This window comes from Hymenobacter ginkgonis (assembly GCF_009755225.1).
Taxonomy (GTDB): Bacteria; Bacteroidota; Bacteroidia; order Cytophagales; family Hymenobacteraceae; genus Hymenobacter; species Hymenobacter ginkgonis.
In genome coordinates this window covers 518,125-626,652 of record NZ_WQKZ01000004.1, presented here as the reverse complement: position 1 = coordinate 626,652, position 108,528 = coordinate 518,125, and the positions used below count along the sequence as shown (strand labels likewise).

General features: G+C 59.0%; 99 protein-coding genes and 1 tRNA gene (1 of these 100 only partly in view). 42 read left to right on the top strand and 58 right to left on the bottom strand.

The genetic code is table 11. The features are described from left to right. Positions 1–507 precede the first annotated feature (507 nt). Positions 508–1,530: an ABC transporter ATP-binding protein gene (locus tag GO988_RS24795; protein WP_157568345.1), complete on the top strand. Its 1,023-nt coding sequence runs from the start codon at positions 508–510 to the stop codon at positions 1,528–1,530. Here the strand turns inward: GO988_RS24795 and GO988_RS18690 are convergent. The 5 genes from GO988_RS18690 to thrA all read right to left on the bottom strand — a co-directional run bounded on the left by GO988_RS18690 (position 1,519) and on the right by thrA (position 8,362). Beyond that, positions 1,519–2,787 (bottom strand): protoporphyrinogen/coproporphyrinogen oxidase, encoded by a 1,269-nt coding sequence (locus tag GO988_RS18690; protein ID WP_157568343.1) that lies wholly within the window; start codon positions 2,785–2,787, stop codon positions 1,519–1,521. The genes GO988_RS24795 and GO988_RS18690 overlap by 12 nt on opposite strands. An 11-nt stretch (positions 2,788–2,798) precedes the next feature. After that, positions 2,799–3,494, bottom strand: coding sequence for a c-type heme family protein (locus GO988_RS18685; RefSeq protein ID WP_157568341.1), 696 nt, complete (start codon positions 3,492–3,494; stop codon positions 2,799–2,801). A gap of 54 nt (positions 3,495–3,548) precedes the next feature. Further along, on the bottom strand, positions 3,549–4,844 hold the full coding sequence (thrC, locus tag GO988_RS18680) for a threonine synthase (RefSeq protein WP_157568339.1): 1,296 nt from the start codon (positions 4,842–4,844) through the stop codon (positions 3,549–3,551). 22 nt (positions 4,845–4,866) lie between these two features. Beyond that, complete coding sequence (locus GO988_RS18675) at positions 4,867–5,805, bottom strand: homoserine kinase (RefSeq protein WP_157568337.1); 939 nt, start codon at positions 5,803–5,805, stop codon at positions 4,867–4,869. Between the two features lie 106 nt (positions 5,806–5,911). Continuing rightward, positions 5,912–8,362, bottom strand: coding sequence for a bifunctional aspartate kinase/homoserine dehydrogenase I (gene thrA / locus GO988_RS18670; RefSeq protein WP_157568335.1), 2,451 nt, complete (start codon positions 8,360–8,362; stop codon positions 5,912–5,914). A gap of 168 nt (positions 8,363–8,530) precedes the next feature. Here thrA and prfA point away from each other — a divergent pair, with 168 nt between their 5' ends. The 3 genes from prfA to GO988_RS18655 all read left to right on the top strand — a co-directional run bounded on the left by prfA (position 8,531) and on the right by GO988_RS18655 (position 11,788). After that, entirely contained in the window at positions 8,531–9,601 is a 1,071-nt protein-coding gene (gene prfA / locus GO988_RS18665; protein ID WP_157568333.1) for a peptide chain release factor 1, read from the top strand. Positions 9,602–9,794: 193 nt separating this feature from the next. Continuing rightward, positions 9,795–11,363, top strand: coding sequence for a hypothetical protein (locus GO988_RS18660; RefSeq protein ID WP_157568331.1), 1,569 nt, complete (start codon positions 9,795–9,797; stop codon positions 11,361–11,363). Positions 11,364–11,365: 2 nt separating this feature from the next. After that, positions 11,366–11,788, top strand: a complete 423-nt coding sequence (locus tag GO988_RS18655) for a secondary thiamine-phosphate synthase enzyme YjbQ (protein WP_157568329.1) — start codon at positions 11,366–11,368, stop codon at positions 11,786–11,788. A 13-nt stretch (positions 11,789–11,801) separates the two neighbouring features. Here the strand turns inward: GO988_RS18655 and GO988_RS18650 are convergent, their stop codons facing one another. Together GO988_RS18650 and gpmI are read right to left on the bottom strand one after the other, a co-directional pair. Further along, positions 11,802–12,398, bottom strand: a complete 597-nt coding sequence (locus GO988_RS18650; RefSeq protein WP_157568327.1) for a hypothetical protein — start codon at positions 12,396–12,398, stop codon at positions 11,802–11,804. 87 nt (positions 12,399–12,485) lie between these two features. Further along, positions 12,486–14,021 (bottom strand): 2,3-bisphosphoglycerate-independent phosphoglycerate mutase, encoded by a 1,536-nt coding sequence (gpmI, locus tag GO988_RS18645; protein WP_157568325.1) that lies wholly within the window; start codon positions 14,019–14,021, stop codon positions 12,486–12,488. Between the two features lie 162 nt (positions 14,022–14,183). On the opposite strand from gpmI, the gene GO988_RS18640 reads away from it, so the two are divergent. The 5 genes from GO988_RS18640 (at position 14,184) to GO988_RS18620 (ending at position 17,605) form a co-directional block, all read left to right on the top strand. Beyond that, positions 14,184–14,585, top strand: coding sequence for a DUF4783 domain-containing protein (locus GO988_RS18640; RefSeq protein ID WP_157568323.1), 402 nt, complete (start codon positions 14,184–14,186; stop codon positions 14,583–14,585). A gap of 79 nt (positions 14,586–14,664) precedes the next feature. Continuing rightward, positions 14,665–15,531: a carboxylating nicotinate-nucleotide diphosphorylase gene (nadC, locus tag GO988_RS18635; protein ID WP_317164921.1), complete on the top strand. Its 867-nt coding sequence runs from the start codon at positions 14,665–14,667 to the stop codon at positions 15,529–15,531. Between the two features lie 97 nt (positions 15,532–15,628). Continuing rightward, a complete protein-coding gene (locus tag GO988_RS18630) occupies positions 15,629–16,249 on the top strand; it encodes a YcxB family protein (RefSeq protein ID WP_157568321.1) in 621 nt (206 codons plus the stop codon). A 76-nt stretch (positions 16,250–16,325) separates the two neighbouring features. Continuing rightward, complete coding sequence (locus GO988_RS18625) at positions 16,326–16,745, top strand: hypothetical protein (protein ID WP_157568318.1); 420 nt, start codon at positions 16,326–16,328, stop codon at positions 16,743–16,745. A gap of 110 nt (positions 16,746–16,855) precedes the next feature. Further along, a complete protein-coding gene (locus GO988_RS18620; RefSeq protein WP_157568316.1) occupies positions 16,856–17,605 on the top strand; it encodes a ZIP family metal transporter in 750 nt (249 codons plus the stop codon). Between the two features lie 35 nt (positions 17,606–17,640). Here GO988_RS18620 and GO988_RS18615 read toward each other — a convergent pair whose 3' ends face one another. The 3 genes from GO988_RS18615 to GO988_RS18605 form a co-directional block, all read right to left on the bottom strand. Beyond that, on the bottom strand, positions 17,641–17,967 hold the full coding sequence (locus GO988_RS18615) for a hypothetical protein (RefSeq protein WP_157568313.1): 327 nt from the start codon (positions 17,965–17,967) through the stop codon (positions 17,641–17,643). 62 nt (positions 17,968–18,029) lie between these two features. Continuing rightward, positions 18,030–18,950, bottom strand: coding sequence for a DnaJ C-terminal domain-containing protein (locus GO988_RS18610; protein WP_157568310.1), 921 nt, complete (start codon positions 18,948–18,950; stop codon positions 18,030–18,032). 85 nt (positions 18,951–19,035) lie between these two features. Beyond that, positions 19,036–19,374, bottom strand: coding sequence for a DUF3140 domain-containing protein (locus GO988_RS18605; protein WP_157568308.1), 339 nt, complete (start codon positions 19,372–19,374; stop codon positions 19,036–19,038). Positions 19,375–19,626: 252 nt separating this feature from the next. On the opposite strand from GO988_RS18605, the gene GO988_RS18600 reads away from it, so the two are divergent. Then, positions 19,627–20,127, top strand: a complete 501-nt coding sequence (locus GO988_RS18600; protein ID WP_157568305.1) for a DUF6799 domain-containing protein — start codon at positions 19,627–19,629, stop codon at positions 20,125–20,127. Positions 20,128–20,133: 6 nt separating this feature from the next. Here GO988_RS18600 and GO988_RS18595 read toward each other — a convergent pair whose 3' ends face one another. Continuing rightward, complete coding sequence (locus GO988_RS18595; protein ID WP_157568303.1) at positions 20,134–20,328, bottom strand: hypothetical protein; 195 nt, start codon at positions 20,326–20,328, stop codon at positions 20,134–20,136. Positions 20,329–20,398: 70 nt separating this feature from the next. Continuing rightward, positions 20,399–20,815 (bottom strand): septal ring lytic transglycosylase RlpA family protein, encoded by a 417-nt coding sequence (locus GO988_RS18590; RefSeq protein WP_232341579.1) that lies wholly within the window; start codon positions 20,813–20,815, stop codon positions 20,399–20,401. Positions 20,816–20,898: 83 nt separating this feature from the next. Between GO988_RS18590 and GO988_RS18585 the strand changes: the two genes are divergently transcribed. Further along, entirely contained in the window at positions 20,899–21,129 is a 231-nt protein-coding gene (locus GO988_RS18585; RefSeq protein ID WP_157568301.1) for a hypothetical protein, read from the top strand. A 12-nt stretch (positions 21,130–21,141) separates the two neighbouring features. On the opposite strand, the gene GO988_RS18580 is transcribed toward GO988_RS18585, so the two are convergent. After that, positions 21,142–22,089, bottom strand: coding sequence for a glycoside hydrolase family 25 protein (locus GO988_RS18580; protein WP_157568300.1), 948 nt, complete (start codon positions 22,087–22,089; stop codon positions 21,142–21,144). A gap of 111 nt (positions 22,090–22,200) precedes the next feature. Between GO988_RS18580 and GO988_RS18575 the strand changes: the two genes are divergently transcribed. Further along, positions 22,201–22,461 carry a VF530 family protein gene (locus tag GO988_RS18575; protein ID WP_157568298.1) on the top strand — a complete coding sequence of 87 codons (261 nt, stop codon included), beginning with the start codon at positions 22,201–22,203 and terminating at the stop codon, positions 22,459–22,461. A gap of 10 nt (positions 22,462–22,471) precedes the next feature. After that, positions 22,472–22,795 carry a hypothetical protein gene (locus tag GO988_RS18570; protein ID WP_157568296.1) on the top strand — a complete coding sequence of 108 codons (324 nt, stop codon included), beginning with the start codon at positions 22,472–22,474 and terminating at the stop codon, positions 22,793–22,795. 170 nt (positions 22,796–22,965) lie between these two features. Here the strand turns inward: GO988_RS18570 and GO988_RS18565 are convergent, their stop codons facing one another. Together GO988_RS18565 and GO988_RS18560 are read right to left on the bottom strand one after the other, a co-directional pair. Then, entirely contained in the window at positions 22,966–23,352 is a 387-nt protein-coding gene (locus tag GO988_RS18565) for an Hsp20/alpha crystallin family protein (RefSeq protein ID WP_157568293.1), read from the bottom strand. Between the two features lie 256 nt (positions 23,353–23,608). Further along, a complete protein-coding gene (locus GO988_RS18560) occupies positions 23,609–25,510 on the bottom strand; it encodes a BamA/TamA family outer membrane protein (protein WP_157568291.1) in 1,902 nt (633 codons plus the stop codon). 141 nt (positions 25,511–25,651) lie between these two features. On the opposite strand from GO988_RS18560, the gene hemW reads away from it, so the two are divergent. The 4 genes from hemW (at position 25,652) to GO988_RS18540 (ending at position 28,775) form a co-directional block, all read left to right on the top strand. Further along, entirely contained in the window at positions 25,652–26,809 is a 1,158-nt protein-coding gene (gene hemW, locus GO988_RS18555) for a radical SAM family heme chaperone HemW (protein WP_157568289.1), read from the top strand. Then, positions 26,778–27,287, top strand: a complete 510-nt coding sequence (locus GO988_RS18550; RefSeq protein WP_157568286.1) for a hypothetical protein — start codon at positions 26,778–26,780, stop codon at positions 27,285–27,287. The genes hemW and GO988_RS18550 overlap by 32 nt, the downstream gene beginning before the upstream one ends. Before the next feature lie 66 nt (positions 27,288–27,353). Next, positions 27,354–28,013 carry an alpha/beta fold hydrolase gene (locus GO988_RS18545; RefSeq protein ID WP_157568284.1) on the top strand — a complete coding sequence of 220 codons (660 nt, stop codon included), beginning with the start codon at positions 27,354–27,356 and terminating at the stop codon, positions 28,011–28,013. An 81-nt stretch (positions 28,014–28,094) separates the two neighbouring features. Next, positions 28,095–28,775, top strand: a complete 681-nt coding sequence (locus GO988_RS18540) for a hypothetical protein (protein ID WP_157568282.1) — start codon at positions 28,095–28,097, stop codon at positions 28,773–28,775. A gap of 114 nt (positions 28,776–28,889) precedes the next feature. On the opposite strand, the gene rpmA is transcribed toward GO988_RS18540, so the two are convergent. Together rpmA and rplU are read right to left on the bottom strand one after the other, a co-directional pair. Next, positions 28,890–29,162, bottom strand: a complete 273-nt coding sequence (gene rpmA / locus GO988_RS18535) for a 50S ribosomal protein L27 (RefSeq protein ID WP_157568280.1) — start codon at positions 29,160–29,162, stop codon at positions 28,890–28,892. 114 nt (positions 29,163–29,276) lie between these two features. Beyond that, positions 29,277–29,582 (bottom strand): 50S ribosomal protein L21, encoded by a 306-nt coding sequence (rplU, locus tag GO988_RS18530; RefSeq protein ID WP_157568278.1) that lies wholly within the window; start codon positions 29,580–29,582, stop codon positions 29,277–29,279. A 443-nt stretch (positions 29,583–30,025) separates the two neighbouring features. On the opposite strand from rplU, the gene GO988_RS18525 reads away from it, so the two are divergent. After that, positions 30,026–30,985, top strand: coding sequence for a ribonucleoside-diphosphate reductase small subunit (locus tag GO988_RS18525; RefSeq protein WP_157568276.1), 960 nt, complete (start codon positions 30,026–30,028; stop codon positions 30,983–30,985). Between the two features lie 70 nt (positions 30,986–31,055). Here GO988_RS18525 and GO988_RS18520 read toward each other — a convergent pair whose 3' ends face one another. Further along, positions 31,056–31,526 carry a nuclear transport factor 2 family protein gene (locus GO988_RS18520; protein ID WP_157568273.1) on the bottom strand — a complete coding sequence of 157 codons (471 nt, stop codon included), beginning with the start codon at positions 31,524–31,526 and terminating at the stop codon, positions 31,056–31,058. Between the two features lie 87 nt (positions 31,527–31,613). On the opposite strand from GO988_RS18520, the gene GO988_RS18515 reads away from it, so the two are divergent. The 9 genes from GO988_RS18515 to GO988_RS18475 all read left to right on the top strand — a co-directional run bounded on the left by GO988_RS18515 (position 31,614) and on the right by GO988_RS18475 (position 41,838). Then, a complete protein-coding gene (locus tag GO988_RS18515) occupies positions 31,614–31,841 on the top strand; it encodes a hypothetical protein (RefSeq protein ID WP_157568271.1) in 228 nt (75 codons plus the stop codon). Between the two features lie 221 nt (positions 31,842–32,062). Continuing rightward, positions 32,063–34,438, top strand: a complete 2,376-nt coding sequence (locus GO988_RS18510) for a ribonucleoside-diphosphate reductase subunit alpha (RefSeq protein ID WP_157568269.1) — start codon at positions 32,063–32,065, stop codon at positions 34,436–34,438. Between the two features lie 206 nt (positions 34,439–34,644). Beyond that, the gene (locus GO988_RS18505; RefSeq protein WP_157568266.1) at positions 34,645–35,505 is read left to right on the top strand and encodes a DUF2806 domain-containing protein; all 861 of its coding nucleotides are present in this window, start codon (positions 34,645–34,647) and stop codon (positions 35,503–35,505) included. A 687-nt stretch (positions 35,506–36,192) separates the two neighbouring features. Continuing rightward, a complete protein-coding gene (locus GO988_RS18500; RefSeq protein WP_157568264.1) occupies positions 36,193–37,083 on the top strand; it encodes an AraC family transcriptional regulator in 891 nt (296 codons plus the stop codon). Between the two features lie 77 nt (positions 37,084–37,160). Then, a complete protein-coding gene (locus GO988_RS18495) occupies positions 37,161–37,898 on the top strand; it encodes an SDR family oxidoreductase (RefSeq protein ID WP_157568262.1) in 738 nt (245 codons plus the stop codon). A gap of 309 nt (positions 37,899–38,207) precedes the next feature. Beyond that, positions 38,208–39,494: a M48 family metallopeptidase gene (locus GO988_RS18490; protein WP_157568260.1), complete on the top strand. Its 1,287-nt coding sequence runs from the start codon at positions 38,208–38,210 to the stop codon at positions 39,492–39,494. Between the two features lie 146 nt (positions 39,495–39,640). Further along, a complete protein-coding gene (locus tag GO988_RS18485; RefSeq protein WP_157568258.1) occupies positions 39,641–40,192 on the top strand; it encodes a glycosyl-4,4'-diaponeurosporenoate acyltransferase CrtO family protein in 552 nt (183 codons plus the stop codon). Between the two features lie 274 nt (positions 40,193–40,466). Then, positions 40,467–41,165 (top strand): hypothetical protein, encoded by a 699-nt coding sequence (locus GO988_RS18480; protein ID WP_157568256.1) that lies wholly within the window; start codon positions 40,467–40,469, stop codon positions 41,163–41,165. 73 nt (positions 41,166–41,238) lie between these two features. Further along, positions 41,239–41,838: a carboxymuconolactone decarboxylase family protein gene (locus GO988_RS18475; RefSeq protein WP_157568254.1), complete on the top strand. Its 600-nt coding sequence runs from the start codon at positions 41,239–41,241 to the stop codon at positions 41,836–41,838. 5 nt (positions 41,839–41,843) lie between these two features. Here GO988_RS18475 and GO988_RS18470 read toward each other — a convergent pair whose 3' ends face one another. Beyond that, positions 41,844–42,257: a hypothetical protein gene (locus GO988_RS18470; RefSeq protein WP_157568252.1), complete on the bottom strand. Its 414-nt coding sequence runs from the start codon at positions 42,255–42,257 to the stop codon at positions 41,844–41,846. A 177-nt stretch (positions 42,258–42,434) separates the two neighbouring features. Next, complete coding sequence (locus GO988_RS24485) at positions 42,435–42,557, bottom strand: hypothetical protein (RefSeq protein ID WP_262885705.1); 123 nt, start codon at positions 42,555–42,557, stop codon at positions 42,435–42,437. Between the two features lie 140 nt (positions 42,558–42,697). Here GO988_RS24485 and GO988_RS18465 point away from each other — a divergent pair, with 140 nt between their 5' ends. Then, positions 42,698–43,258, top strand: coding sequence for a GNAT family N-acetyltransferase (locus tag GO988_RS18465; protein WP_157568250.1), 561 nt, complete (start codon positions 42,698–42,700; stop codon positions 43,256–43,258). Between the two features lie 95 nt (positions 43,259–43,353). On the opposite strand, the gene GO988_RS18460 is transcribed toward GO988_RS18465, so the two are convergent. Continuing rightward, positions 43,354–44,457, bottom strand: coding sequence for a catalase family protein (locus GO988_RS18460; RefSeq protein ID WP_157568248.1), 1,104 nt, complete (start codon positions 44,455–44,457; stop codon positions 43,354–43,356). A 446-nt stretch (positions 44,458–44,903) separates the two neighbouring features. On the opposite strand from GO988_RS18460, the gene GO988_RS18455 reads away from it, so the two are divergent. Beyond that, on the top strand, positions 44,904–46,343 hold the full coding sequence (locus GO988_RS18455; protein ID WP_157568246.1) for an amidohydrolase family protein: 1,440 nt from the start codon (positions 44,904–44,906) through the stop codon (positions 46,341–46,343). Positions 46,344–46,356: 13 nt separating this feature from the next. Here the strand turns inward: GO988_RS18455 and GO988_RS18450 are convergent, their stop codons facing one another. Further along, the gene (locus GO988_RS18450) at positions 46,357–47,058 is read right to left on the bottom strand and encodes a haloacid dehalogenase type II (protein WP_157568244.1); all 702 of its coding nucleotides are present in this window, start codon (positions 47,056–47,058) and stop codon (positions 46,357–46,359) included. A 204-nt stretch (positions 47,059–47,262) separates the two neighbouring features. On the opposite strand from GO988_RS18450, the gene GO988_RS18445 reads away from it, so the two are divergent. Further along, on the top strand, positions 47,263–48,498 hold the full coding sequence (locus GO988_RS18445) for a TPM domain-containing protein (RefSeq protein ID WP_157568242.1): 1,236 nt from the start codon (positions 47,263–47,265) through the stop codon (positions 48,496–48,498). Between the two features lie 101 nt (positions 48,499–48,599). Here GO988_RS18445 and GO988_RS18440 read toward each other — a convergent pair whose 3' ends face one another. From GO988_RS18440 to GO988_RS24480, 6 genes are all read right to left on the bottom strand, one after another. Next, complete coding sequence (locus GO988_RS18440) at positions 48,600–48,857, bottom strand: hypothetical protein (RefSeq protein WP_157568240.1); 258 nt, start codon at positions 48,855–48,857, stop codon at positions 48,600–48,602. A gap of 160 nt (positions 48,858–49,017) precedes the next feature. Beyond that, the gene (locus tag GO988_RS18435) at positions 49,018–49,596 is read right to left on the bottom strand and encodes a hypothetical protein (RefSeq protein WP_157568238.1); all 579 of its coding nucleotides are present in this window, start codon (positions 49,594–49,596) and stop codon (positions 49,018–49,020) included. Positions 49,597–49,656: 60 nt separating this feature from the next. Continuing rightward, on the bottom strand, positions 49,657–51,318 hold the full coding sequence (locus tag GO988_RS18430) for an MFS transporter (RefSeq protein WP_157568236.1): 1,662 nt from the start codon (positions 51,316–51,318) through the stop codon (positions 49,657–49,659). A 70-nt stretch (positions 51,319–51,388) separates the two neighbouring features. Next, positions 51,389–52,351 carry a T9SS type A sorting domain-containing protein gene (locus GO988_RS18425; RefSeq protein ID WP_157568234.1) on the bottom strand — a complete coding sequence of 321 codons (963 nt, stop codon included), beginning with the start codon at positions 52,349–52,351 and terminating at the stop codon, positions 51,389–51,391. 99 nt (positions 52,352–52,450) lie between these two features. After that, on the bottom strand, positions 52,451–53,572 hold the full coding sequence (locus GO988_RS18420) for an esterase/lipase family protein (RefSeq protein WP_157568232.1): 1,122 nt from the start codon (positions 53,570–53,572) through the stop codon (positions 52,451–52,453). Positions 53,573–53,616: 44 nt separating this feature from the next. Next, positions 53,617–54,048, bottom strand: coding sequence for a thiol-disulfide oxidoreductase DCC family protein (locus GO988_RS24480; RefSeq protein ID WP_317164920.1), 432 nt, complete (start codon positions 54,046–54,048; stop codon positions 53,617–53,619). Positions 54,049–54,169: 121 nt separating this feature from the next. Here GO988_RS24480 and GO988_RS18410 point away from each other — a divergent pair, with 121 nt between their 5' ends. Next, the gene (locus GO988_RS18410) at positions 54,170–54,526 is read left to right on the top strand and encodes a hypothetical protein (RefSeq protein ID WP_157568228.1); all 357 of its coding nucleotides are present in this window, start codon (positions 54,170–54,172) and stop codon (positions 54,524–54,526) included. A gap of 170 nt (positions 54,527–54,696) precedes the next feature. Continuing rightward, entirely contained in the window at positions 54,697–55,719 is a 1,023-nt protein-coding gene (locus GO988_RS18405; RefSeq protein WP_232341578.1) for an MBL fold metallo-hydrolase, read from the top strand. A gap of 85 nt (positions 55,720–55,804) precedes the next feature. On the opposite strand, the gene GO988_RS18400 is transcribed toward GO988_RS18405, so the two are convergent. Together GO988_RS18400 and GO988_RS18395 are read right to left on the bottom strand one after the other, a co-directional pair. Continuing rightward, a complete protein-coding gene (locus GO988_RS18400; RefSeq protein ID WP_157568227.1) occupies positions 55,805–56,443 on the bottom strand; it encodes a flavin reductase family protein in 639 nt (212 codons plus the stop codon). A gap of 28 nt (positions 56,444–56,471) precedes the next feature. Continuing rightward, a complete protein-coding gene (locus GO988_RS18395; RefSeq protein WP_157568225.1) occupies positions 56,472–56,885 on the bottom strand; it encodes a DoxX family membrane protein in 414 nt (137 codons plus the stop codon). A gap of 118 nt (positions 56,886–57,003) precedes the next feature. Here GO988_RS18395 and GO988_RS18390 point away from each other — a divergent pair, with 118 nt between their 5' ends. Then, positions 57,004–57,954 carry an SMP-30/gluconolactonase/LRE family protein gene (locus GO988_RS18390; RefSeq protein ID WP_157568222.1) on the top strand — a complete coding sequence of 317 codons (951 nt, stop codon included), beginning with the start codon at positions 57,004–57,006 and terminating at the stop codon, positions 57,952–57,954. Between the two features lie 105 nt (positions 57,955–58,059). Here GO988_RS18390 and GO988_RS18385 read toward each other — a convergent pair whose 3' ends face one another. From GO988_RS18385 to rpsA, 4 genes are all read right to left on the bottom strand, one after another. Continuing rightward, positions 58,060–59,883 carry a DUF885 domain-containing protein gene (locus GO988_RS18385; RefSeq protein ID WP_157568220.1) on the bottom strand — a complete coding sequence of 608 codons (1,824 nt, stop codon included), beginning with the start codon at positions 59,881–59,883 and terminating at the stop codon, positions 58,060–58,062. Between the two features lie 102 nt (positions 59,884–59,985). Continuing rightward, positions 59,986–62,625 (bottom strand): cyanophycin synthetase, encoded by a 2,640-nt coding sequence (gene cphA / locus GO988_RS18380; protein ID WP_157568218.1) that lies wholly within the window; start codon positions 62,623–62,625, stop codon positions 59,986–59,988. Positions 62,626–62,760: 135 nt separating this feature from the next. Then, positions 62,761–62,831, bottom strand: a tRNA-Cys gene (locus GO988_RS18375). A 110-nt stretch (positions 62,832–62,941) separates the two neighbouring features. Continuing rightward, a complete protein-coding gene (gene rpsA, locus GO988_RS18370) occupies positions 62,942–64,831 on the bottom strand; it encodes a 30S ribosomal protein S1 (protein ID WP_157568216.1) in 1,890 nt (629 codons plus the stop codon). A 314-nt stretch (positions 64,832–65,145) separates the two neighbouring features. Here rpsA and gpmA point away from each other — a divergent pair, with 314 nt between their 5' ends. Beyond that, the gene (gene gpmA / locus GO988_RS18365; protein ID WP_157568214.1) at positions 65,146–65,835 is read left to right on the top strand and encodes a 2,3-diphosphoglycerate-dependent phosphoglycerate mutase; all 690 of its coding nucleotides are present in this window, start codon (positions 65,146–65,148) and stop codon (positions 65,833–65,835) included. Between the two features lie 3 nt (positions 65,836–65,838). On the opposite strand, the gene GO988_RS18360 is transcribed toward gpmA, so the two are convergent. After that, positions 65,839–66,555, bottom strand: a complete 717-nt coding sequence (locus GO988_RS18360; RefSeq protein WP_317164919.1) for a precorrin-2 dehydrogenase/sirohydrochlorin ferrochelatase family protein — start codon at positions 66,553–66,555, stop codon at positions 65,839–65,841. A gap of 171 nt (positions 66,556–66,726) precedes the next feature. On the opposite strand from GO988_RS18360, the gene cobA reads away from it, so the two are divergent. After that, entirely contained in the window at positions 66,727–67,479 is a 753-nt protein-coding gene (gene cobA / locus GO988_RS18355) for a uroporphyrinogen-III C-methyltransferase (RefSeq protein WP_157568212.1), read from the top strand. A gap of 11 nt (positions 67,480–67,490) precedes the next feature. Here the strand turns inward: cobA and GO988_RS18350 are convergent, their stop codons facing one another. Then, positions 67,491–68,087 carry a DUF4202 domain-containing protein gene (locus GO988_RS18350; protein ID WP_157568210.1) on the bottom strand — a complete coding sequence of 199 codons (597 nt, stop codon included), beginning with the start codon at positions 68,085–68,087 and terminating at the stop codon, positions 67,491–67,493. 41 nt (positions 68,088–68,128) lie between these two features. Further along, positions 68,129–69,394, bottom strand: coding sequence for a DUF3298 and DUF4163 domain-containing protein (locus tag GO988_RS18345; RefSeq protein ID WP_157568208.1), 1,266 nt, complete (start codon positions 69,392–69,394; stop codon positions 68,129–68,131). A 202-nt stretch (positions 69,395–69,596) separates the two neighbouring features. Here GO988_RS18345 and GO988_RS18340 point away from each other — a divergent pair, with 202 nt between their 5' ends. Continuing rightward, positions 69,597–70,508 (top strand): alpha/beta fold hydrolase, encoded by a 912-nt coding sequence (locus GO988_RS18340; protein WP_157568206.1) that lies wholly within the window; start codon positions 69,597–69,599, stop codon positions 70,506–70,508. A gap of 70 nt (positions 70,509–70,578) precedes the next feature. On the opposite strand, the gene GO988_RS18335 is transcribed toward GO988_RS18340, so the two are convergent. From GO988_RS18335 to GO988_RS18305, 7 genes are all read right to left on the bottom strand, one after another. Beyond that, positions 70,579–71,070, bottom strand: a complete 492-nt coding sequence (locus tag GO988_RS18335) for an HNH endonuclease (protein ID WP_157568204.1) — start codon at positions 71,068–71,070, stop codon at positions 70,579–70,581. 119 nt (positions 71,071–71,189) lie between these two features. Continuing rightward, the gene (gene lepB, locus GO988_RS18330) at positions 71,190–72,341 is read right to left on the bottom strand and encodes a signal peptidase I (protein ID WP_157568202.1); all 1,152 of its coding nucleotides are present in this window, start codon (positions 72,339–72,341) and stop codon (positions 71,190–71,192) included. A 158-nt stretch (positions 72,342–72,499) separates the two neighbouring features. After that, the gene (gene dapB, locus GO988_RS18325; protein WP_157568200.1) at positions 72,500–73,222 is read right to left on the bottom strand and encodes a 4-hydroxy-tetrahydrodipicolinate reductase; all 723 of its coding nucleotides are present in this window, start codon (positions 73,220–73,222) and stop codon (positions 72,500–72,502) included. A 54-nt stretch (positions 73,223–73,276) separates the two neighbouring features. Next, positions 73,277–74,035 (bottom strand): DUF5683 domain-containing protein, encoded by a 759-nt coding sequence (locus GO988_RS18320; protein ID WP_157568198.1) that lies wholly within the window; start codon positions 74,033–74,035, stop codon positions 73,277–73,279. A gap of 42 nt (positions 74,036–74,077) precedes the next feature. Then, positions 74,078–75,058, bottom strand: a complete 981-nt coding sequence (locus tag GO988_RS18315; RefSeq protein WP_157568196.1) for a ParB/RepB/Spo0J family partition protein — start codon at positions 75,056–75,058, stop codon at positions 74,078–74,080. Between the two features lie 232 nt (positions 75,059–75,290). Then, the gene (locus tag GO988_RS18310) at positions 75,291–76,100 is read right to left on the bottom strand and encodes a ParA family protein (RefSeq protein ID WP_157568194.1); all 810 of its coding nucleotides are present in this window, start codon (positions 76,098–76,100) and stop codon (positions 75,291–75,293) included. 247 nt (positions 76,101–76,347) lie between these two features. Then, positions 76,348–77,028: a metal-dependent hydrolase gene (locus GO988_RS18305; protein ID WP_157568192.1), complete on the bottom strand. Its 681-nt coding sequence runs from the start codon at positions 77,026–77,028 to the stop codon at positions 76,348–76,350. Positions 77,029–77,120: 92 nt separating this feature from the next. Between GO988_RS18305 and GO988_RS18300 the strand changes: the two genes are divergently transcribed. Continuing rightward, the gene (locus GO988_RS18300) at positions 77,121–78,788 is read left to right on the top strand and encodes an ABC transporter substrate-binding protein (RefSeq protein WP_232341577.1); all 1,668 of its coding nucleotides are present in this window, start codon (positions 77,121–77,123) and stop codon (positions 78,786–78,788) included. A gap of 10 nt (positions 78,789–78,798) precedes the next feature. Here the strand turns inward: GO988_RS18300 and GO988_RS18295 are convergent, their stop codons facing one another. The 3 genes from GO988_RS18295 to GO988_RS18285 all read right to left on the bottom strand — a co-directional run bounded on the left by GO988_RS18295 (position 78,799) and on the right by GO988_RS18285 (position 83,105). After that, a complete protein-coding gene (locus GO988_RS18295) occupies positions 78,799–79,302 on the bottom strand; it encodes a DUF6438 domain-containing protein (RefSeq protein WP_157568189.1) in 504 nt (167 codons plus the stop codon). 179 nt (positions 79,303–79,481) lie between these two features. Then, positions 79,482–81,266 (bottom strand): membrane protein insertase YidC, encoded by a 1,785-nt coding sequence (gene yidC / locus GO988_RS18290; protein ID WP_157568187.1) that lies wholly within the window; start codon positions 81,264–81,266, stop codon positions 79,482–79,484. A gap of 186 nt (positions 81,267–81,452) precedes the next feature. After that, positions 81,453–83,105, bottom strand: coding sequence for a CTP synthase (locus tag GO988_RS18285; protein WP_157568185.1), 1,653 nt, complete (start codon positions 83,103–83,105; stop codon positions 81,453–81,455). Positions 83,106–83,246: 141 nt separating this feature from the next. On the opposite strand from GO988_RS18285, the gene GO988_RS18280 reads away from it, so the two are divergent. Beyond that, positions 83,247–85,178: a right-handed parallel beta-helix repeat-containing protein gene (locus GO988_RS18280; RefSeq protein WP_157568183.1), complete on the top strand. Its 1,932-nt coding sequence runs from the start codon at positions 83,247–83,249 to the stop codon at positions 85,176–85,178. An 89-nt stretch (positions 85,179–85,267) separates the two neighbouring features. On the opposite strand, the gene ilvA is transcribed toward GO988_RS18280, so the two are convergent. The 9 genes from ilvA to GO988_RS18235 form a co-directional block, all read right to left on the bottom strand. Beyond that, entirely contained in the window at positions 85,268–86,539 is a 1,272-nt protein-coding gene (gene ilvA / locus GO988_RS18275) for a threonine ammonia-lyase IlvA (protein ID WP_157568181.1), read from the bottom strand. A 159-nt stretch (positions 86,540–86,698) separates the two neighbouring features. Continuing rightward, positions 86,699–87,760 carry a ketol-acid reductoisomerase gene (ilvC, locus tag GO988_RS18270; protein ID WP_157568179.1) on the bottom strand — a complete coding sequence of 354 codons (1,062 nt, stop codon included), beginning with the start codon at positions 87,758–87,760 and terminating at the stop codon, positions 86,699–86,701. A 93-nt stretch (positions 87,761–87,853) separates the two neighbouring features. Then, positions 87,854–88,459, bottom strand: coding sequence for an acetolactate synthase small subunit (ilvN, locus tag GO988_RS18265; protein ID WP_157568177.1), 606 nt, complete (start codon positions 88,457–88,459; stop codon positions 87,854–87,856). A 77-nt stretch (positions 88,460–88,536) separates the two neighbouring features. Continuing rightward, positions 88,537–90,282, bottom strand: coding sequence for a biosynthetic-type acetolactate synthase large subunit (ilvB, locus tag GO988_RS18260; protein WP_157568175.1), 1,746 nt, complete (start codon positions 90,280–90,282; stop codon positions 88,537–88,539). Continuing rightward, on the bottom strand, positions 90,245–91,966 hold the full coding sequence (gene ilvD / locus GO988_RS18255; protein ID WP_157568173.1) for a dihydroxy-acid dehydratase: 1,722 nt from the start codon (positions 91,964–91,966) through the stop codon (positions 90,245–90,247). Before ilvD ends, ilvB begins: the two co-directional genes overlap by 38 nt. 214 nt (positions 91,967–92,180) lie before the next feature. Continuing rightward, positions 92,181–93,302: a 3-isopropylmalate dehydrogenase gene (gene leuB / locus GO988_RS18250; RefSeq protein ID WP_198172890.1), complete on the bottom strand. Its 1,122-nt coding sequence runs from the start codon at positions 93,300–93,302 to the stop codon at positions 92,181–92,183. Continuing rightward, on the bottom strand, positions 93,290–93,886 hold the full coding sequence (gene leuD, locus GO988_RS18245) for a 3-isopropylmalate dehydratase small subunit (protein ID WP_157568171.1): 597 nt from the start codon (positions 93,884–93,886) through the stop codon (positions 93,290–93,292). Before leuD ends, leuB begins: the two co-directional genes overlap by 13 nt. Then, the gene (leuC, locus tag GO988_RS18240) at positions 93,886–95,280 is read right to left on the bottom strand and encodes a 3-isopropylmalate dehydratase large subunit (RefSeq protein WP_157568169.1); all 1,395 of its coding nucleotides are present in this window, start codon (positions 95,278–95,280) and stop codon (positions 93,886–93,888) included. Before leuC ends, leuD begins: the two co-directional genes overlap by 1 nt. 241 nt (positions 95,281–95,521) lie before the next feature. Further along, positions 95,522–96,688, bottom strand: a complete 1,167-nt coding sequence (locus GO988_RS18235; protein ID WP_157568167.1) for a 2-isopropylmalate synthase — start codon at positions 96,686–96,688, stop codon at positions 95,522–95,524. Positions 96,689–96,856: 168 nt separating this feature from the next. On the opposite strand from GO988_RS18235, the gene GO988_RS18230 reads away from it, so the two are divergent. The 3 genes from GO988_RS18230 to GO988_RS18220 all read left to right on the top strand — a co-directional run bounded on the left by GO988_RS18230 (position 96,857) and on the right by GO988_RS18220 (position 102,088). Next, positions 96,857–98,401 (top strand): hypothetical protein, encoded by a 1,545-nt coding sequence (locus GO988_RS18230; protein WP_157568165.1) that lies wholly within the window; start codon positions 96,857–96,859, stop codon positions 98,399–98,401. A gap of 193 nt (positions 98,402–98,594) precedes the next feature. Beyond that, a complete protein-coding gene (locus tag GO988_RS18225) occupies positions 98,595–100,073 on the top strand; it encodes a D-alanyl-D-alanine carboxypeptidase (protein WP_157568163.1) in 1,479 nt (492 codons plus the stop codon). 185 nt (positions 100,074–100,258) lie between these two features. Beyond that, positions 100,259–102,088 carry an FG-GAP repeat domain-containing protein gene (locus GO988_RS18220; RefSeq protein WP_198172888.1) on the top strand — a complete coding sequence of 610 codons (1,830 nt, stop codon included), beginning with the start codon at positions 100,259–100,261 and terminating at the stop codon, positions 102,086–102,088. A gap of 105 nt (positions 102,089–102,193) precedes the next feature. Here the strand turns inward: GO988_RS18220 and GO988_RS18215 are convergent, their stop codons facing one another. Then, entirely contained in the window at positions 102,194–104,788 is a 2,595-nt protein-coding gene (locus tag GO988_RS18215; RefSeq protein WP_157568159.1) for a site-specific DNA-methyltransferase, read from the bottom strand. 146 nt (positions 104,789–104,934) lie between these two features. Beyond that, complete coding sequence (locus tag GO988_RS18210) at positions 104,935–108,093, bottom strand: BPTD_3080 family restriction endonuclease (protein ID WP_157568157.1); 3,159 nt, start codon at positions 108,091–108,093, stop codon at positions 104,935–104,937. Positions 108,094–108,231: 138 nt separating this feature from the next. On the opposite strand from GO988_RS18210, the gene GO988_RS18205 reads away from it, so the two are divergent. After that, positions 108,232–108,528, top strand: partial view of a sigma-54-dependent transcriptional regulator family protein gene (locus GO988_RS18205; protein ID WP_157568155.1) — the 5' portion only. 57 nt of this gene lie beyond the right edge of the window; only the first 297 of its 354 coding nucleotides appear in the window; its start codon is at positions 108,232–108,234; the stop codon falls past the right edge of the window.

The window sequence follows — 108,528 nt, the reverse complement described above, 5'->3', positions numbered from 1 at the left end:
GTTAAAACTTTTTGAGTTTCAAAACCTGAGCAGAAGTTTTCTTTAATAGCTTTTCTGAGCGACCTGGCTAGCTATACAAATAAGTAGCTTTGGTAGTTCGGTGAGCAAGAAATTCTTTTTAAGAAGATTTCCTCACTCAAGCTTTTCCGATTGGCCTATTGCCGTTTGGGAGTGCAAAAGTAGGGAGACATTTTTAACGGGCAAGTATATACGAGTAAATTTTGCGAAGAGTTATGATAAGTAGTTGAAAATCGGGCATAAAATTTTGCTTGCGATTCTGCGCAGACTATCAGTTGAGCCGTGGGCCAGTATTCTATGTCTATCCAAGCTAAGAAAACAGCATCAACCTAGTTCGAGTTAAGGTTAGAAATGTGAGCTGTAAATGTTGTTCTAGGAGCCTAGTGACAGGGTGTATTATTAATAGGCCTACTTACACAGGGTATAGGGTATTCGTTTTCGCTCAGTGAATAATATCAAGCAGACAGTAGTATCATTTATATCCTTCTAATGAAGTTAGTCGAAGTATCTACTATTAGTTTTGAGGAGCGAGGTATTACTGTATTATACCCATTGAGTTTTAATCAGTTGAAGGGCCAGCGGCTAGCATTGACTGGGGAAAGTGGAGCGGGTAAGAGTACACTTTTACAAATAATTGCGGGTTTAGTGCAGCCTAGCACTGGTGAAGTGCGCATTGCGGGAAGCCGAGTACGAGGGCCAGCTGTGGCGTTGGTGCCTGGGCACCCAGGGGTAGCCTATTTGTCGCAGAAATCGGAATTGCCAAAATTTTTGCGGGTAGAGCAGGTTTTGCACTACGCTAGCAAGCGGCCGGTTGCCGAGTCACGCTCACTGTATGAGTTATGCCGCATTGACCATCTGCTGGGACGCCGAACTGACCAATTATCGGGTGGAGAACAGCAGCGGGTAGCCTTGGCTAGGTTATTACTGGGGGCGCCAGGTTTATTGCTTTTGGATGAGCCATTCTCTAACCTTGACCGGGTGCACAAACAGATATTGCAACACATTATTGAGGAACTTGGTCAGCGCCTGGGTATTACGTGTTTATTAGTATCGCATGACGCAACCGACACGCTTTCGTGGGCGGATGAGATTATGGTGTTGCACCGCGGCCGGATAGTGCAGCAAGCATCTCCCGAGGTAGTTTACCGGCAGCCAGTTGATGAATACACTGCTGCGCTATTTGGCGATTACAACCTAGTGCGTGGGGCCGACCGCCAGGTATTGGCACCAACTCCTAGGGGTTCCCAACAGCATGACAATGACTCTTTATTAGTACGACCTGAGCAATTCCTAGTTAGCTCAGATGATAAGGCAGGGGTAGGGGGGACAGTACTGGCGATACGATTCTTCGGGAGTTACTACGAACTAGAGATTCGGTTGCTCGAAAATACAGTCCGAGTGAGAGCCCTTACGTGTACATTGGAGCCTGGCGATAGGGCTTACCTGACAGTAGCTGCCGGGGGGGGCTGGAACATGACTGGCTTGCCAGCCCAAACAGTATTAGCTAGCTAGAATAGCTTCTGCTACTTGCCGACCCGTGCCGAGTGCAGCATTTAAGGAGGGGTAGGACACCCAATCGCCACATTGGAATAAAGTGTCTGTGAGTTTTAGGTCTTGCTGAACGGGCTGACCAGGCGCATATACTGGCAGGGCCTCATTGATAGTATAGGTGCGCAGGTGCCGCCACGTGGCAGCGGTGGGACCAAACCAAGCTACCAACTCGGGCCGCAGGTGGTCGGTGAGGGCTGCATCGGTTAAGCCCGTTTTGCCATGCGTGCTCACAGAAACTAGCCCGTGCCCCGCCGGAGCGAGGGCTGTACTCACCTCGCTTGGGAAAGCAACGTTGTGTACCCGTGCGTTAGATGAAGCATTGAGGTGCAGTAGCCGCGGGCCGTGGCTGGGCGCTGGGCCGTCGGTAGCAAAATAGGTGCAGGTAGTGGTGCGGGCCTCCGGCGTAGCGACCAGGGGGAGGTCGGTACCTAGCAAATGTGTTGCAGCGGGGCCGTCGGTAGCTATTACTGTAGTAGCGGCCGATAAAATTTCGCCCGTTGCTAGGCGTACGGCTCGGCCGCCCTCCAGTATAGCTGCCACCGGAGTGTGCAAGCGGATGGTACCAGGGGGTAGGCGCGAAGCCAGTTGCTCGGGCAACTGCTGTATACCTAGGGCTGGCACAGCCGCTTCGCCACGCACAAACTGTTGAAATACGAACTCAAAGAAATTGCTAGCGGTACTCAGCTCCCGGTCTAGGTATACTCCTCCGAAGAAGGGCCGGAAGAAATTATTGATAATCTGTTCGCTCCAGCCATACCGCCGCAAGAAATTCAGGGTTGAAACTGCGGGTTGAGCCAGGAGTTGCGTTGCTGATTGGCTTTGAATTTCAGCCACCAGCTTCGCAATAAGCAGCTTGTCTTTGAGCGTGCCAATGGGAGAAGCCAACGCGGTAAATGCCGTTAGCGGCGCTTTTAGCGGGTTCTCGAGCGTGGTTTCGCGCCCATCAGCTAGGCGGATAACGGCTCCTGAGCGGAAGGTCTTGAGGTTCAGGGCACCGTAGTCGAACATCCGCCGCGCTTCGGGATAGTCAGTCAATAGAATCTGAAAGCCCCGGTCGAGCCGAAACCCGTCGGGCGTTACATCGGTGCGGACACGGCCACCTACTGCATCAGCCGCTTCGAGTACGAGCACTGGCCGACCGGCGCGGTGCAGCCAGTTGGCACAAGCCAGCCCGGCCATGCCCGCGCCGATGATAATGATGGGGTGTGCTTCACTCATACTATAAGGACTTAAAATAGCTTTGGCATCTTGTGCTCTTTCCACTTTTTGCGCGTTTTCATCGTGTAAAACTCCGCTACTCCGCTGCGCTCCAATGTTAATTGCCACGCACCCAGTACCTGGCCCGCCTGCCGGCCCACCGACCGCAGCCCGGGATATTGCTGCTGGAGCAGCTTGGCTTCGGCGGCGGTGAGGTCGTGCCCGGGCTGGCCGTGGCAGCGCAGACACACGTTGTTATTCAAGGTGATAGGCCGCTGATAATAAAAAGTGTCAACGGCTGGGCGCCCGATAAGGCGCATCGTATCGGGGCGCAGCCCAGCCGCGGCAACAGCTGCTGGCGTAGCGCTGGCTGGCGCTGGCTGCCACTCTGCGCGGCGCGGATTGGCGTGCCACTTGCGGGCCATCGAGTCGACGGCTGGGTAAGCTTGAGGCCGGCAGAAAGCGGCGGCGTGCCCTACCCCCCCCTTAGCCAGTTCGCGTGCTAGCGTGCGGCGTAGCAGCGTATCAGCATAGGCAGTGAGAGAATCGCCGGCCCAACGCGTGGCTTGCAGCAAGTCGTTGGGCATAATGCGTTTAACTTCCCAGTTAGCAGTTTCTTCGGCTATTTGCTTAGTGCCCGGCAAGTGGTGCACTTGGTCGGGCCGGCAGCCCACCAGCACCAGCAAGCTCAGGCAGGCATAGGTAAAATTGACTTTCGACAAAAGCATACTGCGGCAACTGCTTTCGCAGCTGGAAGGTTGCGCCAGGCGGCATACTAGCGGCTACTGAGGCAGCAGCCAGTTGCGCAACGCCTCGTAGTGGGGGGGTAGGGGCACACGCTGCTTGGGCTGCTCTAGTAGATAATGCAGCGCGGCCGGTAACTCTATTTTGCGACCAATAAGTGGCTCGACTACTTCGGGGAATTTCACTGGGTGGGCAGTGGCTAGCAGAAAACCCGCGGCCGCGGGGTATTCTTGTAAATAGTTTTCTAGCGCGAAAAAAGCCACGGCCCCATGAGGGTCAAGCAGATAGCCGCGTTCGGCGTCTATTCGCCGGATGGTGGCACTGGTATCGGCGTCGCTCACGGTGTAGCCGCTCAGCAGCTGGCTGATAGTAGCGTGCTCGTGTTTAAAGAGCTCTAAAATGCGGATGAAATTGCTGGGGTGGCCCACATCCATGGCGTTGGAGATGGTAGCTATGGCGGCTTTAGGAGTGAAAGTACCCGAGCGCAAGTAGTCGGCACCCGCGTCGTTGGCGTTGCAGGCAGCAATAAAATGGCCCACTGGCAGCCCCGAGGCATGGGCAAGCAGGCCGGCGCAGAGGTTGCCAAAATTGCCGCTTGGCACTGCTACCACCGGCGGTGCGCCCGGCTGCCACTGCTGCATAGCAAACAGGTAATACAACTGCTGCGGCAGCCACCGCGCCACATTAATAGAGTTGGCCGAGGTGAGTGTGCGCTGGCGGGTCAGCTCCTCATCCAGAAAAGTCTGTTTTACCAACCGTTGGCAATCATCAAAATTACCGGCAATTTCCAGGGCCGTAATATTTTGGCCGAGCGTAGTAAGCTGTAATTCTTGCAGAGGGCTCACCTTGCCTGAGGGGTAGAGGATGACCACTTCTACGCCCGGCACGCCCAAAAAACCATGTGCCACGGCCCCGCCGGTATCGCCCGAAGTGGCTACCAGCACCGTCACGGCCTTGGTTTCGCCCTGCGAAAAGTAGCCCAAGCAACGGCTCATAAAGCGCGCACCCACATCCTTAAATGCCAGAGTAGGGCCGTGAAACAGCTCTAGCGCCCCAATCTGCTCGGTTACGGGCACCAGGGGAAACTCAAAATTCACCGTTTCGGCGCAGATGCGGCGCAACTCAGCTTCCGGAATGGTATCGCCCACGTAGGGCTGCATCACGGTATAGGCGATGTCGGCCCGTGAAAGCAGGGGTAGGGCCTTCAGAAATTCTGCCGAAAACTGCGGGATAGTTTCGGGAAAGTACAGGCCGCCGTCGGGCGCTTGCCCGGCAATGGTAGCTGCCCGAAAATCTACAGTTGGCGATTGGCGGTTGAGGCTGTAATACTGCATAATAGCAAAAGATAGAGGCGCGTTATTCGGCCGAAACTACGCGGGCTCCTTCGCTCGCAATTGGCCCCACGTGCAGGTGAAAAGCAATGCCCATTTTTTGGTACACGCTGCCCATGGCTTCGGCCGCGGCATGAGCGGTAGCCTCGTCTTGGTTGAGCATGAAAATAGATGGGCCCGACCCCGAAATACCACCACCTAGCGCACCCGCTGCCAGCGCGCGCAGCCGGGCGTCGCCCAAACCGGGGAGGAGAGAAGCGCGCGCCGGCTCCACAATATAATCTTCGAGCGCGCGGCTAATCAAAGCGTTATCGTGGGTGAGAAAGCCGGCTACCAAGCCGCCCACATTGGCCCACTGGCGCACGGCCAGGGGTAGGGGCACGGCGGCCGGCAGCACCGCACGCGCCTCCTGGGTCTTGACCTCGAACTGCGGGTGCACCACGGCCACCCACAGCGGCGGCGGGGGTAGGGGCACTACGTCGAGCGTAGGCAGCACGGCACGCACCAAGGTAAAGCCGCCAAAAATGGCGGGCGCGATGTTGTCGGCGTGCCGCACACCCGAGGCCACGGCTTCGCCATACATGGCCAGGTCGACAAGCTGATGGTTAGTGAAGCGGCTGCCCAGCAGGGCGTTAGCGGCCACTACGGCACCTGCCGCACTGGCCGCGCTACTGCCAATGCCGCTGCCCGGCCGGATGCCCTTCGTGATTTCAACTTCGAAGCCAATGGGCTCGGGCACTTCGCGCAGCAAGGCTAGCAGGGCCGCCCCGGCCACATTGCGGTAGGGGTCGGTGGGGAGGTTGTAGTCGTCGAGGTGCCGGATGGTGAGGCCCGGTTGGTCGGTGCGGCGCAAGCGCACGATGTCGTAGGGGGCCGTGAGGGCTAGGCCTAGCACGTCGAAGCCGCAGCCCACGTTGGCAATGGTGGCCGGCGCGTGGACGGTGACGGAGGAAGGAAGGGGCATTGGGGGTGGCGCGGACTCTGGGAGTGCGCGAGTAAATACAAAATGGGCGCTACAAGAGGCTGGCGTGGCAAGAACATGGCGCCCGCGCGGGTTTGCAGAACCCACCTTACAGCCTGGCGGCCCGAATGATATCGGCGAATACACCGCTGGCCGTGACCTCGGCGCCGGCGCCGGCGCCCTTCACCACTAGGGGCTGGTCGGTGTAGCGGTCGGTGTAAAAAAGCACCACATTGTCTTTGCCGCGCAAGTCGTAGAGGTCGTGGCCGGGCGGAATTTGCTGCAAGCCGACGGCCGCCTGTCCATCGGTATATTGGGCCACAAACTTGAGGCGCTTGCCCTCGCTAGCGGCTGCTTCGTAAAGCGCCCGGAAGTGCGGCTCGTGCACCGCCAGCTGCTCATAAAAAGCGGGCACATCGCCTTCGAGACAGGAAGGGGGTAGGAAACTTTCGTTGGCTACGTCGTTCATTTCCAGCTGCTGACCAGCTTCGCGGGCCAGAATGAGGATTTTGCGCGCCACATCCGAGCCGTTGAGGTCGAGGCGCGGGTCGGGCTCGGTGTAGCCTTCGGCCTGGGCTTGGCGCACCACCTCGGCGAAGGGCCGCGAGCCGTCGTAATTGTTAAACACAAAATTGAGCGTACCCGACAGCACGGCCTGCATCCGGCGCACCACGTCGCCGCTGCGCGTGAGGTCGCCGAGCGTACCAATGACGGGTAGGGCCGCGCCCACGTTGGTTTCAAACAAATACTTGGTGTTGAAATCCTGGGCCAACTGCTTGAGGTGGCGGTAGCTGGCGTAAGCGGCCGAAGCAGCTACTTTGTTGCAGGCTACAATGGCCACGCTTTTGGCCAGCAGCGGGGCATACTGGTCGGCGGCAGCGGGGTTAGCCGTTACATCTACAAAGATGGAATTGCGCAGGTTCTTGCTGATAATGAGCTGCGTAAACTCTTCTAGCGTCAGCTTGGGGGCCTCGTTCAAATCTTCGGGCCAAGTACGCAGGTCGAGGCCACCTTCTTCGCTCACCAGCGAGTGGCGGCTGTTGGCAATGGCCATCACGCGCAAATCGAGGCTGAGCTTTTCGCGCAAATACGCCTGCTGCTGCGCTAGCTGCGCCAGCAACTTGCCGCCCACGTTGCCGGGCCCCAAGATGAAGAGGTTTACCTGCTTAGAAGTGGCCTCGAAAAACTCCTCATGCAGCACGTTAATGGCCTTGCGCACATCGCTGGCCCGAATAACGGTCGAGATATTGCGCTCCGACGCGCCCTGCGCAATAGCCCGGATATTGACGCCATTGTGCCCCAGCGCACTAAACAAGCGGCCACTGATGCCAGGGTGATTTTTCATGTTTTCACCAACCAGCGCCACAATGGCTAAGCCGGTTTCGGGGCGCAGCGGCTCTAGGCGGCCGGCCGAAATCTCACCGGCAAACTCCTCATTTACTACCCCTTGCGCGGCGGGTACGTCGGCCTCGTTCACCCCTACGCAAATGGAGTGCTCCGACGAGCTTTGGGTGATGAGCACCACGTTGATGCGGGCCCGCGCTAGCGCCGCAAACAGCCGCGCCGAAAAGCCCGGCACGCCCACCATGCCGCTGCCTTCGAGGTTGAGCAGGGCCAGGTTGCCGATGCTCGATAGGCCGCGCACCACGTTGGGGGTAGGGGGCGGGGCTACTTCGACCAGCGTGCCAAAATCCTGGGGGGCAAAAGTATTTTTAATCCACATCGGGATGCCGCGTTGCCGCACGGGCTGCACCGTGGGCGCGTACAGCACCTTGGCCCCGAAGTGCGAAAGCTCCATCGCTTCCTCGTACGAAATGTGCGCGATGGGCCGCGCTGCCCGCACCAAGCGCGGGTCGGCGGTAAGCATCCCACTCACGTCGGTCCAGATTTCGAGTTTTTCGGCCCCTAGTGCGGCAGCTAAAATAGCGGCTGTATAATCGGAGCCGCCGCGGCCCAGCGTGGTCGTGTGGCCCTCAGCGTCGGCGGCGATAAAGCCCGGCGCTACCCATAAATTAGAAGGGGTAGCAAGCTGAAAAGCACGTACTTGCTGCTCCGTAACTACCTCCTCTACCTGCGCCATGCCGAAGCGCGAGTTGGTGCGCAACAGCTGCCGGCTATCGGCCCAGGCCGCTGCTAGGCCGCGCGCTTGAAATGCGGCCACCACCAGCCGCGACGACAGCAGCTCGCCGTAGCTCATCAGCCGGTCGAGGGTGCGCGGCGAAAGCTCGCCCAGCGCAAAAATACCGTCGGCCAACAACGCCAATTCCGTAAACTGGGCCGTGAGCCACGGTTGCAGCTCGGCTTGCGCCGCAGGGGTAGGGAGCAGCGCTTCGGCGGCGGTGAGGTGGCGGGCTTCGAGCTGGCGCAGAGTAATGCGGAAGGCTTCGTCGCCGGCGGCCGCGGCGCGGCCCGCGCCAATAAGCGCATCGGTGGTGCCGCCTAGCGCCGACACTACCAGCACCACCGGCCCTTGGGCCAGCGCCTGCCCCACGATGGCGATTACCTTCTCAATGTTTTCGGCAGAAGCCACCGACGTGCCTCCGAATTTCAAAACTTGCATGAGCTCGAACACCCGGCCAGCCGCAGCCCACCGCGCAATAGAGGCCCAGCGCCGCACTAAGTGCTGCACTAAGCCAGCGTAAAGAATTGGCAAGGAACGCCGACCGTTCAGGACGATGTTACCTAGCAGTATCTTTGCAAACTACTGACTATTTTCCCTGACCACAAAATGCTGGATAAATTAGAAGCCATCCGCGAGCGCTACGAGACCGTGAACCACGAGCTGATGCAGCCCGAGGTGATGAGCGACATGAAGCGCTTCAAATCTTTGAATAAGGAACTCAAAGAGCTAGGTAAAATCGTGACCGAATACCGCGCTTACCAGCAAGTGCTCAGCAATATAGAAGGCGCACGCCAAGTTATTTCGACCGAAAAAGACGAGGACTTCCGCGAAATGGCGAAGGCCGAGCTCGACGAGCTTCAGCCCGAAGCCGAGCGCCTCGAAACGGTTATCAAAGATTTGTTGATTCCGAAAGACCCGAACGACTCGAAGGACGTGATTATGGAAATTCGGGCCGGGGCGGGCGGCGACGAAGCCTCGCTTTTTGCCGGCGACTTGCAGCGCATGTACCTGCGCTTTGCTGAAAAGCAGGGCTGGAAAATGGAATTGGTGGACGCCATGGACGGCACCGCCGGCGGCTACAAAGAAATTGTGCTCGCTGTGAAGGGCGAAGACGTGTATGGCAAGCTCAAGTTTGAGAGCGGCGTGCACCGCGTGCAGCGCGTGCCAGCCACCGAAACCCAGGGCCGCATTCATACCTCGGTAGCTTCGATTGTGGTAATGCCAGAAGCGGAGGAATTCGATATTGAGCTGGATATGAACGACATCCGCAAGGACTTGTTTATGTCGAGTGGCCCCGGTGGGCAGTCGGTAAACACGACGTACTCGGCCGTGCGCCTCACGCACCTTCCCACGGGCATCGTAGCTCAGTGCCAGGACCAGAAATCGCAGCTCAAAAACTTCGATAAAGCGCTGCAAGTACTGCGTTCGCGTATTTTTGAAATTGAGCTGGCTAAGAAAAACGAAGCTGAAGGTGCCATTCGCAAAGGCATGATTGGCAGCGGCGACCGCTCCGATAAAATTCGTACTTACAACTACCCGCAGGGCCGCGTAACCGACCACCGCATTGGCTACACGGTGCACAATCTGCCCAACGTAATGGATGGCAACATCGACGATTTTGTGGAGCAGCTGCGCCTGGCCGAAAGCGCCGAGCGCCTGAAGGTGGGCGTATCGTAGAGGGGTAGGGCCTAAAGCAGACACAAACCGAACGTCATGCTGAGTTCCGCGAAGCATCTCGCTCGCGTCGTTGGGGGTAGTAACCAAACGAAGCGGTGGAGATGCCTCGCGGGGCTCAGCATGACGTTCTCTTTTTTCATGAATACTAGCGGCTAGTTATTGCCGTTTTAGCCCGGTTGTTGCGCCTAATTGCATGATTAAGAACTACCTCCTACCCCTCCTTTTATTCGTTAGCGCGGTGCTTAGCGTATCGCTACCTGGCTGCAAGCCCCGCGAGGAAGAATTGCAAACCTCAGGCGCACTGGAGTTTTCGACCGACACGGTGAAGTTTGACACGGTTTTTACCACGCTGCGCACCGTCACGAAGCGGCTGTGGGTGTACAACCGCAACCCTAAGGCGGTGAACGTAGACCTTATCAGCCTCGATAACCCGGCCACCTCGCCCTACACGTTGATTATCAACGGTGATTTAAAGCAAACGGCTTCTGGCCTTTACATCCGGGGGAAGGATAGCCTGCTCATCTTGGTGCGGGCTCAGCTAAAGGATAATGGGCAAAACGGGACTGCTAAAGATTATGTGCTGAAGGAAAATCTGAATTTCCGTACCAACGGCCAGGACCAACATGTGCTGCTGCGCTCGTTTGGGCAGAATATTTACCTGCATGACAACGAGGCCCTACCCTGCAATGCGGTGTGGACCAACGACCGGCCGCACGTGCTGTATAATTCGGTGGTAGTACCGGCGGGCTGCACGTTGCGCATCAAGCCCGGCACGCGCATCTACGCCCACGCCGGGGCCGCGCTCATCGTGGAGGGCACGCTACTAGTAAATAGCCCCGCCGATTTTGTGGCACCTAGTGGTTCTAAAAACGACACCATCAGCGCCACTAACGCCAATATTGTGCGCTTTGTGGGCGACCGTAGTGCGGAGGCGCAGTACGCCACTGCGCCTGGCCAGTGGACCGGTATTGTGCTCGACGCCAGCAGCCGGGGTAGCGTTATTCGCTACGCTCAAATCCAGAATGCTACGTTTGGGGTGCTGTTGTATAATCCTAAAAACCAGACGCCCCAGCCCGATGTGACCATTCAAAATTCGGTGCTGCGCTACATCTCGGGGGCCAATGTGGGTTTTGCTGGTGCGGCGAGTGGTACCGGCCTGCCCGGCGCGGGGGTACTAGGTTTATCGGGCAAGGCTACGCTCGAGAATACGCTGTTTAGCGATTGCTACGAGTATGCTGTGCTGGGCTATGGCGGCGGCGATTACTCGCTGAATTACTGCACGGTAGCCAACTACCCGGCAGCCTCGGCGCGCGATAAGGCATCGCTGACCTTTACCAACGTGTCGGCCCTGGACAGCAAAGTGAAGAATACCACGGGCCTCACGCTCAATGTACGCAACTCCATTGTGTGGGGCTCGATTGAGGATGAAGTGTTCTTTGAGAACTACGACGACTATAAAGCCACAGTTAGCATTCGCAACTCGCTGCTGCGCAGCAAGCTGTACGCTGGTCCTGCCGATATGGCAGCCACGGCCACCACCGCCGCCAAGCCGGGCCTGGCAAACCCAGCGTATAACAATTTATTCAGCGACCCCAAGTTTGTGCGGCTCAATACGCTCTCGCGCAACGATTACCATTTGGCCGCTACCTCGCCGGCGCTGGCCAGCAAAACGGCTCTACCCCCCCTCGTTCCCCGCGACTTGCTGAACCTGCTCCGCAACCCAACTGCGCCTGACTTGGGTGCGTATCAAACGACCAAATAGCCATGCGCTACGTTCAAAAACGCCTGCGCCTACCCGCCGTCGCTGAAGGTTTTCACCTCATCACCGATTTGCTGCTGGCCCAGCTGCCCGAGCTGGAAACCATGCGCGTGGGTACGGCCCATTTTTTTATTCAGCATACGTCGGCTAGCCTGTTTATTACGGAGAACGCTGACCCCACCGTGCGGCGCGATTTTCAGGAGTATTTCCGGCGCTTGGCGCCCGATAACGCTGCTTATTTTCAGCATACTCTAGAAGGCCCCGATGATATGACGGCCCACCTCAAGGCCGCCATGCTGGGCAACTCCGTGACGGTGCCCATCGCGGATGGCCGCCTGCTACTGGGCACTTGGCAGGGCCTGTGTCTGGGGGAGCATCGCCGCCACGGTGGTCGCCGCTGGGTGGTAGCGACGCTGCTAGGGGAGTAGCAGCGTCGCTAGCTCATAGTTGTACTTGGGCTGCCGTTTGGTAGCGGAGCGTGTCGAATAGCACCAGTTTTTGCACGCCTACCACGCTGTACGCACTTAGTTGGCCTTGGCGCAGCGAGAGATGCAGGTTTTTTTGCCCAAAGAACAAAGCATTATCCTGGCGCAGCGTGGCCTGTACTTCCTGGGGCTGGTGGGCGGCGCTCGTTACGGTCATGAACACGACGGGCGCATTGTCGTGGCCTGGTAGCAGGTGATACGTGCGGCGCACTACCCCCCCCGGCAGCGCCGAGGAGTCTACTTTATAGGCGCCGCGCAAGGCAGCTTTGTTAATGTCGGCTTGGTAAAAAATCTGGAGCTCATCGGTCCATTTTACCTGCGGCACCTGCACGGTTTCCGTAGCGCCGCCGCGCAGGCTCACGTGTTTGGTAACAGCTGGGTGGCGGGTAGCTAGCTGCCGCACCTGAGCATCAAGCAAGCCCCGCACGTCGAAATAAGGCCCGGCTTGGTGGGCCGCGCCCGCCGCAGCCGGGTCGGTAGCTGTGCCACCGCCGCAACCGCTAAGCGCCAGCAGCGCGCTGCTCAGTACATAAAAACTTCTGCTACAACCCATATTAAAAACGTATCCCGCCCGGTATGTTGGCCCGGCGGGATACTGCGAAAAGGAAAAGAATCGCCGTTTTGTTCAAGCCTGCTTGGGCTAGCTGGCGCTGGGGCGCAGCAAGCTTTGGCCGGTCATCTCGCTGGGCTGGGGTAAGCCCATGAGCGCGAGCACAGTGGGCGCAATGTCACCTAGCTTGCCATCGGCTAGGGTGCCGCGGTAGTTGTGGTCAGCTAAGATGCAGGGTACCAGGTTGGTCGTGTGCGCCGTATTGGGCGAGCCGTCCTCGTTGCGCATGAACTCCGCATTGCCGTGGTCAGCAATGACGATGGTGGCGTAGCCAGCGGCCAGGGCGGCCTCCACCACATCGTGCGCGCAAGCGTCGGTCGTTTCTACTGCTTTCACTACGGCTTCAAACACGCCCGTATGGCCTACCATGTCAGGATTGGCAAAGTTGACTACGACAAAATCGGCCGAATTGGCTTGGAGCTCCGGCACCAAAGCGTCGCGCAGTTCATAGGCGCTCATTTCGGGTTGCAAGTCGTAGGTTGCTACCTTGGGCGAGGCCCGCAGGATGCGGGTTTCGCCCACAAATTCCTTTTCCCTACCCCCCGAAAAAAAGAAGGTTACGTGCGGATACTTCTCTGTTTCGGCCATGCGAATCTGCGTTTTGTTGTACGCAGCCAGTGTTTCGCCCAGCGTATTATTAAGGTTATCCTTCTCAAAAATCGGCGTTACACCCACAAACGTCGCATCGTAGTTCGTCATCGTGAGGTAGCGCAGGTTCAGGCGGTGCATCTGGTAGGCATTGAAGTCCTGCTGCGTAAGCGCCTCCGTGATTTCGCGGCCGCGGTCGGTGCGGAAGTTAAAGCACAGCACCACATCGCCTTCCTGAATGGTGGCCAGCGGCAGGCCATCGGCGGCCGTCTTCACAATGGGCTTCAAAAACTCGTCGGTTACGCCGTCTTTGTATTGTTCCTGAATACTTTGAATCAGGTTTTGCGACGGCGTGCCTATCCCATTCACCAGCAGGTCGTAAGCAATTTTCACCCGTTCCCAGCGCTGGTCGCGGTCCATGGCGTAGTAGCGCCCCACGATAGAAGCGATTTTGGCTCCCGTGCGCTCGTTGTACTGCTCCAGTTCATTCACGAAATGCACGCCGCTCTTGGGGTCGGTGTCGCGCCCATCGGTGAAGGCATGAATGAAGGTTTTGTGCACGCCGGCCTCGTGGGTAATGGTGCAAAGCGCTTTCACGTGGTCGATGTGCGAGTGCACGCCACCATCCGACAGCAGGCCAATTAGATGGAAGGGTTTATTGTTTAGCTTTGCGTATTCCAATGCTTCCTTCAAGGCTGGTACTTGGCCAAGCTTACGCTCCCGAATAGCTTTGGCGATGCGCACTAGCTCTTGGTCGACTACCCGGCCAGCCCCGATGTTCATGTGGCCGACTTCCGAGTTGCCCATCTGGCCTTCGGGTAGGCCTACCGCCTCGCCCGAAGCTTGGAGTTTGCTATGTGGAAAGCGTTGGAGCAGTTCGTGGAAGTAAGGGGTACGCGCTTTGTCGACCGCCGAAACATTCACATTAGGGGCAATTCCCCAACCGTCCAGAATGACCAATAAAACCTGCTTATTCATGCTACAAAAGTACGCCGCGTACCCCAAAGCCGGCTCACTACGTACGAAGCCTCACTGGTTTCAGAAAGGCTTCAGAAAAGGCTCAGAAACTAGCTCAGCTGGCATAGTTTTGGCTTTACCCCCATTCACAGGCGATTCACCTATTTGCGGGTGCTTGTTTTTATGAAATCTATTTTTACTAAAGTACTACTTTTTAGTTGGTTTTTGCTGGTCGGGTGGGGCGCGCAGGCACAGGGCGGCGACCAGTTGACGGCCGTGCGTTCGGCTATTGCGGGGGGCTCTTCGCGGGAGTTGGCGCAGTATCTGGCGCCTTCGGTCGAAGTAGGCTTCGATGGCGACCACCAGAGTTACAACTCTACGCAAACTGAATTAGTAATGCGCAACTTCTTCGCTAAGAACGCTCCCAATAGCTTCGAGATTGTGCACCAGGGCGCCAGCAACGACGGCATTCCTTACGCCGTGGGGCGCTACGTGGGGCGCAGCGGCACCTACCAAGTATTCATCAAGCTGAAGCCCAAACGCAGCACGCCGCTAATAGATACCATCGATTTTACCAAGGAATAAGCGACCACCCGGTTTAGCCCGGCAGGCCCCCAGCTTGCCGGGCTTTTTGTGCTACCTGTGGCCGGTGTACCTTTGCCGAGTGTCAGCCACCCCTACCCCCTACCTTACATCGGAAGCCCTTAGCACCTTCATTCGCACGGCCCTGGCCGAAGATGTAGGCGATGGCGACCATTCGTCTCTGGCCGCTATTCCGGCCGATGCGCGCAACCGGGCGCACTTATTAGTAAAAGGAGAGGGCGTGCTGGCTGGCGTGGCCTTGGCCCAGCTTATTTTTAAGGAAGTAGACCCTACCCTGCAACTAGCTGTGCAGCTCGAAGATGGCGCCCGCATTCGGGTCGGCGATGTGGCTTTTACCGTCGAGGGCCCGGCGCGTAGCATCCTTACAGCCGAGCGCTTGGTGCTCAACTGTATGCAGCGCATGAGCGGCATTGCCACGCACACCGCGCATTTGACTAGCCTGTTGGCGGGCACCAAAGCCCTGTTGCTCGACACCCGCAAAACGACGCCCAATTTTCGCATTTGCGAGAAGTGGGCGGTGCTCATTGGGGGCGGCGCCAACCACCGCTACGGCTTGTTCGACATGATTATGCTCAAGGACAACCACGTGGACTACGCGGGTGGCATAGCGGCGGCTGTGCAAGCCACCAAAGAGTATTTGCAGCGTACGGGCCGCCAACTACCCATTGAGGTCGAAACGCGCACGCTGGCTGAGGTGCAGCAAGCACTGGATGCCGGTGGCCTTGCTCGCATTATGCTCGACAACATGGCCCCCGCGCAGTTGCGCGAGGCCGTGGCGCTGGTGGCTGGCCGTGTGCCCCTCGAAGCCAGCGGCGGCATCACCGAGCAAACCATTGCAGAAGTGGCGGCTACAGGCGTCGACTTTATTTCGGTGGGGGCGCTTACGCACTCGGCCGGCAGTCTCGATTTGAGTTTAAAAGCCTACTGATTTAATGATTAAGGATTAATTATCAGCAGTTAATGTTCTTTTGGCGTTCAACTGACTAGTTTAATTAATCATTAACCATTGACTATTCCTTATTACAATGAACCAACCTAACCAACGCGGCGGTGGCGGGGGCTACCGCCAGCAGCAGGTGCAGCAGGCGGCGCCCGGCTCCATCAAAACCAAGAAATACCAGTTCGATACCAACACGTATACCCGCTTGGCCATGGCCGAGGTGTGGCGTAAGGAATGGTGGTACGTTACAATTCCGTTTGCCATTGGGTTGCTGCCCGCCGTTATTTGGCACTCGTGGTGGTGGCTAGCGCTGAGCGTAGTGCTCACGGTATTATTTGTGCTGCTGCGCTCGGCCCAGATTACGGGCGTGACGCAAATGGAGCAAAGCAAGCCGCTATTTGAGCGCATGAACTACGAGGCCGACCAGCGCCAGCTCGTGATGCGCCAGACCGAGCAGCGAGCTATGGCCCTACCCTGGGACCAAATTGGCCGCGTGCGCCGCGACCCTGATGCGTTCTTGCTGTACCTCAAACCCGGTGTGCCGCCGGCCGATATGGCCGCGTGGCGCCAGTGGCTAGCGCGCACGTTCGACGTGCCGGTGTTTCTACATTTGCCCCTGCGTTTGTTTAATAATGACAACGACCGCAAGCTATTTGAGGCTTTGCTGCGCCGCAAAGGGCTCCTGACTGATGCGCCCGCTGCTTAGCGCCGTGGCTGTAGTAGGTGCATGCGCACCATTCTGAATTGTAAAACTTTTATTTTCCGCAAGGATTTCGACCCGTATGAAAAAGCTGCTTTCTTACTTAGCTCCGGCTGCCGTAGTGCTGCTTGCCTCGTGCAGCAGTGAGCCCTCCGATTGGCGCCCCGACCAAAAAGTTTCGCTCGACCAAATTGCTCCCGGCACCCGGCCCAGCGACAATTTTGACCAAGGCACCGATGCTGCTCCTAACCAGGCAAAAGGTGGCGCCATCACCAAGCCCACTAATTCTTCGATGAACATCAAGCGGGCTGCCCCCACCGCGGGCGCGGTACAAACGGCCGATACCCAAGAAGGCACGGCCGCCAAGCCCGGCGAAGGTGCTACCACGCAGCAAGGAGGCGCTACGTCGGCTCCGGGCACACCGGGCACGGCTCCAGTGGCATCACCGGGTATGCACCAAGACCCAACTTCCGGCAACAATACGAATACCAATCGCAAATAGCTCGGCCGCTTGCATGGCTTAAAGCCGTGAGTGAGAGCTATTGATAAAGCTTGCATCAATGTTGCAAAATTATTTGCAACATTGATGCAAGCTTTTATGTTACATATCCTATGTGGGTTGCAATTTTACTTTTGGTGGCGGCAGTTTTAGGGGCGGGCGGCGTAGTGGGTATTGTGCCAGAAGCCCGCACCACACAGTGGCTCAAGCCGCTGCTGGCTTTTAGCGGGGCTTATCTATTCACGCTCACCATCACACACCTGCTTCCCGAAGCCCTGACGCTGCTGCCGACCGTGCCGCAGCAAGTGGGCTACTGGGTGCTAGCTGGTTTTTTTGGGCAACTGCTACTGGAAGTGCTCTCGCAGGGTATAGAGCACGGGCATGTACACGACCACCCTGAGGCGAAGGGTGGGGGTAGGGGGCGAGTGCCGCTACTGCTGGTATTTGCGCTCGTGCTGCACTCGTTGCTAGAAGGCAGCATTTTGGTGCGGGGTACTGGCTCGGGCGAGGTAGGCCAGCACTTCTACGCGCTAGTGCTGGGGGTAGCGCTGCACCATATGCCAGCGGCGGTAGCGCTAGCCACGTTGCTACGGCTGCGGCTGGGCTCGTTTAAACAGGTATGGCCTTGGCTGCTGGTATTTGCGCTGGCTTCACCGGCGGGGCTGGTTTTCAGCAACTACGTAGTGCTGAAGCAACTGCTGGGCAGCGGTATCTACGCTGCCTTATTGGGCTTTGTGGCTGGCAACTTTCTACACGTGTCCACTACTATCCTGTTCGAAACCAGCCCTGAGCATCGTCTCAACTGGCCCAAGCTGGGTGCCACGCTGGGCGGCCTGCTGCTCGCGCTAGCCGTTGGCCATTGAGTAGAAGTTGATGAGCAATGCGAAACGCTTGTTCATCAACCATTGACCAACGGCCCGGTACCGTGCAAAAAATCTTCGAGCTGCCGGGCGCGGGCCGTTTCGCGGGCTAGGGAGGCTTGCAGGCTGAGCAGGCGCTGGCGCATGAGCAGCACCAAGTCGATGGCCTCGGGAGCCAGGCCTAAGCCGTGATGCAGACGCGCCAGGCGGGGCAGCACCTCATCGGGCTCTTCAACCTCAATGGTATCGGGCGCGGGCGCTGAGCGCAGCAAACCCAGTTCCACAAACTGGCGCAGCTCGGTGCGGCCCAGCCCGTAGCGGATAGCACATTCCTGAAAAGTGAGCACTAAGACCTGAGTTTCCATAATACTGATAGGTTAGCAGGGGTCAGGATATAAAAGGTTAGCTATTAGGTACTAGTATTCATTTAATTTTCGTCGCGCAGTTGGGCCAATTGCTTTATTAGGTCGCGCTCGGCTTCGGTGAGGTGGGTAGGGAGCTGCACATTTAGGCGCAGGTAGAGGTCGCCAAATTTGCCTTCTCCCCGGTACACCGGGAAGCCTTTGCCGCGCAGGCGCACGCGGCTGCCGTTGGCCGTTTCGGGCTTGAGCTTGATTTTAATTGGTCCGCCCAGCGTTTCCACAGTTTGCTCGCCGCCGAGCAGGGCCCGGTACAGCGGCACCGGCACATCCTGCGTGATGTCGTCGCCGGTACGGGCATAGTGAGCATCGGGCAAAATGCGGAACGTGATGAGCAGCGAGCCATTGGGCCCACCATTGCGGCCGGGGCCGCCCTGGTTGCGCAGCCGGATGGTTTGGCCATCGGCTACCCCCGGCTGAATCGTGAGGCGCAAATTTTTGCCTTGTACCGTGATGGTACGCGGCCCCCCGTGGTACGCCTCCTCCAGCGTTAGCTCCAGTTCGGCTTGGTAGTCGGAGCCTGCGCCGGGGCGGGTGCTGCGCCCACCCGGCGCGGCCCCGCCAAAGATGGAGCTGAAGAAATCGGAAAAATCTTCGCCTTCGCCACCAAAGGGGCTACCCCCCCCGAAGCCGCCACCCTGGCCGTACTGGCTCCAATCGAAGCCGCCCGCCTGGCCGCCGCGCCCGCCACCGGCCTGCTGGTAGCGTTGGTAGTCGGCGCCCAATTGGTCGTATTTCTGTCGCTTCTCGGGGTCCGAAAGCACTTCGTTGGCCTCGTTAGCTTCCTTAAATCGCTGCTCGGCCGCGGCGTCGTTGGGGTTTACATCCGGGTGGTATTGGCGGGCCAGCTTGCGGTATGCCTTCTTTATTTCATCAGTCGTAGCCGTTTTTTCGACGCCCAGTACCTTGTAATAATCCTTGTAATCCATTGGTCTTGAAGTGAAAGCGGTTGTTGGCAGCCCGAAGCGCCGCCGAAGATAGCCGGCCGACCTGCTAGCTATCTTCGGCGGCACCTTATTTTTTCAGCGGGTCGTGGCCCCAGTTCATAAGCGAGTAGCGCCAGCGCGAGTGCTCCACATCGTTGTGCGGGCCTTGGGCCAGGTGGCGGCTCACGTATGAGTGCACTTTGTGCATGTGGGCTTCGTCGTCGGGCGTGAGGTCCGCTTTCTTTTTGTGTAAGATGCGCACAATGTGTTCACCCGAATGGTGGCCAATGCTGTCGCCGTTGCCACTGGCCTGGCCCACCGACTTCGACTCCTCGGTTTTGAGCCATTTTTCTAATTCGCTGGCCGTCATATTGACGTCGTGGCGGAAGCTTTCGTAGATATCCGGGGTAGGGTGGGGAGTGCTCATGGCTACATTTAGGAAAATGAAATGCCTATTGAACGTGGTTTAAGGCTTGCGCGTTGAGGCCAATAATTTAGAAGAAATGCGTAGATTTGCGAGTTATAACGAACTGTGTTTAACCCGAATAAATACTACTTACTCATCATAGGACAAGTACAGCAACGGCTCGTAAGTTTGGTGCTGAAATGAGCTGGCATGGTTTTTTAGTATTTCTATTACTTTCTACTGAATTTATCCCACACTAAATTTCCTTTTATAATGAAAATATTTGTGCATGCGCTTCTCCTGGGTAGCGCCCTGTTGCTAGCTACCGAAAGCCAGGCGCAGTCGCGGCCTGTGGCGCCGCGCCGCACCGGCGCTACTCCCCGCCCCCGGCCCAAAACCAGTGGCGTGATGCTGAAGGACGGCGTGATGATGAAGGACGGCAAAATCTTGCTAACCGAGCAGGGCCTCTCTACCCCCCTCACCCAGGACAAGACGCTGGTTAATGGCACCGTTATTACGGCCAACGGCCAGGTAACCAGCCCTAACAACGGGGGCACGGTGCAGCTAGCCGAAGGCGATATGGTTTCGCTCACTGGCCGCCTCACTACCCGCCGCGAAATGGTGGAGGCCGACAGCGTACGCAAACTCGTAGATTACGACCTCAAGCACCCTGGCAAGCGCAAAGAGATGGAGAAAGCCCGCGAAAAAGCTGAAAAGGCCAAAGAGAAAGCCGATAAAGAAAAGGCCAAGCAGAAGGAAAAAGCTAAAAAATAGTGCGGCCTAGCGCCGAGTGTAGCTGGCCATAATGGCCAGGGCGTCGGCATCGTCGCGGGCTTCCACTACTTGGTCAATAATATACTGCACTTCGGCTTCGGTCCAATCTTGCGCTTCGGCGGCTTTAATAAAGCTGTCGAGCGCAGTAAACCGGCTGCCGCCGGCCGGTACCGGCCAAATGAGTTGCTTGCGAATGTTCATGCGAGGAGCTGAGCGAAATGAAAGGGCAAAGGTCGTGTGCGGCCTTTGCCCTTTTTAGTGGGGTAGAGAATTAGCGCTTAGCGGGAGCGGCCCGAATTACTTTTAGCTTGACGGGTGCTACGCCCGCATCGAGGAGGCCCAGCTTGCCGGCGGCACGCTTCGATACATCTACAATGCGGCCTTTGGCGTGCGGGCCCCGGTCATTAACGACCACCTTTACCGAGCGGCCGGTGCGCACATTGGTAACCCGAATGCGCGTGCCAAAGGGCAGGGTATTGTGCGCCGCCGTAAGCTTGCCGGGGCGGTAGGGCACGCCACTGGCTGTGGCCCGCCCGGCAAACTTATCGGCATAATAGGAGCCGTCGCCCGACTGCGTGAAGGCCGATTTGCTGCCGCCACAGGCGGTGATAATAATCGCTAAAACACTTATGGAAAGGCGAGTAGCGTAGGTGTTCAAAAAGGTGAAGTGCATAATTTGGGTATTCATGGATGCTTCACGTGGCATCTCAAAATAAAAGCTCATCTTTCAGCCGAAATCTTTCTCCTCCACCCATTCTTTAGTGTGCTCCCATGAAAAATACCCTCAAACTCGTTGCTGGCCTCGCCCTGTCAGGTCTTTTCCTCACTGCCCACGCCCAAACGGCCCCCGCTACCGGCACCATGCCCGCCCAAGATGGCAAGATGATGGATGGTAAAATGAAGGACGGCAAGATGAAAAGTGGCAAGATGCACAAAGACAAGATGAACGGCAAAATGCAGAAAGAGAAGATGGCCGACGACAAGATGAAAACCAAAATGTAGGCAGCCTGGCCGTTAGGCTAGTCTAACCGTCCGGCCGTGCAGCTTACGAGAGCTGCGCGGCCGGACAGTTTTTTGGGGGGTAGGCGGAGCGGCGGGCTCGCTGCGCCGCGGGGTGGGCGGCGGCGTGGGAGCCGGAACAGGCGTGAAACGTAGGGCTTGCAAGGCAGCATAATTGCCCTGAAAAACGTTGAAATCGACGGTGCCGCGGATACCGGGCACATAGGCTTCGTCGGAATGCTGCCAGATAATCCAGCGCTCAGCGGGTAGGGCGGGGCGGTCTACTTCGTAGTGGGCCAGCCAGAGCGGATAGTCGTCGAAATGCCCCGCCAAGTAATGACGGTAAAATGCGTAATTCGAATACAGAATGGGCCGTACCTGGTAGTGCGCTTCTACCTGCTCGAGCCACTGGCGCACCTCGCGGCGCAGCTCGGCCACGTCGTGAAACTTAGGCGCCTCTACATCGAGCACGGGCGGCAAGTCGCCGGAACGCAGCGGCACTGTCGAGATGAACAGCGCCGCCTGCTCGCCGCCATCGCGGTTGGGCTGAAAGTAGTGGTACGCCCCACTCAGAATGCCGGCGGCGCGGGCGCCCCGCCAGTTGCGGGCAAAGCGCGGGTCGCGCAGCGTGATGCCTTCGCTCGCTTTAATAAACGCAAACCGCACCCGGTGGCGCGCTACCTCGGCCCAATCGATGCGGCCCTGGTAGGCCGATACGTCGATGCCATGCACGGAATAGCCAGCCAGCAAAGGGGTTTTTTCGCGGCCCGTGAGCGAGCCCAACCGGAACGTGGCCCAGGCCCGGCGCACGTAGCGGTTGGCCTGGCGCTGGTGGCGCAGGTAGTAGGCTCCCCCACCCAGTAAGCTCAGCAGCAGCCCCGCCAGCACCCACTGCCGCCAGGGGCGGCGCGGAGCCGGGGGCCGAACGGGCGCCGCAGGAGGGGGTAGGGGGGTAGGAGACATCGGCAAAGTGGGGCAGCCCAAAATTAACGCACGGCGGGCCGCCCAGCGTATGCTAGCTTGCACCTTCTAAACCGCATTGCTCCTTTCGGGTTCCACCCTACCCCTACTCTTATGCCCGACGCCCGCGACGAATCTGGCCACCTCATTCGGGAGCTGCACGGCGTGACGCTGGCCACTATCCTCGACTACTTGGTGGCGCACTATGGCTTTGCCGGCCTCGATGAGCGCCTGCGGCTCAACTGCTTTGCCGTGAATCCGAGCGTAAAATCCAGCCTCACTTTTTTGCGGCGCACTGACTGGGCACGCGCCAAGGTCGAAGACCTGTACGTGCGCCTGCGCACGGCGCAAGTACTGGGCCGGCCCCTTCCTTAACGAATAAGTAATGGCTGAGCTGCGCGAAAAATCGGGACCGCTGGCCTTACTGGTCGGTTTGCTGGCGTTTGTGGCGTTCGAAACGCTGGCTTTTTACGGGCTGAGCTACCTTACCTCGGGCCTAGGCGAAGCCAACCAGTACCAGGCCGAGAATACGATTGTCAGCAACTGGGTCAAAACCACGGCGTTTCTGGTGCTGCACATCGCGTTGGTTATCACGGCGGTGCTGGTGCTCAGCAATCGCTTGCCGCGTCGCTACCGCGGCCAAATTATGGGCTGGTTCTACCTCAGCCTGCTAACGGGATTCTTCCTATTAATTCCCCTGTTCTATTAAGGCTGGCTGCAAGCAGCCACCAGCCCAATTTTGCCCGTACATAACAAAGCCACTGCTCATCGCAGTGGCCTTCAAGAGGGTGATAACCAAAAGGGTGCCGGTCGGTCCCGGCGTTATCGGGGGTAGGAAAGTGGCCGGTCGGTCCCGGCCGTATCAACGAGCTGAGCAGCTTAGCTGCCCGGCTGAATGTCAATCTCACGCTCCCGGCTGGCCGGGTCTTTAAAAGGAATAGCTACGCGCAGCTCGCCATTCTCGTGGCTAGCGTTGATGCTAGTTAGGTCGAGGTTGCGGGGCAGGTCCATGGTTTGCACAAAAAGCGGGGCCGCCAGCTGGGCTTCCGGCTCGTGGCGGTACTCGCCATACACGGTGAGGCGGCTATCCTTGAGCACTACGTGAAAGCTTTCGGCCGCCACGCTGGGCATTGCCACGTGCAGTACCACGCCTTGGGGACGCTCGTTCACGTGCAGTTTAGGCTGGGCTACGCCCCCGCCGATAGTGTTAAGCAAATCGAGCTGAGGAGCAATAGAACGGATAAATTCGCGGCTGATAAATTTCATAAGGAGGGGCCTTTTTAAGCGGCTTCGGGCTACTTAAATCAAACCTCGTACCAGGTTTTAATTAGCGTTAACCCCTCTGGTATTCAGCCGTTATGGCTGTTTTTAGGTAATGGGCAATAAGCTGAAGTGACAGCCTGGCCGAAAGTCCGCCGAAGTGGCAGAAAGTTGCTGAAAAGGGGCACGCTAAAGCCCATCGTGCGGCGCTCGCCGACCTTTAGATTTCTGTTAGCAACTACGCTATCCCGGAAGTCTGCTTCTAAAAGCGGCTCGTCAGGCCGAAGTGAATTTTAGAGTTTCCTAGCGAAAAACCGCCCTGGTTAAGAAACTCCGAGCGCCCTACCGAGTACACAAACTGAAACAGTCCGGCCGCCGTGCGAAAGCTCAGGCCGGCGCCTAGGCCGGTGGGCTGGTCGATAGAACTGCCGCCGGTTAAGTCGCTTTGGTAGGCACGCAACACAGCTTGGTCGGCAAAGATGAATACGTACCCTTCGGGCCCGGTAAACTGCCGGAATTCGAGCGTGCCTACCCCGTAAGCGTTGGTATAGAACTGGTTTTCGACAAAGCCCCGCAGCGAGTTGAGGCCGCCCAGCCGAAACAAGTCATTGAGGAAAAACTGCTGGTTGAACAAGCCCTCGCCCCGCAGCCGGGCCAGCACCACGCTTTGGCGGCCCAGCGCCCAGTAGCGCTCGGCGCGCCCCCCAAAGCTGTACTGCGTCGAGCGCAGCGCCAGCCCATTATACAGCGTCTCGTTGATGCTGGCATTGCGGCGCACGGTTTTGGTGCCTACCCCCCCTTGCGCGCTCAAGAAGAGGCCGCGGTGCGGAAAGTATAAGTCGTCGAGGTTGGTACGGGCGTAGGCCAAGCCATAGGAACTGGTTTCCGAATCGACGTAGGTCGGCAGCACATTTTGGTTGTTCACCGCCACGTACGCTAGGCTATCTAGCAGCAGACGCGAGCTGCGCTGCTCGGCAAAAAACGTGAGCCGCCCGGCCCGCGCCGTGGGGTAGGTAACCTGCACGCGCGGCTTAATGGTCAAAAAATCACCCGTCTGCTTATACAAATTGAACGTGCCCGCCACTTCAAGCGGCGTGCCGAAGAAGTTGGGGTGCAAGTAATTAGCATCCAATACCTGCGAAGCCGCATCGACTTTGCGCCACTGCAAGCCCACCTGCTTGCCGCCGCCGCGCAGGTTGCGCAGGGCAATGGTCACGTCGCCCGTAAACTGCACGCCGGTGGTGCCATCCGTCTTGGGCAGCACCCCCACAATGGCGTCGAACTGGTTAGAAGGCCGCTCGTCGAGCAGCAAATACACCCGTGCCCTACCCCTGGCAAAGCGTACCTCGGGCTCGGCTCGCAGCCGCACGTAGGGCAGCTGCCGCAGCAGCGCCGATGCCGCTAGCACCCGCTGCTGGCTATAAGGCGCCCCCGGAAAAATTTGCAAGTACTTGGTTAGGAAGCGTTTCTTAGTTCTGCTGGAGCCAATGATTTGCAGCGAGTCAAACGTGACGACCCGGCCCCGCTTCAGCACCACGCGGCCCGCAATAGCGTGGCCGTCCAGGCGCACCGAGTCGAGGCCGATAGTGGCGAAGGGGTAGCCTTGGCTTTCAGCCTCCGTGAGCACGCGCTCCTGCAAGGCTACCCAGTCGGCGGGCCGCCAGGGCGTGCGCCGAAAAAACTTCTCGCGGTAGCCCGCACGCGTCAGAATACCGTCGCCAAGGTTGCCATTGTGCAGGTAGGCCCAGCGAAACTGCTCGCCCACGTAGAGGCGCACCCGCACGGTGTCGCGGCTCCAGTGCACATAGTCAGCCGACGCAAGTAGGTAAGCATCAGCCTGTAAAGCCAGCACCAACTCGCGCACCGTGCGCAAGGCCGTGAGTGAGTCGGGCACCGTAGCCCGCGGGTGCAGCTTGCGCACCAGCGTCTGCCCAGCAGCCTCGGCCTCAATGCGGAGTACCCGCGGGTGCCCCAGCCGGCGCGGCGCGCCGGCCGCAGTAGCTACGGGGGGGGTAGGGGCTGGCGGCAGTGGGGGCGAGGCCAAGGTGGGTGCGGTGGGCACCACTACCCCCGGCCCAGCTTCGGAGGTTTGGGCCTGGGCTGGCCCAGCGCCCCCACTCAGTGCCAGCCAGCAACCCCACAAGGCGAGTAAGCGGACGTACATTCGGGTTGGGAAACGCAAAATGGGATTTTTAATTTCGACTTAGCTGTTTTTTGCCCATCTGAAATGTGTACCGAAAATACGACGGACCCGGCGAACGCCCGCCACTGCCCGCGTATGCGCCTGGTACTAGCGTAGTTATTCATGCCTGGTCTTTACCTCCACATTCCGTTTTGCAAGCAAGCCTGTCATTATTGCGACTTTCACTTTAGCACGTCGATGGGCCTGAAAGGGCAATTTGTGGAGGCTTTAGTGAAGGAAATGGCCCTGCGCCGCGCTTACTTGCCCGACCCGGATGCGCCGCTCGAAACGATTTACTTCGGTGGCGGCACGCCTTCGCTCCTCACGGCGGAGGAGTTGAACCGCATTTTTGACGCTATCCGGGCCAACTTCTACGTCTCACCACAGGCGGAAATTACCCTCGAAGCCAACCCCGACGACCTGACCCCCACCAAGCTGGCCGTGCTCGCGGCTTCGCCCATCAACCGCCTCAGCATCGGCCTGCAAAGTTTCCACGAGCCCCACTTGCGGCTGATGAACCGCGCCCACTCGGCCCCCGAATCGTGGGCGGCCGTGCAGCAGGCGCAGGCGGCGGGCTTCGAGAATATCTCGGTCGATTTGATTTACGGTGTGCCCGCCGCCAGCCACGACATCTGGCAAGAGGATTTAGCTCGCTTATTCGAATTGAATGTGCCGCACGTGTCGGCCTATGCGCTTACCATCGAGCCCGATACTGCATTCGGCCGTCGCCTCAAAAAAGGCACCTTCGTAGTGCCACCCGAAGAGTTTGTGGCCCAGCAATTTGAAATGCTGCTGGCTCAGCTGCGCACTCACGGCTACGAGCAGTACGAAATCAGCAACTTCTGCCGCCCCGGCCGCGAAAGCCGCCACAACGCCAACTACTGGCGCGGCGTGCCCTACCTGGGGCTGGGCCCAAGCGCCCACTCTTTCAATGGCCGCAGCCGTGAATACGCCGTGGCCAACAATCCGCAGTACGTGGCCGCCGTGCTGGAAGAGGGGAGGGTGCCGGCTACCGTCGAGCTCCTTACCCCCCTCGACCAAGCCAACGAATACCTACTTACGACCCTGCGCACCAGCCGCGGCTGCGACCTGGCGTACCTGCGCGATGCGCTGGGCCTCAATATCTTATTCGAGCGAGCTGAGTATATAGCCAGCCTGGTTGCCCAAGGTATGGCAACGCTGGATGAGGATGTGCTGCGCTTGACCGATGCCGGCAAATTGCTGGCCGACCACATTACCTTGGAGCTATTTGCGGCGGCACCAGCGGCGGCTGGCGCGTAGCTTGCGCCTGCTGCCCGCCGGCAGCCTTGCCTATTTAGTGACGCTTTACCCCCTGCGGCCCGTGAAACTACTGAGCGACGCCCTTGCCGATACCGCCGATTTCTTCGTGGAGCACGTCCACCTCACGGCCATTGTCTTCGACAATACCGATGATGTAACCATCTGGGCGACAACCTTCCGCGACGATGATGAGTATTTTTTTCACCTCGGCCTACCCTTCCACGACCTCGATACCCTGCTGCGCGTGGCCGGCGACCGTGCCGAACTACTAGCCGAGCAAGTAGCCGACGCCCTTGCCTCGGCCGAAGAATATCCCTGCCTGCTCGAATACACTAGCGAAGAGTCTCCACCCATTGCGCTGCCTGGCGTGGCCCTCAAGCTTGCCGTCACCTACCCCGCCGATGCCGACGAAGTAGATGACCCGCAGCCGCACAATATTTTCTATCTAGAAGGGATTTTTGCCCGGCTAAGCTCTTGAATTGAAGGGCTGGTTACTGCTTGATTATCAGATAAAGCCTTGTTAATTAATCATTAATCAGTAAAAATGTGGTACCTCATTCCGGGCCTGGGGGCTGATGAACGCGTATTTCGGCGCTTACGGCTCGGGGGCCCAGTGCAAGTACTTAGTTGGCTAGCCCCGCAGTCATCTACCGAACCGCTGGCTCACTACGCTGCCCGGCTAGCAGAGGCCATACTGCCCGGCCAACCGTGCTGGCTAGTGGGCGTATCCTTCGGCGGCTTGTTGGCACTCGAAATTGGGCGGCTGCGGCCGTTGGCACGCATCGTGCTCATTTCCAGCTTGCAGGCGGCTAGTGAATTGCCGCCATTGCTGCGGCTGGCTCGCGCTACGGGTATCTACCGGCTGGTGCCATTTAGGTTGCTGGCACGTTTGCCCCGGCTGGCGCAATGGTTTTTCGGGGCCAAAGGCGGGGGCGAGTGCCGCCTACTCTGCCAAATATTGCGTGATACCGACCCCACTTTTGCCCGTTGGGCTACTGCGCAGCTGCTGCATTGGCATAGCCATGGTGTACCGACCGCCACCCGGCTGCACGGCACCCACGACCGGCTGCTGCCCGCCGGCGGCGCCCTCATCGAGTACCGATTACCAGGCGCGGGGCATTTTCTCATCGTCAGTCACGCCGCGCAAGTTAGCCAAATACTCAACTCACTGGCACATGGGGAGATAACAACTAAAAAATATTAAGTAAATAGCTAGCGCAGCTATTCATTTTAGGGCGTACCGGCAGTAGCTTAGTGGTAATTTTCAGCTGTAAGTTATTGGTCGATGGCGCTATTCTACTTCTTAAAGCAGGCCTTGGTGAGCACTGCCCTGGTGGGCTCGCCCAGCACCGTGCCCCTGCCTGCCCTACCCCCCGATTCGCTTCGCACTACTGCGCCCCTACTGCTGAAGGTGGGCCTGCGCCTGACGCATCTGCACTACGCACACGACAGCCAAGCCTGGCAGTTCTTGCTGCCCCTATCGCTGGGTGCCGAGTACCGGGTGGCGCCGCGGCTTAGCCTGTATGGGCAAGCAGAGGCCGACTTGCTAACGGCTAGCCAAGCTACCGGCCGCCGTCGAGTCAGGCAGCAAAGTGCGCTGTCCGGAGCAGCAATTAATCTAGGGCTCCGCTATTATTATGGCCAGCCTAAAACCACCGGCTCGCGCACTCCCAGCCCTGAGTTTGGTAAATACTTAGCCTTGGATGGCGGCGCCGATTGGCAGCAACTCACCACTACTGGAGGGGTAGGGCGGCGTCAGCGTACGATGCCAGCTTCCCTCACGCCGGCGATGTACGCCCTGTGGGGCATCCAAAACCGGCTGCTCCCCCACGTGCTCTATGACCTAAATGCGGGGGTAGGCCTACTCGCCCCGGTGCACTACTATAACTTCGAGCGCATTAGCGGCACCACGCATTGGAATGCTGGAGCGCAAGTCAATATCCGGGTGTATCTCGTTTCTCGTTAATTGAAACTGGGCAGGGCCTGAGTGGGGCAAGCTCTTTATCCGCTTTGCAAGCTATAATACCAAAAGGGCTGCCCCGTTAGGAGCAGCCCTTCATTAGCTACGAAAGCCGGTAAACTAGGCAGCAGCCTCAGCTGCAACGGGTACTACCGATACGAACGAACGCTCGTCGCGGCCCTTGCGGAACTGTACCGTGCCATCAACCAACGCAAACAGCGTGTGGTCTTTGCCGATGCCGACGTTGGTGCCGGGGTGGTGCTTCGTACCGCGCTGACGCACGATGATGTTGCCAGCGATAAGCGACTGACCACCGAAGATTTTCACGCCGAGGCGCTTGCTATGCGATTCACGGCCGTTGTTTGACGAGCCGACGCCTTTTTTGTGTGCCATGGTTTTTGAGCTGTTAGCTAAAAGCGGTTAGCTAGTAGCTTTTTGAAAAGATAGATTAGCTAGCTAATAGGCGAAAGCTAACAGCTAAAAGCCACTAGCTAACAGCCCTCAAAACTAGCCGATGCTGTTAATCATTACTTTAGTGAACTGCTGGCGATGGCCGTTCATCTTTTTGTAGCCCTTGCGGCGCTTCTTCTTGAACACCAACACTTTGTCACCTTGTACGTGAGCCATGATGGTGCCTTTTACCGCAACGTTCAGCTCGGGAGTACCGATGCTGAGAGTGCCGTTGTCGTCGGTCAGTAGGGCGTTGCCCAACTCTACCGAGTCACCGACGTTGCCGGCCAGACGTTGGGCGTAAACAAATTTATTAGCCTCAACCTTAGTCTGTTGGCCGGCGATATTAACAATGGCGTACATTTTATTTCCGCTGGAGGTTTCTCAAAAGGGAACGCAAAAGTACGGCGACTTTTTGGCAATTCCAAACCTAAGTAGTTAATCATCATTTGCTCGCCGTTCTAAAACGGCTAAGCGGTGGTAATTTTTTGACTTTTTAGTAACTGGTTGAATCCTAAAGTGCTGGCTACCCCAACGCTTCAACTGTGGAAAACTGCCTTTATCCACAGCTAGATTGTGGATAAGTCGTTAAAAATCGGCTGTTTTGCTGGCTTTGCTTCATGCAGTACTCACAGCAGTCCTAGACTTTACCGGCCCAGGGGAGAAGAAAAACGTAACATTGCCCCGGCAGGTTGCTTGCTCTATCTTTGAATAAATGGGCTCTTTGCCGGTTGAACATCTCGTCGCCAGCCTGGGTTAGCCTCAACTATTGCCTATCATCGAGCATCTCTTAAACCTGCCAGCTTATGGAGCCTTTACTCGCCGAAAATCCTAACCGGTTCGTGCTTTTTCCCATCCAGAACCCCGAAGTGTGGGAGTTCTACAAAAAGGCAGAAGCCTCGTTCTGGACGGCCGAGGAAATCGACCTCTCGCAGGACCAGAAAGACTGGAACGGCCTGAACGACAACGAGCGCCACTTCATCAAGCACGTGCTGGCCTTCTTCGCAGCCTCCGATGGCATCGTGAACGAGAACTTGGCTATCAACTTCATGCAGGAGGTGCAGATGCCCGAGGCGCGCTGCTTCTACGGCTTCCAGATTATGATGGAAAACATTCACAGCGAGACGTATTCGCTGCTGATTGACACCTACATCAAAGACCCCAAAGAGAAGGATTACCTCTTCAATGCCCTCGAAACCGTGCCCGCCGTGCAGCGCAAAGGCCAGTGGGCGCTCACGTGGATTAACTCCGAGAACTTCGCCGAGCGCCTCATCGCCTTCGCCGCCGTAGAAGGCATCTTTTTCTCGGGCTCCTTCTGCTCAATTTTCTGGCTCAAGAAGCGCGGCCTAATGCCGGGCCTCACGTTCTCCAACGAACTGATTTCGCGCGACGAAGGCCTGCACTGTGACTTCGCCTGCCTGCTCTACAGCTACCTCAACAACAAGCTGCCCGAGGCGCGCGTGCAAGCCATCATCCGCGATGCGGTGACGATTGAGCAGGAGTTTGTGACGGAGGCGCTACCCGTGAGCCTCATCGGCATGAATGCCAAGACGATGAGCCAGTACATTGAGTTTGTGGCCGACCGCTTGCTCGTGTCACTCGGCTGCGGCAAGATTTATAATTCCAGCAACCCCTTCGACTTCATGGAAATGATTTCGGTGCAGGGCAAAACCAATTTCTTTGAGAAGCGCGTAGCCGAGTACCAGAAGGCTGGCGTGATGAACGAGGGTAAGAGCCACGCGTTCTCGCTCGACGAGGATTTTTAAGGATACACTAGCTCAGATAAACGAAAAGCCCGGACTTCCACCTTGGAAGTCCAGGCTTTTCGTTTAGTAGTCACATTCCTAACTCGGTTAGCCCCGGATGGTCGGCGGGCCGGGCGCCTAGCGGCCAGTGAAACTTGCGTTCGGCCTCCGCAATGGCCACGTCGTTGATGCTGGCTTCGCGGCGCTGCATGAGGCCGAGGGCATCGAATTCCCACTGCTCGTTGCCGTAAGCCCGAAACCACTGGCCCACCTCGTCGTGGAACTCGTACTGGAAGCGCACGGCGATGCGGTTTTCGTGGAAGCCCCATAGCTCCTTGATAAGGCGATACGCGTGCTCACGCTGCCACTTGCGCGCTAAAAAAGCCTCGATGGCCGCGCGACCGCTGAAAAACTCGCTGCGGTTGCGCCACTGGCTGGCTTCGGTGTAGGCCAGGGCCACGCGGGCAGGGTCGCGCGAGTTCCAGGCGTCTTCGGCTAGGCGCGCCTTTTGGGTGGCGGTTGCAAAGGTGAAGGGGGGTAGGGGCGGGCGGGCGTCGGCCATAAGAGCAGGGGTAGGGAGTTGACCTTTTGCGGAATGCAGTATCTACCAACGGCTGCCACTGATGGTTTTGCCGCTTAGCATTCCCCCATGTTTTCTGCCACCGAACAATGGCCGCTGCCCGGCCAGGTTGACCCCGCGCTTTCGCCCTGCGCGTTTTGCCGCCGCCGTATTGTGGTGGCGGGCAAGCCCGTCTTTAGCTCGTGTTCGTGCCAGGTGTTTGGGCCGCCCGTGACGCTAGCGGCGCTGGCCGTGGGCGCAGTGCTGGCAAGCGCCAGCTTGTGGTGGGCCAGCCGCCAGAGCAGGGGTAGGGGCTAGCTGTATATAACCAATAAAAACTTAGCGCGTGCCTTGGCTGCCCAGTCCATTTCTTGAAAAACGGCTGGGCAGCCTCATTTTCAGGCTATGTGGAAAAATTCTAAAGTTTTCCTTTGCCAACCCCAAACATGGGAACTAATTTCCGGCTTTAAAGCACCGCGGCTTCATACTCGAAGCTAGCCAGATTAGTAGTTATTGCCCACCATAGCACCCAACATAATATGCTCGTAATCAAACGCGATGGCCGCCGCGAGTCGGTCAAATTTGACAAAGTAACCGCTCGCATCGAGAAGCTCTGCTACGGGCTTAATCAAAACTTCGTCTCGCCGATTGAAGTGGCGAAGAAGGTCATCGACGGCATCTACGACGGCGTGACGACCGTGGAGTTGGACAACCTGGCGGCCGAGACGGCGGCCTCGCTCACCACACGCCACCCCGACTATGCTATCCTGGCGGCGCGTATCGCGGTGAGCAACCTGCACAAGGTGACCTCGAAGTCGTTTTCGAGCACCATGAAGCGCCTCTACACCTACGAGGACCCCAAGAATGGCGATAACGCTTCGCTCATCGCCAAGGACGTGTGGGAAGTGATTCACAAGCACGCGCACACCCTGGACTCGGCTATTATTTATGACCGGGATTATAACTACGACTTTTTTGGCTTTAAGACCCTAGAGCGTAGCTACTTGCTGCGCCTCGATGGCAAGGTAGTAGAACGTCCGCAGCACATGATTATGCGCGTGGCGGTGGGCATTCACAAGGAGGACATCGACTCGGCCATCAAGACCTATAATCTGATGTCGGAGCGCTGGTTTACCCACGCTACCCCCACCTTGTTCAACGCCGGCACGCCTAAGCCGCAGATGTCGTCGTGCTTCCTGCTCACGATGAAGGACGACTCGATTGAGGGCATTTACGACACCTTGAAGGACTGCGCCCTGATTTCGCAGTCGGCCGGTGGCATTGGCTTGGCCGTGCACAACGTGCGCGCTACGGGCTCCTATATCAAGGGCACCAACGGCAACTCCAACGGCCTGGTGCCCATGCTGAAGGTCTTCAACGATACGGCTCGCTACGTGGACCAGGGTGGCGGCAAGCGCAAGGGTGCGTTCGCTATTTACCTGGAGCCTTGGCATGCCGACATTTTCGAGTTCTTGGACATGAAGAAGAACCACGGCAAGGAAGAAATGCGCGCCCGTGATTTGTTCTATGCCCTCTGGACGCCCGACTTGTTTATGAAGCGCGTGGAGGAAAACGGCGACTGGACGCTGATGTGCCCGCACGAGTGCCCCGGCCTGAGCGATTCGTGGGGCCCCGAATTTGAGAAGCTCTACACCAAGTACGAGCGCGAAGGCCGCGGCCGCAAGACCATCAAGGCGCAGGAGCTGTGGTTCCACATCCTGGAAAGCCAGACGGAGACGGGTACGCCCTACATGCTCTTCAAGGACGCCGCCAACGGCAAGAGCAACCAGCAGAACCTCGGCACCATCAAGAGCAGCAACCTCTGCACCGAGATTATGGAGTACACCGACAAGGACGAGATTGCCGTGTGCAACCTCGCCTCGCTGGCCCTACCCCGCTACTTGGTGGAAGATGCCCAGGGCAACGTGACCTTCGACCACCACAAGCTGTACGAGGTAACCTACCAGGCCACGCTGAATCTGAACAAGGTGATTGACGTAAACTACTACCCCGTGCCCGAAACCGAGCGCTCCAACTTCCGCCACCGCCCCATCGGGCTGGGCGTGCAGGGCTTGGCCGACACGTTTATTGCGCTGCGCATGCCCTTCGAGAGCGACGAAGCCAAGGGCCTGAACACCGACATTTTCGAGACGATTTACTTCGCTGCCATGACGGCCTCGAAGGACCTCGCCATCAAGGACGGTGCGTACGAAACCTTCCCCGGCTCGCCGCTCAGCCAGGGCAAATTCCAGTTTGACCTCTGGGGCGTAACGCCGCAGTCGGGCCGCTGGGACTGGGAAACGCTGCGTGCCCAGGTAGTGGAGCACGGCGTGCGCAACTCGCTACTGGTGGCGCCCATGCCCACCGCCAGCACCGCCCAGGTGCTCGGCAACAACGAGTCGTTTGAGCCCTACACCAGCAACATTTACGTGCGGCGCGTGCTCAGCGGCGAGTTTATGGTGGTGAACAAGCACCTACTGAAAGACCTAGTGAAGCTGGGCCTCTGGAACGAGCAGATGAAGCAGGAAATCATCGCAGCCAATGGCTCGGTGCAGGGCATTGCCCGCGTGCCGCAGCACATCAAGGACCTGTACAAGACGGTGTGGGAGATTTCGCAGCGCACCATCATCGACATGGCCGCCGACCGGGGCGCCTACATCTGCCAGAGCCAGAGCCTGAACCTGCACGTGCAGAACCCCAACTTTGGCAAGCTCACCAGCATGCACTTCCACTCCTGGAAGCGCGGCCTCAAAACCGGCATGTACTACCTGCGCACAAAAGCCGCCGCCGACGCCATCAAGTTCACGGTGGAAAAGCAAGCCGCCGAAACCCTGGAGCCCATGTACGCCCAGAACCAAGCCGATATGGCCTGCTCGCTCGATAACCCAGACGCCTGCGAGGCCTGCGGGTCGTAAGAGACCCATAGCTTCTTAAAGTTATGAATAATCAAAACAGCCTTTCAACTTAAAAATTGGAAGGCTGTTTTTTTAATCCTAAACCTAAGTATATGGACTTAAGCAATGCCCTAACACCAGAAGGTATTGGTGATTTAGCTGGTTATGTGAATAGTATACACTTACCGCCCGCGGTTAAGAAACGTTTGTGAAAAGCTATAAGTGACTTGGTAGCTGGCGCAGTAGATGTTCCAGTTGCCTATCTCGAATCTAAGTCTCAGCAAATAAGGACAGAGGCTCAAGCATTATCCTTTGTAACTAAAAAGGCAGCAGAAGCGGCAGCTCAAAAATTTGAAGCTGATGAGCAATTAGTTGAGCGGACTGTTAATCATTTTGGACAAAAGCTTTTTAAAGAGCAGATTAATCGTGAAAAAATAATTGCTAAAGCCGTTGAAGAACTTAAAAATGACCCACCAGCACAAGATTCGGAATCCGAGATAGATGAGGATTGGCTGTCAATGTTTTCGCGTATAGCGGAGCAAAAGTCGAATGCAGATGTTCAGCTTTTTTTAGCTAAAATTCTTGCTGGTGAAATTAGAAAACCAGGAAGCTACAGCCCGCAGACAATACATATACTATCTACATTGAGTCAAAACGTTGCTCAACTATTTCAGAAGTTTTGCGATGTCAGTTTGTCGGAATCAAGCACTAAATTAGCGTTTGTAATTACAGACCCATTTGGAAGCGCAGGTAGTAATTCTTTAGCTCCATTAGGATTATCTTATTTGCATCTGACGACTTTGCAAGACGCTGGTTTAATACAGCATGACCTTAATGCTTGGCGTGATATACCCGCAGTATTCTATGCAATACCATTTAGTATAGGTGGTAAGAATTATCAAATGGGAATAGTTGATGGCACTAAAGATGAGGATTTATACGATAATCCTAGAAGAGTAACTGCTATCAATTTTACGGAGCCAGGAAAACAATTAAGGTCCGTTTTGCATCTAGGAACAAATGGTATTTACGAAATGAAAATGCTAGATTGGTTACGTACTCAATATAGCTTCTTAATAGTACCCTAGCTTCCCCAGCCGCTGCCGCCCCCGGTAGCGGCTGACGTGTTTTTGAAACTTAAGCTTCTTTAGCCGCTACGGCCCCAGGGGCGGCTGATTTGGTTTTGGACCTTACGCTTCTTCTGTGGCGGCGGGGGAGAGATAAAGGATGCACATTTGCGCTTTCCCTAATAGTATATCTTATGAAGTTTCTGCTGCTGGGAATCGTTTTTCTGCTAATCCTTTCACGCGGCGAGAGTAGGGCGCAAGACCGGTCAGTCCGGCTCGTTCGGGTAGAGCGCGAGTACTTAAGAGAGTTGGACGACGGGAAAGCGTGCCTTCCGATAGAAATAGGCCGAAAGAAGGGCGAACAACTGGACTTGATATTGCCTCCCTTATTTCGAAACTCGGTTTCTATCTGGGATGAGGAGAACTACAGTAAGTTCTTGAACCGTACCGGGCCTTATCAGCCACTTCAGCGAACCGGAAGCAGTGATGCGAATGAAAAAAAAGAAATTGTCTTGCAATTGAGCAAGTTGAAAGACGGGACTTATTACGTTTGGCTTGTTGGCGACTCTGTAGGAGGGACTTTTCGAATCCACTTAAAGACAGAGTAGTATCCTTGACTTCACCAGGCCACTGCCGCCCCCGGTAGCGGCTGCCGTGTTTAGGGGGGTAGGGAAAGGCTGCGCTGCTCGCCAGCCGTAAGTTTGGTCTATGCAGATGCTCACTAGCCGGCAGCCGGTGCCGATATATCCGTTTGAGCGGGATGAAATAACTGGGAGCAACGCCTTCTCCCTCGTGCGCTCGGAGGGCGCGCTGCCCTACGAGGCCGATGTGCTGCTGCCGCACCGCAAGGCCTACTACATGCTGGTGTTTGTGAAGCACGGCCGCGGCCGGCACTGGGTAGATGCGGTGCCCTACGTGCGCAAAGACCACACGCTGTACTTTTCGACCCCGACCCAGCTGCTGGTGAAGGAGGAGCCTACCCCCTTCTGGGGCACCCGCCTCACGTTTACGAGCGAGTTTTTAGCCTTGCAGCAGCACGCGGCGTTGCGCAACCTGCCGCTCATCCAAAACCCGCACCACGGGCACGAGCTGCTTTTGACGGCCGCCGACGAGGCCGTGGTAGACGACCTGCTTGCTAAGCTCGACGCCGAGCACCGCCGCCCCGGCGAGTGGCAGCACCAGATGCTGAGCGCCTACCTGCTGGTATTACTCACCTACCTGAGCCGGCTGTATACCGAGCAGTTTCCGGGTGGCGAGCCGTCGGCCGACCAGCGGCTGCTACGCACCTACCAGGCGAGGGTGGAGGAGCATTTTCGCGAGCTGCACGAGGTGAGCGCCTACGCGGCGCTGCTCCACATTTCGGCGGGGCACTTGAGCGAGGTAGTGAAAGCCCAAAGCGGCAAGTCGGCTATCAAGCACCTGCACGAGCGGCTGGTGCTCGAAGCCAAGCGCCTGCTATTCTACACCCCGCAGTCGCTTAAGGAACTGGCCTTTGACCTGGGGTTTTCGGATGCTTCTTACTTCAATCGCTTCTTCAAGCGCGAAACCGGCCTGACCCCGGCCGAGTACCGGGCCACCATCCGCAAAATGTACCAGTAATACCGTAAAATGGGTGCCAGCGGCGCTGTGAGGGCCCGGTAATTTTGTGCTGTTAATCAATTAGACCAACAGCAATCATGAAAACAGTCCTCATTACCGGCGCCAACAGAAGCATTGGCTTCGAGGCAGCCCGCCAGCTTCTTCAGCACGGGTATTATGTATACTTGGGCAGCCGCGACGCACACAACGGCCAGCAAGCCGTAGCCCAGCTTAAAGCAGAAGGCTTTTCCCAGGTAGAGTCCCTCCACATCGACGTAACGGATAGCGCTTCCATCGCCGCCGCCCGCGAAACCCTGGGCCAGAAAACGAAGGCGCTTGACGTGCTCATCAACAACGCCGGCATTTTGGGCGGCATGGAGCAGCCAGCCTCCAGCACCAGCCTCAGCACCATCAAGGAGGTGTTTGACACCAACGTGTTTGGGGTAATTGAGGTGACGCAGGCCTTCCTCGACCTGCTACGGCAGTCGCCCGAGCCCCGCATTGTCAACGTCACTTCGGGGTTGGGCTCGCTGACGCTGCACACCGACCCCTCCTGGAAGTACTACCCCGTGAAAGGGGCCGCCTACCAGCCCTCCAAAGCGGCCCTGAATGCCTACACGATTATGCTGGCCTACGAGCTGCGCGATACGCCCTTCAAAGTGAATGCCGTAGACCCCGGCTACACCGCCACCGATTTTAACCACCACAGCGGCCCCGGCAGCGTAGCCGATGCCGCCGCCCGCCTGGTAAAAGCCGCTACGCTGGGCCCGGATGGTCCTACCAGTCAGTTTTTTAGCGACGATAATGCGCCGGAAACGGGCATCAGCCCTTGGTAGAAAGAAGAAATCTGGTTTCACCGAGCGAGTGAAAGGAAGGAGCACTCGAACGGCTACCGTTACTCACCGCTGAAACGGCGATTGCAAAGCAGAACTGTAGCAACAAGCTATAGCTGAAGCGCCTACCCCCCCTAACAACACACCAGCCGCTGCCGCCTCCGGTAGCGGCTGGTGTGTTGTTAGGGGGGGTAGCAGCGTGAGGTGGGCTTGCCCTACCCCCAGCTTGGCAGGTAGCGCAATCTGAATACCTTGCAAACGCGTTTGGCAAGGTGCCAAATGTGCGGCTTTCTCCACAGGTACTCTAACGCGATGGCAGTTCTGTACAAACTCTTATTATTGATAGTAGTGCTAAGCTTGGCGGCCCCGAGGGCGCAGGCTGCGCCGCTGGCCGACACAGTAGCCGCGCACGCCGGCCCCGCCTTCGATGTGGAAGCCGCCACCCAGCGCTACCTCAATACCCTTACGCCGGCTCAAAAAGCCAAGTCGGATGCCTACTTTGAGGGCGGCTATTGGCTTCAGTTGTGGAATGTGCTGTACGCCCTGGGCGTGGCCGCGGTGTTTTTGCAATTTGGGTTGGGGCGAAAAGTGCAGGCGCTGGCCGGGCGGCTGCCGCGGCCAACCCTGCGGCGGCTGGGGTATATCGGGCTGTATCTGCTCTTGGCCTGGGTGCTCAGCTTTCCGCTGAGTGTGTATGAAGACTACGTGCGCGAGCACCAATATGGGCTGTCGAACCAAACGTTTGGGGAGTGGCTCGGCGATGCGCTGAAAAACCTGGGCCTGCTAGTGGTATTTGGCAGCTTGCTGCTGCTGGCCGTGTATGCCGCCTTGCGGCGCACGGGGCGGCGCGGGTGGGCGTGGGCCACGGGCATAGTGGTGGTGGGCATAGTAGTTACCGTAGCTATATCGCCGGTATTTATCAGCCCGTTATTCAACAACTACACGTCGTTGCCGGCTGGCCCGGTGCGCGAAGGTATTCTGCGCATGGCGCGGGCCAACGGCGTGCCGGCCGACAACGTGTACCTCTTCGATGCCTCCCGGCAAAGCAAGCGCATCAGCGCCAACGTAAGCGGCCTGGGTAGCACCATTCGCGTGTCTCTGAACGATAACCTGCTCAACCGCTGCACACCGGCTGAGGTGCAGGCCGTGCTAGGCCACGAGCTGGGCCACTACGTATTGAATCACATTCCCAAGATGCTCGTCTTTTTTGGAGTGCTTATCGGCCTGGGTTTTTGGGCAATAGATGGCGTATTCCACTACCTGGTGGCGCGCCAGGGAGCACGCTGGGGCATCGAGAGCCTGGGCGACGTAGCCGGCCTGCCGTTGCTGATAGCCTTGCTAACGGTAGCCAGCTTTCTGGCCACGCCGGTGCTCAATACCATCATTCGCACCCAAGAGCAGGAAGCCGATATGTTTGGCCTGAATGCGGCCCGCCAGCCCGATGCCTTCGCCCGGATAGCCATGAAGCTGTCTGAATACCGCAAAATAAACCCGGGACCGTGGGAGGAAATTATTTTCTTCGACCACCCCAGCGGCCACACCCGCGTGCACTCGGCCATGCAGTGGAAAGCCGAGCAAGAAGCCCCACCTGCCCCGTAAGCCCGCCGCGCAGCTGCGCCTATCAGGCCCTACACTCAGTAGCTGCCGCAACGGGTAGCGGCTGCTGTGTTTTCGAGAGGGGGTAGGGAATGAGTAGCTTGCATAGCAACCCGCTGGGCTTGAGGTTACCAGCCAGCGCCGCTACCATGATGCCCCCCGTACCCAAGCGCCGCCTGCCTTCCCCCACCCTGGTGGCGTGGTACAATGCTGTGCCGAATGTGCTGTGGTCGGCGCTGAGCTTTGTGCCGCTCTGCATCTATTGCTACCAGGCGGTAGCGCGGCCGTGGCTCTACGGATTCGGGGCCGTGAGCTTGCTGGCGTGTTGCTTGCCCACGGCGTGGTATCGGTACGGGCAGCTGAGCGCCGGGCCCGCCGCGTACCGCCGGCTGGGGGTGCCGGTAGTGGGCCGCTTGGCTCAGCACGGGGCGCTGGTCAATGGCCTGCTCCGGTGGCGCTACCCTAGCTACCGCTACCTACCCAGCCGGGCCGCGCTGGCCAGCCTGGTGCGCACAAGCTACCAGCAGGAGCGGTTTCACTGGGCCGGGCTGGTGTTTTTTCTGTTGGTGAACGGCTACGCGGTGGCTCGCGCGCACATCGGGTGGGCGGCGCTGCTCCTGCTCCTGAATGCGGGCTACAACCTCTACCCCATTTGGCTGCAACAGTACCTACGGGTGCGCCTGCGGCCGGGGCAGCCCTGAGCGCTGCGGGCAGGGGTAGGGGGTAGGGCCATTCGCGCGACCTCATTCTCTGCACAGCAGCCAGCTTGGTAGCGGTCGGGTTAGGGAGTGCTACACGAGGCAAAGTAGCAGTGGCTGCGCCTAGCGCGGTGGCGCTACTTTGTCTGCCTAGTACCTTAGTAGACGGATAGTTAGGTGCTCCTGAGAGAACGGCTCGGCCAGGGGGAGCAACGAAATGCCTAAGGTTTTTCTTCCATCTTTCATCAACCAGTCAATGCCAGGAGACGCTTTTGTTTTGGGAAAAACTGTTGGAGAGGAAGCCGTGAAGCTGGTTTCTTCCCTCCTGTTGCTGTTTAGCACGTGGGCGGGCGGCTACTTATTGCTGGGCAAGTGGGAGCTCCAGAAAAAAGCCAGGGAAATAGACCTCGCCCTGGCCATGCAGTTTCAGCAGCTATTCGGCGAGTTTAAGGAAATCTGGCGCCTCTGGAAAGTTTGCGTACCAAAGACGGATACGCAGCTTCCGGTGCCGCCGACCCTACCGCAGGCACCGCCCGCAATTGCCTGGGAGCTACTGGCCCGGGCCAGCAGCGCCGAGGGGCGGGTAGAAGCCGTGCTGCTCAAACTAGCTACCGACCGCACGCTCAAGGCCAGCCAACTGCTCACGCTGGGGCTGTTCCGGCAGTCTTTTCAGGTGTTGCGCCAAGGCATTCGCGACGGGCAATCCCTGGATTATGGCTTCAGGGATAGAAAGTATCGGCTTTTCAACCAGCTTGGTGCGCAGGTGGCGCACATCATTGTCGCTAGCAACGCGGGTGCTCCTCCCAAAGCCGAGCAAGCGTACCAGGCGTTTCAGACCATCCTCGACGTGCGCAGCGAACACCTCCGCGAAGCCGAGGCCAAGCTGCCCGCCTACCGCACCAGCCTGCCGCTGCCCCGAGGGCTGGGCGCACCAATCGGCGCCGGGCCCACCGGTGTACTTGCCAGTGGGGGGTAGGGTAACCGTGGTGGGCGGCTTGTACGTATGGCTAGCGGCGCTCGCTGGTGGCGCTACTTAGCACGATACTTTCATGGCAACTTTTGAAGATAACCTCGGGGGACGGCTGCAATTACTCGCGCCCGACGACCTCACTTCGGACCAGAAAAAGCTTTACTCGCAGCTGCAAGACACGATGGTGCCCTGGGCCAAGAAGTCCGGTTTCCAGGCCGATACCTTTGATGACCGCCTCATTGGCCCGTTCAATGCCATGCTGCGCAGCCCGCTCATCAGCAAGGCCCTGATGGAGGTAACCGCCGCCGAGGGCAAGCATACTTCGCTGAGCGAGAAGGTGCGCCAAGTCGTGATTTTGACCGTGGGCGCCGTGTGGCAGGCCGACTATGAGCTATATGCACACGCGGCCGTGGGCCGCCAGGCGGGCTTCGACGAAGCTACCATTCAGGCGCTGGTGGCCGGGCAAAAACCGGCCAGCTTAGCCCGGGAAGAAAGCGAGGCCTACGACTTCACTCACCGCCTCACCACTACCCACCAAATTGACGCGGAACTCTACGAGCAGGCCGTCGTCACGTTTGGCGAAAAAGGCGTGGTCGATATGATTTGCCTGGCGGGCCAGTACATGACTATCAGCGGGCTGCTCAACACGTTTGCCGTGCCCGCGCCGGCCGCCAAGTAGGCTGGCTACCCCGCCGATTTGGGCTGCCGCTCGAGCCAGCGCACGGCATCGGCCGGGTTGTCAAATGAGCGGTAAGTGAGGGGTAGGCCCTGCACGTGCGTCGTGATGTAGGCCGTAGCCAAGCGCACCAACACATCGGCCGATACCACCACGGCGCCGTGCCGGTAGCCACCCTGCACGGCGCGCGGCAGCCAGTCGTGGGCTATCCACTGCTGGTCGGCGGGGGTGAAGGGCTGCATGCCTATTTGGCTAACCAAGATGCGGCTCCACTGCTGGCGTTGCAGCTGTAGCAATATCTGTTCAAACAACGCCTTGACATCCTGGCTGCTACGTGGCTGGCTACCCCAGGTAGCGCGCAAAAAGCCGGCGGGGTCTGCTGAAAGTTGCCCGGCCGGGTTAGTAAATAGAACGGCAGGCATGCTAGCATTCATGGCCAGCGAAGGTACTACTCGCCGGCAGGCAGTCCAATAAGCGGGGTAGGGCTACTAGCCAGAAGCAGGCTTCAAGCAAAAAATAAAGGGTGAGCAACCCAGCGCCTTACGGGCAAAAAAAAGCCCGGCCTGGTAAGGGCCGGGCGCAAGAAAATAAGCACAAGCCTACTTTTTTTGCGTCGTTTTCTTCTTGCCGTCGGGCTTATCGCGGGTGTCGGTTTCGTTGTCTTTTTCTTTCTTCTTGGTTTCCGGGTCGGTGTGACTGGGAGTTTTGACGGTCGTAGCCATGGGGGAGGGAATTGGAGAGGTGGAGCCCAGCTATACGGCCCCGCCCACCTCGGCGTTGAGGCAGGGGGTAGGGGCGGCCCGCCGCCGTGCCCAAACCAAAAAAATGTGCCGCGGCCCGGCGGCTGTCGTATATAGGCCCTATGATTCCGCTCATCACCCAAACTCCCCGCCTCACTATTCTGGCAGCCAGCCGGGCGCTGCTCACGGCCGAGCTGCACAAGCCCCAGTATTTTCCGACGCTGCTCGGGGCGGCCATTCCCACCGACTGGCCCCCTGGCAACTACGACCTCACCGCCATGCAGTACGACCTCGAGCAGCTAACGGCCGGCGGGCGCACCGCCGCTGGCTGGTACGGCTGGTACGCCCTACGCAAAGCCACCGACGATACTCCGCGCACTTTGGTGGGGGTAGGCGGCTTCCAGGGCCCACCCGATGCCGCCGGCCTGGCCGAGCTTACCTACTCGCTGGCGGCCGAGTGGCGCGGGCAGGGCCTGGGTACCGAGCTGGTGGCCGGGCTGGTGCAGCAAGCCGCCGCCACAGGCATGGTGCGCCTGCTGGTGGCCCACACCGAGGTCGATAACCTGGCCGCCCAGCAAGTGCTGCTGCACAACGGATTTGCCTCGGTGGGCCTCGATATTAATAGCCGGCTGCGCTTCGAGCGGGCCGTGGAGCCAGCCGCCGATACCGCATTAAACGATTAAGGACCACTCGGTTTATTGAGTACTTATACAAGAAAGCCGCGGCGCCCTGCGCCGCGGCTTTCTTGTTAACAAGCTGCTGAAAAATAGCTCGTAGGTTAGTCAGGCAGCTCACTAATGTCGCGCGGTTCGATGCGCGGCTGGGCGTTCATGTGGTGGCGGTAGGCCGCCGACGACTCGTAGGCCTTGATGCGGGCGCGGTTGATGCTGCCCAACGGCCGGTGCTCGGGCAGGCAGTGGAAGGGGTTGAAAGACAGCACATCATCCGCAAAGACGCGGCGAGCCGGGCTGTACGCTTCCTGCGCCGGAATCACGATTTTACCAAGCGGTTGGTACGGGCTTTGGTCGGCGGGCCACTCCACCGAGGCGTCCTCTACGGGCATGGTGTTAAGGTCGGTGCTGAGCTGGGCGCGCAGCTCGTACTCGGCGCCCTGGGTGCGGAAAAAATCCACTACCAAGTCGCGCCAGGTGCCATCGTCTTGCACATCAATAGTTTGGCCCGTAAGCGCTTTCACATTCTCCGAAAGCGGCGCGGCGCTTATTTTGGCCACGTAATCGCCGTAGCGGATGGCGCCCAGCGTGTGGTAGGTTTCGCCTAGCAGGTGGTGGTTGGGGTCGCCGGGGCCAATGGGGTTGATATCGGGTTCGAGGCCCACGGCCGTGAGCGCCTTCGACGCCACGCGGGCCACCGTCGATATGGCCTGCTGAAACCCTTCGGGCGTGTGCGCAAACTTTTCGAGCTTGAGCTGCATATCGTGGTAGCTCTTGATGTCGCCCGTCGGGATGATGGTGTCGTTCACCATCAAGAAGTCCTGGGTGATTTCATCGACCTTATCAGCCAGAAATTTCTTGCCCTCGACGCCGATGAGCTTCACAGCCATGCCTTTATTGGTCGATTGCTTGTCGGAACCAATGGCGCCCGGCGCCGACGACAGCCGGATAATAACCGGATAAACCTTCGCTTCGCGGAATGCGCCCTGGGCCAAGTGCGCCGGCAAATTGGGGTAAATGTGCAGCTCGCCGCGCAGTACGCCGTGGCTTTTGGCGTGCGCATCGCGGATGGCGTGGCGGTGCTTCTCAAACATGAAGCGGTTGAGCCGGGCCATCGAAGCCACGGTTTCGTCGGTGAGCTGGTCTTCGTTGGGCTGAATTTCTTCGACGCCATCGGCGTAGCGCACGTAGGAGAGGGGGGTAGGGGACATGAATAAGCTGTCGGGAGTAAAAAAATGCCTCCGGTACGGCGGCCTGCCCCGAAGAGTTAGGCGGCCACACAGGCTTCCTTAGTGTGCCCGCTCGGCGCCTACCCCCAACCTCACTCGTGAGCCGCTAATTATCACCACTGAATCAGCGCCTCAAGGGTGCCTAGCCCTTGGTCTCAGCCGCTAGCGAGTTTGTTCGCGGAAAAGACAGTTGGCTGAAGCTACTTTTTGTGCAGTGCGGCTCGACGCCGCCCCAATTGCTGGCCTTAGTACTGCCGGGGAGAGTGACATTTACCCACTGCACTGAAAGTGCTAGACGCGCCGCCTACCTCGCACGCTCCCAGCGCTACCTCTTCGGCTAGCGGCAGGGGGTAGGGGAGCGGGTGCGTTTTGCTGGCCGGCCTGCCCGGCTACCTTTGCCAGCTCCCGCTTGCTCTAGCTTTTGCCCTATGAAACTTACCCACCTGCTCCTGGGCCTGCCCGCGGCCGCGCTGCTAGCCAGCTTCGCCCACCGCCCTACCCCACCGGTTACGTACGACTTGGTTATCAGCCATGTAAATGTGGTGGATGTGGCCACCGGCCAGCTGCGGCCCGACCAAATGGTGGCCGTGCAGGCGGGCAAACTCGTGCGGGTAGGGCCAGCCGGCCAGGCCACCTACGCGGCCAAGCAGCGCCTCGATGGCCGCGGCCGCTACCTTGTGCCGGGCCTGTGGGACATGCACGTGCACTTCCGGGGCGGCGACAGCCTGGCGGCGGCCAATAAAAAGAACCTGACGCTTTACCTGGCCCACGGCATCACGACGGTGCGCGACTGCGGCGGCGACCTCACGCCGCGCATTTTTCAGTGGCGGCGCGAGGAAGAAGCGGGTACGCTGGCCGGGCCGCGCATCTTCACCTCGGGGCCCAAGATTGACGGGCCCGGCGCCTACTGGCCTGGTTCGCTCGAAGTCGAAACGCCCGCTCAAATCAGCAAGGCACTCGACTCATTGCAAAAGCTGCGGGTAGACTACGTGAAGATTTACGACAGTAAAATATCGGGCGAGGCCTACCTCAATACCATTGCGCAGGCCGAGAAACGGGGTATGAAAACCACCGGCCACATGCCCTACTCCGTGACGCTGGGCGAGGCCGTAAACCGCGGCCTTGACGCCACCGAGCACCTCTATTATGTATTCAAAGCCTGCTCGGGCAAGGAAGACAGCCTCACGGCGCTGGTGCGCCAAAGCCTGACTACGCCCAAGCCGCTGGGGCTGTTTGCAATGCTGCCTGCCGTGTACGATACGTACAGCCCAGCCGCTGCTCAGCGCATCTTTCGGCTGATGGCCAGCCACCACACGGCCGCCGTGCCCACGCTCGCCATTGGCCGAACGCTGGCCGAACTGCCCGATAACGACCACGCCCACGATACGCTGCTGGCCTACATCGACCCCCGCATTCGGGCCACCTACACGCGGCGGCTGGCCAGCGCCCGGCAGCAATCGGCAACTGGGCGCGCGTTCACCAAGAAGTTGGAAACCAAATTCAGCAGCCTCGTGCCGCAAATGCAGGCCGCCGGCGTGACCATCTTGGCTGGCTCCGATAGCGGGCCCTTTAATTCTTTCGTTTACCCCGGTGCTTCGCTGCAAGACGAATTGGTGCTGCTGGTGCAAGCTGGCCTCACGCCCGCCCAGGCGCTGCGGGCAGCCACGCTCAGCGGAGCCGAATTTATGGGGGTAGCGGCCCGCACGGGCAGCATTGCCGTGGGCAAAGAGGCCGACCTACTGCTGCTGGCGGCCAACCCGCTAGCCAACATCGCCAACGTGAAGAAAATAGCGGCCGTAGTGTCGCGCGGCCGCGTGTACCAAGCGCCCGAGCTGGGTAAGCTGCTGCAAGCCATTAAAAACCGGTAGCAGCCCCTTTTTCCTAACCAACCAGCTGCCCGGCCAACGCCGTGAGGGTAGGAGCTTGGCAGGTGGGTGGGGGCGCGAGCGGATACAACGTCTGGCCGGGGCGGGCAATGAAGCCAGCGAGCAAGCCCGCGTGGAGGGCGCCAGCTACGTCCCAGCCGTGGGCGGCTACCAGCATAGCAGCAGCGGGCAGCACGCCGGCTTGCTTCGCGGCGTAGTGGTAGGTGTCGGGGTGGGGCTTGTAGCGCTGCACGGCCTCGATGCTCAGCTGCTGCTCAAAGTATTCGGGGAGGTTGGCGTACCGCAATTGCTCGGCCAGGGTAGCGGCGGGCGAGTTGCTGAAAGCCATTAACCGGAAGCCGGCGTCGTGCAGTTGTTGTAGGCCAGCGGGCACGTCGGGGTGCGGCGGCAGCTTAGTCAGCAGGGAAATGATGGCGTGCTTTTCGGCCAGCGTAAGCGCTTGCTCCTGGAGCATGTGGGCCGTCATGTCGAGGGCCGCGTCGGCGATGGTGCCAAAGGCAAAGTAGCGGCCGGTAACCGTGGCCACCAGCGCGTGCTGCAGCAGCAAGCCAAACCAGTGGTTGAACGCGGCTTTGTTGCCAAAGGCCGCCGTCACGGCCGCTTTCAGCGGGCTCATATCCAGCAACGTTTCGTTAACGTCGAATAGGATAACCTGGGGCCGGCGAAACGGCAGGGGGGTAGGGGTAGCAGAAGCCATAGAGCACAAGCAATATAGGGCCGCCCGCTAGGCAGCCGGCCTATTCTGCTACGCAATTGCGCAGTTGCTGGCCACGTAGGTTGCCGCCTGCTTTGCCAAAAAACCTGAGGGCTGCCGGCCCAAACTGCCCGAAAGCAGCCGCGCCGCGCCTAGGGCCGTAAAAGGCAAACGAAACGCCTTTTCTTTCATTTCACTTGTTGCGCCATGCCTCGTTTTGTTGTTGCCCTTTTGTTGCTGCTGGCCGGGCTGAGTGGCCCCGCTAGCGCCGCGCCCGCCGATGGCTTGCCCACCCGGCCGGTACCCTTCACCTTCGTTACCGACCAAGGAAACCTGCTGGCTCCCGCCGATGCTAAAAAGCTCGAAGGCGGCCTGCGCAAATATGCCGAAACCACTGGCACCCAAGTTGTAGTAGTGACGGTGCCCTCCCTCAACGGCACCGACGTAGCCGACTATGGCCGCCAGCTGGGCACTGCCTGGGGGGTAGGCCAGCGCGATAAGAACAACGGTGTCGTTGTGCTGCTAGCTGCCAAAGAGCATAAAGTGACCATTCAGGCTGGGTCGGGGCTGAAGAGCGCCGTTACGCCCGAGCTTACCAACCGCATTATCAACCAGGAAATGACGCCCGCTTTTAAGCAGGGCAACTACTTTGCGGGTTTGCGCAAAGGCCTCAATACCTTGATGCTGGCCGCTAACCCCAGCTCTGACCCCCGCAAAAATGCCACGGCCGCTACGGCCAGCAACGCCGCCACCACTACTACCCCCACTGCTAGCTCGAACCTAGCTAGTGAAACCAGCCCCACCAGCGCCGTAGACCCCGTGGGAGTGCAGCAAACGGAAGCCGCGCCGACGTCTTCCGGCTTTGGCATGGGCTCGCTGCTCATTGGTGCGCTCGTGATTGGCGGCGGCATTTGGCTGCTCATGAAGCTGTTCCGTCGCAACAACGGCGCTAACAACGCCAACCAAGCGCCAAACTTCATGGGCAACCGACCCAACAACCCTACCCCCAACTTTGGCGCCCCCAACGCGGGCTACCAGCAGGGCGGCCCGGGCTACGGCGCCGCGCCTAGCAGCGGAAGCGGTATGGGCGGCATATTGGCCACCGGCGCGGCCGCTGCGGCTGGTGCCTACTTAGGCAACCGGATGTCGCAGGGCCACGAATCGAATAATGCTGGGCAGAACTTCGATGGCAATTCTGCCGCGGGCCTGGGCGGGGCCGGGGCGGCTGCGGCTGGCACGGGCGCGGCCGGCGACTACTTTTCCTCGCGGGGCGGCGACGCTAATACCAACGCCGAACCGGATTATTTCTCCGGTGATAATAACTCGGCAGATTCGTCGGGCGACTACTTCTCCTCCGACAACTCGTCGTACGACGATACTTCTTCGGACGACACCGGCGGAGGGGGCTTCGATAGCACCGACGACAACAGCGGCTCGTGGTAAGTAAGCCCCGCGCTCAGCTCGCCTTTCGCCCTAACAAAACAGCCGCCCGGTTTCGGGCGGCTGTTTTCGTTTAGAATGGTGTAGCTGAGGCCAGCCCAGTGTTATTTCTGGATGCTGCCCTTCACCTTACCCACCCGAATAACTCCGCGGTGGCCCTTCAGCTGCTGCTTGCGTTTGAAGCGCTGGCGGTAGCGCCAGCGGCCGATAACGCCCATACGGCGCCAACGCTTGCGGGCATCGCCCCGGTGCTTGTAGGCGGTGTAGCGCGGGTGGTGGCCAGCGGCCGGGGCTCCCACTGCCGCGGGGCCATCGGCCAGGCTAAGCAGTGCAAGCAGCAAGAGAAGCAAAAGTCGGGGCATAAGCAGGGGGGTAGGGCAGGCCACCAGACCATCGGGCGGCCCCTAGCTACGATGCCGAGCTAGGGCGTGGTTTTGCGGGTTGTACGGGGCGGTGGTTTAAAACAGTGAAACCCTGGTTAGATGCGCCGTTGAGCACCAATATAGCCACGGCTCAAACGCGCTAGTCGCGGTAGGCTGGCAGCTCCTTTAGGTAAGCCGGCAAGGATAGGTACGTCGCCACCACGGCCCGACCGGGCGTGTGCACGATGAGCGCCCGGCAGCGACTAGTGCCGGCTGTGCCATCGGTTTCGAAGGCCACGCCGCGGCGCACATCGTCGTAGAGGTAGCGTTGGCCGGCTGCGAGGGGGTAGGAAGTGGCCAGCGGCAGCCGCCCATATGCCGCCCAAATAACCGCCAGCGACGAACCTACCCGCAGGCCATTGGCCAACTGAAACCAGGGCGAGGTGGCCCGCACTACCTGCACCGTATGGTGGTCCACGTCGTTGGCCTGAGGCGCGGTGTATACATCGAGTTCATTTGGCGCGCTACCATCGGTGGGACGGCGGCCGTACCAGGTGGTCCAGGCTTTTTGCATGGCGGCATCGCTGTAGGCTGCCTTGCCTAGCGCACCGAGGGTAGTGGCATTGCTGCCCAGCTTGGTTTGGCCCAAGCTGCGGCCAGGCACCACCAAGGCTTGGGGGGTAGGGGCCGCCGCCCAGCTAATGGCCGCTAAGCCAAGTACGAAGAGAAAAGCACGCATAAAACAACCCATTGGTTGAGCTTTATACGAATATGACTCCGGTCACGATACTCGCGCGGACTACTGCGCACTGCCCGCCACTTGCAGCGGCGGGGCTGCCACCTCCACGTTAGCCGTGCGCGGAAAAGCTAGGAAGTGCGTCACGCGGGGCGGCGTTTCGCCCTGGTGAAAGCGCCGTACCTCGGCCTCCACCTGCTGGTCGTCGCGGGTGAAGCGGTGGTGCTGGCGCTCGTGCTCAGCCCAGGTAGCCACGTAAAAAAACTCGGTGATGCGCGTAGGCTGGCTCACATCGGCAAACACGCCGGCGCGCAGGGCGCCATCGCGCAAGCGCAGGCGCGTGAGGTGCTGAGCCGCGAGGCGGAAAGCGGGTTGGTCGGCCGGATTTACTTCATAATCAATCATTACCACCACTGGGCCATCGTCGGGGTCAATATCTTCCTCAACCAAGCGGTCGCTCCACGGCTCGCCGGGCGAAAAGTCGAGGCCTTCGGGCTGGTGCATCGGAAAGGGCAGCGCCAGGGCCAGGCTTACCAGCATCCAGCCGGCTGCGATGAGCAGCGCCAGCGGCAGCGTGGCGCGGTCGGCTAGCTCGCCCCACACAATGCTGCCCAGGCTCATACCTGCCTGAAATACTAGCATATACATACTTACAACCCTAGCTTGCACCCACTTCGGCACGTGCAGCTGCACGCTGGTGCTGAAGCTCGTCATGGTAATGAGCCAAGCGGTTCCCGACAAAAACATCACCGGAAACAGCCAGTATTCGCTGTTCACTAGTGCCAGGCAGAGGTTGGTAGCCACAAACATGAGCGAGCCCAGCAGCACCCGGCGGTTCAGGTTGAGGCGGTGGCCGATTTTGCCAATGAGCAGCGCACCCGTGACGGCGCCCGCGCCGAGCCACGACAGCATTACGGCGTAGGAGCCCGACTGCAAGTGCAGGCGCCGCGCCACCACCACCGACAGCAGCGCCCACATGGCGCTGGCCCCAAACGAAAACGCGAACGTGCGCACCAGCACCGCCAGAATGGCCGGCGAGTACTGCACGTACCGAATGCCCGCCCGCAGCGCACCCGAGAAGTTTTCGGCTGGCCCGCCGTCGTTCTGCACCTCGCGGCGCCATTTATACACCACTATCCAGGTGCCCACGAAGGACACGCCGTTCAGCACAAATACCCAGCCTGGCGAGTAATAAGCGATGATGAGCCCGCCCAGCGCCGGCCCAATGGCGCGGGCAATGTTGTTGCTCACCCCGTTGAGGGTAATGGCGAAAGGCAGCACCGGCCGCGGCACCAGCTCAGTCGTAACCGTTTGCCAGATGGGGCCGTTGAGGGCCGCGCCCATGCCCAGCAAAAACGTAAAGCCCAGTACGTCAATGGCCCGGATACTGCCCGTGAGCGTGAACGCGCCCAGCCCCAACGCCACTACTGCCATAAAGCCCTGCGTAAAAAGCAATAGGCGGCGCCGGTCAATGAGGTCGCCCACGGCGCCGGCCGGCATACTCAGCAAAAAAGCGGGTAGGCTGGTGGCCGTTTGCATAAGGGCCACCAGCAAGGCCGACGTGGTGAGGGTAGTGACGAGCCACACCCCGGCCACGTTCTGCATCCAGGTGCCGACGTTCGACACGAGCGAGGCAATCCAGATGGCGCGAAATAGGGTGTAGGTAAACGGCGTGCGCAGGCCGGGCCGCGGCTCGGCAGCCGCCAGGGGAAGCGTGGGGTTCATGCAGAAGGAATAAGCCAGGAGGACGTACGCTATTCGGCTGCCTCAGGGTTATTCCGAAGCCCAGGTGCGGCTATTTCACCACCAGTTGCCGCACCAGCGCGCCCTGTTTCGAGTCGAGGCGCAGGGTATAAATGCCGAGCGGCAGCGTGCTTAGGTCGAGCACACGCTCGGCAGTGGGGGTAGCTTGGGCCGCTTGGCGCAGCACTTCCCGGCCCGTAACATCAAACACCGTAAGCGGTGCGGCAGCCAGCTCGGGCTGCGCAGGCGAGCTCACTACAAAGCGGCCGGCCGGGCTAGGGTTGGGGGCCACGCTCAGCAGCTCTTGCAGGCTGGCATCGGCCCGCACGGCCAGGGCGGTGTTGCTGAACGTAATATCATCGAGTTGTAGCGTAGTGCCCGCCCGAATAACGCGGGCGCTGCCCGAGCTAAACTGCAAGTGCACCGAATCGGGCAGGGTGCTGCTCGAATACTGAATGGGTATAGATACTGCCGCGTAGCCACCCGTGGTAGGGGCCAAGTACTGCAAAGCGCCGCCCAAAACAGTTGGCGCCGAGCCCGCTGCCCCGCTGGTTTTGGTGAAGTACACCAGCACCGAGGCCGAGTCGGCGGCTAGGCCACTAAACTTATAGTAAAACTGAAGCTGCGTAGGGCGCGTGGCAAAGGCCGCCCCCGCATTGGGAAAACCCCGGTAGGTATAAATGCCCGGCTTCGACCCGAGCACCAACAGGCCCGGCACGGTTACGGAGCCACCGCTGGTAGTGGGCAAGCTTAGGGTAGAAAGCTTAGCGGCAAAAGAACCGCTGTGCACATCCGTGATTTTGGTAACCGTCTGGGTATTATAGTAATTGTTGGCCGGAATCTGGTTGAGGTAAGCCAGGATAAGGTCGGTGGTTTGCCAGCCGGTAGGGGCTTCGACCACCGTATTGGGGGTAGCCCAGGTTTCAAACCCGTTGTTAGGGAAAGATTGAGCGCTAGCTGAGTGGCACACGCCCAGCACTAGCAGCATGGCGAAGGAGTAGAAAATTGCTTTCATATGCAGTGAAAATGAGGGGCTTACTGGTGGTGGCTAAAACGAATGTTTTTTTCTACGCAAAAGAAAAAGCGAGGGATAAGCAAAGTATGAATTATTCGCTTAAATCCACTGCCGCAGGTACTGGTACACCTCGGGGTGGTGCAGCAGCCCGCCGTGGTGCTGCTGCCCAAAGCGGGCCGTGCGCACCGAAGTGCCCGGCGGCAGCGCCGCTTCGTCGCTAAAAAGCTGGCCGCGCCCACTAGCCGCGCCCACCAGCCCATCGCCAAAATACTCGCGCACGGCCTGCGGCAGGCTGGCCCGCAGCCAAGCGCCCACCAGCACGTGGTAGCGCACGCCCGGTTGCAGCGGCACCACGGTGCGCGGGTGGGGTAGGGCAGGGTCGTCGGGCTGCTGCCAGTCCTCGTCCACCAGCAAGGCTTGGCCCAAATCTTTGATGCCATTGGAACGCCGCGCGATGGCCTGGCTTAAAAAGCGCGTCGGGAAAAGATTGATGCGCCGTAATAACCGCTCCACCAGCTGGCCGTTTTGCTCGAGGTAGGAGCCATCGTGCGGCACACCCACCAAAAACACGGTTCGCAGGTGCGCTAGCCAGGGCGCAGTTTCGGCGAGCGGTGAAGAAGGCGCAGCGGGCCGGGGTTTGCCTTTGCGCTTCGGGTGTGCGGCGGGCGGCTCACTAGTCACTGCTACCTGTTCATTGCCGTAGTAGCTCGCCGACCGGATAACCAGCCCACCCATGCTGTGGCCAACCAGCACGAGTTCGCCCACGGCGCTCGGGTAGGTCTCCACCAATTCAGTAAGCAACTGGCTGAGCGCTCGGCCATTCTCGGAGATGTGCAGGCCCGTATTGTAGCGCACATAGAGGGGCCGGCAGCCGGCCTCGGCCGCTAGGCGCGGCCCGTAGCGCAGTGGCCCACCGGGGGTGTCTTGAAAGCCGGTTTGCCAAATCAATTCGTCACCCATCAGGCCGTGCACAAACACCACCGTTTTCTGGTGCGGCTGGCTCAGGCCGAGCTCGGCCACCGGCACATCGTGGCCGCCCCGCCGAAAGCTCAACTGAATGGTGCGGGCATCGCCGCTGGCGGCCAGCTGGTCGCCGAGCGCCCCATTGAGCACCGGCAGAAAAAAATGCTGGTGCGCCCGGCCCGCTTTATACAGCATAGCTGCCCCGCGCACGGGTAGCAGCGCCGTGCGAACTAGCGTAGTGAGGGTGCGACGCAGCATATTACTCTGAGTAAGGGATAGTGAATAAGAGGATTTATAAGCAATTATAAGAACCGGTTGGCCCACTCCGGCTGCGGCAGCCAGCACGCCTCGGTGCGGCCAAACCAAGCGTAGCGGTGGCGGGCTATCCAGCGGTAAACGGCGTCGGCCCAGGCGCGGGGCACTACCCCCCCTACGTGGCCCAGCAGCCCCCACCCGCCGCCCAGCCGCCGCAAAATACCCAGCGCCGCCGCCGAGTGCAGCAGCGGTGGGCCTCCCCCGGCCGGCAGCAGCACCAACGAGTCGGGGCCCCCAGCCTCCACCGGCCTAATGCCGTGCTGCGCCAGCAGCGCCAGCCCGGCCGCCGACTGCAAGCTGCCCAGTCGGAAGTGACCGGCCGGGTCGCGCGGCAGCAAAAACTGCGTCAGGCCCTGGCACAGATTGCAGTGCCCATCGAAGAGCACCACGGCGGAAGGGGGGGTAGGGGAAGCAGCCACGGCACGAAAGAAAGTAGAACTACTTAGTAGAACGGCGGCAACCAAAATCCGGTTTATGCGTCCACCAATATCGGCGGCCTGGCCGCATCTTTGCAGCAGTAAAATTCTTTTACCCTTCGATATGAAAGTCATTCTCCGCCCCGCCCTGGCTTTGCTGCTAGGCGCATCGGCCACTTTGCTCACGGCCTGCGACTACGCTTCGCTAAGCCCCGGCGAAAACCCCCAGTTTAAAGAAGGCTTTGTGAACCCCCCCGGCTACACCAATGCTGACGTGAACGCCGATAGCATCAACTACAAGCAGAACGTGCACGCGCCTATTGGCAAAGGCTCGGCCTCGGATATCAAAAACGGCTCGGTTGATGACCAGCTCAATTCGGCCCCGGCCGGCAAGAGCGCTACTTCGCCCCAAACCGCTAGCGGCAAAATGGGCCCCACCGACCAAGCCCAGCCCAAAAACAACGAGCGCGGCAACAACTAGGCTAGGATTCACGGCTTGCCAACCGCTTCTTCTAAAACCCCGTGCCAACCTTGGTGCGGGGTTTTTTCGTGCCTTTCGTGGGCCGCCGTGCCGCAAGCTTCGTATGCTACGGAGTGCCGCGCGCCAGCGGTGCAGCTTGTGCTTCTGTTCCTACCCCCTCCCTACTACCTATGCTGTCCAACCACGCTACGCGGGCCACTACCCCCGCTTTTATGCCCGTTGTGCCCGGCTTGCACGTGCTGCGCAACGTGTTTGTGAACCTCTACTACGTGGCCGCCGAGCCCGAGCAAGCCCCCGGCCCGTGGGTGCTAATTGACGCCGGCCTACCCGGCGCGGCTAGCAAAATTAAGCAGCACGCCGCCGAAACCTTCGGCGCCGACAACCCGCCGGTGGCCATCCTGCTGACGCACGCGCATTTTGACCACGCCGGCGGCCTCGCTGGCCTGCTAAAAGCCTGGCCCGATGTGCCCGTGTATGCGCACCCGCTGGAGCTGCCCTACCTCACGGGCCTGTCGAGCTACCCCCCACCCGACCCCACCGTGGGCGGCGGCCTGATGGCTTACCTGTCGTTCACTTACCCCAAGCACCCCTACAACCTGGGCGCGCGGGTGCACCCGCTGCCCGCCGATGGCACCGTGCCCGGCCTGCCCGGCTGGCGCTGGTTGCATACGCCGGGGCATACGCCCGGCCACGTGTCTTTTTTCCGCAAGGCAGGGAAGGTGCTGGTGGCTGGCGATGCCTTCACTACGGTGCGGGGCGAGTCGGCCCTGGCTACCTACACGCAAAAGCAAGAGGTGCACGGCCCACCCGCCTACTTCACCCCCGATTGGGATTCGGCGCGCACTTCCCTAGCCGAGCTGATGAGCCTGGTGCCCGAAGTAGCCGCCACCGGCCACGGCATTGCCATGCACGGCGACGAGCTACAACACCAATTAGAGTACTTAGCGGTGCATTTCAACGAGTTGGCGCGCCCCAAGGTGGGCCGCTATGCACACCGCGCCGCCACAGCCGATGCTACCGGCGTGCGCTCGGTGCCTCCGCCACTGGTTAGCCCTTGGGTGAAAGGCCTGGCCGTTGTGGGGGCAGCGCTGGGCGTGCTAGCCCTCGCCACGGCTGGCAAAAAGAAAAAAAAGCAAACCTACCGCGCTCCTTACCACGATAATCCGGCGCGCCCACGCAGCCAGCAGGCGTAAGCACATAAATGAAGCACAGTGAAAAGGGGAGCCCTAGTTAAGTTGACTAGGGCTCCCCTTTTTATTGTATTAGTAGCTTTGACAATTACTGTTTCAGCGCCTCCGGCATTTTGCCTGGCCGGGCGTAACCAAAACGCACGGGCGGCAGCACCTCGTGGTAGCCATCGAGGCCCGAAATGGCGGCTTCGCCCAGCGCTACCAAGTCGAGGGTGCCATCGGCGCGCAAAGCTTCTTCGCGCAAATACACGTGCTCGACGGTGCCCACCAGCAGCGCCGTGCCGTTGAAAATGGCGTGCTCTTCGCGCAGCCGCAGCCCAATGCTCAAGGGGCTTTCGGCCACGTAGGGCGCCGCAAAGCCGTCGCGGTACACCGCCGTAAAGCCGCAGGCCTCAAACTCCGACACGTCGTCCTCAAAGTTGGCCGAGGTGTAATGAGCTTGGGCCGTGAGGCTTAGGGGCACGTGGTTGAGGGTGAAGCACCCGTCGTTCTGCTTGATATTTTGGTAAGTGTGGCGCGCCACGGTAGTCGGCCGCGTCACGATGCCCAGCACCGCCGGGTCGGAGCCCAGGTGCAGGGCCGAGCTAAAAATAGCCAGGTTGGTTTGCCCATCGGGCGCGGCCGTGCCCACCAAGTTGGCCGGCTTAAAGCCCGGCAAGCCATTGACGAGGTTGAGGCGGTAGATGCGCTCGAAGGCGGCAATGTCGGCGGCAGTGATGTGGCGCATAACAAAAAGTGAGGGGGTAGGGCCAGCCCTAAGCGGCCGGCGCAGCAGTAACCCGGTCGAGGCACAGGCGGTTGTGCTGTACGTGCAGCAACAAAGCAAAAATGTAGAGCCCGTACACCGTCTGGTCGCCCACCAGGCTCCATTTTTCCAGCAAGCTGCTGCCGAATACCAGGCTCATAATGAGCAGCATGGTGGCCGCCAGCGCAGGCCGCGTAAACAGCCCCAGCAGTAGCAGCAGCCCCAGGCCAGCTTCCACAAATGGCAGCACATGGCCGAAGCTCGCTACCAAGATGGGGGGTAGGGGCGAAGCCGCAAACTCCTTTACCACCCCCGCCTGAAACGTCGCCAGCTTCGGAATGCGCACCAGCCCGTGCAGCAAAAAGTTGAGGCCCAGCAGTAGGCGGCCCAGCACAAAGGCCAGCTCAGGATTGGTAAGTTTCATCGAAGATGCGGTAGCGAGCCTGGGCTTACGCACGTCGCTGCCGGAAGTTAAGCGCTACCCCAGCGCCGCTTGCCGGCGTGCGGCCAGTAAGTTTGCGCACACCTTATCCCGTTGCTCTATGCTGGCTCGTTCCATTCTTCGTTCTTTTTCCCCGTGGCTGGTGACTGCGGGCTTGCTCGCGCCCGGCGCAGCTACGGCCCAGGCCACTGGCGCCGCTGCGCCTACCCCCCTCACCGCGGCCGGGCAAGCGCTATTTGCGGGTTCGCCTACCCCCCAACGGGTAGCCAAGCAGTTCAAGTTTACCGAAGGGCCGGCCGTTGACAAGCAGGGCAATATCTTCTTCACCGACCAGCCCAACGATAAAATCTGGAAGTATGGCACTGATGGCAAGCTCAGCGTTTTTTTGAGTCCGGCTGGCCGCGCCAATGGCTTGTACTTCGACGGCAAAGGCCGCCTCATTGCCTGCGCCGATGCCAAGAATGAGTTGTGGGCTATCAGCCCCGCCGGCCAGCCCACGGTGCTGGCTGGCCAGGGGCCCGGTCAGCATTTTAACGGTCCTAATGATGTGTGGGTCAGCCCGCAAGGTGGCTTATTCTTTACCGACCCGTACTACGAGCGTGATTACTGGCTTACCCCCCACCCGGCACCAATTGGACAATATGTGTACTACATGGCCTCGGAAACTGCCAAGCCGGTAGCCGTCGAAACTACCCTGACTAAGCCCAATGGCATCATCGGCACGCCCGATGGCAAGTTGCTGTACGTGGCCGACATCGGGGCCAACAAAACATACCGCTACCGCATCGGTGCCAAAGGCGAGCTCACCGACCGCCAGCTATTTGTGGAGCAGGGCTCGGATGGCATGACCATCGACGAGCGCGGCAATATCTACTTGACTGGCAAGGGAGTAACCATTTATAGCCCCACCGGCGAACGCCTGGCCCACCTCGACGTGCCCGCCGAGTGGACGGGCAACATCTGCTTTGGTGGCAAAGACCGCCAGACCTTATTCATCACCGCTTCGGAGGCTATTTTCACCGTGCCCATGCGCGTGCAAGGCGCGCGATAGGGGGTAAGGATGAGCGGGTAATGATGAAAATAAGGAACGTCAGGCAGCACCCGCGGGCCGCCTAACGTTCCTTATTTTAGTATAAACCAAGCGGTTTGGGCTTACTTACTTCTGCGTGGCGGCCCAGGCATCCATCTTCTTTTCGAGCACGGCCAGGGGCATCGAGCCATCCTGCAAAATAGCGTCATGAAAGGCGCTGAGCGAGAACTTATTGCCGAGCTGCTTCTCGTACTTCGTGCGCAGCTCCCGAATTTTCAGGGCGCCAATCTTATACCCCAGCGCCTGACCCGGAATCGCCATGTAGCGCTCGATGGCCGAGGTGGCGTCCTGCTTGCTGAGCAGCAGGTTATCGAGCATGTACTGGATGGCTTGCTCGCGAGTCATATTGCGGCTGTGCAGGCCCGTGTCTACCACCAGGCGCACAGCCCGCAGCTGCTCGTCGCCCAAGGCCCCCATGTATTGGTAGGGATCTTGGTAAAGGCCTAGCTCCTTGCCCAGGCTTTCGCAGTACAGGGCCCAGCCTTCCACGTAGGCATTTTGGCCTCCGAAGCGTCGGAACTTGGGCAGGTTGGTGTTTTCCTGCTGCAACGAAATTTGGTAGTGGTGCCCGGGAATAGCCTCGTGCAAAAACAGCGATTCCATGCCCGAGTTCGTATTAAACTTGGTAGCATTCAGAATGGGTACGTAGAAAATGCCCGGCCGCGAGCCATCCGGAGACCCTTGGTTGTACTCGGCCGACGCCGAAGCGGCGCGGAAAGCCTCGGTCTGGCGAATTTCGAAGGGCGTTTTGGGCACGTGGTTGAACATCTTTTTCAGGTTCGGCTCCATGCGCTGGTGAATAGTTTCAAAGGCCGCCAGCACCTGCGCCGGAGTTTTGTAGGGCGTGAAGCGCTTATCGGTTTCCATGAACCGAAAAAAGGCCTTGAGGTCGCCCTTGAAACCCACGCTAGCTTTCACCCGCTCCATTTCGGCGCGAATGCGCGCCACTTCACTCAGGCCCAGCTGGTAGATTTCGGCCGGCGTTTTATCAGTCGTCGTGGAATTAGCTACCAGGTAGGTATACATGGCTGGCCCCCCCGGAATAGCCCCCAGCCCGCTCGTGGAGCGCGCTTTAGGCAAATATTCGGTTTGCAGAAAGGTGCCCAGCTTCTGAAACGTCGGGTTTAGCTCGGTGCTGATGGCTTGCTTGTAGGCCGCCGCCAACCGGGTTTTGTCGGCAGCCGAGAAGTCCTTCGGAAAATCACTGATGGGACTGTAAAATAAGCTCTTGGTAGGGTCGGCCACCGCCAGGTCGCGCAACTCGGGCACCATCTTCACCACCAAGGCCCTGGGCAGCACTACCCCCGCCTGCATACCCTGGCGGAAGTTGGCAATGGCCGTGTCGGCCCACACCGTGAAGCCCTTCACCCGGCCCAGCCAGTTGTCGTAGTCCTTCACCGTTTTGAAGGGCTGAATGCCTTTGCCCGAGCCCATCTGGCCCAGCGTGAGGGGTAGGGCGTAAAACTGGTTGAACGGCATCATCCAGGTAGTGAGCTTCAACCCGGCCAGGTTTTGCTGCATCTGGTACTGAAAGATGTCGTAGCTAAGCCGGTCGTTGGCGTCGAGCTTGCTGCGGTCAAACTGCTCAAGCCGGGTCAGGTAGCCCTGGTAGAAGTTGCGCAACGTGTCGCGGTAGGCGCGGGTGCCATCGTTGGGCAGCTGGTCGTTGTAGCGGTTGTCGCCCTGCGCCGTAGCCGACAGCGGGTCGAGCCGCGACTGCTTGTCCCAAAATTGGCCAAATAAGCCATTCAGCTCCTTGTTGCCAGCTGTAGAGGTAGCAGTGCCCGCGGCCGACTCGCTCGTTTCGGTAGTTTTATCGGAAGAGGCCGACTGGCAGCCCGCTAGCCACAAAGCAGCGGCCGCCACGGCCGCCTGCGCAAGGTATTTCATTGAAAAACAGAAAAGTATATAAGGTTAGTGGCCTCGACGCCCAAGCGGGGGGTAGGTAGGGCGACTACGCGAGCACGTAATGGCCCAGAAGAGGGGTAGGGACTACTCGCTCTTGAGGCTGGCTTCGTATTCGTCCAGCTTCTTGAGCACGCCCGCGATGTTTTCGGTCAGCAGCGTAATCACGGCGCCTTCCGGAGCCGTTGCCAGCACGTGGTCGATGGCCTCGAGCTCGTTCTCGATGTAGTTGATGGGCAACTCCGGCTTGTCGAGGCGTAGGCCGCGCGTCATTATTTCTTGCAGAAACTCAGCCGACTTGCCGCGCAAATCGCGGTCTTGCCGCAGGATAACTTCGTCAAAAATGCGGCCCGCAATGCGCGAAAAGCCCAGCGTATCCTCGTCGCGGCGGTCGCCCAGGCCCGATACCACGCCAATCTTGCGCGTGGCGGGGGTAGCGTCCATGAACTCCGCAAATTTGGTGATGCCCGCCGTGTTGTGCGCGTAGTCCACAATTACTTCAAAGCGCGGAAATTTGTACACGTTCATGCGGCCCGGCGTCTTGGTAGCCGAGGGCACGAAGGTGCGAAGCGCCGTCTTAATGTCATCCTTGTCGAAGCCCGCCAGGTAGCCAGCTAGCGCCGCTGCCAGCGAGTTCTCAATGTTGAACGTGGCCCTACCCCCGAACGTAACCGGGAACTCGGCCGCCCGGTCGATGCGCAGCTTGTACGAGTTCTTATAAATCGTGATGTAGCCTTCTTCGTACACGGCAGCCACGCCGCCGGCTTCCACGTGTTCCTGGATGCGCGGGTTGTGCTCATTCATCGAGAAAAGCGCCACTCGGCAATCGACGGTGCGGGCCATGTCATACACCAAGTCGTCGTCGGCGTTGAGCACGGCCCAACCATTTTTGCGCACCGTGCGGGGCAGCACGCCCTTCACGGCGGCCATCTCCTCCACCGTGTAGATGTCGCGCATGCCCAAGTGGTCGGCCGCCACGTTGGTAACCACCGCAATATCACAGGTATAAAAGCCCAGGCCCGAGCGTAGCATGCCACCACGGGCTGTTTCGAGCACGGCGTAGTTCACGGTAGGGTCGCGCAGCACAAACTCGGCGCTCTGGCCGCCCGTGCAGTCGCCCTTCTGCAACTGCACTCCTTGAATGTAAATGCCATCGGTGGTCGTAAAGCCAACTTTATAGCCCTTGGTGGCCACCATGTGCGCGATGAGGCGCGTGGTCGTCGTCTTACCGTTGGTGCCCGTGATGGCGATAATCGGGATGCGCGTCGGCGCACCGGGCGGAAACAGCATATCCACTACTGGCGCGGCCACGTTGCGCGGCAGGCCTTCGGTAGGCGCAATGTGCATCCGGAAGCCTGGCGCAGCATTCACCTCAATCACGGCCCCACGCGTCTTGTTCAGGGGGATGGCGATGTCGCTGGTTAGCAAATCAATACCACAAATATCGAGTCCCACGATGCCCGCCACGCGCTCGGCCAGCAGCACGTTGTAGGGGTCCATCAAGTCGGTAACGTCGGTAGCCGTGCCGCCGGTACTGATGTTGGCGGTGCTTTTCAGGTACAGCGTCTCGCCAGCCGGGAGCACCGATTCTAGGGTTAGCTCGCGGTTTTTTAGGATGTCCAGCGTGTGCTGGTCGGCCTTGATGGAGGTAAGCACTTTCTCGTGCCCTACCCCCCGGCGCGGGTCCTCATTAACCTTGTCAATCAGCTGCTGGATAGTATGTTCGCCGGTGCCCGTTACGGCGGCTGGCGTGCGTTTGGCAGCCGCAATGAGTTTGCCATTCACTACGAGCAGGCGGTAGTCGTCGCCCTCCACAAACTGCTCCACAATCACGGCCCGCGAGTATTCTTTGGCAGCCTTCAGGCCCGCCACGGCGTCTTCCCAATTCGTAATGCGAATGGTGGCGCCCTTGCCGTGGTTGCCATCAAGCGGCTTGGTCACGATGGGGAAGCCCAACTCTTCAATGGCGTCGCGCAGGCCATCTTCCGAGTACACGGTAGTGCCGCGCGGCACCGGCACACCGCCGTCGGCGAGCATGGCCTTGGTGCGGTTCTTATTGCCCGCTACTTCTACCCCCGCGTGTGAGGTAAGGGTAGTGGTAGTAGCCCAGATACGGCGCTGGTTCACCCCATAACCCAACTGAATTATCGAGCTGTTCTTCAGCTGAATATAAGGAATATTGCGCGAGGCAGCCTCAGCCACAATGCTCCAGGTACTAGGCCCAAAAAATTCCTCTTCTCGAATATCGTGTAGCTCGTCGATGACCGGCTTTAGAATAAAATCTTCGCCCTTACACAAGGCCTCTACTAGCTCTACGGCCGCCTGGGCCGCATAGCGGCCGGCCCGCTCCTCTTGGTAAGCAAACACTACGTATTCTACCCCCTGCTCGTGGGCTGGGTAGCTCTTGCCCCAGAAAACCGGCATGCCAGCCTGGCGCTGCAACTCCAACGCTACGTGCTGGATAACGTGGCCCAGCGGCTCGCCATTGGCCAGTTGCTCCTGCGTTAGGGGTGGGTGCTTGGCTAGTTGCTTTGACGAATGGCGTCCTGTCTCGTGCGGCTGTCCGATGCCGGGCAACAAAGCCGTCAGGCGCTCGGCAAAGCCAGGCAGCGTATTACTCCACTCCCCGGTAAGCGCCTGTAAATCAACTTTGCATACAATCAGCCGGTAGTGCTTCACCGACCAGTAGCTCGGCCCGCGCATGGTGCGGAGGTCAATAATCTTCATATAGCCAAAACAAGGATAAGGGCTGGCTCGGCCAGCGATACGGCAATGTAGGCACCGCGCCGCTTATTCTGCTGTTTTGGCCCCTAGCTGCCACAAAAAAGCCCCCTCGCTTCTTATAAAGCAAGGGGGCTTTTGAGGTAACGGGCGGATTCGAACCGCCGTAGGAGGTTTTGCAGACCTCTACCTAGCCGCTCGGTCACGTTACCGGCTTGGGGGCACAAAGGTACAATAAAAAGATTGTGTTGACCAAGTGCGGGCACAAAAAAAGCCCCGACCTGGTGGCCGGGGCTTCTTGTTTCACCTACTATTCAAGGGATTAAGAACCTTGGATTTCGGCGTTGTCGGGCGAGTTGCCAGCGGCAGGCGCATCCTGACGAGCCTTCAGCTTGTCTTCGCCAGCCTGGCGCTCGGCACCAGCAAGCTGGTCACGCAGCGCGCTCAGGGCGTCGAGGTCGCCGAGGGTGTTCTTGTCAGCGGGCTTCTTGAGGTCGCTCAACTTGCCTTCGCCTTGCGTAGCACCGCCAACGGGAGCTTTCTTAGCAAATTTCGAGTTGGTCGTGCGGTTGCTTTCGTCCTCTTTGTTGTACACCGCAGTGTGCGAAAGCACGATGCGACGGTCATCTTTCGAGAACTCAGTTACGCGGAAGTCCAGCTGCTCGCCATTCTCGGCGTTCGAGCCATCCTCTTTCACCAAGCCTTTGGGGTAAGCGAAGCCCTCGATGCCGTAAGGCAATTCGAGTACTGCGCCGCGGTCCGACTTCTCGGTGATGGTAGCCTTGTGTACCGAGCCAGGGGTGAACACCGTCTGGAAGGTATCCCAGGGGTTTTCCTCTAGCTGCTTCACACCCAGGGCCAAGCGGCGAGCCGACATATCCAACTCGAGTACTACTACGTCGAGTTTGTCGCCCACTTTCACCACTTCCGAAGGGTGCTTCACTTTCTTGGTCCACGACAGGTCCGATACGTGCACGAGGCCGTCCACACCCTCTTCCAGTTCTACGAACAGGCCGAAGTTGGTGAGGTTACGAACCGCACCGCTGTGCTTGGTGCCTACGGCAAACTTCTCGGCGAAGTCAGCGCGGGTCCACGGGTCTTCGGTCAATTGCTTGATGCCGAGGCTCATCTTGCGGTCTTCGCGGTCAAGGGTCAGTACTACTGCCTCTACCGTGTCGCCCTGCTTGATGAAGTCCTGCGGGTTGCGCAGGTGCTGGCTCCAGCTCATTTCCGAAACGTGGATGAGGCCTTCAACGCCCGGTACCACTTCCATAAACGCGCCGTAATCGGCTACGTTCACGATGCGGCCCTGCACACGCGAGCCGGGGCCGAGGTCGGCGGGCAGCGAATCCCATGGGTGAGGCGTCAGTTGCTTCAAGCCCAGCGAAATACGCTTCTTGGCTTCGTCGAAGTCCAACACAACCACGTTGAGTTTCTGGTCGAGCTGCAGTGCTTCGCTCGGGTGAGCGATGCGGCCCCACGAAATGTCCGTGATGTGCAGCAGACCATCGACACCGCCGAGGTCGATGAACACGCCGAAGTTGGTCATGTTCTTGATGTTGCCTTCCAGAATCTGACCTTTTTCGAGGTTGTTCAGGATGGCTTCGCGCTGCTGCTCGAGGTCCTTTTCGATGAGGACTTTGTGCGAGACAACTACGTTGTCGAAAGCGGCGTTGATTTTTACGACTTTCACTTCCATGCGGCGACCCACATAGATGTCGAAGTCGCGGATAGGCTTTACGTCGATTTGCGAGCCGGGGAGGAAGGCTTCTACGCCATCCATCTCCATGATGAGGCCGCCTTTGGTGCGGCGCTTCACCACGCCTTCCAGCACGGTATCATTCTCCAGAGCCGCGTAAATCGCGTTCCAGGCCTGCTTGATTTTAGCTTTCTTACGGCTCAGGATGAGCTGGCCGTTGGCATCCTCTTGGTCTTCGATGAACACGTCCACCTCGTCACCAACTTTCAAGTCGGGCAGGTCACGGAATTCGCTCAGGGGCACGAGGCCGTCTGATTTGAAACCGATATTCAGGATAACATCGCGGTCGGTCATGCCTACCACGGTGCCTTTAATTACCTCTTCCTCCTGAACGGTGGTGAGGGTGTCGCTGTACATTTTTTCCAGCTCAGCGCGCTGGTCGGCGTTGTAGTTACCCCCAAAGCCGCTGGCATCGACATTGTCCCAGTCGAAATCGTCAATCAATTCTGCCATGAAATAGCAGGTTCCTAACCTACTGAACGCCACCGCCGGAACCCAGGGCGGAGCGCATTTTAAGTTGATTCCGGGAGGGTTAGCTCCCAGCCTGCCGCCTTGACAGGGCCGCAAAGGTACGGATTTTCAGTTGGTTTAGCAAGTGGGGGGTAGGGCTGAGAAAGGCATTTTGTGTGAAGCAGCTTGCGTAGGGTATTCTGAGGTAAAAATGATTTTGCCCCGCTAAAAAAGCCCCTCATTATCCTCACAATACCTTCATTCACCTTCCTGCCGTACTGAGGCCACGCCCCTGAGTTGCTAAAGGGCCCTTATTTATGCAAAAACTCGTGCTTATCCGCCACGGCGAAAGCCAATGGAACCTCGAAAACCGCTTCACCGGCTGGACCGATGTGGACTTGACTGACACTGGCCGCCAGCAGGCGCGCCAAGCGGGGCAGATTCTGAAAGCCAACGGCTATACGTTCGACCAAGGTTTTACGTCGGTACTGCGGCGGGCCATCAAAACGCTCGATTACGTGCTCGATGAGATGGATAGCCTCTGGGTACCGGTGCAGAAGTCGTGGCGCTTGAACGAGCGCTTCTACGGCGCGCTGCAAGGCTTGAACAAGGACGAAACCGCCACAAAATACGGCGCCGAGCAGGTGCAGCAATGGCGCCGCGACCCGCACGCCCTACCCCCCGCCATCGAGCGCACCGACCCGCGCTTCCCGGGCCTCGATATTCGCTACAAGCACTTGACGGACCGCGAGTTGCCCCTAACCGAAAACCTGGCCGAGACGATGGACCGGGTTATGCCATTCTGGACCGAGCGCATTATGCGCGCCATGCGGCACGAGCAGAAGGTGGTGGTCGCGGCCCACGGCAACAGCCTGCGGGCGCTGGTGCAGTACATCGACAAGCTCACGGATGAGCAAGTGACCAGCCTGGACATCCCAACCGGGGTACCGCTGGTGTACGAGCTAGACGACAACCTGGACAAAATCAAGCACTATTACTTGACGTAGTGCCTACTCGGGCCGCCGGAATAGCCGGGTGGCGAGCAGGGTACCTGCCGTTAGCAGTGCGCCGGTGGCCACGCGCCGCCAGCGCTTGGTGGCGGGCGACTCGTAGGCCTTGCCGCCCGCCAGCTCGGCCGTCACGGCATTCAGCGACTTGACTTTGGCGGCGAAGTCGCCGGCCAGCCGGCCGCGGATAACGGTCATTTGCTGGAGCACTTCATCGAGTTCTTCGGGTAAGGTTTCTTCGAGCATGGCGCGCACGCGCTTGGCCACGGTGGGCGACTTGCCGTTGGTGGAGATAGCCACTTTCAACTGGCCCTTCTGCACCACCGACGACAGGTAGAAGTCGCAGAGGTCAGGCGTGTCGGCCACGTTCACGAGCAAGCGGCGGGCGCGGGCAGCGGTTTTGATGCGGCGGTGCAGCGCCGGGTCGTCGGTGGCGGCAAATACGATGTCGGCTGCGTCGAGGTCGGTTTCTTCCCAGCCTCGCTCCACAAGCCGGATGCGGTGGTGGCGAGCGGCTACTTCGCGCAGCTCGGGCAAGAAGCTGAAGCTGACGATGGTAACGGCCGTTTCGGGGCTGCTGCGCAGGATGGCGGTCAGCTTTTCGAGTCCCACGTTGCCGCCGCCCACCAAGAGCACGTGTAGGTTTTCGAGTTTGAGAAAGGCGGGGAAAAGCGGGTTTTGGGCGGGCATCTGGTCGGCGGGCATGGGGATAGGAGACAAAAGAACGGCAGACAGACAGAAGAAAAGCACTTTGCGTGCAGCGCTAACCCGTAAGCCACTCGTAAGAATAAATTGTTACGCTAACTAGCTACCATGGGGTGTGCCAGAGGCCCGGTAACAAGCGATGCCGGCCACCGCTGCCTTTCCTTTGCATGCTCCGCCGCTTAGCTCATGGCCCATTTGCCCATTATTCCCGAACTGTATGTAGTCGGCGCCGGCCCCGGCGACCCCGAACTGCTGACCTTAAAAGCGTACCGCATTCTGCAAACGGCCGACGTTATTCTCTACGACAACCTCGCTAACCAAGAGTTGCTGGCCCTGGCGCCTACGGCTTGCGAGTGCATTTACGTGGGCAAAAAACCTTACGGCGAGTACACCCCCCAGGAAGTCATCCACGAGTTAATCCGCGAAAAAGCGTTAGCTAAGGGCCGCGTCATCCGCTTAAAGGGGGGCGACCCGTTTATTTTCGGCCGGGGCTTCGAGGAAATGCTGTTTGCGCGCAGCCACGGCATTGCGGCGCACTACGTACCGGGTATTTCGAGTATGCAGGCCGTTGGTTTTGAAGATATTCCACTTACCCACCGCGTGGTAAGCGAAGGCATTTGGATACTCACTGGCACCAAGAAAGATGGCACCCTATCGGCCGATCTACGGCTGGCCATGCAAAGCAATTCAACCGTCGTTATCTACATGGGGCTGAAGAAGGTAGCCGAAATAGCTGCTACTTATGTGCAGGAAGGCCGCGGCCACACGCCCGCCGCCGTGGTGCAGCACGCCTCCCTACCCCAGCGCAAAGTGGCCATCGGCCGCGTGCAAGATTTGCCAGCGCTGGTGGCGGCCGAGGGCATCACCTACCCCGCCATCATCTTCATTGGCGATGTGGTAGGGGTAGGGCGGAAATTCGCAGCAAACGATGAACAATAAAAACCTATCTGCTAGCTGCTTAACGCCTTGCTGACCAGTGCCAACGCTTCGGGCGTGAAGGGTAGCTGCAAGGCTAGGGCATGGCCGCGCTCCGTCATTTTGGGCCAGGTTTTCTGCACAATTTCAATCACCTTTTCCTCGGGATGCTGCGCGGCGAAGGGCAGAAAGTAATACTCCAGAAAAACCAGGCAGATAACGTCCTCCAGCAGCTGCACCTCGGGGTCGTCCTGGAGGCGTAGCTTTTGCACGAGCTGCTGTACGCGTACTATCATATCGGGCCCGTAGCCAGCCTGGGCCATGAGCTGGCCAGCTAGCTCGGCATGGTATTTCTTAAGCGTATTGCGCCACTGGTGGTAGCCAGGGCGCGTCAGGGGGAAATCGGCGCGCGGAATGCTCCAGCGCCTAATGTGCTGGCAGCGAGCAGCTAACTGCACGGCCTCGGGTGCCTCGGGTGCCACGCGGGCCAGGCAGGCCGTCATGCGCCGGGCATACAGCAACTCTTTGGCCATCGGCTGGCCATCGGCGCCTATTTCGATGTTCGGGTCTTCGCTATTAGCTGCGTCGAAGAGGCGGGTAGCTTCGGTGAAAAGGCGGGTGGTCAGGCTCATAATCGGGGGTAGGAAAAAGCAGTTTGCCAACGTACGGAGCTTTACCGGCCAGATGGCCCCGAGCGCGTGACCACTCTACCCGCGGCCGGCAGGGGTAGGCCACTACGTAGCAGCGGCCGCAGCTCCGAAAGCGGCACAAATACGCGCACCTCGCCCTGAGCATAGGCGGCAATTTCATAGGGCTGGTAAATAAACACCGCGCCGCCAGCCGTCAAAAACACATTGTGCGTCACGGGCATTTGCTTCACAAACAGTTGCTTGTCGAGCGGGTCGGCGGGCGCCAGACCTAGGAGCGGGCGCACTGCCTGGCCTAGTAGGGCCGAAAGCTGGCCCTCGGCATTAGGCACAAAAATATCGGTATAGCGGAGGCGGCGGCCCGTGCGCAGGTCGTAGCTGGCCGCCGTGGTGCCGTAGTTGCCGTGCGCGCCCCCACTAAAATCGTAGGTGAAATAGCCCATGCTTAATAAATGGCCTTGCTGGTAAAGCACGTAAGCAGCTTTATGATTTTCGTAGTTCATGCCGGGGCCGTAGGCGCCAATGCCCGCCGTATCGGCAGGAGCGGGGCGGCTATCGGCGGCATCCTCGCGGTAGGTTTTAAAAAACTCCTGGCGTTGCTGCTTGTAGAGGGTGGGTAGCGAAACGGTGGGTAGGCCGTCGAGCGTGTCGCCCCGTAAGTCGCGCAGCATACTGGTTTCCAAACCTTGGCGAACAGTATCGGGCCCACCCATGGGCAGCAGCGCTTGCAGGCTTAGGCGGCCCACCGGCGACTTCGCTTCGTGGGGAAAAGCGGCCACCGAATCGGCAAAATAGCGCACCGTGAAGCTGAGCGTGCCCGCCGCCGGCTGCACTAAGCGCAGCTGCACACGTTGCCCACCCACAGTACCCGCCAAGTCGCCCCGGCCGGGCTGCCGGCGCAGCCGCCAGTAGAAGTTGCTACTGGCCGATGCTACTGCTTTTTCGGGGCTGGTATCGAAGAGCACCACGCTGTCGGGGGTGGTGCTGGGCTGCCCCTGTAGCGAATAGGGATGGCCATCGGGGCCGTAATAACTGCCGTAGTGCCCAGCTGCCTCGGTGTTGCTAAAGCTGCGCGGGGCTGCCACCAAGTGCAGCGTAATGCTGTCGGCCTGGCCTGGCAGCAGGGCCCGGTATACGTGGTAGGCAGTGCCGGGCGAGTTGCCGGCGGCAGGTTGATTACCAGTGGCTTGTTCGGGTTGTGTAGCTAAGTCGGTAGCGGTAGTTTGGTTCGGTTGCGAGTGGCAGGCCGCTAGGCTGAGCAAGCAGCCTAGGGCAAACAAAGAGCGTTTCATGCCACAAATGACGGGGGTGGGCTACCAACTACGCTAGCCATTGGCAGCTGAACGGTTCGGTGGGGGGTAGGGCTGCGGCTGGCAAGCAAGCGGCTCATGCCTGCCTAAAAAACACAGGTATAGCTAATCCTTCCAGTTGTCTTTGCGTAAAAACGGCCAGAATTCCTTTTCCAATCCTCTTCTCTTTTTCAACTCCCCGCATATGAACCTCATCAAAGTAGGCCAAGACGAGCAAGGCAAACCAATTGAATTACACTACTGCGACTATGGGCAGGGCGACCCCATCGTCCTCATCCACGGCTGGCCGCTCAGCGCTGCTTCCTGGGAATACCAACTTGCTGAGTTGCCGCTGCATAACAAGCGCGTCATTGCCTATGACCGCCGCGGCTTTGGCCACTCGTCGAAGCCTTGGAATGGCTACAACTATGATACCCTGGCCGATGACCTGAAGGCCGTACTCGACGAGCTAAACCTGCAAAATGTGACGCTGGTAGGCTTCTCGATGGGCGGCGGCGAAGTGGCGCGCTACATGAGCCGCCACCAAGGCGCCCGCGTTAGCAAAGTAATCTTTGTGAGCGCCGTGACGCCTTACTTGTTGAAAACCGACGACAATCCTGACGGGGTAGATAAGTCGACTTTTGACGATATAATCGAGAACTTGGGCAAAGACCGTCCCGATTTCCTCGCCACCTTCGGCAAACAATTTTACGGTGTGGGCATCGTCAGTAAGCCAGTAAGCCAAGCAACGCTCGATTGGAGCCAGAGCCTCGCCCTGCAAGCCTCGCCGCGCCCGACCACGGCGTGTGTGAAAGCTTGGAGCGAAACCGACTTCCGCGGTGATTTGGCTACTATTAAAGTGCCAGCCTTGTTCATCCACGGTAGCTCCGACAAAACAGTGCCGCTGAAAAATAGCGCTGAGCAGGCTGTGAAGCTGGTACCCAACGCCACGCTGGTGGTGTACGATGGGGAGCCCCACGGCCTGAACGTAACGGCCAAAGACCGCTTCAACCGTGATATCCTCAAGTTTGTAGCCGGCGAAGCTGTACCAGAAGACTTCGACGAAGGCGACTACGTAGCCGACCGTGCCGACGACGAAAACCGCAGCGCGTACTAGGTAGAGTAGCACCGCTAAGCAAAAAGCTCTCGGCCGCAAGGCCGGGAGCTTTTTTGTTGGCTAAGTTTAATTACCCCAGATAGGCGTGCCAGTTCTGGTCAAGCGTACCAGCCGAGAGCTTGAGGAAGCCAGCTAGGGTAGGCTTTTTGGGCTGGGTTCGCAGGGGCATGTTGGCCTCCGACGGCGTGCGCTGGCCCTTAGCGTGGTTGCAGCGCGAGCAGGCGGCCACAAGGTTGGTCCAGCCCGAGTCGCCACCGCGCGAGCGGGGCATCACGTGGTCGAGGGTCAGGGTTTTGGTCGACCCGCAATACTGACACTCGTACTGGTCGCGCTTAAAGATGTTGTGGCGGCTCAGGGCAATGCCTTTGTAGGGTACGCGCACATAGCGCGCTAGCCTGATAATGCTGGGTTTGGGAAACGCCTGCGAAATTGTACGCAGAGTACCATCCGACTTCGCCACCATCTCGGCCTTATCCAGAAACAACAACACAAATGCCTTCTGCACACTGCATAAGGTGATGGCGGTGTAGTCGCCATTTAGTACAAGCACTTTTTGGTCCATATACGGGTAGGCGAAAACAAGTTGGCTGCAAGCTACTAGTTTTCACTCATATGAACAAGGAGCGCTGGGCGAAGATTCCGCCCAGCGCTCCTTTCGTACAGTGCAGGTTACCGAATGCTTTATTCGATAGTATGAAACAGGCGGCTCCAGCGCACTTTGTGCCCAGCATCGCCGAAGGGGTCGAGCGAAAGCCAAATAAGCACGGCCTTACCCACGATATGGTCTTCGGGCACAAAGCCCCAGAAGCGCGAGTCTTCCGAGTTGTGGCGGTTGTCGCCCATCATCCAGTAGTAGTTCTGCTTGATGGTATAGCTGGTCAGCGGCTGGCCGTTTTGCTGAATCATGCCATCCTTCCAGCTGATGTTTTGGTTGTGCTCGTACTGGCTCACGATTTTATAATAAATCGCGGCATTGCCGGGCGTCAGCGTAATGGTCTGGCCTTTTTTAGGAATGGGCAGCGGGCCGTAATCATCTAGCTGCCAGCGGCGGGGGGTAGCACTCATAGCGCCCGAGCCGTGGAAGTCGGCTGCGTCTGGAAAGAGCACTACGCTGGGCTTGGTCACGGTCAGCGACTTCACGTAAGGCTGCTTGCGGAAATACGCGGCCACGGTAGCCGGGCAGCTGATGAAGTAGCCAATAGCGCCGGTTTCGGGGTTGGTACCAGCCATTGGAATGCCATCGGGCTGGTCATAGTCTACCACATTCTGGTCGTGCAGCGCCTGGCGTACTTCGTCGTTAGGGCTGGTAACTTCCAGAAAATAAGATGTTTGGGGCTGGCCACCAATCGTACCGGGCTTGCCATTGATATACACTACCCCATCGCGTAGCTGCAAGGTGTCGCCCGCAATGGCGATGCAGCGCTTGATGTAGTTGGTACGCAAGTCGGCCGGAAACTGCTGCTCGTGCGGCACGTGAAACACAACTACATCATTGCGCTTAATTGAGCTAAAGCCCGGGAAGCGAAAAGTAGGCAGCTGAATGAGGTCGGAGTAGCTTTTAAAGCCAAAAATTGGCACCGTCTGGTGTGTCAAGGGCACTTGCAACGGCGTTTGCGGCGTAATAGGCCCGTAGTGCAACTTGCTCACAAACAAGTAGTCACCCACTAGCAGCGAGTGCTCCATGCTCGGCGACGGAATGACGTACGCCTCGAACGTAGCCCAGCGGATAAGCGTAGCCGCGATAATCGCAAATAGCAGCGAATCGACCCATTCGCGGGATTTACTCTTAGGCTGCTTGGGTGGAGCAGTAGGGTCAGTTTTGCGAAGAAGCATGAAACGGAGGGCGGGAGCAACAGCTCACCAATAGAATATTCGGCAAAGAAACAACACCAACCGTCATTGCGAGTGCAGCGCGGCAGTTGCCCAGAACGAGCCGCGTGGATATCGTTCGGAGGCAATTGCCGCGCTGCACTCGTAATAACAACTTATTTTTACAAACCCAGCAACTCCTTCATACCAAATACCCCGTGGCGACCCGGCAGCCACTCGGCCGCTAGCAGCGCGCCTTCGGCAAAGCCCTGGCGCGAGTGCGCCTCGTGGCGCAGCTCAATGGTATCGGCGGCCGAAATGTAACGCACTTCGTGGGTGCCCACTACCGTGCCCTCGCGCTCGCTGAGCACCGCCAGTTCGTAGGGGGCTTGGGCCGGGGCATTGCGCCAGCTGGTCTTGGCCGGGAAGTTAGCCAGAATGCCTTCGGCGGCCGTCAGCGCTGTGCCGCTGGGCTGGTCTACCTTCTGCGTGTGGTGAATTTCTGTGACTTGCACATCGTAGCCGGCCGCAAACTGGTTCATCTTGGCCGCGATGTATTCATTGAAATGAAAAAACAGATTGACACCCACACTATAGTTGGAGGCATAGAAGAGTGCACCGTGCGTGTCCGTCGCTAGTTGGGCGGCCTCCTCAAAGTGGTGCAGCCAGCCCGTCGAGCCGCACACCACGGGTAGGCCCTGGCGCAGGCAAGCGGCCACGTTGGCAAAAGCCGCCTCGGGATGCGTAAACTCAATAGCCACATCTACTTGGGCGGGCGTAAAATCCTCGATGCGCTGCGTAGAAGCCTGGTGGTCAACGATGCCAACTACTTCGTGGCCCCGGCCAGCAGCCAGGCCGGCTATCGTCTGGCCCATTTTGCCGTAGCCGATAAGGAGGATTTTCATGCGTATTAAAGTTGTCGATTGGAGTTGCCGAAGGTGCTTAGGCCACCTACCTGGCTAGTAAGCCCTACCCCCCTGCTTCACCCGCAGCGACAGCGAGAGGCCAGGCGCCGGCGCTAGCTGGCCAGGCTGGGGTAGCAGCGTGGGCTGCCAGTTGAGGGAAAGATTGTCGCTCACATCAAAGTCGTGTAGGTGAGCATCTACCACAGCGTCAAGGATTTGCAGTGAGTAACCTAGTGCGCTAAGCAAGATGGACAAATCGCGGTAGCGCCGCGCGAAAATCAAGCCCGTGTTGATGTTTGCCGCCGAAAGGTTTTTAATATCGGTGGGTAAGTCAGTCTTTGCCAACGCAGCGGCCTGGTCCGTTGAAGAAGTGATACCGCTAATAGTCCGGTTGGCCAGCCTGAAATTATTAAAGTAATTCTGCTGGTAGTATACCCAGTAGCCCAGCCCACCTACCATGCCATACACAATGGGTAGCTTCCAGTACCGCTTGTTATAAATTTGTCCTGCGCTAGGAATAAGTGCAAGAAAGCCAGCCTTTTGTGGCCGGGTAACGCGCTGACCAAATAGCCGCTCCGTGCGCTTGGCCGAGTCGGCGGCGGCCAGGGCGCGCTTTTCCTTTTTGCTGATTTTGCGTACCGTGGCTGTGTCGGGCCGCACCACAACGGGTGCGGCCGGGTTCACATTATAAGGGTCGGTGGCCGATGTTTGGGCGCGCGTTGGCTGGGCCAGCACCAGCAGCATTCCCAGTATACCGAACGCCCAGCCTAGCAAATGCAGCCTCGCAGCGGCCCCAAGCAACAGATTTTTCATAAGTAAGCCGCTAACGCTGACCAGCGATAAGAGGTGCGGTACCTAAGCAGGTTGCAGAATATGCAGAATGCGTTGCATGTCCTCCACCGAATCGAAAGAAATCTTGATTTCGCCGCGGCCTTGCGCGCCGGGCCGTAGCTGTACCTTCGAGCCAAAGTGGTCGGTGAGTTGGCGCTCGGTGCGCCGTAGCTCGGCTACTGGCACCACCGGTGCGGGCTGCTCGCGCGGGGTGGGGGTAGAGCCACCCGTGGGGCGGCCGTAGCCGTTGCGCACCAGTTCCTCCACGCGCCGCACCGATAGGTCCTCGGCCACAATACGGCGAAACAAATCTACTTGCTGCTGCGGGTCTTCGAGGCTCACCAGGGCGCGGGCGTGGCCCATGCCAATCACTGAGTCGCGCAGGCCAATCTGGATGGTGGGCGGCAGCTTAAGTAGGCGTAGATAATTGGTGACGGTCGAGCGGTTTTTGCCCACTCGCTCGCCCAAGTCTTCTTGGCGCAAGCTGCACTCGCTCAGCAAGCGTTGGTAGCTGAGGGCAATTTCGATGGCATTGAGGTTCTCACGCTGAATATTTTCAATCAGCGCCATTTCCAGCATCTGCTGGTCATCAGCCTTGCGGATGTAAGCCGGAATAGTTTCCAAGCCGGCTAGTTTGCTGGCTTGCAAGCGGCGCTCACCCGAAATGAGCTGGTAAGAGTTGGTGCCCATTTGGCGCACCGTCACGGGCTGGATAATGCCCTGAATCTTGATGCTATCGGCCAATTCAGCCAGCGCTTCTTGGTCGAAGTGCGAGCGCGGCTGGTAAGGGTTGGCCTCAATGTGGCCCACCGGAATCTGGCCTACCGAATTGATAGGATTAGGCACGAGGCGCTGCTCGCGCTCGCCTTTGGCTTCGTAGCTGCCCTCAATCAGTGCGTTGAGGCCCCGGCCCAGGCCCCCGATTTTGCGCTTGGCGGCGTTTGCCGCACCGGGGGTAGCGTTTAGGGCAGCTTGGATTTTCTCGTCGTTCTTCTCTGCGGACATCTTGGCAAGGGTCTGGGGGCCGAAAGGCCGGCACGCCCAGAACTTCAAAATTACGGATTCTTGGGCGAAGGGCAAGCTGTGGCGCTTGGTATCGCCAAAATCAAAAAGCGTCATGCTGAGCCGGCCGAAGCACCTCGGGTGCAGCACTAATCTCTGGCAATGGAGTTAGTAGAGCACCCAAGATGCTTCGGCCAGCTCAGCATGACGTGCTGTGAAGGGCTAATTGGTGCAGTTACACCAGCTCATCTTCCGCGGCTTCTTCGGGGTTGGCTTCTACACTATTCTTTTCCACAATCTCCCGCGCCAGGTTGAGGTAGCTGATGGAGCCTTTGCTTTCGGCATCGTGCAGGATAACCGGGATGCCAAAGCTCGGTGACTCGCTCAGCTTCACGTTACGTGGGATAATGGTGTCGAATACGAGTTGCTGAAAGTGCATCTGCACTTCCTCCACTACTTGGTTGGAGAGGCGCAAGCGCACGTCGTACATCGTGAGCAAAATGCCTTCGATTTCGAGGTTGGTATTGAGGCGGCTTTGGATAATTTTGATGGTATTCAGCAGCTTACCCAGGCCCTCGAGCGCGAAGTATTCGCACTGCACCGGAATGATAACCGAGTGTGCAGCCGTGAGGGCGTTTACCGTGATGAGGCCCAGCGAGGGCGAGCAGTCAATAATGATGAAGTCGTACTGGTCGGCCAGGGGGCGCAGGGCCTCCTTCATTTTTTCTTCGCGGTTGGGCAGGTTAATCATCTCCACTTCGGCGCCCACCAAGTCGATGTGCGAGGGCATGAGGTCGAGGTGGGGTAGGATGTTGGTTTGCAAGATGATATCGTGCGGGTCAATGCCATCTACCATGCACTCATACACGCTGTTTTCAATGTCTTTGGGGTCGAAGCCTACGCCTGAGGTGGCGTTGGCCTGCGGGTCGGCATCGACGAGCAGGGTACGGTAATCCAGTGCCGCCAGGGAGGCAGCTAGGTTAATGGCCGAAGTGGTTTTGCCGACGCCACCCTTCTGGTTGGCTACCGCGATAATCTTACCCATAACAACAAACGATATACTAAGGAAACGCCCTGCGCGGAAGAGATAAAGCCAACCGGGGCCGGCGCTGTTCAACTTACAAAATAAGGCTAAAAAAAATGGATTAGCCAAGAAAGAACGTCCTGCTCAGCTAGTCGAAGCATCTCGCTTGGGGTAGTAATTCCCGAAAATTGAGATTACTGCTACACGCAAGATGCTTCGACCAGCTCAGCAGGACGTTCTTTCGTAGTAGGGCTAGCCTACTCTAACCTTACAGCGCTACCGTCTCGCCGATGGCGAGCAGGCGCAAGTTTTTGCCAGCGGCTTTAGCTTCGGCCTGCGCGGCGGCGTGGTCGATGGCGATAACGGGGAAGGTGTCGTAGTGCATGCCGATAATCTCGGTGGTGCCTACCCACTCGGCCGCCACCAAGGCATCGGTGAGGCCCATGGTGTAATTGTCGCCGATGGGCAGCAAGGCAAAATCAACGGTATGGCGCTCCTTGATGAGCTTAATATCGTAAGTTAGGGCTGTGTCGCCGGCAAAGTAGAAAGTTTGTCCCTCAGCGGTTTTGATGACAAAGCCCATGGCTACACCTGCGTATGAGCCGTCGGGAAACGAGCTGCTGTGCGCGGCTGCCACGCAGTGCACTGTCCCAAATGGCAGGGCCACCCTACCCCCCAAGTTGGTGCCTATAACCTCAAGGCCTTTGGCACCAAAGTAACCGGCTATCTCGGCGATAGCCAAGATTTTAGCTCCGGTGCGCTTGGCTATCTCCTCGGCATCGGCGATGTGGTCGCCGTGGCCGTGCGAGAGTAGGATGTAGTCGGCCTCGAGGGCGTCTACATCCACGTCCTTGGCCAGCGGATTGGGGCGTATGAAGGGGTCGAACAGCACGCGGCTGCCACCGATGGTGGCCAGAAAGCAAGCGTGGCCTAAATAGGTAAGCTGCATAAAAAGAGAAGAAATAAGCGAAAAAGCAGGGCAGGTGCTACCCCTACCTTTGCAACCGACACGCCAAACAGATGTTTCTACACGAATCTCAGTTGTTTCGATTAACATGGCTAGCCGCCGCGGCCAGCACGACGCTGCTGGCTGGCTGCTCGGGCGCTGGCCCTTCGGCTGCCGACGAGCGGCGCGTGTTTCGCTACAACCAGCCCGAGGCGCTGACCTCGCTCGACCCCGCTTTTGCCCGCAACCAAGCCAATAGCTGGGCTGTGGCGCAGCTCTACAACGGCCTGCTAGAGCTCGACACCACCTTGCTGCCGGCGCCCGCCCTAGCCCGCCGCTACCAGATTTCGCCCGATGGCCGCACCTACACGTTTGTGCTGCGGCGCGGCGTGCGATTTCAAGACAGTGAGGCTTTTGCCGGAGGGAGGGGTAGGGAAGTCGTAGCCAGCGATTTTGTGTATTCGTTTCGGCGGCTGTTTGATGCCAAGACAGCCTCGCCGGGCGGCTGGATATTTCGAGGTAAAGTGCTGGAGGACAAAGCCGGTGCTATCAGCGACACCTGCTTTGTGGCGGCCAATGACTCCACGCTGCGCATTCACCTCAAGGCGCCGTTCATCCCCTTTTTGGGCATCCTGACGATGCCCTACGCCTACGTGGTGCCGCACGAGGCGGTGGAGAAGTACGGCAAGGACTTCCGCGAGCACCCGGTGGGCACCGGGCCATTTCAATTTAAGGTGTGGGATGAGGGCAATGTGCTGCTCTACCACCGCAACCCTAGCTACTGGCGCCACGACGCCAACGGCCGCGTCCTACCCTACCTCGACGCGGTAGCCATCAGCTTTATTGCCGACCGCAAAACCGAGTTTCTGACGTTTTTGCAAGGCAAGCTTGACTTTTTGAGCGGCATTCGGGAAGGCTCGCGCGACCTCATTCTCAACCCCGATGGCTCGGTGCGGGCCGATTTTCAGGGCCGCTTCCAACTGCAAAAAGCGCCCTACCTCAACACGGAGTATTTAGGTATTCAGCTCGATTCGGCGGGTTTGAGCGGCGAGCAGGCCCGGCAAGGCCGCGCCCTGCGCGATGTGCGCGTGCGCCAAGCGCTCAACTATGCCCTGAATAAGCCCGAACTGCTGTCCTACGTGCTCAACCACGTCGGGCGGCCGGGCTTGTCGGGGTTTGTGCCGGCCGCCCTACCCTCCTTTTCGGTGGCGAAGGTGCCGGGCTATACGTTTCAGCAGCAACGGGCGCGCGAGTTGCTGCGCGCGGCCGGCTACGGCCCCGGCCGGCCGCTGCAGCTGCGCCTGAGCACCGTGGCTGAGCGCAAAGCCGTGGCCGAATACCTGCAAAAAAACTGGGCCGATGTGGGCGTGCAGGTTCAAATTGACATCAATCAATCGGCGGCCCAGCAGGATTTGGTAGACAATGGCCGCACGGCGTTTTTCAGCAAAAGCTGGCTCGGCGACTACCCCGACGCCGAGAACTACTTGGCGCTGTTTTATTCGCCCAATTTCAGCCCCGCTGGCCCCGATAAAACCCACTACAAATCGGCGGAATACGACCAGCTGTACCAGCAAGCCATTCGGGAGCAGGACGTGGCCCGCCGCACCGCGCTCTACCAGCAAATGGACCGCCTCGTGGTACGTGACTGCCCGGTGATTCCGCTCTACTACGACGAGATAATTCGCCTGACTCAGAACAACATCCACCACCTTACGGCCAACCCTACCAACCAATTGCTGCTGGAGCGGGTGCGCAAAGACTAAGGGGGTAGGGCTACTCCGTGACGCCCACGCCCGACAACGGGTCGAGCCGGGCTTTGAGCAGGTTGATGTAGCCTTGCAGATTGGCCGGAATGCCTTCGTCGGCAAACACAGCTTTGAGCGGCTGGCCCACCGGATGCACCGTGATGATAGTGGCCGGCAAGTCCGACGTGTTGCGCGAGTAGCGCTCCTCCAAACTGTTGAAATTGATGCGCTTGGCCCCAGCCAATAGCTCGTTTACGGTGGCCACGGGCAGCTTGAGCGTGTGCTTGCCCAGCACCGGCACGAAGCGCTGGCCTTCGTACTCCACGCGGCCATCGGCAAAAATGGTGGCCGTGTAGGCCGGGCAAGTGCCGTAGCAAGGCGTGCGCTGAAACACCAGCACCGGCTCGGCCTGTGCCGAGGGGGTAGGGGCGGCGGTGGCCGCAGCGGTAGCCTTACTTTTTTGAGGCACTCCTTTTTGCGCGCAGGCCGGCAAAATAAGTGAAAGCGCGAGCAAGTAGGATAAGGAGCGCATAAGCTGAGCATAAGGCGCTACCGCAGCAGCGCAGGTGAAAACCGGACCGAAGTATAACCGCTAAAACGAAAATCGGGCCAGTAACGGCCTACCGGCTAAGGGAGGGGTAGGCCCAAAAGCAAACGACCGGCTGTGCCATGCACAGCCGGTCGTTTGCCGTCAAAATCTACGTTCCAAGGCTACGCTTTGCCGGGCTTTTTGGCTTGGGCGTCGCGCTCCTGGGCAGTTTTCATAGCCTCGGCTAAGCGAGCTTGGAAGCCGCCGGGCTTCTTATCCTTGTTCTTGACTTTGTTGGCTTCGAGCTGGGCGCGAATCTTGGTGTCGTTCACAAAGCTGCGGGTCAGGGCCTGCTGGCCGAGCGTTACGAGGTTAGAAACCAGGTAGTACCACGTTAGGCCCGAGGCGAAGCTGTTCAGCACAAAGAAGAAAATCAGCGGCATGAGGTAGCTATAAAACTTCATGGGCCCCTGCATGGCCGCCGTGTTCATTTGGTTGCTCTGGTAGGTCATGAAGAGCGTCGAAATCGTCATCAGCACCGTAAAAATGCTGATGTGGCTGCCCAAATACGGCAGCGTAAACGGCAGGTGAATGGCGTTGTCGTAGGTACTCAAGTCCGGCGCCCACAGGAAGGGCTGCTGGCGCAGCTCAATGGCGTTGGGGAAGAATTGGAACATGGCGAACAGAATTGGCAGCGTGAGCAGCGTGGGTACGCAGCCGCTGAGTGGCGACACGCCAAACTGCTGGTACAGCTTCATGGTCTCCTGCTGGGTCTTCACCTGGTCGTCGGGGTGCTTGGCCTTAATCTCGTCGAGCTCGGGCTTCAGCACTTTCATGCGGGCCTGGCTCTCGTAGGTTTTGTAGGTTAGAGGCCACGTTACGAGCTTGATAATCACCACCAGTAGCAGAATAATAACGCCGTAGGAAGTAATGTACTGCTCCAGGAAGTTGAACACCGGCAGCACCACAAAGCGGTTTACCCAGCGAAACAAGCCCCAACCCAAGTACACGTTGCGGTCGAAGTTGGGCGCTACGCTCTTGAGCAAGTTGAACTGATTAGGCCCGAAGAAAAAGCGGTACTGGCCCCCAGCCGCGCTCGTCACGTCGGCCACGGGTAGAGCCAGCGTAGTGCTCAGGCGCTTAATAAACGTCGAGTCGGCCAGGTCCACCGTCGAGTTGAAGGTGCCATTGGCGAAGGGCTGCGAATCGGCGATGAAGCCCGCCACGAAGAAATCGTGCTTGTCGGCCGCCCACTTGATGGGGGTAGCAATCTTCATTTCTTCCGGCTTTTCGCTGGCCTCGGCCAGGCTACCGGGGTCGTCGGTGGCCAGGTAGTGGTTGATGGTTGTGTGGTTGCGGTTCTGTTTCAGGTCCTGCTCAGTCTGCCGCACATTGTCCTGAAACGTGAACGTGAGGGGCTCCTGCGCCACGGCCACGCCGTTGAGCTTCAGGTTGTACTTCACCTCGTAGCCCGCTTTGGGCACCGTATAGGTCTGCGTAACGGTGCCGCCGCCCACTGGCGCCGTAAAGGCGAGCTGCTGCCCGCCGTCGGGGGTAGGCGTAGGCTCGGTGGCCGAGAAATTCAGGCCCGCAAAGTCAATCGTTTGGCCGCCCGTGGTGCGAAACTTCGTGTTGAAGCGGGCGCTCTGGGCATCAAACAAGTCAAGTGGCTTGCCAAAAAATGTCTTGTACTTGTTCAGGCGCACGGCGACCACGCGGCCGCCCTGGGTCGAGAAGTTCAGCGTCAGCTCGGGGTTTTTGAGCTCGATGCTGCGCACTGGGCCAGCGGCCGTGTCGGGCTTGGCCTCAGGCGCGAGGCCAGGGGTAGGCACAGCTACTTTGGCAGCCGTGGTAGTGGTGGGCTGGGTCTTGTTTTTCTCGGGCTCAGTCTTGGGCGAGAAGAAAAACAAATACACTAAGAGCAGGGCCGAAATAAGAAAAAGGCCGGTCGCTTGATTGCGGTCCATTTACAATAAAAAGAATACGAGGGACAAAGGTACGGCGGGGCGGGGTAGGGGCCGGAGTACTGGTACTAACAAAAAAAGAACGTCATGTTGAGCTTGCCGAAGCACCTTGGCCGCTTCCCCCAACGAGGCGGCCAAGGTGCTTCGGCAAGCTCAACATGACGTTCTTTCGCAGGTTATATTTTTTAGTTACAGCCCTTTTTTATACTGCATCGCTGCCTTCACAAACCGCACAAACAGCGGGTGGGGGCTCTCGACGGTGCTTTTCAGCTCGGGGTGAAACTGGCCGCCCATAAACCAGGGGTGCACCGTTTGCGGCAGTTCAATGACCTCTACCAACCCAGTTTCGGGGTTGGTGCCCGAGGCAACGAGGCCAGCCGCCTCGAAGCGCGTCAGGTATTCGTTGTTGAACTCGAAGCGGTGGCGGTGGCGCTCGCTGATGGTGTTGCGGCCGTAGGCTTTGGCCGCCCGCGAGCCGCGCTTCAGCTCGCAGGTGTAGGCGCCGAGGCGCATGGTCCCGCCCTTCTGGGTGATGTCCTTTTGGTCGGCCATGAGGGCAATAACCGGGTCGGGCGTAAGCGGGTCCATCTCGGTCGAGCTAGCCTGGGGTAGGCCTAGCACGTGGCGGGCGTACTCTACCACAGCCACCTGCATACCCAGGCAAATGCCGAAGAATGGAATGCCATTTTCCCGCACGTAGCGCACGGCAGCTACCTTGCCCTCGAAGCCGCGCTCGCCAAAGCCGGGTGCTACCAGCACGCCATCCACGCCTTCGAGCTGCTGCACGGCGTTTTCGGGCGTGAGGTGCTCGCTCTGAATGCTACGCACCCGCACTTTGCATTCGTTAAAAGCGCCAGCGTGAATAAATGACTCAATGATAGACTTATACGCATCGGGCAATTCCACGTATTTGCCCACCAGCGCAATGGTTACCTCCTCAGTAGGATTTTTGAGGCGGCCCAGAAATTCCTTCCAATTCTCCAGCTCGGGCGCGTGGCCGCCGTTGAGGCGCAGCTTGCTGATAACGCGGGCATCGAGTTCCTCCTTCAGCATGAGCAGCGGCACCGAGTAAATGGTGTCGGCGTCGAGGCTCTCGATAACAGAGTTGATTTTGACGTTGCAAAACAGCGCGATTTTGCGGCGCATCTCGGGCGGAATCGGGTGCTCGGAGCGGCACACTAGAATGTCGGGCTGCAAGCCCGCCTCGCGCAGGTCGCGCACCGAGTGCTGGGTAGGCTTGGTTTTGAGTTCGCCGGCCGCCGCCAGGTAGGGCAGCAGCGTGAGGTGAATCACGAGCGAATCGTGGGGCGGCAGCTCCCAACGCAGCTGGCGCACGGCCTCCACAAAGGGCAAGCTCTCGATGTCGCCGATGCAGCCACCAATTTCGGTAATTACTACGTCAAAATCGCCGCCCTGCCCGAGCAGCAGCATTCGGCGCTTTATTTCGTCGGTGATGTGAGGCACTACCTGCACCGTTTTGCCGAGGAAAGCGCCTTCGCGCTCGCGCCGAATCACGGTGTCGTAGATGCGGCCCGTCGTGACGTTGTTGGCCTGCGAGGTGGGCGCGTTCAAAAACCGCTCGTAGTGGCCTAAGTCTAAGTCAGTTTCGGCCCCGTCGTCGGTCACGTAGCACTCGCCGTGTTCGTACGGATTGAGTGTGCCGGGGTCGATGTTAATGTACGGGTCGAATTTCTGGATAGTGACTCGAAAACCTCTGGCCTGCAAGAGCTTGGCTAGGGAGGCGGAAATAATTCCTTTTCCGAGTGAGGAGGTGACGCCGCCGGTGACGAAGATGTACTTCGCGGCCGACGCTGTAGGGGTAGGGGTGGAGCGTTCAGGCATGACGGGGGTCAAAGGTACGGTGTACAGCCTGGCTACCCGGCCAACCAAGCCGCCGCTCCGGCCAGTTAGAGGGGGTAGGCACCGGCTATTTTTGCGGCGGTTGGTACGATTTTGGGCCGCCGCCGAGTTAGGAGAATTGGTATGAAAAAAAAACAGATGACCCCCACTGGCCAGTCGCCAGGGGCCTTTTGCCCGCGCTGGCGCGTGTGGCTGAGCAGCTTGATACTCTTGATACTGGCCAGCCCCGCGCACGGCCAGACGGCCGTAGTTACGCTGAGCAAAGATTTGAAAAAAGACTTTGGCGCCGTGGGCGACGGCAAGACCAACGACCAGGCGGCGTTCGAAAAAGCGGCCGATTTTTTTAATCAGCGGGCCAAATCGGCGGCCGGCGCTACCGGCCGGGCCGTGCTGCGCATTCCTAAAGGCGTGTACCTGGTGAGCCCGCAGGCGGCGGATGGCAACGGCCGCGATGTGCTGCACTTTACGGGCTGCCGCAACTTGGCGGTGGTGGGCGACGACAGCGCTACCACCGAGATTCGCTGCGTCAATGGCCTGCACTACGGCGCCTTCGACCCCGCTACCAAGCAGCCCTACGAGGCGCCCTCCGCCTACTTCACCGATGCTAAGTACGCGGCCCGCGGCGGCACCTACATCACGCTGCAAGGCTGCGAAAACGTAGAAATCAGCAACCTAAACCTTAACGGCAATAGCTCACACTTGGTGGTGGGCGGGCACTGGGGCGACACCGGGATTCAACTGGCTTTTGACGGTATTTTCGTGGATAACTCGCGGCGCATCGCGCTGCGCCGACTGGCGCTGCACCACTTCGGTCGCGACGGCATTCAAGTGCTCAACCACTTGGCCAAAAGCCTCGACGACCCCAGCCGCGAAGACATTCTGCTCGAAAACTCGACCTGCACCTACAACGGCCGCCAGGGCTTATCGCTCACGGGCGTAAACGGGTTTCGGGCCGTCAACAGCAGCTTTAGCCACACCGGCCGGGTAGTGCTAGCGGCCACCGGTAAGCCGCTGTTTTCCAACCCCGGCGCGGGCGTTGACCTAGAGCCGCAGGATGGCTTCGTGGCCAATGTGCGCTTCGATAATTGCCGCTTTGTTGATAACGCTGGCCAGGGCATCGTGGCCGACCGGCCAAACCCGGCTAACCCGCCAACCACCAAAAACGTGGTATTTGCCAACAGCCTCGTGTGGGGTGTTTCCAACTGGTCGGCCTGGGTGACGCAGCCCGGATTCCTGTTTAAAAATACGCGTTTTTACGGCGCGTTTGTGCACGGCTGCAAAGCCGCTACCCCCGCCGATGCTACCCGCTTTGTGGGTTGCACCTTCGAGGACCGGCCCTACCACGGCCAAGCCGCCTACGGGCCCTTCACCCTGCATTCTGATGGGGCCGCCCGCGCCATGAGCTTCGTGGATTGCCGCTTTGTGGGCACCCACAATTACCTCATGCACGCCATTCCGGCCGCTACGGATACGGCTAGCCTGTTTCACCTGCGCAACTGCACCTTTCTCTTCGATTATACCCAGCCGCCCCAAGGCTCCTACGACAAATTATTGGGGGTAGTGTTCAGCGGCAATACCGCATTCAAAAACGGCCCGCACCGCACCAGCCCGCACCGCACCGATTTTATGCTCGGCAGCGCCAATGCGACGGGCACGCTGGTGGTGCGGGCGCCCGGCAGCTTACAACTGCTGGCACCCAACAGCTACTACCTGGCCAACGGCGGCCTCGACATCGGGCGTCAACCCGCGCGCAGCCGCGACTCGGCCATTGTTACCATCGCTGCTAATAATACCTTGGTGCTAAACGAGCAGGCTGGCAAAACACCCGAGCTATACATTGGCCCCACGTCGCGGCTGGTTGTAAAAAAGGGCGGCTCGCTGGAGATTCTCCGCCACACCAAAGTGACCATTGCCGGCCGCCTAGTGGTTGAGGACGGAGCTTATTTTTTCCTGGACCCGCAGGCGGTGGTGCAGCCTACCGGCCGGGGCCAACTGCGCGTAGGCCCCAAAGCCATCAAGACCAAGCACCCTACGCTGTACTCAACTTATTATTAGTGCCCCTTGCTGGCCGAGGGGGTAGGGGCCGTCCTCACCGTGGCCGACGCTACCGGCATGGCATCTGCAGAACTAACTGGACGGTGGGATTACACTAGCAAGCTCAAAAAATCCTGCTGCCCATTCAAGTATTCAAAGCCAAAACCCTCTTCCACCATCCGCGCCTTGATGCCTTCTACGTCGTGCGGCTTCTTGACTTCGACGCCGATAAATACCGGGCCTTTCTCCTTGTTATTTTTCTTGATGTACTGAAATTGAATGATGTCGTCGCCCTCGGCCAGCACGTTGTTTACGAAGCGCCGAAGCGCACCGGGCACTTGGTTGAAGGTGACCATAAAGTAGTGCTTGAGGCCCTGGTGGCGCTGGGCGCGCTCCTTGATGTCCTCCATGCGGGTGATGTCGTTGTTGGAGCCGCTGACAACGCACACCACCGTTTTGCCCTTGATTTGGTCGGCGTAGGCGTGCAGGGCCGAAATGGCGAGCGTGCCGGCGGGCTCCAGCACCATGCCCTCCTCGTTGTACATTTTTAGCAAATCTTCGCACACCTGGCCTTCGGGCACCAGGTGAATTTCATCGAGCAGCGCTTGGCAGATTTCAAACGTCAACTCGCCGGGGCACTTCACGGCCGCGCCATCCACAAACGTATCGAGGCTGGCCAGCGCCTGCCGCCGCCCGGCCCGGATGGCATCGTGCATACTCGGTGCCCCCAGCGGCTGCACGCCGATGAGCTTGGTGGCGGGGCTCAGTTGCCGAAACACACTTGCCAGCCCCGAGGCCAGCCCACCGCCCCCGATGGGCATAAAGCAAAAATCAATCGGCTTGCGGGTTGATTTCAGGATTTCTAGCCCCACGGTAGCTTGGCCCTCCACAATGGCGAGGTCGTCGAACGGGTGCACGAAGGTGCTGCCGCGCTCATCGCAATAGGCTTGCGCCGCGTGGTAGCAGTCATCAAACGTGCGGCCCGTGAGGTGGATTTCTACCATGTCGCTGCCAAAAAGGCGCACCTTGTCCACTTTCTGGGCGGGCGTTTGGGCGGGCATGAAAATATCGCCCTGCAAGCCCAATAGCTGGCAGGCGTAGGCCACGCCCTGCGCGTGGTTGCCGGCGCTGGCGCACACAATGCGGCGCGCCGGCACCGTGGCCGCCAGCGTCGCAATCTTGTTGTAAGCCCCCCGAATCTTGTAAGAGCGCACCACCTGCAAGTCCTCCCGCTTGAGCAGAATAGTGGCGTCGTAGGCGCGCGATAGCCCCAGATTAAGCATTAGGGGCGTCTTGGTAATCACGCCCTTGAGACGGCGCGCCGCAAGTTCTACGTTTGCCAGGGTAACGGCCGTGGCCGCCGGAGCTTCGAGGTCAGGCATGGGGGTAGGGAGCTGGTTGAAACAGCCATAAAAAAGAACGTCATGCTGGCGAAGGAAGCAGCTGGGTCGGGCGGATTGGGGTTATTAACCAAGCGACACCAGCCAAGATGCTTCACTGCGTTCAGCATGACGTTCAGGAATGATTGAACGCCTCAGTGGCTACGCTTCCACATTCTCGCTAGTGCGCGAGCGCAACTCGCGCACGGTGGCGCCCGTCTGCCACAGCTCCGAGTCGCGCACTTCTTTCAGCTCCGCTTCCAGCTCCGAGCGGTAGTTGGGGGTAGAGCCGCGCTCGATGGTGCGGCGGGCTTCGGCGCCGCTCGCTACGCTGTCGTAGAGGTCGTTGAGGACGGGCAGGGTAGCGTCCCGGAATTTGCCTTTCCAATCGAGGGCGCCGCGCTGAGCCGTCACCGAGCAATTGCCAAACATCCAGTCCATGCCGTTTTCGCCCACCAGCGGTACGAGGCTCTGGGTCAGCTCTTCCACGGTTTCGTTGAACGCCTCGGAGGGCGAGTGGCCGCGCTGGCGCAGTACCTGGTACTGGGCTTCGATGATGCCGGCTAGGGCGCCCATCAGCACGCCGCGCTCGCCGGTGAGGTCGGAGTACACTTCCTTTTTGAAATCGGTTTCGAACAGGTAGCCCGAACCCACCCCGATGCCCATGGCAATGGCTTTCTCATAGGCTTTGCCAGTGGCATCTTGAAACACAGCGAACGACGAGTTTAGCCCGCCGCCCGCCACAAACAAGCGGCGCAGGCTGGTGCCGCTTCCCTTGGGCGCCACCAAAATCACGTCGATGTCCTGGGCCGGCACAATGCCCGTTTGGTCATTGAACGTGATGCCGAAACCGTGCGAGAAATAAAGCGTTTTGCCCGGCGTGAGGTATTTCTGGAGGGTAGGCCACAGCGCAATTTGGCCGGCGTCGGAGAGCAGGTTGCAAATGATGGTGCCTTTCTCGGCCGCCTCTTCGATAGAGAAAAGCGACTCGCCGGGCACCCAGCCATCCTTGATGGCGCGGTCCCACGAAGGCGTGCCCGCGCGCTGGCCCACGATGACGTGGAAGCCGTTGTCGCGCATGTTTAGGGCCTGGCCGGGGCCCTGCACGCCGTAGCCGATTACGGCAATCGTCTCGTCCTTAAGCAGGTCGAGGGCTTTTTGCAGCGGGAATTCGTCGCGGGTAATGACAGTTTCGGGAACGCCGCCGAAGTTGATGGTAGCCATAGTGGTGGAGGGTAGCGCGGACTCTCAGCCCGCAGAATGATGAAGAAAAAGGTGTTGTATTAAATCTTTTAGGCCGTGGGCTAACTGCCTGCACTACATGGTAAATACCGCGTCGCGGTCGTTCAAAAACTCATTCTCGGCGGCTTCTTCGCTCGGCTCGCGGCGCTCAAACTCGCTGAGCTTGCTATGAAAGCCGTCGCTGGCCTTGATGATGGCAATGCGCGCCGAGCGTACAAATTCAATCAGGCCGTACGGCTGCAAAGCGCGAATCAAGTTGTCGGTTTCCTCGCGGTGGCCAGTGGTTTCAAACACCGTATAATCCTTGCGGATAACCACGGCGCGGGCGCCGTTTTCGCGCAGCAAACGCTCCACGAGTACCTTCTCCGCAATCACATCGGTAGGCACTTTATAGAGCGCCATTTCCTGCCAAATCACATCGGCGTTGGTATTGAAATACACTTTCAGCACCTCCACTTGCTTCTCAATTTGCTTGGCCAGCTTGTGCACAACATCCTCCGTTTCCACAATCACAATATTGAAGCGGTGAATGCCTTCAATCTCGGAAGGCGACACGTTGAGGCTCTCAATATTGATTTTGCGGCGCGAAAAGATGATGGCAATTCGGTTGAGCAAGCCCACCTGGTTTTCGGTGTACGCGGTGATGTTGTATTCCTGGCGGTCGGCGGGTTCGGGGCTCATAAGCTTGCTTGTTATTCTATTGCCGTCATGCTTCACTGCGTTCAACGTGGCAGCCTTATTCGATATCTGCCAAGTGATTACCGCAACCTGATTTCCGCCACGCTGCACCCTTGCGGCACCATCGGGAAGATGTTATTCTCCTTGGTTACCATCACTTCGAGCAGGAAAGCGCCGGGGTGCGCCAGCATTTTTTCCAGCGCCGAACGCAGCGCAGCGCGGTCGTCTACGCGCTGGCCAGCAATGCGGTAGCCAGCGGCCACGGCCACAAAATCGGGGCTCTGAATATCGACAAACGAGTAGCGACGCTGGTGAAACAACTCCTGCCACTGGCGCACCATACCCAGGAATTGATTATTGAGGATGAGGATTTTAACGTCCACGTCCGACTGCATAATTGTGCCCAGCTCCTGAATAGTCATCTGAAAACCGCCGTCGCCAATCACGGCCACTACCGGCCGGTCGGGGGCGCCGAGCTTAGCCCCAATAGCGGCGGGTAGGGCAAAGCCCATGGTGCCCAGCCCGCCGCTCGTGACGTGGCTGCGCGACTGGTTCATCTGCGCGTAGCGGCACGCCACCATCTGGTGCTGCCCCACATCGGATACAATAATGGCCTCGCCGCCCGTGATTTCGTTGAGCTGCTGCATCACTTCGCCCATCGTCAATTCCTCCGAAGTCGGGAACAGCTCCTCCCGAATCACGGCGTCTACTTCCTGCGCCGTGTAGTCGCGGAAGCGGGCCAGCCACGCGGCATGCGTCTTGGGCTTGATGAGCGCCGTGAGCAGGGGTAGGGTTTCTTTACAGTCGCCCCACACCGGCACGGTGGTTTGCACGTTTTTGTCGATTTCCGTGGGGTCGATGTCGAGGTGGATGACCTTAGCCTGCTTGGCATACTTGTCGAGGCGGCCCGTCACGCGGTCGTCGAAGCGCATGCCAATGGCAATCAGCACGTCGCACTCGTTGGTGAGCACGTTGGGGCCGTAGTTGCCGTGCATGCCCAGCATGCCCACGTTCAGCGGGTGGGCGGTAGGTAGGGCACCCACGCCGAGGATGGTCCAAGCCGCTGGAATGCCGCTCTTCTCCACAAAGGCTTTGAATTCCTGCTCTGCTTTGCCCAGCACCACGCCTTGCCCCCACAAAATGAACGGCCGCTTGGCGGTATTAATCAATTCGGCCGCCTGCTCGATGTACTCCTTCCGCACCACTGGCGCGGGCCGGTAGCTGCGAATGTGGCTACACGGCTGATACTCGGGCGCGTCAAACGTCTGAATTTGGGCGTTCTTGGTAATGTCAACTAGCACCGGGCCCGGCCGGCCACTACGCGCAATGTAGAACGCCTTAGCCAACGCCTCGGGAATCTCTTCGGCCTTGGTTACCTGGTAGTTCCACTTCGTAACAGGCGTCGTGATATTGATAATATCCGTCTCTTGAAACGCATCGGTACCCAGCAAGTGCGCAAATACCTGGCCCGTGATGCACACCAGCGGCGTGCTGTCAATCAGCGCATCGGCCAGCCCGGTTACGAGATTTGTGGCGCCCGGCCCGCTCGTGGCCAGCACCACGCCCACCCGGCCCGAACTGCGCGCGTAGCCCTGCGCCGCGTGAATGCCGCCCTGCTCGTGGCGCACCAATATGTGCTGCAACTGCTCTTTGAAGTCGTAGAGCGCATCGTAAATCGGGATGATGGCCCCGCCGGGATAACCAAAAATCGTGTCCACACTCTCCGACACCAGCGCTTGCAGCGTGGCTACGGCGCCGCTGATGGGGGCGAGGGTAGGGCGCGCGGCGCTAGCGGCGCTGGGTGCTGAGAGCAGGTTCGGAGACATAATCTTCTTCGAGTAAATCGGTGATACAGCCAAGGCTAGCGTCGCTCACGGTGCGGATGTACTTGAGCAGCACGCCCTGGCGCACGGGCAGTGGGGGGCGCTGCCACTCGGCGCGGCGGGCGGCCAGCTCGTCGTCCGTGAGTTGCACATCGATGGTATTAGTGCCGGCGTCGAGGATAATCCAGTCGCCATTCTGCACCAAGGCTAGGCCGCCGCCATCGTAGGCCTCAGGGCAGATGTGGCCAATGACGAAGCCATGCGTGCCGCCCGAAAAGCGTCCATCGGTTATCAGGGCCACTTTATCGCCCAGGCCTGCACCCATGATGGCCGAGGTTGGCTTCAGCATTTCGGGCATGCCCGGCCCGCCTTTCGGCCCCACGTAGCGAATCACAACTACTTGCCCGGCCTTGATTTTATGGTCGATAATGCCTTGGTTCAATTCCTCTTCCGAGTTGAAGACAATGGCCGGTCCTTCAAACCGCAAGCCCTCCTTACCCGTGATTTTGGCTACCCCCCCTTTAGTGGCGAGGTTGCCATACAGCATCTGAATATGCCCATCGGCCTTGATGGGGTTGCTGAGCGGGCGCAGCAGGTCTTGCTCGGGGCCAAGGGGCTGCACATCGGCCAGGTTTTCGGCCAGCGTGCGGCCAGTTATCGTCAGGAGGTCGCCGTTGAGCAGGCCGTAGTCGAGCAGGGTGCGCTGCACGGCGGGCACGCCGCCTAGCTTCGATAAATCTTCCATCAGGTACTTGCCGCTGGGCTTGAGGTCGGCTAGCACTGGCACGCGGTTGCTCACCGCTTGGAAATCTTCCATCGTCAGCTTCACGCCGGCCGCGTGGGCAATGGCGATGAGGTGCAGCACGGCATTGGTCGAGCCGCCCAGCACCGTTACGATGACCATCGCATTCTCAAATGCCTCACGCGTAAGAATATCGCGCGGCTTCAAATCGAGCTCTAGCAAGCGGCGCAGGTACGCGCCGGTGTCCAGGCATTCCTGCATTTTGGCCGGGCTTTCGGCGGGTAGCGACGACGACGCGGGCACGCTCATGCCCAGCGTTTCGATGGCAGCGGCCAAAGTGTTGGCCGTGTACATGCCGCCGCAAGCGCCTGGCCCCGGGCACGCATTGTGAATAATGCCTTGGTAATCTTCGTCCGAAATCTGCCCGTTTACCTTCTTGCCGTAGGCTTCGAAGCACGATACAATATTGAGTTTCTGCCCCTTGAACTCGCCGCCCCGGATGCTGCCGCCATACACCATCAGCGAAGGGCGGTTGAGCCGGGCCATGGCAATGAGCGCGCCGGGCATGTTTTTGTCGCAGCCTACTACCGTCGCTAGCGCATCGTAGTAGTGGGCGCCGGCCATCGCCTCAATCGAATCAGCAATTATCTCCCTAGAAACCAGCGAGAAACGCATTCCGGCGTTGCCGTTGGTGATGCCATCACTCACGCCAATGGTATTGAAGCGCAGCCCTACCAGCCCCTGGGCAGCCACACCGCGCTTCACCTCGTTGGCCAGGCCATCAAGGTGCATGTTGCAGGTATTGCCCTCGAAGCCCGTTGAGCAAATGCCCACGAATGGCTTGCGCAAATCCGCATCCGAAAGCCCAGCGCCGATGAGCATGGCCTGCGAGGCGGGCAAGCTGTCGTCTTGGGTATAAATGCGGCTGAATTTATTGAGCGTCATGATGTTAGTGCGGCGAAGAAAAGACAGTTTGGCAGTAAAAAAACCTTCCTGAGCAGCGGGCTTAGGAAGGTTTTCTTTGGCATAAGAAGTACCTGCTAGCCCGCTAGGGTAGGAATAATGACGACGACGGGGAATAGCAGAGTCATGGGAAAATTCAAGTCGAAAAAGGACGCCAGATGAGCCTGACAAACGTTTCTGCTCAGTTGTGAAGCAACTAAATAATGGTGCTGATGCCCACCGCAATATTGTGTGCGTTCCATTGCTGCTCGTTTGAGTCAGCAATCCAGAAAGCCACGTAGCTACCCACCTGTTCAGTAGTGTAAGGCGCCGTAGGGTTTAGTTCGGGCGTCAGAATTTGGTTGGTAAGTGCCTCATCTACTGCCTCGCGCACTAGCGCGGCCTCAGCAGTCAACCCTAAGTGGTCGAGCAACATAGCTGCCGAAAGGATAGCCGCCAGCGGGTTGGCAATGCCTTTGCCTTTGGCCTGGGGGTAGGAGCCGTGAATAGGCTCGAACACGGCTACTTCGGCGCCCACCGAGGCAGAAGGCAGCAGGCCCATCGAGCCGGCAATGACCGAAGCTTCGTCCGAAATAATGTCGCCGAACATGTTCTCGGTCAGCACCACGTCGAACTGCTTAGGGTTGGTAATAATCTGCATCGCGGCGTTATCCACGAATAGATAATCAACCGTCACATCTGAGTATTGCGGTGCAAGCTCGCGCACCACCTCGCGCCATAAGCGCGACGTTTCTAATACGTTGGCCTTGTCAACCAGCGTTAAATGCTTGCGGCGGCTGGCCGCCGACTGAAACGCCAGGTTCGCAATACGCACAATCTCGGGCCGCGAATAGGTGCAGTTATCGTAGGCCGAGCCGTCGGCGTTGCGGCCCTTTTCACCGAAATAAATACCGCCCGTCAACTCCCGGAAAATCACTAAATCGGTGCCCTCGATGCGGTCCGATTTCAGGGGCGAGTGCTTCAGCAAGGCCTGGTAGGCCGTAACGGGGCGGATATTGGCAAATAACCCCAACTCCTTCCGCATCCGCAGCAAGCCCTGTTCGGGGCGCACCTTAGCAGTCGGGTCGTTGTCGTACTTCGGGTCGCCGATGGCGCCGAACAATACCGCGTCGGCGGCGCGGCAGGCCGCCAGCGTTTCGTCGGGCAGCGGGTTGCCGGTAGCATCAATGGCGCAGGCACCCACAAGGTGCGACGAGAATTCAAACCGATGGCCGAAGCGCTCGGCTACCGCGTCGAGCACTTTCACGGCCTGTCGACAGACTTCCGGCCCGATGCCATCGCCGGGCAGTAAAGCTATTTTCTTGGTTACCATGTCCATGCGCGTTGTTTTTCGTAGGCCTCAATGGCCGATTTTTGATTCACTAAAAAGTCGATGTCGTCGTAGCCGTTTATTAGGCACTCCTTCTTGTAGGGGTCGATGGCGAAGCTGACGGTTTCGCCCCAGGCTGGCACGCTCAGGGTCTGGGCTGGCAGGTCGACGACTAATCCCAGTTGCGGATTTTCCTCAATGGCGGCTAGTAGGCGGGCCAAGACCTTGTCCGTTACTTGCAGGGGTAGGAGGCCAGTATTCAAGGCGTTACCCCGAAAAATATCGGCGAAATAGCTGGAAATTACTGTCCGAAAACCGGCATCGTACAGTGCCCAGGCGGCATGTTCGCGGCTAGAGCCACAGCCAAAATTCTTGCCTGCCACCAGAATTTCGCCGCTGTAGCGCGGGTTGTTCAGCACAAAGGCAGCCTTGAGCGAGCCATCGGCATGGTAGCGCCAGTCGCGAAACAGGTTCTCGCCAAAGCCTTCGCGGGTAGTGGCTTTTAAAAACCGGGCCGGGATAATCTGGTCCGTATCAACGTTTTCGAAAGGAAGTGGCACGCCCGTAGTGTGCAGCGTCTGGAATTTTTCCATTAGTTCAGGTACTGCGTAATGTCCACGATGCGGCCTTGCACGGCCGTGATGGCGGCTACCAGCGGCGAGGCCAGTAGCGTGCGCGAGCCCGGACCCTGCCGCCCTTCGAAGTTGCGGTTGGAAGTGGCCACGCAGTACGCGCCGGCCGGAATCTTGTCCTCGTTCATGGCCAGGCAGGCACTGCAACCCGGCTCACGCAGCTCGAAGCCCGCCGCGGCAAAAATCTTGTCAATGCCTTCTGCAATGGCTTGTTGCTCAACTTGTTTCGAGCCCGGAACAATGATGGCCTCCACGTGGCCAGCCTTGTGCTTACCCTGCACATAGGCGGCCACAGTGCGCAGGTCTTCGATGCGCGAGTTGGTGCAGCTACCAATGAATACGTAATCAATCTGCTTGCCAAGCAACGATTCGCCGCGCTCAAAGCCCATGTATTTCAAGGACTTGTCGAAGCTTTCGGCTTCTGAATCTGGTACTTGGCTCGGCACGTGGCCGGTGAGCGGAATGCCCATGCCGGGGTTGGTGCCATAAGTAATCATGGGCGTGATTTCGGCCGCATCGTACACATATTCAGCGTCGAAAACAGCGTCGTCGTCAGAATACAACGTCTCCCAATAGCTTACGGCTTGCTCCCAGGCTGCGCCTTTCGGCGCGAAGGGCCGGCCTTCGACATAAGCAAACGTGGTAGCATCGGGAGCGATAAGGCCGCCGCGCGCGCCCATCTCAATGCTCATGTTACAGACCGTCATGCGGCCTTCCATGCTAAGGCTGCGCACGGCGCTGCCAGCGTACTCGACGAAATAGCCGGTGGCGCCGCCCGTGCCAAGCTGCGAGATAACGTAGAGAATCAGGTCTTTAGCCGTGACACCCGGCCGCAGCTGGCCTTCCACCGCAATGCGCATGCGCTTAGGGCGCGTGAGCAGCAGGCACTGCGAGGCCATTACCTGCGCCACTTGGCTGGTGCCAATGCCGAACGCCACCGCGCCAAAAGCGCCGTGGGTTGAGGTGTGGCTATCGCCGCACACGATGGTAGTGCCGGGTAGGGTTAGCCCCAACTCGGGCCCGATAACATGCACGATACCCTGGCGCTGGTGGCCCAGGCCGTACAATTCGATGCCGTATTTCTGGCAGTTTTCCGTCAGCTTATCCACCTGTGAGCGCGAGAGCGGCTCTACGATGGGCAAATGCTGGTTGAGGGTCGGCACGTTGTGGTCGGCCGTGGCGAGGATGCGGTTGGGGCGAAACAGCGGCAGGTTGCGCGCTGCTAGTTCGTCAAATGCCTGCGGGCTAGTTACTTCGTGAATCAGGTGGCGGTCGATGTACACCACGTCCTGCCCGCTCGCGATGGAGCGAACGACGTGGGCATCCCATATTTTATCAACTAAAGACCGGGCCATTGTTGTAGTAGAGTAGCGTAATTTTTAGAACGTCATGCTGACCGCAAGGAAGTATGACGTTCTGTAATAGATTTTAGTGAAGCAAAGAAGAGCTAAAAAGGCTAAGGAAACGAAGCAACAGGGGGAAGTTTTGGTCGAGTAAACGGTGTGAAAGAATGGCGTTATTGGGTTGTTAACCCGACCCCCTGACTTCCCTGCTCCCACCCACTGGCAGCGCCTGCCGCCCCGCTTCCTTAGTCCCTTAGCCAACGGCTACTGATTTTTCTTGTTCGATGAGGATATGTAAGTCATTATCAACTACTTCACGCTGGCGGTCGGCTAGCTGTAAGAAGCTGGCGTAGGCCGCGTTTAAGGAGGGGCGCTCTAGGTTGTAGCCGAGCTTTTGGAGGCGGTAGGCCAGCGCGGCCCGGCCCGAGCGAGCCGTGAGGACAATGCTCGAATCGACAACCCCAACTTCTTTAGGGTCAATAATTTCGTAAGTTTCGCGGCACTTAATCACGCCATCTTGGTGGATGCCGCTGCTGTGCGCAAAGGCATTGGCTCCGACGATGGCTTTATTTGCCTGCACCGGCATGCTCATGAGGTGCGATACCATAGCCGATGTTTCGGCCAAAAGCTTGGTTTGCACACCCGTAACGAGGTCGAGGTAAGGATGCTGGCGCAGTATCATCACCACTTCTTCGAGAGCGGTGTTGCCGGCGCGCTCACCTACCCCGTTGATGGTGCACTCTATCTGCCGTGCGCCGTTGGTGACGCCCGCAATGGAGTTGGCAGTAGCCAGGCCAAGGTCGTTGTGGCAGTGCGTCGACAGAATGGCCTTGTCGATGCCTTTCACGTTCTCGTACAGATACTTAATTTTGGCGCCGTACTCCTGGGGCAGGCAGTAGCCGGTGGTATCGGGGATATTGAGGACGGTAGCCCCGGCCGCAATGGCAGCTTCGCACACGCGAGCCAAAAACTCGTTGTCGGTGCGGCCGGCGTCCTCGGCGTAAAATTCAACGTCCTCGACGAAGCTCTTAGCGAGCTTTACGGCGGCAATGGCGCGGGCCAGCACGTCTTCCTGGGTGGTGCGCAGCTTCTGCTGCACGTGCAGGTCAGAGGTGCCAATGCCGGTGTGAATGCGGGGTCGGCGCGCGCCCCGCAGGGCCTCCGCGGCCACGCGAATATCATTTTCGACGGCGCGGGTGAGGCCGCACACGGTGGCTTCCTGGGTTTGGGCCGCAATGGCGGCCACGGCGGCAAAGTCGCCGGGGCTCGACACCGGGAAGCCGGCTTCGATTACATCAACGCCGAGGGCTTCGAGCTGCCGGGCAATTATTAGCTTCTCCTGCTGGTTTAGCTTGCAGCCCGGCACCTGTTCGCCGTCGCGGAGAGTGGTATCGAAAATCTGAATTTTTTGCGTCGCCATAGAAGTGTAAAAACCCGGTGGTGCAGGGCTAGCCCTGTAATTGCGCTGCAAGTACTACTTCTTTCTACCCTGCTGAAAACAATTTTTTATGGTTTTCATTATTTCCAAGTTAGCTTTATTTTTACATAAGTTACTGTAAAATAATTTGTTAGCTAATCGTATTATACAATGCCTAACAAGACCAGCGACCCGGTTTTTCAGCTTATAAAGTCTCTGACGCAGTCCGAAAAGCGCCATTTTCGGTTGTTTGCCAACCGCCAGGGCTCCACCGAAGGCCTGAAATTTCTGCAACTCTTCGACGCTTTCGACGCGCAGGAGCACCACGACGAGGAGCGCGTGCTTACCCAAGTACCCACGCTCAAGCGTGCCCAACTAGCCAACCTCAAGGCCAATCTGTACAAGCAATTATTGGCTAGCCTGCGCATCTACCACGCTGGCCAAAACCCTGATATTCAGCTGCACGAGCAGCTCGATTATGCTCGCGTGCTCTACAACAAGGGCTTCTACCAGCAAAGCCTGCGCATGCTGGCGCGTGTGAAGCTGGCTGCCCAGCAAGCTGAGCTGCCTCACGTAGCACTACTAGCCATTGATTTTGAGAAGCTTATCGAGTCGCAATACATCACGCGCAGCTTGCAGGGTAGGGCCGAATCGCTGGCGGCCGAAGCCACGGCCACGGCCGCGCACCTAAGCCAACAGCACGCCTTGTCTAATGCTTCTTTGCGGCTGTATGGGCTATATCTGCAAACGGGGCACGCTCGAAACCAGGCTGACCACGAGCGTTTTACGGCTTACTTTCGGGCGCACTTGCCCGAGCAGTTGGGGCGGGGTAGTGGCTTTTGGGAAAAGCTGTACTTTTACCAAGCGCATGTTTGGTACCACACTATAAACCAGGATTTTAAAGCCTGCTACCGCTACGCGCAGAAGTGGGTAGACTTGTTTGAGCAAGCGCCCCACCTGAAGGAAAGCCAGACGATGCTCTACATCAAGGGGTTGCACAACTTGCTGGCCTCGCTGTTTAATATGCAGTATTACAGCAAGTTCAGCGAGGTGCTGCAAACGCTCGAAGATTTCAGCGCTAACCAAACGCGGCGCGCCACGCCCAATACCGAAATCCTGCTTTTCCAGTACATCTGGACCAACCGCATCAACGCCTGCTTTTTGGAGGCGCGCTTTACGGAGGGGGTAGAGATTATTCCGGAGCTGCTGGAGCAATTAGGGCAGTACAAGGCGCAGCTCGACCTGCACCGTACGTTGGTTTTCTACTACAAAATTGCTTGTTTGTATTTTGGCAGCGGCCAGTATAGGCAGGCAATCAAGTACTTGAATCGCATCATCGACCACAAGGATTTGAGCTTGCGCGAGGACTTGCAGTGCTTTGCGCGCATCCTCAACCTGGTGGCGCACTACGAGGCCGGCCAGGATGCCGAGCTCGAGTACCAGGTGCGCTCAGTCTACCAATTCTTGGCCAAGATGAACGACCAGCAGCCCATGCAAGTAGAAGTGTTTCGGTTTTTGAGGAGGGTAGGGCATTTGGCGCCCGGCCAGCTGCGCCAGGAGTTTATCAACTTGAAAGCCAAGCTAGAAGAAATAGCGGCGCGGCCGTTCGAGCGGCGGCCGTTTCTTTATTTCGACATTATCTCGTGGCTCGAAAGCAAGATTTCGGGCCGTTCGGTGCAGGATGTGATGCAGCAGAAATTTCTGACCATGAAGTAGCCGCAGCGCATAGCGCGGGGGCAATGGGTGAAGCCGGCAGGTGTTTTGAGCTGCGCTTGGCCGGGCGGGGGCCCACGCGGCAAATAATATTGGAGGGTCATAGCTAAGTGCTTAGCCGAAGTAGAGGGGGTAGGAAGCCAGCAGCATGAGATGACAGGCTAGGGACTGCCGCATTGTTGCTTAAGTTGCGGGCGTGCCTACTCTGCCTATCCCTTTCGCTTATTGCCACGCGCGGCGTTGTATTTCCTTGCTTTCGCTGGCGCTGCTTTCGCTCACTACTGCCTGCGGGCAAACCACTACTAATCCGCCCTTGCCGCCGGCCCTCGTTACCGACTCGGCCACGGGCAAAGTCGATATGCCCTGGCTGCGGCAATTGCTGGATAGCAGCGCCACGCTGCGCCGCCAGCAGGTGGGGGTAGCGCTGGCCGATGCCGCCACCGGGGCACCGCTGTTTGGCTACAACGAGGCCAAATACTTTACGCCCGCCAGCACCATGAAGCTGCTGAGCCTCTACGCCGGCCTCACGCTGCTACCCGACTCGCTGCCCAGCCTGCGCTACTTCTCGCGGGGCGATACCCTCTTTTTTCAGGGCACCGGCGACCCCACTTTCCTGCACGGCGATGTGCCCTCGCGGCGGGCCTATGCTTTCTTGGCCAAGCGGCCCGAGAAGGTGCTGGCTTACTGCGACATTGCCTGCGTGCCGACTTATGGCCCAAGCTGGGCTTGGGACGATTTTGGTTACTATTTTCAACCTGAGCGCACGGCGTTTCCGGTGTATGGCAACACGGTGCGCTTTTACGCGGCGCCGCCGCTAGCCGTGCGCGCCGGAGCGGGCGCGGCGGTGCGGCTGCTGCCGCAGCACGTGCGTGTGTTTCCGCGCGCCTTTGCGCCGCTCACCGAGCGGGCGGGCGAGGGGTTTCACCTTTCGCCCGACCAAGACGACGAGATGCACGTGTACCGCGCGGTGCTCGAAAACCGCTTTACCTACCGTCCCAGTCCCAAAAAATGGATTGATGAAGTGCCCTACCGTACCAGCCGCTCGCTGCTGTTGCACCTGCTCGGCGACACGCTGCGCCGCGCCATTGTGGGCACCGTGTGGCACCCACGCCCTAGCCAAGACAGCATCCGCACGCTGCGCGGGCTGCGCGCCGACTCGCTCTACCGCCGCATGCTACGCGTGAGCGATAACTTCTTGGCCGAGCAGCTTTTACTGATGGCTAGCAGCCAGGTAGGCTACCGCGATTCGCTGAGTGGACAGCGGGCCATCCGGTATTTGTTGAAAAAGGAACTGAAAGCCCTGCCCGACCGCCCCGACTGGGTTGATGGCTCGGGGCTGTCGCGCCTCAACCTGCTTACGCCGCGCACCCTCACGGCGCTGCTGTGCCAGCTGCACCAGCAGCTGCCCGAGCCCCGCTTACTGAGCCTGCTGGCCGCGGGCGGCGGCCAGGGCACGCTGCGCAAACGCTATTTCGAGCCTGGCCCGCCCAAGGTGACGTGGCTGTGGGGCAAAACCGGCACCCTCACCCACACCTGCAACCTAGCGGGCTACGTGCGCTGCAAAAGTGGCCGCCTAGTGGCCGTTACATTTTTCAACAACAGCATTCCGGGCGACGACCAGGCTACCCGCAATGCCATGCAGCGCCTACTGGGCGAAGTGCGGGCGCGGCTGTAAGCGGAGCAGGGGCACCATGAGCGGGAAAGAGGGGGTAGGGAATTCGCTTGATAGACCAAAAGCGACGTTCGCACAGACTTAGTCAGGATTGGCCGAAAAGGACCCGAATGGCCGGACCGGCTGGCGGAATTTTGCAGCGTTCTAATCAACCACCCAACGCTTCGCTGCTTCGTCTGTCTCCGGTTATGCTGCTTGTTACCAATAAATTAGCCACTAAATTATGTAAGCGCCTGGCGCTAGTAGGGTTTGCCGCCGCGCTGCCAGCGGTGGGTGCCGCCCAAACCATTGTGACTTTCTTGCCAGCCACCGGCACCTGCCGCACCAGCACGACGGCCGCCACATCGATTACCATTACGGGCCTGAACCTAAGCAACGCCAAGTCGGTGCTGCTGAACGGCCAGCCGATGCCCATTACGAAGAATAACGCGACCAGCATTGTCGTGACGGTGCCCATGGCCGCTAGCACGGGCCGGCTCGTGGTAACGACGGCCATCGGGACGGTGGTGTCGAGCTCGCAGTTTGGCGTGACGCGCAGCTCGTCGGGCACTACTTTTCCGCAGCTCACCACCAAAGGCACTTCTTTCAGCAACATTAAAGTAGCTACCGGCAGCAATGGCCTGTATTCGACGCCCGTAGTGGCCGATTTGACGGGCAAAGGCCGCGCCGACCTGCTCATCGGCAACGGCAACGGTAACATCGAATACTGGCAGCAGTCGGCAGTCGATGGCGCTAGCTACGCCAAAATCAGCAACTTGCAGGTTAGCACGGGCACTAACACGTTCGCTGATATCAAAGTAACCAATTTTGCCAAGCCTACCATAGCCGACCTCGACGGCGATGGCCTGCTCGACCTGCTGGTGGGCACTGGTACCGACCAGCACATTGCCCGCTACGAGCAAACGGCGGTGGGCGCTACCACCTTCTCGGCGCCCAGCAACCTGCAAAGCGCCGGGGTAGCCCTTACCACGGGCAACAACTATCCGCGCCCCACTATTGCCGACCTCGATGGCAATGGCAAGCTAGACTTGCTGATTGGCGACTACAGCGGCATTATTAAGCGCTACGAGGCCACAGCAGTTAATGCGGCCACGTTTACCGCGCTAGGCAACGTGCAGGTAGACGGCGCCGACCTAAAAGTGGATGGCACTTCGAAACCCCTGTTGTTTGACCTCGATGGCGATGGCTTGCTCGACTTTATTGTGGGCAGCCAAGCCGGCGCCGTGACGCGCTACAGCCAAACGGCACGTTACTCGACCACCTTCAAAGCGTTGGGTAGCCTCACCGATGGGAGCGCTGCCATCAGCATGGGTACGGCTGGTAATAACGAAGGCGGCTTTGCGGCCCCCACCATCACGGACCTTGATGGCGACGGCCGCCTCGATATGCTGATTGGCAACGCCAACGGTACCATTTACCGCTACGAGCAGGCGCAGCAAACGGCCCTTACCGTATCGCCGCTGCCCGTTGAACTCACAGCTTTTAGCGGCCGCGCCACCGGCACCGGCAACCTGCTGAGCTGGAGCACCGCCAGCGAGCTAAACAGCGCCAGCTTTGTTATCGAGCGTTCGGCCGATGGCACCGCCTTCAGCACCGCTAGCAGCGTAGCCGCCGCCGGCAACAGCAACACCGCCCGCAACTACCAGTACCTTGATGCTGCGGCCCCGGCCGGCACCAGCTACTACCGCTTGCGCCAGGTAGACCAGGATGGTACCAGCACTTATTCGCCGGTAGTAGTTATCAACCGGGCCGAGGCGCTCAGCACCACTGCTAAGCCCGTTGCCTACCCCACTATTTTCAGCGAAGTGCTCAACGTAACCCTGCCCGGCGCCGAAGCTGCTCAGGCCGCCACCGTAGCCCTCTACACTACCGAAGGCCGCCAGGTATACACTAGCAACGTACAGCTGAGTGCTACCCCCCTAGCGCTAGCCGAGCTGCCCACGATGGCCCCCGGCCTGTACATCCTGCGCACTACTACGGCTGCCGGTACTACTACCCAGCGCATCAGCCACAACTAACTATTATCCGCTAGCCTTTCCGCTCTATCAAAAAAGGTCCCTACCCCCTCTGCCTGGCGCAGGGGGGTAGGGACCTTTCTAATTAGTTGTGAGGTAGTAAGCGAGTTATAAAGTCAGCACGCGCGTGCTTTCCTCCCCAAACTGGCTGATAACACGCACCGCCACCTGCCGACCCTTCTTAGCTTCAATAGGGTGCGAACGGAAGCCGTAGAGTCGCTCCCAGGCATCCTCGTCCAGCTCGATGCGTAGGGTTTGTTCAGCCTTTTTCTTGGCTGTGGCGCTGGCCTGGCCGTCGAGCTTGGCGCGCCATTTCTTAAACTCGCCCTTCTCGCCACCGCAGAAAAATACCTGCCGCACCAGGAAATTGGAGCCATCGTAATCATCGTCGAGCATCCAGTAGGCGATGTCCTCAACTGAGCGAGCGGCCAAGCGGTTGTTGATGGGGTCCCAGATGTCGAGGCCGCGCACTTCGACGGTGGCCGTGCCGGTAGCTTCGTCACGCAGCAGCCCGATTTCGGGCTCGCCGATAGTCACGAACGAGGCCGCTTTCTTGTCCTTTTTCAGCAAGCCTTCCTGCAATAAATCCTCGCCGATGCGCGCCCGCGTCACCTGAAAGGTGCCGGCGTTCATGGTCTGTTCGCGGTTTTCGATGGCGTCATCGAAGGAGAAGCCTAGTATCACCAGCCAGTCGGCGTCGCCGAGCTGGCGGCATTCTTTTACTGCGTCATTCACCTGGCTTTTGCTCACGGTGCCAAAACGCGGGCCGAGTAGGAAATACGCCTTGCGCTCGCGGCCGTCGGCATCGCGCCAGTAGCCTTCGGCGGGCAGGGCGGGCGAGGCGCGCCGCTCCACGCGCAGAAATACGGCCTGCTCGTTTTTGGCCCCGTTTCGTACACCCGAGGCGGTGAGGCCGGCAAATACCCGTGCCTCAAATTGGGCTTGGCTTTCCAGTTCTTCGGCGGGCGTTTCTAGCTCTTCGGGGGCTACGGGGTTCAGGCTTTGCAGCGTCTCGACGGTGAAGGGGCCGGCTACGCGCAGGCGCTTTTTGTCTTCCTCTGGCTGGTCGTAGAGCTTTTCGGTGGCGGGCGGCTCGTCGTTGGCTAGGCTCTTGAGGGTGATGTGCGGCACCTCTTTATACACAAAACCTTGGCGAATATCCTGCCCGGCCTCGTCGTAGAGGCGGTAGTAGGGGAAGGAAGCCGTCATCAGGCGCGTCTTGGCGATGTTGAGGGCGATGCGCGAGGTGTCAATCGTAATCCAGCGGCGACCCCACTGCTCGGCCACGTAGGCGGTGGTGCCGCTGCCGCAGGTGGGGTCGATGACGAGGTCGCCGGGGTCGGTAGTCATTAAAATGCATCGTTGCAACACCTTTAAACCTGTTTGAACAACGTAGTGCTTTTCGTCGGTAAAGCTACCAGTAGCTGTATCGGTCCAAAGATTTCCAATTAGTTGATAAGGGAAATCATCTGAGAACCTACGGTATCTAATACTGTCTTTGGCAACGTGGATGCGCCCTTGGTCTGCCAGACGGCGCATTCCCGTTGGATAATTTGCCTTCCAGTGGGAATTAGCAGGCGGTAAGTAAGTCTTGCCCAAATGCTCGAAGGGCTGCGGTGAACTGGCGGCACCCTGGGAAACGAGGTTATCTGGGTTGTAGAGCTTCGCGTTAGTAGGTATTGTGACAAGCCCGGCTTTCTCTGTGCTGCTTACTCCTCGATAGGTACCATCTTCTAATAGCAGCCATTTGGCATTGCCTTCGCCAAGAGTTATTTCCTGCCCTTCATATAGTTTTTTATACTTAACTACAGTTTTGTTTAACGCGTACCACACTATATAATCTCCTACTCGCGGCAGCGTATTGCTGTCGAAACCAGAGGTGGTTTTGAAGCTTATTAAGCTTACAAAATTCTCGCTCCCAAAAATCTCGTCCATCAGATTCCGGACGAGATGCACGTTTTCATCCGAAATCTGCACAAAGCACGAGCCCGATTCCGTCAGTAATTCCCGCGCTACAAGCAGTCGGTCGCGCAGGTAGCTTAAGTAGCTGTGGATGCCCAGTTCCCAGGTATCACGGAAGGCTTTTATTTGTTCAGGTTGTTTAGATAAATCGTCGTCTTTCCCATCAACGATGGTGCGGTTGTTAAGCTTGATTTGCCAGTTCGAGCCGTATTTGATGCCGTAGGGTGGGTCGAGGTACACCATTTGCACCTTTTGGCCCAGGCCTTCGCGCTCTAGCAGCGAGGTCATTACTGAGAGCGAGTCGCCGAGGATGAGGCGGTTTTCCCAGGCGGCGTGGTGCTGGTAGTAGCTCAGGGGCTTGTCGAGCTCATCGACCTGCTGGTAATCCTGGCCGAAGAGGCCGAGCTGGGCGTTGGCCTCGGCCAGGCGCTCACGGTAGAGGCGCGACATCAGTTCCTGCGGCCGGATGTGCTCGTGACGGTAGAGCGAGCGGATATCCAGCTTAAGGTAGTCGGGCTGGTTGCCGCCCTCGTGGTCGTATTTGCCCAGCCATTTCAACTCGGGGTCCTGGCCCCGGTGGATAATGGGGTTTTTGTCGAGCAGGTGCGTAGAGTGGCCTTGCACTTTGGGATTGAATTGCTCGGCCCCGGCCTCCGTTTCGGAGGGGATGTAGGGGCGCTTATCCTGGTGGGTGTAAGCGGTTGGGTCGGCAGGGGTAGGCGGGTTTTGTTTTTTAGCCATGACAGATAAGCGAACTCTTATAGGTTGTCATGCTGAGCGGAGCGAAGTCGAGGCATCTTGGCCGCTTCGTTGCTGGCGCTAGGGAATTAGTACCCCAGCCAAGATGCTTCGGCTGCGCTCAGCATGACGGACGTTTTTTGGTTGATTTATAAGCTCTTAATTTTCTCGACTAGCTGATTGCGGAAGTACTTCTCGCTTTCGCTGATTTCGACGAAAGCCCACGGCTCGTTGGGCGGCAGGCCTAAGGCGGCGAGGTCGCCATTCACAGCGGGCAGCCAGTACTTTTCGGTGTAGAGCTTCTTGGCCTGCTTGTCTTTGTTCATGCCCGTGACCTCGATAATGAGGTTGACTACCTGGCCGTTGGGCGTGCGCACGCGGGCCACGAAATCGGGCAGGTAGTCGTGCCGGTGGCCTTCCTTGAGGTAGGGGATTTTGAAGTCCAGAAAGGCGTTTTTGACGTAGCAAAGCACCTCGGGCAGGTCTTCGAGCACCTTGGCGCAGATTTGCTCCCAGCTTTCGGTGTCGGCCACCACGTAGTCGACGTGGCTTTTGGTGGTGGCGAATACCGGCCGCGTGGTTTGGCCATGCACAAAACGGGTGCTGCCGCGCGGGTTGTAGTAGTTGGGCACCGGCCGGATGCGGCGCTCCTCCTCGGGCGCGCCCACCGTGATGGCCTCGGCAATGTGGCTGGCCACGGCCTGGGCATCCCAGTATTTCACCAGTCGCTTGAAGGCCGGGTCGGTTTGGTGCACCAGCGTCAGGCACTCGTCGTACCACTGCGCTACGATGCGGCGCACCGGCCCGAAGTACTCCATTTTGGGCTCGTTGTTGACATCGGAAAAGTGGTAGCGCATGACCTCCCGCGCCACGTAGTACACCACCTCGTTGTCGCGCAGTTGCTCGTGGGCTTGCAGGCGCATGTCCTCGGTAGCGCCCGAAAAGGCTGATGCCAGCTCCGTATGCGTCGGGATTTTCGAGAAATCCAGCTCGAACTTGCCCACCGCGGCGAAGTCGGGTACCAACGTGCCCGTGCCCAGTTCTTCGCGGTAGCCCAGCAGATTGGGGAATGTGATTTCCAACGCGTTGCGCTCGGGCAGCGCCCGGATGGGCGTTACATCCTCGCCGCCCACACCAGCGTTGCCGCCACCCTTGCCACGCTGGAAAGCCTTGAAAGGAATACCGATAATGCGGGCGTACTCGGGCGGAAATTTGTAAGCCACGATGCGGGCTTTGTCGCGGGTCGTGGTGCCCGTAACTGGTTCGCCGTGTTTGTCATAGCCCACCAGCTCGTAGTGGCGGCGGCGCAGGGCGCGGCCCGCCACCTGCTCGCACAACAGCTGCGAGCCAAAAGCCCGCAAGCCCATGATGTGGGTCACAGTATTGGCGTCCCAGCCTTCGGTGAGCATGCTCACGCTCACCACGCAGCGCACGTGCGCGCCCAGCTTGCCGGGGCGGCCCACGGTGTTCACCACCTCGCGCAGCAGGTCAGCATCGGTGAGGTCATCGGCCGGGCGCTCGGGGTAGAGGCGGCGGTATTCCTGCCGAAACTGCTCGATTTCATCCTTGAATACTCGCCGAAATTCCTCGTCCACTTGCACGCTGTTTTCGAGGGCATCGGAGTCGATAAGTAGGGTAGGCGGGCGGTGCCGGGGCGAGCCATCGGGCAGGTAGTTCGAGAAAATGGCGTGGTGCCCCTGCGCCACCACCCGGCCGTGCTTGTGGTCTTGGTAATCGTAGCCGGCAATGTGCTTGTACACCTCCTTCGACACGCCGGTGTTGTTGCACACCACAATGAGCACGGGCGGCGTGCTCAGCAGCTCGGGGCGGCGCTCGCCGCGTTCGCGCACGCCCTGGTCATATTCTTCATAATGAGCTACTAGCTGGTCGAGGGCGGCCGTGAGCAACTGCGGCAAATCGGGCTTTTTCTCGACGTAGGCCGCGCCTTTCTCCTTGCGCTCGGTGGCCTTGCCCATCTTGGGCAGGTGCTCCTTCACGTGCTCGTAGAGGTTGCGCAGCACCGGCATGTCGAGCTGCTGGGTGTCGTCCTTTTCGGGCAGGTAGGGGATTTTCACCAGTCCACTCTCAATGGCTTCGACCAGCCCAAAATCAGTTACTATCCACGGGAACAGCGTGTATGCCTTGTACCCCGAGCCTTGCAAATAGTAAGGCGTAGCCGACAAATCGTACACCGCCGTGAGCTGATAGCGCTGGGCCAGCTCGCGCAAACCACTGAACCACACGGCGGCGCGGGCGTTTTCGTCGGGGCTGGTTTCGTCGCCGTCGGCTAGCTTCGGTTTCTTGCCGGACGTGGCCTGCGGCAGGTAGCAGTGGTGGGCCTCGTCGTTGAGCACCAGCAGGCGGCTACCGGGCCGGAAACCGCTTAGCAAGCGCTTGAAAACCTGGGCGTAGTCTTCTTTCTCTTCCTGCTTTTTACCATCAACCCCGATTTTGCCATCGAAGGCCCCGCGCTTGTTGCCTTGCAGGGTGCGCGGCTCAAACTGGTGGTAGTTGGCAATGGCCAGCCGGGCGTTGAGGCCTTCGAGCACATCTTCGTACTGCACGGGCACCAGCTTGCGCTGGTGGTAGTAGTCCTGGGCGTAGTTGCGGTCGGCGGTGGTGTCGGCGCGCAGCACGCCCAGCCGGTCGCGGATGGTGATGCCGGGCGCCACGAGCAGGAAGTAGTCGGCGAAGCGCACGTCTTGCCGGTACTGCTGGCGGTTGAGGTAGTGGTAGAGGATGAGCGCGGCCATCACCACCGTTTTGCCGGTGCCGGTGGCCATCTTAAAGGCAATGCGCGGCAAGTGGTCGGTGGCGTGGGTTGATACCGACTGCTGTCCCGCCCGCAACTCATTGAGGATGTGCGTGCCCGCATTGGAGCGGCCCGCTACCTCATTCAGCCAGATAGCCGTTTCCACCGCCTCGCGCTGGGCAAAAAACAGCTTTTTCACCGGCGAGTCTTCGTGGTCGGGAAACCAGTAGGCCAGCAACTCGCGCGTGACGCGGGTAGCCTCGGGGTAGCCCGCCGTGCGCCACTGGCCCACCTCACGCCGCACCAGGTTGATGAGGTGCGTGCCATAGCTGGCGGCCGCTTCGTTGAACGCAAAAACCTCTTTCTGCCCGGTGTGCTTGCCCGGCATCACCTGCACCTCGGGCACGAACAGCCGCCGGCCCGTTTCGACGGTGCCGTATTCAAGATTGCCCTGCTGGTCGGTGGCGTAGTGCCGCACCGGCTCCTCGTAAGGATTGTTCAGGATGGGGTTGTCGGGGAGCCGGGTTGGAGCGGCGTCTTCGGCGGAGCCGGACATAGAGAAGAGCTTTTGAGACAAATATGATACATAAATGTCTCAAAAATTCTTCTATTGTAAAGATTATAGTCAGATAATGGAAAATATGCTGAGGTAAAAACTACTCACTTTTGTCTCAGTCCCATTTGCTTTCTTCTTATGGCCAAGCAGCACCGCGGCGAAGTCGTGAAAGAGGCCGTACTCAAGAGCGGCGTCAAAATCACCAAGCTCTACCAGGAACTGGGCATCAGCCGGCCCACTCTCTACCGTCGCTTCGAGGAGCCCAACCTATCGTTTGCCTTTATCGAGCAAGTGGGCGCGCTCATCCGGCATGATTTCGCCCAGGATTTTCGCGAACTGGCGCCGCCGGTTGGTTCGGCCGTGGCTGAGCCTACGCCGGCGTATCAACTAGACACGCTCGACGATTGCAAAAACAAGCTCCTGCACGTGTATGCT

What these genes read in the sequence shown, in the direction of transcription:
- GO988_RS24795 (WP_157568345.1), top strand. Translation starts at nt 508, where the DNA reads ATGAAGTTAGTCGAAGTATCTACTATTAGTTTTGAGGAGCGAGGTATT.
- GO988_RS18690 (WP_157568343.1), bottom strand. Translation starts at nt 2,787, where the DNA reads ATGAGTGAAGCACACCCCATCATTATCATCGGCGCGGGCATGGCCGGG.
- GO988_RS18685 (WP_157568341.1), bottom strand. Translation starts at nt 3,494, where the DNA reads ATGCTTTTGTCGAAAGTCAATTTTACCTATGCCTGCCTGAGCTTGCTG.
- thrC (WP_157568339.1), bottom strand. Translation starts at nt 4,844, where the DNA reads ATGCAGTATTACAGCCTCAACCGCCAATCGCCAACTGTAGATTTTCGG.
- GO988_RS18675 (WP_157568337.1), bottom strand. Translation starts at nt 5,805, where the DNA reads ATGCCCCTTCCTTCCTCCGTCACCGTCCACGCGCCGGCCACCATTGCC.
- thrA (WP_157568335.1), bottom strand. Translation starts at nt 8,362, where the DNA reads ATGCAAGTTTTGAAATTCGGAGGCACGTCGGTGGCTTCTGCCGAAAAC.
- prfA (WP_157568333.1), top strand. Translation starts at nt 8,531, where the DNA reads ATGCTGGATAAATTAGAAGCCATCCGCGAGCGCTACGAGACCGTGAAC.
- GO988_RS18660 (WP_157568331.1), top strand. Translation starts at nt 9,795, where the DNA reads ATGATTAAGAACTACCTCCTACCCCTCCTTTTATTCGTTAGCGCGGTG.
- GO988_RS18655 (WP_157568329.1), top strand. Translation starts at nt 11,366, where the DNA reads ATGCGCTACGTTCAAAAACGCCTGCGCCTACCCGCCGTCGCTGAAGGT.
- GO988_RS18650 (WP_157568327.1), bottom strand. Translation starts at nt 12,398, where the DNA reads ATGGGTTGTAGCAGAAGTTTTTATGTACTGAGCAGCGCGCTGCTGGCG.
- gpmI (WP_157568325.1), bottom strand. Translation starts at nt 14,021, where the DNA reads ATGAATAAGCAGGTTTTATTGGTCATTCTGGACGGTTGGGGAATTGCC.
- GO988_RS18640 (WP_157568323.1), top strand. Translation starts at nt 14,184, where the DNA reads ATGAAATCTATTTTTACTAAAGTACTACTTTTTAGTTGGTTTTTGCTG.
- GO988_RS18630 (WP_157568321.1), top strand. Translation starts at nt 15,629, where the DNA reads ATGAACCAACCTAACCAACGCGGCGGTGGCGGGGGCTACCGCCAGCAG.
- GO988_RS18625 (WP_157568318.1), top strand. Translation starts at nt 16,326, where the DNA reads ATGAAAAAGCTGCTTTCTTACTTAGCTCCGGCTGCCGTAGTGCTGCTT.
- GO988_RS18620 (WP_157568316.1), top strand. Translation starts at nt 16,856, where the DNA reads ATGTGGGTTGCAATTTTACTTTTGGTGGCGGCAGTTTTAGGGGCGGGC.
- GO988_RS18615 (WP_157568313.1), bottom strand. Translation starts at nt 17,967, where the DNA reads ATGGAAACTCAGGTCTTAGTGCTCACTTTTCAGGAATGTGCTATCCGC.
- GO988_RS18610 (WP_157568310.1), bottom strand. Translation starts at nt 18,950, where the DNA reads ATGGATTACAAGGATTATTACAAGGTACTGGGCGTCGAAAAAACGGCT.
- GO988_RS18605 (WP_157568308.1), bottom strand. Translation starts at nt 19,374, where the DNA reads ATGAGCACTCCCCACCCTACCCCGGATATCTACGAAAGCTTCCGCCAC.
- GO988_RS18600 (WP_157568305.1), top strand. Translation starts at nt 19,627, where the DNA reads ATGAAAATATTTGTGCATGCGCTTCTCCTGGGTAGCGCCCTGTTGCTA.
- GO988_RS18595 (WP_157568303.1), bottom strand. Translation starts at nt 20,328, where the DNA reads ATGAACATTCGCAAGCAACTCATTTGGCCGGTACCGGCCGGCGGCAGC.
- GO988_RS18590 (WP_232341579.1), bottom strand. Translation starts at nt 20,815, where the DNA reads ATGAATACCCAAATTATGCACTTCACCTTTTTGAACACCTACGCTACT.
- GO988_RS18585 (WP_157568301.1), top strand. Translation starts at nt 20,899, where the DNA reads ATGAAAAATACCCTCAAACTCGTTGCTGGCCTCGCCCTGTCAGGTCTT.
- GO988_RS18580 (WP_157568300.1), bottom strand. Translation starts at nt 22,089, where the DNA reads ATGTCTCCTACCCCCCTACCCCCTCCTGCGGCGCCCGTTCGGCCCCCG.
- GO988_RS18575 (WP_157568298.1), top strand. Translation starts at nt 22,201, where the DNA reads ATGCCCGACGCCCGCGACGAATCTGGCCACCTCATTCGGGAGCTGCAC.
- GO988_RS18570 (WP_157568296.1), top strand. Translation starts at nt 22,472, where the DNA reads ATGGCTGAGCTGCGCGAAAAATCGGGACCGCTGGCCTTACTGGTCGGT.
- GO988_RS18565 (WP_157568293.1), bottom strand. Translation starts at nt 23,352, where the DNA reads ATGAAATTTATCAGCCGCGAATTTATCCGTTCTATTGCTCCTCAGCTC.
- GO988_RS18560 (WP_157568291.1), bottom strand. Translation starts at nt 25,510, where the DNA reads ATGTACGTCCGCTTACTCGCCTTGTGGGGTTGCTGGCTGGCACTGAGT.
- hemW (WP_157568289.1), top strand. Translation starts at nt 25,652, where the DNA reads ATGCCTGGTCTTTACCTCCACATTCCGTTTTGCAAGCAAGCCTGTCAT.
- GO988_RS18545 (WP_157568284.1), top strand. Translation starts at nt 27,354, where the DNA reads ATGTGGTACCTCATTCCGGGCCTGGGGGCTGATGAACGCGTATTTCGG.
- GO988_RS18540 (WP_157568282.1), top strand. Translation starts at nt 28,095, where the DNA reads ATGGCGCTATTCTACTTCTTAAAGCAGGCCTTGGTGAGCACTGCCCTG.
- rpmA (WP_157568280.1), bottom strand. Translation starts at nt 29,162, where the DNA reads ATGGCACACAAAAAAGGCGTCGGCTCGTCAAACAACGGCCGTGAATCG.
- rplU (WP_157568278.1), bottom strand. Translation starts at nt 29,582, where the DNA reads ATGTACGCCATTGTTAATATCGCCGGCCAACAGACTAAGGTTGAGGCT.
- GO988_RS18525 (WP_157568276.1), top strand. Translation starts at nt 30,026, where the DNA reads ATGGAGCCTTTACTCGCCGAAAATCCTAACCGGTTCGTGCTTTTTCCC.
- GO988_RS18520 (WP_157568273.1), bottom strand. Translation starts at nt 31,526, where the DNA reads ATGGCCGACGCCCGCCCGCCCCTACCCCCCTTCACCTTTGCAACCGCC.
- GO988_RS18515 (WP_157568271.1), top strand. Translation starts at nt 31,614, where the DNA reads ATGTTTTCTGCCACCGAACAATGGCCGCTGCCCGGCCAGGTTGACCCC.
- GO988_RS18510 (WP_157568269.1), top strand. Translation starts at nt 32,063, where the DNA reads ATGCTCGTAATCAAACGCGATGGCCGCCGCGAGTCGGTCAAATTTGAC.
- GO988_RS18500 (WP_157568264.1), top strand. Translation starts at nt 36,193, where the DNA reads ATGCAGATGCTCACTAGCCGGCAGCCGGTGCCGATATATCCGTTTGAG.
- GO988_RS18495 (WP_157568262.1), top strand. Translation starts at nt 37,161, where the DNA reads ATGAAAACAGTCCTCATTACCGGCGCCAACAGAAGCATTGGCTTCGAG.
- GO988_RS18490 (WP_157568260.1), top strand. Translation starts at nt 38,208, where the DNA reads ATGGCAGTTCTGTACAAACTCTTATTATTGATAGTAGTGCTAAGCTTG.
- GO988_RS18485 (WP_157568258.1), top strand. Translation starts at nt 39,641, where the DNA reads ATGATGCCCCCCGTACCCAAGCGCCGCCTGCCTTCCCCCACCCTGGTG.
- GO988_RS18475 (WP_157568254.1), top strand. Translation starts at nt 41,239, where the DNA reads ATGGCAACTTTTGAAGATAACCTCGGGGGACGGCTGCAATTACTCGCG.
- GO988_RS18470 (WP_157568252.1), bottom strand. Translation starts at nt 42,257, where the DNA reads ATGCCTGCCGTTCTATTTACTAACCCGGCCGGGCAACTTTCAGCAGAC.
- GO988_RS24485 (WP_262885705.1), bottom strand. Translation starts at nt 42,557, where the DNA reads ATGGCTACGACCGTCAAAACTCCCAGTCACACCGACCCGGAAACCAAG.
- GO988_RS18465 (WP_157568250.1), top strand. Translation starts at nt 42,698, where the DNA reads ATGATTCCGCTCATCACCCAAACTCCCCGCCTCACTATTCTGGCAGCC.
- GO988_RS18460 (WP_157568248.1), bottom strand. Translation starts at nt 44,457, where the DNA reads ATGTCCCCTACCCCCCTCTCCTACGTGCGCTACGCCGATGGCGTCGAA.
- GO988_RS18455 (WP_157568246.1), top strand. Translation starts at nt 44,904, where the DNA reads ATGAAACTTACCCACCTGCTCCTGGGCCTGCCCGCGGCCGCGCTGCTA.
- GO988_RS18450 (WP_157568244.1), bottom strand. Translation starts at nt 47,058, where the DNA reads ATGGCTTCTGCTACCCCTACCCCCCTGCCGTTTCGCCGGCCCCAGGTT.
- GO988_RS18445 (WP_157568242.1), top strand. Translation starts at nt 47,263, where the DNA reads ATGCCTCGTTTTGTTGTTGCCCTTTTGTTGCTGCTGGCCGGGCTGAGT.
- GO988_RS18440 (WP_157568240.1), bottom strand. Translation starts at nt 48,857, where the DNA reads ATGCCCCGACTTTTGCTTCTCTTGCTGCTTGCACTGCTTAGCCTGGCC.
- GO988_RS18435 (WP_157568238.1), bottom strand. Translation starts at nt 49,596, where the DNA reads ATGCGTGCTTTTCTCTTCGTACTTGGCTTAGCGGCCATTAGCTGGGCG.
- GO988_RS18430 (WP_157568236.1), bottom strand. Translation starts at nt 51,318, where the DNA reads ATGAACCCCACGCTTCCCCTGGCGGCTGCCGAGCCGCGGCCCGGCCTG.
- GO988_RS18425 (WP_157568234.1), bottom strand. Translation starts at nt 52,351, where the DNA reads ATGAAAGCAATTTTCTACTCCTTCGCCATGCTGCTAGTGCTGGGCGTG.
- GO988_RS18420 (WP_157568232.1), bottom strand. Translation starts at nt 53,572, where the DNA reads ATGCTGCGTCGCACCCTCACTACGCTAGTTCGCACGGCGCTGCTACCC.
- GO988_RS18410 (WP_157568228.1), top strand. Translation starts at nt 54,170, where the DNA reads ATGAAAGTCATTCTCCGCCCCGCCCTGGCTTTGCTGCTAGGCGCATCG.
- GO988_RS18405 (WP_232341578.1), top strand. Translation starts at nt 54,697, where the DNA reads ATGCTGTCCAACCACGCTACGCGGGCCACTACCCCCGCTTTTATGCCC.
- GO988_RS18400 (WP_157568227.1), bottom strand. Translation starts at nt 56,443, where the DNA reads ATGCGCCACATCACTGCCGCCGACATTGCCGCCTTCGAGCGCATCTAC.
- GO988_RS18395 (WP_157568225.1), bottom strand. Translation starts at nt 56,885, where the DNA reads ATGAAACTTACCAATCCTGAGCTGGCCTTTGTGCTGGGCCGCCTACTG.
- GO988_RS18390 (WP_157568222.1), top strand. Translation starts at nt 57,004, where the DNA reads ATGCTGGCTCGTTCCATTCTTCGTTCTTTTTCCCCGTGGCTGGTGACT.
- GO988_RS18385 (WP_157568220.1), bottom strand. Translation starts at nt 59,883, where the DNA reads ATGAAATACCTTGCGCAGGCGGCCGTGGCGGCCGCTGCTTTGTGGCTA.
- cphA (WP_157568218.1), bottom strand. Translation starts at nt 62,625, where the DNA reads ATGAAGATTATTGACCTCCGCACCATGCGCGGGCCGAGCTACTGGTCG.
- rpsA (WP_157568216.1), bottom strand. Translation starts at nt 64,831, where the DNA reads ATGGCAGAATTGATTGACGATTTCGACTGGGACAATGTCGATGCCAGC.
- gpmA (WP_157568214.1), top strand. Translation starts at nt 65,146, where the DNA reads ATGCAAAAACTCGTGCTTATCCGCCACGGCGAAAGCCAATGGAACCTC.
- cobA (WP_157568212.1), top strand. Translation starts at nt 66,727, where the DNA reads ATGGCCCATTTGCCCATTATTCCCGAACTGTATGTAGTCGGCGCCGGC.
- GO988_RS18350 (WP_157568210.1), bottom strand. Translation starts at nt 68,087, where the DNA reads ATGAGCCTGACCACCCGCCTTTTCACCGAAGCTACCCGCCTCTTCGAC.
- GO988_RS18345 (WP_157568208.1), bottom strand. Translation starts at nt 69,394, where the DNA reads ATGAAACGCTCTTTGTTTGCCCTAGGCTGCTTGCTCAGCCTAGCGGCC.
- GO988_RS18340 (WP_157568206.1), top strand. Translation starts at nt 69,597, where the DNA reads ATGAACCTCATCAAAGTAGGCCAAGACGAGCAAGGCAAACCAATTGAA.
- GO988_RS18335 (WP_157568204.1), bottom strand. Translation starts at nt 71,070, where the DNA reads ATGGACCAAAAAGTGCTTGTACTAAATGGCGACTACACCGCCATCACC.
- lepB (WP_157568202.1), bottom strand. Translation starts at nt 72,341, where the DNA reads ATGCTTCTTCGCAAAACTGACCCTACTGCTCCACCCAAGCAGCCTAAG.
- dapB (WP_157568200.1), bottom strand. Translation starts at nt 73,222, where the DNA reads ATGAAAATCCTCCTTATCGGCTACGGCAAAATGGGCCAGACGATAGCC.
- GO988_RS18320 (WP_157568198.1), bottom strand. Translation starts at nt 74,035, where the DNA reads ATGAAAAATCTGTTGCTTGGGGCCGCTGCGAGGCTGCATTTGCTAGGC.
- GO988_RS18315 (WP_157568196.1), bottom strand. Translation starts at nt 75,058, where the DNA reads ATGTCCGCAGAGAAGAACGACGAGAAAATCCAAGCTGCCCTAAACGCT.
- GO988_RS18310 (WP_157568194.1), bottom strand. Translation starts at nt 76,100, where the DNA reads ATGGGTAAGATTATCGCGGTAGCCAACCAGAAGGGTGGCGTCGGCAAA.
- GO988_RS18305 (WP_157568192.1), bottom strand. Translation starts at nt 77,028, where the DNA reads ATGCAGCTTACCTATTTAGGCCACGCTTGCTTTCTGGCCACCATCGGT.
- GO988_RS18295 (WP_157568189.1), bottom strand. Translation starts at nt 79,302, where the DNA reads ATGCGCTCCTTATCCTACTTGCTCGCGCTTTCACTTATTTTGCCGGCC.
- yidC (WP_157568187.1), bottom strand. Translation starts at nt 81,266, where the DNA reads ATGGACCGCAATCAAGCGACCGGCCTTTTTCTTATTTCGGCCCTGCTC.
- GO988_RS18285 (WP_157568185.1), bottom strand. Translation starts at nt 83,105, where the DNA reads ATGCCTGAACGCTCCACCCCTACCCCTACAGCGTCGGCCGCGAAGTAC.
- GO988_RS18280 (WP_157568183.1), top strand. Translation starts at nt 83,247, where the DNA reads ATGAAAAAAAAACAGATGACCCCCACTGGCCAGTCGCCAGGGGCCTTT.
- ilvA (WP_157568181.1), bottom strand. Translation starts at nt 86,539, where the DNA reads ATGCCTGACCTCGAAGCTCCGGCGGCCACGGCCGTTACCCTGGCAAAC.
- ilvC (WP_157568179.1), bottom strand. Translation starts at nt 87,760, where the DNA reads ATGGCTACCATCAACTTCGGCGGCGTTCCCGAAACTGTCATTACCCGC.
- ilvN (WP_157568177.1), bottom strand. Translation starts at nt 88,459, where the DNA reads ATGAGCCCCGAACCCGCCGACCGCCAGGAATACAACATCACCGCGTAC.
- ilvB (WP_157568175.1), bottom strand. Translation starts at nt 90,282, where the DNA reads ATGTCTCCGAACCTGCTCTCAGCACCCAGCGCCGCTAGCGCCGCGCGC.
- ilvD (WP_157568173.1), bottom strand. Translation starts at nt 91,966, where the DNA reads ATGACGCTCAATAAATTCAGCCGCATTTATACCCAAGACGACAGCTTG.
- leuB (WP_198172890.1), bottom strand. Translation starts at nt 93,302, where the DNA reads ATGGACATGGTAACCAAGAAAATAGCTTTACTGCCCGGCGATGGCATC.
- leuD (WP_157568171.1), bottom strand. Translation starts at nt 93,886, where the DNA reads ATGGAAAAATTCCAGACGCTGCACACTACGGGCGTGCCACTTCCTTTC.
- leuC (WP_157568169.1), bottom strand. Translation starts at nt 95,280, where the DNA reads ATGGCCCGGTCTTTAGTTGATAAAATATGGGATGCCCACGTCGTTCGC.
- GO988_RS18235 (WP_157568167.1), bottom strand. Translation starts at nt 96,688, where the DNA reads ATGGCGACGCAAAAAATTCAGATTTTCGATACCACTCTCCGCGACGGC.
- GO988_RS18230 (WP_157568165.1), top strand. Translation starts at nt 96,857, where the DNA reads ATGCCTAACAAGACCAGCGACCCGGTTTTTCAGCTTATAAAGTCTCTG.
- GO988_RS18220 (WP_198172888.1), top strand. Translation starts at nt 100,259, where the DNA reads ATGCTGCTTGTTACCAATAAATTAGCCACTAAATTATGTAAGCGCCTG.
- GO988_RS18215 (WP_157568159.1), bottom strand. Translation starts at nt 104,788, where the DNA reads ATGGCTAAAAAACAAAACCCGCCTACCCCTGCCGACCCAACCGCTTAC.
- GO988_RS18210 (WP_157568157.1), bottom strand. Translation starts at nt 108,093, where the DNA reads ATGTCCGGCTCCGCCGAAGACGCCGCTCCAACCCGGCTCCCCGACAAC.